The sequence below is a fragment of the Blattabacterium sp. (Blatta orientalis) str. Tarazona genome (genome assembly GCF_000334405.1).
In the GTDB taxonomy this organism is placed as follows: Bacteria; Bacteroidota; Bacteroidia; order Flavobacteriales; family Blattabacteriaceae; genus Blattabacterium.
This window is the reverse complement of the sequence record NC_020195.1, coordinates 1-115,343: the sequence shown is the minus strand read 5'-3', so window position 1 is coordinate 115,343 and position 115,343 is coordinate 1. Positions and strand designations below refer to the sequence as shown.

The following is a 115,343-nucleotide window of genomic DNA, read 5'->3' as shown; positions in this document are numbered from 1 at the left end:
CTTTGCAAAGAATCGTTTTTCTTAAGTAAATTAAATTATACATATAAATAATATTATGAACAAATATCCTTTCTCTTCGAAAGAAGAAGAATTAACAAAAATGTTTGATAATATTTCATCCAAATATGATTTTCTTAATCACCTTTTATCTTTTGGAATAGATTTCATATGGAGAAAACAAGTAATAGAACTACTAACTAAATTTAGTACAAAAAACATCCAAAAGGTATTAGATATAGCTACAGGAACAGGAGATTTGGCTCTTTTGATAGCTAAAAAATTTCACAAAACTTATGTTATCGGATTGGATCCTTCTAAAGAAATGCTAAAAATAGCCAGAAATAAAATAAAAGATAATTTATTGAAAAAAAGAATCCAATTTATTCAGGGATATTCACAAAATATGCCTTTCGAAAACGCTACTTTTGACGTAGTTACCATCTCCTTTGGAGTAAGAAATTTTCAGAATTTTCATCTTTCTTTTCAAGAAATATATAGAATTCTTAAACCAATGGGAATTTTGGAAATATTAGAGTTTTCTAAACCATCGAATCCTTATATAAAAAAAATTTATCATTTTTATTCTCATTCTATTCTTCCTAGAATAGGAAATTTTTTATCCAAAAATAATTTTGCTTACAATTACTTACAAGAATCTATTAAATCTTTTTCTTATTGTGGAAATAAAATGAAAAAATTTTTAAAATATTACGGATTTAATCCCATACATTCACAAAAACTAACATTTGGAATTGTATCTATTTATTTATCCAAAAAAATAATCTAATATAATGAAGTATTTGTCTGGATATTTCACTTCTGCTTTTCTTAAAAGAAGAATAAAAAGAATAGAGTCTATCATTCGTAATCCAATAGAAATACAATACAAATTAATTCATCAACTGATTGCTTATGCTAAAAATACGGAATTTGGAAAAAAATATGGATTCTTCGATATAAAAAAATATCAACAATTCTCTGAAAGAATACCTATATGCAAATACCCAGATTTACAACCTATAATTGAAAGAATTCGTAAAGGAGAAAAGAACTTATTATGGCCAGGAAAAGTAAAATGGTTCGCTAGATCTTCTGGAACTACAAGTACGAAAAGTAAATATATTCCTGTCACAAAATTATCCATGCATGAATGTCACTACAAAGCAGGAAAGGACATGTTGTCTATATATATTCATAATCATCCAAAAACAAAAATATTCTTTGGAAAAGCTTTGCGTTTAGGAGGAAGCCACGAATTATATAGAAATTATAATACTTTTTATGGAGATTTGTCTTCTATTTTAATCAAAAATCTACCTTTTTGGGCAGAATATATTAGTATTCCTAGAAAAAAAATAGCTCTTATGAGTGAATGGGAAGAGAAATTAGAAACTCTTGTTAAAGAAACGGAAAAAAAAGATGTTCGTCTTTTATTAGGAGTTTGTTCTTGGCTTCTAATCTTTTTAAATCATTTATTAAAAAAATTTGAAAAAAAAAAATACAATGATATCTGGCCCCACATAGAGGTCATCTTTCATGGAGGCGTAAGTTTTAACCCATATAGAGAACAATATAATGATTTATTTAGTCCTTCTGTAAATTACTATGACGTATATAGTGCTTCAGAAGGATTTTTTGCGGTACAGGATCAGAAAAACGTAGAAGATCTTTTACTTTTATTAGATCATGGAATTTTTTATGAATTTATTCCTATGGAAGAAATTCATAATCCTTATCCAAAAATAATTCCCATTGAAAAAGTGGAATTAAAAAAAAATTACGCCTTAGTGGTTTCTACCAATGCTGGACTTTGGAGATATATAGTTGGAGATACTATTAAATTTACCAGTTTATCCCCGTACAGAATTTCTATTTCTGGAAGAACAAACCACTATATTAATACTTTTGGAGAAGAATTAATCATAGAAAATGCAGAAAAAGCTTTAAATGTAACTTGCATAAAAACAGATTCTATCATTCATGAATATACAGCTGGCCCTATTTATATGAATCAAAAAAATTCTGGAGCTCATGAATGGATTATAGAATTCAAAAAACCACCAAAAGATTTATGTTATTTTAGGGATACTTTAGATAAGGAATTAAAGTCCTTGAATTCTGATTATGAAATTAAAAGATATAAAAACATGATATTACGTCCTCCAGTAATATTCGTAGCTAGAAATGGATTATTTTACGATTGGTTAAAAAAACACAGAAAACTAGGTGGTCAAAATAAAATTCCACGCCTCTCCAATGATAGAAAATATATAGATTCTCTGCTAAACATGAAATGATAAAATAATAAAAAAAAAGACATATTAGCAAAATATTTTTAACTTTATTCTCAGAAAATAAAGATTATATGTATGTATTTGAATGCAGAGAAAAAAAAAAGAAATATTTAAAACTTATGGGACCTCTGTTTTCGACACAGGTTCTTCCAAAGCTCAAGTAGCTTTATTTACTTATCGTATTAATCATTTAAGCAAGCATCTTAAGAATAACAAAAAGGATTTTAATACAGAAAGAGCACTAGTAAGATTAGTAGGAAAAAGAAAAAAATTACTGAAATATATAGAAAAAAAGGATGTAAATAGTTATAAAAAAATTATTCAACTCCTAGGATTAAGAAAATGATCATTGCATGCATGTGATTTCTTCTATTATATCATCAAACAAATAATAATATATAAATATTTCTTTTTGTTTATTAATAATCCATAAAGAATAAAATATGCCAGATACACTAAAAGAAATCATATCTTTAGAAGATGGGGCCCCTATTGTTATAGAAACAGGAAAAATAGCTAGACAAGCAGATGGGGCAGCCATTGTTCGGGCGAAAAACACCATCCTATTAGCTACTGTAGTAGTTTCTAAAGAAATAAAAAATGAGATTAATTTTTTACCATTAACAGTAGATTACAGAGAAAAATATTCTGCAAGTGGTAAAATTCCTGGTGGATTTATAAAAAGAGAAGGAAGACCTTCCGATGAGGAAATTTTAACTATGAGATTAGTTGATCGTGTCTTAAGGCCTACTTTTTCCGAATCGTTTCGAAATGAAATACAAATCATGATCTCCCTCTTATCATATGATAAAACAGTTTTACCAGATGAATTAGCTGGATTAGCCGCTTCCACAGCTTTATCCGTAGCTGGAATTCCATTCAATGGGCCTATATCCGAAATCCGGATTATACGCGTAAATGGGAAATTCATTATAAATCCAAGTTTAGATCAATTAGAAAAAGCAGATATAGATTTAATAGTAGGAGCTTCTGAGCATTCCATTATCATGATAGAAGGAGAAATGAAAGAAATTACAGAAAAAGAATTTCTACAAGCCATAAATATAGCTCATAACGCAATAAAACCTCAAATAGAGGCTCAAAAAAAATTAGGTAAAAAAATTCCAAAAAATCGTTTCTTTGACTTTAAAGAGAACAATAGGGGAAATCCTTCCTTAGAAAAGGAATTTTTAGAAAAGAACTTTTTCTTTTTCTTACGAAAAACTTATGGAATATATAAAGATCTTTTGGATAAGAAAACCAGGTCTATTCAAGAAAAAACTATTTTAAACAATTTTAAAAAAAAATTATCCATAGAAGAGAGGGAAAAAAATGAAATTTTTATTGATCAATATTATGAAGAGATTAAAAAAAGAGTAGTCAGACATATGATTTTGGAAGAAGGGATTCGACTAGATGGGAGAAACAACCAACAAATACGTCCTATATGGAGTATTGTGGATTATCTTCCTGGAGTTCATGGTTCCGCTTTATTCTCGAGAGGAGAAACTCAATCGTTAACTACTGTCACATTAGGTTCCTCTTTGGATGTCAATAAGATTGACAATGTTATTATGGAAAACCAGGAAAAATTTTATCTCCATTATAATTTTCCTCCTTTTTCTACAGGAGAAATACGTCCAATTAGAGGAGTCTCTAGGCGTGAAGTAGGCCATGGAAATTTAGCACAACGTGCTTTAAAAAATGTGATTCCTGATAATAATCCATATACAATTCGTGTAGTCTCAGATATTTTAGAATCTAATGGGTCTTCTTCTATGGCAACAGTTTGCGCAGCAAGTTTAGCCTTAATGGATGCAGGTATAGCTATTGAAAATCCTGTTTCCGGGATTTCTATGGGATTATTTACAGATAAAGAAAAAAAAGTAATCCTATCTGATATAATGGGAGAGGAAGACGGATTTGGAGAACTTGATTTGAAAATAACAGGAACAAAAAATGGAATAACCGCATGTCAAATGGATGTAAAAAAAATACAAGGATTGACTAATGATCTTTTAAGTAAAATTTTAATGCAAGCTTTAGAAGGTCGTCTGTTTATTCTAAAAAAAATGCTGGAAACTTTACCAAAATATAGAAATAAACCAAAACCTAACGCTCCTAAAATATATACTTTCAATATTCCTAAAGATTTCATAGGTGCGGTTATTGGTCCTGGTGGGAAAGTGATTCAAGAAATACAATCTTGTACAGATACCAGTATCCTTATTGAAGAAAAAGGAGATATGGGGGCTATTGAAATTATAGGAAAGGATTATCAAAAAATGAAACAAGCCATTAATAGAATTCAAGAAATTACTTTTGTTCCTGAAATTGGAAAGGTTTATAAAGCAAAAGTAAAGTCTATAAAAGATTTTGGAGCTTTTGTAGAAATATCTAAAGGAGTGGAAGGGCTATTGCATATTTCTGAAATAGGATGGAAAAGATTAAATAATATAGAAGAGGAATTGCACATTGGAGAGATCATTGAAGTAAAATTTATGGGAATGGATGAGAAAAATAAAAAAATGAAACTTTCTAGAAAAGTACTTTTACCTCGTCCAAAGAATTAAAAATAATAAAAATACATGAGACAACTTAAAATTACTAAACAAGTAACAAATCGTGAATCTGAATCATTAGATAAATACCTTCATGAAATAGGAAAAATTCCCCTATTAACCCCTGAAGAAGAAGTTGAATACGCTCGTAGAGCAAGAGAAGGAGATTCTTCTGCTATAGAAAAACTTGTTAATGCAAACTTACGTTTTGTAGTTTCTGTGGCTAAACAATATCAAAATCAAGGATTAAGTTTATGTGATTTAATTAATGAAGGAAATTTAGGTTTAATAAAAGGAATTTTACGTTTTGATGAGACTAGAGGATTTAAATGTATTTCTTATGTGGTTTGGTGGATCAGACAAGCTATTTTACAAGCTATAGCAGAACAGTCCCGTTCGATTCGTCAACCTACAAACAAATTAGCTTTATTGAACAAAATACTAAAAACTCTAGCTCAATTAGAACAAGAACTTCAAAGAACGCCTTCTGCAAGAGAAATAGCAGAACATTTAGATATGAATGAAAAAGATGTGGAGGAGTCTATCAAAAATTCAGGAAGACATGTTTCTATGGATGCTCCTTTAATAGAAGGAGAGGATTCTAATTTGTATGATTTGGTAAGGTCCGATGAATCTCCTCGTCCAGATGAGTATTTAGAAAGAGAATCTCTTCGCAAAGATATAAAAAGAATTTTGGAAACTTTAAGCGAAAGAGAACGTCGTGTTATCATATTACATTTTGGATTGAATGGATCTCCACCTATGACTCTGGAAGAAGTTGGACAATCTTGCGATTTAACCAGAGAACGGGTAAGACAAATTGAGAGCATAGCTTTAAAAAGATTGAAACATTCTTCTAGAAGCAAAATCCTAAAACCTTATTTAGGATAATAATATGAGACCTCGAAGGGATTCGAACCCATAACCTTCTGATCCGTAGTCAGATGCTCTATCCTATTAAGCTACGAGGCCTAATGCATAACCCACACAAAGATATTAAGATTGAATAATTGTCAAAAATTTTTCTATTTCTAGTGAAGAATTTCCTACAAGTCCTCCATCTATATCTTCTTGAGCAAAAAGATTTCTTGCATTAAGATCGTTTATACTTCCTCCATATAAGATAGACATTTTTTTGGAAACTTTTTCTCCATATTTATCTAGAAATAAGGATCTAATATATCGATGCATGGTCTGAGCTTCTTCAGAAGTTGCTGTTTTTCCGGTCCCAATGGCCCATATAGGCTCATATGCTATGATAAAATAACTAATTTCTTCTAAAGAAGAACAATGAAATACAGTTTCTTCCAATTGTTTTTTGACTATCAAAAATTGTTCGTTTTTTTCTCTTTCCAAAGCAGTTTCTCCGATACAAAAAATAATATGAAAACCATATTTTAATGCTATTTTAATTTTTTTTAGCAATATCTCATTTTTTTCAGAAAAATATTTTCTTCGCTCACTGTGTCCTAATATTACTTTATGAATTCCTATGGATCTTAACATGGAAGCAGATACTTCTCCCGTATAAGATCCATTTTCCATTTGAAAAATATTTTGTGCCGCAAGACTCAAAGAACTCCCCTGTAATATTTGATTTGAAATATGCAAGAAAGGAAAAGATGGAGCAATAATTACTTTCTTTTTGTTATTTATTTTTTTTTCATAAAAAAAATTTTTAAATAAATTTCTGAGAAAAGAAGTGGTTTCATAGAAATCATGATTCATTTTCCAATTTGCAATTACAATTTTTTTTTTCATTTCTATTCTTAATTCTATTTTAATTTCTTTTTTTAGGAATATTTTTCATTAATAAGAATATAGTCATATTTAACATTTTTAAACAGATATTTTCTAATTTTTTGTATAAAATTTTTGTTTCTTTTTGTTTCAAATACAAAATTTCTTCTAATAGATTTTCTATTGAAATACTTTCCTTTTGGTTATTATCATCATATAATTCTTTGATTTTATCAAATTTTTGAATATAAATGTTCATGACTTCAGAATGAGAAACCTTTTTTTTAAAATCAATATTTAATTTTATTAATGTAATTACAATATAATTAATCACATCTATAAATGTATCTATAACTTTCTCTTCTTCTACTTCTTGAAATCCTCTTTCTTGAATATTTTGAATCCGAACTACTTTAATGAAAATTTGATCTATTATAGAAGATATTTTGATCTCTTTCCATGAAAGATCATAAACTTTTAATTTTTCTTTAAATAATTCTTCACATTTTCTCATGAGAAAATCAATAGAAATATGATTCATATCATTTTAATTTTATATATGGATGTAGGTGTAAAAATAATTTTTTAATGACAATTAATTGTGGAGGAACCTTATTGTGTTTTAAAGAACCAAAAATTATGGGGATAGTTAATCTAACTCCTGATTCTTTTTATGATGGAGGAAAGCTAAAATCAGAACTTCATATGCTACGACATGTAGAAAATCTATTAGAAGAAGGATCTGATTTTATCGATGTTGGAGGTTGTTCAACTCGTCCATGGTCTAAATTTCCTACAGAAGAAGAAGAAATAAAGAGGGTTATTCCGTTTATTCGTTCCATCCTAAAAACATTTCCAAATACTAAAATATCTATAGACACTTTCCGTAGTAAAGTAGCCAGAATGGCTGTAGAAGAAGGAGCTTTAATTATAAATGATGTTTCTGGAGGAAATCTAGATAAAAAAATGTTTTCCTTATTCTCTAAATTTCGTATTCCATATATATTATGTCATATGAAGGGGATTCCTCTTAATATGCAAAAAAAACCATGTTATCAGAATACAATTATAGAAATAAACAACTTTTTTTCTCGAAAAATTTCCATGTTGAAAAAACATGGAATCAATGATATAATTATAGATCCTGGTTTTGGTTTTGGAAAAACATTACAACAAAATTTTCAATTATTGAAACATTTATCTTTGCTAGGATTTGGAGATTACCTAATTTTAGTAGGTATTTCTAGAAAGTCTATGATTCAAAAAATTCTAAGGATTTCTTCTGAAGAATCTTTAAATGCTACTTCGATCATCCATACTATAGCTCTCTTGAAGAAAGTTAATTTTTTACGTGTACATGATGTAAAAGAAGCTGTAGAGTGTATAAAATTGGTCCAGTATTATAGGAATAGAATATAATATCAGTCTACCATTAAAAAACGTATATTATTTTTTTTATATGAATCCGTTTTTTCATTATTATATTTTTTTGAAAATTTCTTTCATTGATATTTTAGATGTTTTTCTAGTAGCCATGATTTTCTTACAAGTATATAGACTTGTCTATAACACAGCGGTTTTAAATATTTTTTACGGAATTATTGCGACTTTTGTTTTCTGGAAAATAGTCGAAGCATATGAAATGAAATACCTGAGTATAGTAATGAGTGCTTTTTTTAAAGGAGGTTTTTTAGCTTTAATTATTCTATTTCAACCAGAAATTAGAAAATTTCTTCTCATAGTTGGGAGCAGAATTTTTTTTAAAAAATTTATTATTTCTCTTTTTAGAAAATCCGGTGTTTCTGTGAAAACCGAAACAATAGATAGTATCGTGAAGGCTTGTGCTATTTTATCAGGAGATAAAACAGGAGTATTAATTGTTATTCAAATGCATCAAGATATAAAAGAATTTATCCAGAATGGAGATGAAATGGAAGCGAAAGTGAACATTCCTATTTTAGAAAGCATTTTTTATAAAAATAGTCCATTACATGATGGGGCTGTAGTTGTTATAGGAGATAAAATAGTAAGAACAAGAGCAATACTTCCCGTTTCTTACAATAAAGAAATTCCATCTCGTTTAGGTCTTCGTCACAGAGCTGCTATCGGGTTATCCGAAAAAACAGACGCCATTTGTTTAGTTATTTCCGAAGAAACAGGTTATATTTCTTATATTAAAGATCAAAAAAGAACAGTGATTACTAACATTAATAATTTAAAAATGAAACTGGAAAAGGATATTCTGTAAAAAAAAATTACATTTGTGAAAATACAAGATTTGTATAGATTGTATACTATTTCTTCCGGGATAGAAATAAATAGTAAAAAAGTAAAAAATGGTTCCATTTTTTTTGCTTTAAAAGGAAAAAATTTTGATGGAAATCAGTTTGCTCATGAAGCGATTTCAAATGGGGCCATGATAGCCATTGTAGATAATATAAAATATTCTTTTCCTCATAAAAACATTTTTTTTGTAAAAAATGCTTTATCTTCTTTACAAGAGTTGGCTCTATATCACAGATTACAACTTAATAGAGTTCCTATTATAGCCATTACAGGAAGTAATGGAAAAACGACGACTAAAGAATTAACAACAGCTATTCTCTCTAAAAAATATGAAGTAGTTCATTCTACTGAAAAAAATTTCAATAATCATATAGGAATTCCATTAACCTTGTTATCTATGCCTAAAAATACACAGATTTCTGTTGTAGAAATTGGAGCAAATCAAGAAAAAGAAATACAAAAAATGTGTTCTATTATTCATCCAAACTATGGATATATAACTAATTTCGGAAAAGCTCATCTGGAAGGATTTAAAAATATAAAAGGAGTGATTCGTGGAAAATTGGAATTGTACAATTTTTTTAAAAAAAACAAAAAAAAAGTTTTTGTAAATGGAGATGATCCTATTCAATTAATTCATAGTTTAGGTATTGAAAGATATATTTTTTCGGAAAGAGTTAATTCGGATGTAAATGTTCCTATTAAATATTTTTGGAACAAAACAGATTTAAAATCTGTATTATGTATTAAAGACATGCAAATAGTTTCTTCATTGGTTGGTTCTTATAATTTGTATAATATAGCTTCTGCTATAACTATTGGAAATTATTTTAAAGTTCCTTTAAAAAAAATAAAAAAAGCTGTAGAAGGCTATATTCCAAATAATTATCGTTCTCAAATTTTAGAGAAAGAAAATGTAAAAATCATAGTAGATTGTTATAATGCAAATCCTAGCAGTATGATAGAAACTCTTACCTTTTTTAATAAAATTCAAGGAAATAAAATAGCTATATTAGGAGATATGTTAGAATTGGGATCTTTTTCTAAGAAAGAACATGCGAAAATCATTTCATTTTTAGAAAAGAGCAATATAAATGCAATTTTCTTAATTGGGGAAATATTTTCTAATACAAATAGAAATTCCTCTAATAGAATCCGAATATTTTCTCATAAAAATATTTTTATTCAATGGATAAAAAGCAATTCTCTAAAAGCAGATTATATCCTAATTAAAGGATCTAGAAAAAATTCCTTAGAAAGTCTGATTCATTTCATCTAAATTCTTTTGTGGATTTATATCTTAAAGATTAAATTTGTATACGATAATTTCATAAAGTTAATGAAAGAAATTACCACAGAAACTTACTTAAAGTGGTTTCAAGATATGTCTTTTTGGAGAAAATTTGAGGACAAATGTCGTTCCCTATACTTAAAACGAAAAATTAGAGGATTTTTACATTTATATAATGGACAAGAAGCACTTCCTGCTGGGTTGACTCATGCTATGGATATGTCTAAAGATAAGATTATTACCGCTTATAGATGTCATATTTTACCTATTTCTATGGGAGTGAATCCAAAAAAAGTTATGGCAGAACTCCTAGGAAAGGTTACAGGGACATCTCATGGGATTGGAGGGTCTATGCACATTTTTAGCAAAAAACATCGTTTTTATGGTGGACATGGAATTGTAGGAGGACAAATTCCCCTAGGAGCTGGGATTGCTTTCGCAGATAAATATTTCAATAGAGATGCAGTAACGCTTACACTTATGGGAGACGGGGCCGTTAGACAAGGAGCTTTACATGAAACTTTTAACATGTCTATGATATGGAAACTTCCTGTTGTTTTTATATGTGAAAATAATCAATATGCTATGGGAACATCCGTAAAAAGGAGTACAAATATAGAAGAAATTTATAAAATTGGTCATTCGTATGGAATGCCATCTTTTCCTGTAGATGGAATGGATCCTGAAAAAATAGCTAAAGCTGCTTATATAGCCATTGAAAGAGCTAGAAGTGGAAATGGATCTACTTTTTTGGATATTAAAACTTACAGATATAGGGGCCATTCTATGTCTGATACTGAATCATATCGTAGTAAAGAAGAAGTTCATTCCTATAAAAAAAAGGATCCAATTTTGAAATTGAAAAAAATCATTATACAAAATAAGTGGGAAACCATAGAAAGATTAAATTCTATTGAAAATAAAATAAAAAAAGAAGTAGATTCTTGTGTAGAATTTGCAGAAAATTCGGATGATCCTTCTTTAGAACATATGTATGATGTTGTTTATAACGAATCAAATTATCCTTTTTTGGATCAAGTGATACCTTCCTGATTTGTTGTGATGTTACTTGTTTTATAATAAATATCTGAAAAATCATGGCGGAAATAATATCCATGCCCCAATTGAGTGATACGATGGAAGAGGGGACTATAATTAAATGGAATAAAAAAGTAGGAGACAAAGTTTCCGAAGGAGATATTTTAGCAGAAATCGAAACGGATAAAGCTACTCAAGATTTTGAAATTGACGTTAGTGGAATTCTTCTTTTTATTGGTGTAGAAGAAGGGAAAAAAACACGTGTCAATGATATATTAGCCATCATTGGTGAAGAAGGAGAAGATATTAGCCATCTTATTAAAAATTCAAAAGAAAAAATAAAGGAGAAAAAGGGAGAAAAAATACTTTCTAATGAGAATAGAAAAAAGAATAAAGACAGGATATTTATCTCTCCTTTAGCAAAAAGAATGGCCAAAGAAGTAGGGATTTCTATCAGAAAGATAAAAGGAAGTGGAGATCACGGTCGGATCATTAAAAGAGATATTGAAACATACGAAAAAACATTAGATGATAATAATAGAAGAATAGTCCATGAACAAATAGATGATAAACGAGTCATTCTTTCTTCTATGAGAAAAAAAATAGCTGAACATTTAACTCATTCAAAATTTACAGCTCCTCACTATTATCTCATTATTGAAATTGATGTAGGAAAAATGATACAATTAAGAAAAGATTTAAATGAAAAACTCTCTACCGAAGAAAAAATTTCTTTTAATGATATTATTATTAAAGCAGTTGCAATCTCTTTGAAAAAGAATCCTAATGTAAATACTTCATGGAAAGAAGAAGAAATAATCTATCATTCTTTCATTAATATTGGAGTGGCAGTAGCAGTAAAAGAAGGGTTAATTGTTCCAGTGATCCACAATGCGGATCAAAAATCATTACTACAAATATCCCAAGAAATCAAAGATAAAGTTTTACGTTCAAAGTCTAGAAAAATAAAGCCTGAAGAGATAGAAAATAGTACGTTTACAGTTTCAAATCTAGGAATGTACGGAATAGAATTTTTTACTTCTATTATTAATATTCCTAATTCTTCTATTCTTTCTATAGGAACCATTACAGAAAAACCTATTGTAAAAAATTCCGAAATTTCAATCGGATATGTCATGAAAGTAACTTTATCTTGTGATCACAGAATAATAGATGGATCTACAGGAAGTAATTTTCTTAAGCATTTAAAAAACCTGTTAGAAGATCCAATCCTCATATTAGTTTAATTTATTTTTTAGTAGTAGAAAATATCCAGGAAATAATCATTGGAAATAAAAATATGGCTACGGTAAAAAATAGAAAAAAAACCCTCCAAAGAAAAATTTTTATTCGAGAAAATGGAATGTATAAAAGGAGATAATAAAAGTTTTATTCCAAGTAACAAAATTACGGAAAATGCTGAATTTTTTAAAAATGGATATAATTCCAGTAATTTAATAAATCCTTGAGCTGCAAATCTCATAGCTAAGATTCCTATAAAAACTCCTAAAAAAATTAATAAAAAATTTTCTGATAAAGCTACAGCAGCAAATAGATTATCAATAGAAAAAGCTAAATCCATTATTTCTATAGAAAGAAGAACCATCCAAAAGGAATTTCTAAGTTTTCTATCCTTGTTTTTTTTAAAAGAAGAATTCTTTGATGAAAAAAAATAATTTAATCCAAGGTAAATTAAATATAACCCTCCTAATGGTTTTAACCACCAAATTTTAATTAAGAAAGAAGCGCATAAAAGCGCAATCCCTCTAAAAAAATAAGCTCCAAAAATTCCGTATTTAAAAGCTTTTTTTCTATCTTCTTTCTTCAAATCCATAATCATAGAAGCTAGCACAGCCGCATTATCTATTGATAAAATACTTTCTATAAAAAATAAATTTCCTATAATGGAAATGGAGATGAGAGGATTCTCTACTATATCTATAATAGAATTTAAGAAAAAGTCCTTCATTTTGACTATTAAAAACTTTGTAAAGAAAGTAAATTTCTGTAAGTTTCTTTTTTGAAATTAAAACTTTGTATTTTCCTTGTTCTATTATTTTTCCTTTCTCTAATACAATAAGATGATCTGCATTTTGTCTAATAGTAGAAGAAAATCGATGGAAAATAACTAATGAAGTCCTGTTTTTAAACATGTTTTAAACATTTTATTTAAAGATTGGAGAATTTTTCAACACCGTTATAGATATGCTAATTCTTTGTATTTGTCCCATAGACAACTTTGTTTCTATTATATCCAATAACGGATTTTATAGAAACTCTTTCTAGACATAAAGCAATATTATTGAAAACAGAATCATTAAAAAAAGAACAGGTTCTTGCGTCACCATTCCCAATAATCTTCTGTACTCTCTAGTTTTTAAATATTTAATATTGATTCCGTCAATAGTTATTTCTCCTGAGTACACCTCATAAAAATTAGCCAGTAAATTATCTATAGTAGATTTTCCACTTCCAGATTTTCCTAATAAAGTTATAGTTTTTCCTTTTTTAAAGAGAAAGTTAAATTTTTAATTAGAACTAATTTATTATATGTCAAATTTATAAAATGGATTTAGATAGTGTTTGTTCTTTTGAGAGACATTTAGATTTCCACAATACGTTCTGCTGTAGCTTTTCATTTTTGAATATTCGATTTTGAATATTCGATATGGAATTAACTAAATTTTTTGCTGGATTAATAATTTGAAAAATTAATCCAACAAAAGAAAAAAGGATTTCTGGTGCCATTCATTTTTTTTATAAAAAAAGTTTTCCTCCATCCCAAACAATCAAAATCATTGTGAGAGAACCTAGAAATTCACTAACAGGAGAAACTAATTCTTTTTTACGATTTACAAAAAAAAACACAACAACACGAGCGGAAAGTTTTCTTTGACATTCAGATATATTTTCAAAACGTTTTTGCATTTTATTTTCAGCATTAAAAATATTTCTAATTTTTGTAGAATTTAAAGGTTCTTCTATCACAGGAAAAAATTTTCCCAATTGATTTTTAGCTCCTCTCATGAAATATTCATCTAAATACCTAAAGATATTACGAATAAAAAAAGAAAAATGATAAAAAGGCATAAGATTCCAAGCGTTTTCATTTTTCCATATTTATATGAGAAAATTTTTTTTAAAAAAATTAAAAAATGATCTTTATAAGATTTTGAATAATCTAAAATTTTTCCAAGTGCATTCATTTAATTTCTTTAAGTACACTGAACAAAGATAATTATAAAATTTTATAAGTGAACGAATAGCAATAATATCAAAGGTTTATTTCATCTATAATTTTTATATTTTTACCGTAAAATCATGGAAATAGAATGCGGATAAGAAATTTTTTTACGATTTTTATCGTCTCTTTACTTACTGTTATTTGTTTATACTACATTCTTTTTAGCCTTTATGTTTATAAATTAGAAAGGGATGCTTATTTGTATTCTAAAGGAAACTTAGAAATAGAAAAAAAATATCTTGAATCTAAAAAAAGAATAGGATTATTAAAATATAATCATTTTAGTGCAAGAAATAAAGTTTTAAATTTAGGTTTAGATTTAAGAGGAGGAATCAGCTTTATTTTAGAAATATCTGAAAAAGATTTATTAAAAAAATTTTCTAATAATTCCAAAAATCCTGTTTTTTTAAAAGCATTAAATCATGCAGATAAAGAAAAAGAAAAAAATCCTAATGTAGATTATTTTTCTTCTTTTCTAAACTTTTTTTATAGGAATAAAAAGAAAATCCAAACAGATTTTTCTATTTCAGATTTTTTTGTAAATAGATCTTATGTAGATGAAATAAACTATACAGATAGAGACCTTGAAAAGGTTATTAGAAAAAAAATAGAATTATCTATTTCTGATACTCATAACATTCTTATATCTAGAATGGATAAATTTGGAGTAGTCCAACCGAATGTACAAAGAATCAAGAAATCCAATCGGATTTTAATAGAATTACCTGGAATAGAAAATATAGATAGAGTAAAAAATATTTTACAAAAAAGAGCAGAATTACACTTCTTTGAAATATACAATTTTCGAGAAATTTTTCCTTATTTTGAAAAAATAAATAAAATTTATTCAGAAAATGAAAAATTAGAACGATTTGAACCGAATAATTTTTCCTCTGCAAGAAAAACTAGGTCTTTCATAGAAATGTTAAACATTTCCAAAATAAACAAGATGGATAATAATCTTGTTGTAGGATTAGTCCATAAGAAGGAGATGAACAAGATTACCTATTTTTTAAACTCTATGGACGTAGTAGAATATTTACCATATACTTTACGAAATATAAAATTTTTATGGGGATCTAAAACCTATCAATATAATCAGGAAAAATATGTTCCGTTATTTGCTGTAAAAGAAGAAAATAATTCCTTGAATGGGGATATTATTACTAGTGTATATAAATCTTTTGGACCTTTCAACGAAATATTCATCAATATAAAAATGAATCAGGAAGGAGCTAAAAATTGGAAAATATTTACTGAAAAAAATATTGGAAGAAACATAGCTATAGTTCTTGATGATTTAGTTTACACAGCACCTTTTGTAAAATCAGTCATTCCTAATGGAATATCTCAAATATCTGGAAATTTATCTTTACAAGAATCTGAAGATTTAGTAAATGTACTAAGTACAGGTAGATTGCCTACTTCAGTCAAAATAATTCAATCAGAAGTAGTGGGTCCTTCTTTGGGAAAGGAAACTATACGGAAAGGAATATTTTCTTTTTTTATAGCCATTATTTTTGTATTTATTTGGATGTTTTATTATTATATAATTCCAGGATTATATGCTAACATAGCATTAATTTTTAATTTTGTATTTATACTTGGTTTTCTTATTTCCATTAATTCTGTATTAACCTTTCCTGGAATTGCAGGTATTATATTAACATTAGCCATGTCCATGGATTCGTATGTTCTAATTTATGAAAAAATTAAAGAAGATATGAGAAATGGAACATCTATTCGTTCAGCTATACATAATAGTTACACTTTTCAAGGAGCTTTATCATCTATTATTGATGGACAAGTTACTACTTTATTATGCGGAATTATCTTATTTTTCTTTGGAATAGGACCTATTAAAGGTTTTTCTACTACCTTAATTATTGGAATTTTTACCTCTTTTTTTTCTTCTATATGTTTGGGAAAATTATTTTTAGAGTGGCACTTAAATAAGTATAAAAAAATATTCTTTAGAATATGGAATTCTAATAAAGTTTCATGGGATTTTTTATCTAAAAGAAAATTTTCTTATGCTATTTCCTTTATATGCATTTTAGGAAGTCTTATCTCCTTTTATTATAAAGGATTAAATCTTGGAATAGACTTTGTAGGAGGTCGTACTTATATTATTCGTTTTGATCGTAAGGTCTTACCAGATCACATTTCTTTTCTTTTATCCAAATATTTTATAGAAAACGGGAAGCCTTCTTCTCCAAAAGTTCTTCCTTTTGGAGAAGAAAATAAAATGAAAATAGTAACTAAATACAAAATATGGAATGAAAACAACCAAATAGATCAAGAAATTTTGAAAAATGTTTTGGCATTAAAACCGTATTTTCATACGATAGATTTCCAGGATTTTAAAACTATAGATAAAGATAAATCTTTAGGAATATTGTCATCAGAAAAAGTAGAACCTGTTATAGCAAAATATATAACTAAGAATGCTTTTATTTCAATACTTTTGTCCTTATTTGGAATATTTTTTTATATTTTTATCAGATTTAAAAAATGGAAATTTGGTTTAGGAGCTTTGGTTTCTTTGTTACATGATACAATAATTGTACTTGGGTTATTTTCCATATTTCATGAACGTTTTTCTGTTTTAGAAATAAATCAATCTTTCATCGCCGCATTGTTAACAATAATAGGTTATTCTATCAATGATACAGTAATTGTGTATGATAAGATTCGAAAATTTTCAGGGACTGAATCGTTTTCCATAAAAGAAATTATAAACAAGGGGATTAATAGTTCTTTAACAAGAACCATGAATACCTCATTTATTACCATATGGGCTATATGTATTATTTTATTCTTTGGAGGAACTACTATTCGTAGTTTTATGTTAGCTTTGTTGTTTGGAGTAAGTATTGGAACTTATTCTTCTATATTTATCGCATCCTCCATAGTATATGATCTTTCTAAAAAAAAAGAAAAAAAATGATAAATCCTTTATTTATTAGTTTCGAAGAAAGTTTTTTCATTATTCTTATAGCTATTATTATATTTGGCCCAAAAAAAATACCGGATATAGCTCGTGGAATGGGAGAAGGGGTAAGATATTTAAAAAATGCGAAAAATAAAATTCAAAATGAGATGAGACGGAGTAATATAGTAGAAAAAAAAAGATCTATTCTCAACAAAGAAAATAAAATACATTCTTCTTCTATAAAACGTCATTGAAAATGTTTCCTATAATCTTTTATTATTGATTTTTTGATTAATACATTTCCTATATTTTCTAACATTTTTTTCCTCAAAAGAGCATTTAACATTTCTATTTCATGGGAAAAATAAGAAGGTTTTTTAGAAGGAAAAATATGTCTTGATGGTCTTACAAAAAAGACTCCTTTTTCTCCTAAAATTGGTTTAGATGTTTCATATAATCTTAAAGAAGAGGCAGAACCAACCACTTTTGGTTCTTTATAGTCATTAACCATAGAATCATAAAAATTTATTTTGCAATTTTTTCTGATTTTCTTGGAAAAATAAGATGCTATTTCTTCTAAATTTCTAGTAAAAAATTTCCTTTTTTCTATATTGGATAAAAGCCTATTTATTTTTTTTCTTTTAAGAAAAGGAATCAAATTATTTTTTATTTCTTCCATAGAAAATCCTTCTTTTTGAATATTGGAAAGATAAACTATAATATAGTCTTTATTGGAAGTGGAAAAAATATGACAGTCTCCTTCTTTTCTATTTTTATCAAAAGACCAATCAATGATTTCTTTATCTACTTCTGTTTTCAAATCATCTATATCCCATTGAGAAGATCTAACATATTTTAAAAATATAGTTTCATACCCCTCTTTTCTTGCATTATTAATAAATGTATTTAGTTTATGATGTTTATTTTTTCCAAAAAATTTTCTGACACGACTATAAAGTAGATCTTCTGTTTTTTTGGATGGAATAAGTGTTTTTACAATTACAGCAAATTGATAAGCAGGTTTTGGGATACTTTTATCATCTATTCTAATAATATGATAACCGAATTTAGTTTCAGTAAGTCCTATCATCCTCTTTTTATTTTCCGAATCAAAAATATTAAATTTTCCAATAGAATTCTGTTCATTATATTTTAACCATCCTAAACTTCCTTGATTTTTTTTTGCATTAATTAAATCATCAGATTTTTTTATCACTAATTCTTCAAATTTAGATGGATCTTTTTGAAGAATTTTATAGATTTTATTAGCTATTTCCTCCGCTTCTTTTTTAGTTCTCTTATTGGAAGAACGTATAGCCTCTTTATGAGAAATCAATATATGACTAGATAAAACAGAATCAGAAATCATTTTTTTTCCAATAATTTTTGCCATAACATATGTATTGTTTTCTTTTATAGGACTAAACATACTTCCAATTTTATTATTTTTCACAACAAAATTTTGCAAAATAGGAGGAAGATTATTTTTAAAATAAAAATTTGAATCAAAAGGTTTCTCAGACTTTGTTAAAACAAACATATAATTTTTATTGGTCGATTTAAATTTATGAAATAATTTTTCCATTTTATTTTTCATATTCTTTTCATCTTCCAAAGATGGTTTTGATCTACAAATTGCAAAACTAAGACTCCTTAAATTTTCTCTTTTATAAAGAAACTTATGTTTTCTAATAAAATTTTTAATTTCATTTTTTTCTATTAAAAACATGTTATATTTATGTTCTATTTCTGAATAAGGAATAAAAATATAATCAATGATGGAAAAAAAGTTTTTTTCCTTATAATTTAATTCTCCTTCTATTAAAGAAGTATTTAATCCATACATTAACATTTCTACATATTTCTTTGCAAGAATTCTTTTGGGAATACTATTTTTTTCATAAGACCAAACATTCTTTTCTATTTCCATTTGAGAATGGGAAACATGAGATGCATTTTCTAAATTTTTTAGGTATAATTGAAATTTTTTGAGATCTAACTTTCCGAAGTTATCCTGTAATTCTGGGATATAACTATATATAGATTGTCTAGATATAGCATCCCAAAAATCTTTTTTTGTATTTTGTATTCCTAGTTTCATAGCTTGTTGATTTAACAATTTTTCATGAATCAATAAATTCCAAGTTTCCTTTTTTAAATGGGAATCTGATTCTCCTTGACGAAATTGTTTTAAAAATTGAAAACAATCAACATATTCTTTTATAGAAATATTTTCTCCGTTTACTTTTCCAAAAATACTGGATTTTTCAGAAAAAAATTTAAATAGGACATGAGGATCTAATATAAAAGCAAACATGGCTATTCCTATAAGGAAAAATAAAATCCATGTATTTTTTCTAATTTTTTCTAAAAAATTCATCTATAAATTCTTTTTTTAAGAAAAACTTCCTCTATTTTATTTTTAGAAACTTTTTTTATTTCAATATCCCAAGTATCATTAATGATTATTTTTTCTCCATTTTTTGGAATATATCCTGTATGAAAAACAATTAGACCTCCTAAAGTTTCGTATTCTTCGGATTTAGGAAGACTTAAGCTATATTTAGCATTAAGAAAATCAATTTCTAGACGAGCAGAAAATAAAAATGCATTATCATTGAATTTATTTTCCACAAATTTAGTTTCATCATGTTCATCTTTTATATCTCCGAGAAATTCTTCTAAAATATCTTCTATAGTTATCATCCCGGCTGTTCCTCCATACTCATCTAATACAATAGCTATGTCTTTTTTTTTCTTAATAAGGAGATCCATTATCTCTCGAACAGGTGTAGTTACATGAACTAATTCTACGGGTCTAATTATAGATTCTATATTTTTTGGTTTTTTTAAAATTTCCAAATAATGAATATATCCTATAATGTTGTCTATATTGTTTTTATAAATCAAAATTTTTGAAAGTCCTTTTTCCGTAAATATATGACGAATCTTCTCAATAGAAGAAGTGTATATATTAGAAGAAACCATTTCTTTTCTAGGGACCATACACTCTCTTGCCTTTTTTTCAGAAAAATCTAAAGCTTTATGAAAGATTTCCACTTCAGATTCTACTATGCCTTGAATGTTATTTTTTATGTTTTCTGAAACGAAATAACTTAAATCCTCTTTATCAAAAATTTTTTTTTTATCATCTTCTTTTTCTCCTAAAATTTTTAAAAAAACATTAGAAATACAAATAATAGAATTTGTGATAGGATAAAAAATCTTATATATAATATATACTGGAACAATAAACAAACTTAACAATTCATTGGAATACAGGCTAAATATCATTTTAGGAATAAATTCTCCAATTATAAGAATAATAGTAGCGGATACTACTGTTTCTAACAACAAAATGCAGAAAGAATTATCGTGAATTAAAAACCATTTAGAAAGAATATATAAAAATAATTTTTCCATATATATTCCATATATCACCAAAGATATAGTATTCCCAATTAGCATTGTAGTGATAAATTTCTTTGGTTGTTTAATACTTTCAGAAAGAAGTTTAGAACGCAAAGATCCTTTCTTTTTTTCTAATTCTATTTGAAACAAACTAGAAGAAATTAGAGCCATTTCCATCCCAGAAAAAAAAGCAGATAGAAGTATAGTAACAATAACTATACTAATATGAAAAATCATAGGACTTCTTTCATATAGGAAAAATTCCACTAATATTTTTTAGTCTAATTTTTTGAAATCTTCAGACGCCTCCAATCCATTCATTGCATGTAATATTGTTCCATCAGAACAATAGATAACTGTAGATAAGTTATTAAATATTTTTTCCGTTTTCTGTTCCAGTATATTTCCTCCGTCTTTAAAAAATCTCCATTAGGATTCATAATGATTATCTTTCCTTTAAGATGATAAAAGAATTTTTCAGTTGATTTAACCCAATTTGCACTAAGATAAGTATACTTATCTTTTCCTTTTTCATAAAGAAATAATTGCAATCCATTTGGAAACAAAGTATAAATAGGATATTCTTCCATAATTGGAGAATAAATAAAAAACCGAACAAGGCCTTTTTCTTTATATAGAATACTAGTACGAATAAAAACTCTATAAGGAATTTCCTTTCTATTCTTTTTCTTTAGAATTTCTTTTTTTGTTTCAGAACAAGAAAAAAGAGAAAAAAATAAACAAAAAAAATAATACTTATAAAACTTTTTAGTTTTTTACTTATTATTATTGTATTTTTGTTCTTTGGTTGGTATCTTAGCTCAGTAGGTAGAGCAAAGGACTGAAAATCCTTGTGTCCCCGGTTCGATTCCGGGAGATACCATTTAATCAAATGCCTAATTCTTTCTTAACTTCTTCCGTGATGTCTACTCCTTTATTAACCAATACTCCTTTTCCAGGGCTACAATCATCAACTCGTATAATCGTTTGATCTTTATCCATAACTCTGTTAATAGCATTTTCTATTTTTTTATAGATAGGATTTAATAATTTATTTTGTTTTTTAGCTAAATCGTCTGCTGCGTTTTTCTGATATGCGTGAGCTCTAGCTTGTAATATTTCCAGTTCTTTTTTAAGAATTGGATTTTTATTTTTCTGAAATTTTTCCGCTTTTTTATGGAATTCTTTTGCTAATTTTTCCAATGTATTCTCATGATTTTTACTTAATTTATCTAGCTCTTTCTGAGCTTTAGAAAATTCAGGCATTTTTTCCACAAGAATCAAACTATTAAGACAAACAATTTTCTGATTGCATTCCTTGGAATGCAAAAACCTTCCTTTTCCAAATATTCCAAAAAACAAAAAAAACAATAAACAATAAAGAATCGTGTTTTTTTTCATATAATTATTTATTTTGGTTATAGAATGATATCCTAAATATAATTATAAATCTTGACCTATAATGAAATGGGGTTTCCATTTGGATTTAATATTTTTCCCATCTATGGGGTAACCTATATCTATTCCAAAAAACCCTATTGGTAACCAAAAAAAACGAAATCCAAATCCAAAAGATTTTTTCATTTTCAATGGATTAAATTCTTGATAAGAATCACTAACATTTCCTCCTTCTATAAAAAAATTTGTCCATAATTTAGATAAATTAGAAAAATCCTTAATCAAATAACGAATTTCTAAAATTAATTTATTATAAATAATTCCACCATTCTTTGGTGTAATATAATCTGGATCATTTACATGAGAAGAATAACCCCTTAATGGAATATAGTCTATATTTTCTACTAATTTGAAATCCGTCGGATTTTTTACCCCTCCCATATAAAATTTTTGAAATGAAAACAAATTTTTTGTATGATATTTTCCTAACAAACCAAATTCTCCACCTATTTTCATGATCATTTTGTCTATAATTTTTTTAAACCAATAAGAATTGATTTTAAATTTAAAAAACTCTATCCATTCTGATCCACTTTCTTTAAATAAGATGGAATGAGGAAGGGTAAATATACTATTCAATTGTATTTTTGATCCTCTTAAAGGAAAAACGAAATCAGGTTCACCTGAAAATCTTTGTAAAGAGATTAAATAATTCAAATTATTTAATATGAATAAATTTTTCTCATAGGAAAATTTATCATAATTCATGGATAATTCTATTTTAGTGTAAGGGTCTAAAAAGGTTAAAAGTTTATTTAATTTGACGGAAGTCCCTATTCTTTTTAAAAATCCATCATGAGGAATTTTTTCATTGAATAAAGGAATAAAATAAATATCCTCAGTTTGATTTACCTTTTTTTTGGAATACTTTATATTCAAAGAAAGGGAGGTTGGTTTATCTTTTTCTATCCAAGGTTCTGTAAAAGAAAAACCATAAGATTGAAAATATTTTCCAAATTGACAAGACAATATAAGTTTTTGTCCATCTCCTTGAGGAATTGGTTTCCATGATTTTAACTGAAAAAGATTTCTAAGAGAAAAATTTCCAAAGTTTAATTGGAGATTTCCAAGCAGTTTTTCCTTTCCATATCCTCCATACAATTGAATTTGATTAGCGCTTTTTTCTGTTAAACGCCATTCTATATCTACGGTTTTATTATTATTTGTTTGGATATATGGATATATTTTACTGTTGTCAAATAAATTTAAATTTATTAAACGAAATAAACTAGATTTTATTTTTTTAGGAGAAAAAAGATCACCTGGATAAATGTTTAATTCACGTCTAATAACATGATCCTTGGTAATCGTATTGCCCGATATGTGCACTTTATTTATATATACTGGTTGATTTTCTTCTATTTTTATTTCTAAATGAATTTTATTATTTTCGATCATTTTTTCTACAGGAACTATTTTAACAAATAAATATCCTAAATCTAAATAATGTGAAATTATGCTGGAAATATTTGTATTTAAAATGTTATTATTAATTCCATTTTTGTCATAAATATCTCCTTTTTTATAGGATAGTATTTTTCTCAAAAAATCCGTTTTTACAATAATATTTCCTATAAAATCAATATTTCCTAAATAATATTTTTTCCCCTCAATTATCTTAATTTTTATTCCGTAATCTCCCGTTTCATTTTTCCATATAGAATCTAAAATAACTTGAACATCTATAAATCCCATTGATTGATATTTAGATCGAATATTTTTTAAATCTTCTTTTATGTTTTCGTATACAAAATAGGAGGATTTTTCTATGATAGGAATATGGATTTTCTTTCTAGTTTTTTCCATTAGATTGAGTAAAGCATTTTTAGAAAGTGATTGGTTCCCATCAAATAAAATATATTTTATCCCAATTCTCTTTCCTTTTTTTGCATATATATTTAATATGTTTTTGTTATTTTGAATAGTTAATTGACTTTTTATAGACACTTCAGGATATCCTTGTTTGACATAATAGTTTTTAATATCATTTTTAATATTTTGAATCAAATGTTCCGGGATTTTATCTCCTGGATGTATTTTTTGTATAATAGGAAATACCATATTTCCTATTCCTTCAACATTTATTTTATGAATTTCTATTAAATCTTCTAAATCAAAAAATAGATCAATTTCATTTTTAGAGATATTCTTTTTATAAATGGATATCTTCCCAAAAAGATTACTCTTCCATAATTTTATGATAGCTTCATCAACCTTATTTCCAGGTATAGAAATTTCTTCTCCAGGAAAAATATGGGATAAACTTGAAACAAAAGAACTGTTATATTTAGTTTTTCCCATAACATAAATATTTCTTATCTTGGAAGAAGTGGAAGAAAATTCATGATTTTCTTGGTTGAAACGCATCAAATTATCCGTTCTATTTTCTGTTTTAGAATTAGAAGAGGGGATATGCATAAGAAAAAAAATTAACGTAAATAAGAATAAATTTTTTAATTTTTTATCCAACTTTTCCAAAACGGCGTTGTCTTTTTTGATAATTTATTATGGCTTTGAAAAAATCTTTTTTACGAAAATCTGGCCATAATACCTTCGTAAAATATAGTTCTGCATAAGCAGATTGCCAAAGCAAAAAATTGCTAATTCTCTGTTCTCCACTGGTTCTGATAAGAAGATCTACATCTGGAATTTCTTTAGTATATAAATGATTTTTAAAAGAGGAATTATCTATGTCTCCCAAGGATAAGTGCCCCATACAAACTTTTTTAGCTATAGTTTTTGTAGCTCTTAAAATTTCTTCTCTAGCTCCATAACTTAATGCTAAAATTAATGTTACAGATGTATTATGCTTTGTTTTTTTTCTAAAAAAAAATAATTCTTCCTGAATTACATCAGAAAATTTTTCTACCTCTCCTATAGGAATAATTCTTACATTACTATCGTGTATTTCTTCTAAATGATTTTTTAAACTAGAATGAAATAAATGCATTAAATCATCTATTTCTTTTTTAGGACGATTCCAATTTTCTGAAGAAAAAACGTATAGAGTCATATAAGGGATTCCTAATTCTTTACATCCATTTATGGAATCTCTCACAGATTGCATAGCATTCTGATGTCCAAAAGTTCTCAATTGTCCTCTTTTCTCACCCCAACGTCCATTTCCATCCATAATGATGGCTACATGATGAGGAATATTATTTAAATCTATTTGTTCTAATAAATTTTTCATAAAAAATCATAATCCATCATTTTAATCAACAAATATAAAAGAAAATAAAAAGTAAAAAAATATAGACTTCTTATTTTTTTCTCCATTTTTTTAATTTCTTTGATCCATCCCCCACAATAATTTTTCTCGTAAAGTTTTATAATATGTATGTTTTTCTTCTTGAAGAAGATATATGTAAAATGGAGCTTTTTTAATGTATAACTCATTATCTTTTTTTAAAGAAGTAAGTCTAGTATCCATAGATAAAGAATAATACTTTCCACGACTATGTATTTTTAAATGCACTTTTTGATGATCCGAAATAATCAATGGACGGGAAAATAAATTATGTGGAGATATAGGGGTAAGAACAAAATTTTTATTTCCAGGAGTAATGATTGGGCCTCCACAACTTAAAGAATATCCAGTAGAACCAGTAGGAGTAGAAATAATTAATCCATCAGCCCAATAAGAAGTTAAAAACTCATTATCTATATAAGCCTCTATAGTGATCATAGAAACTGTTTCCTTACGGAGGATAACGATTTCATTTAATGCAAAATTAAAAAATTGATTATCATTCATGATAGAGGTTTCTAACCATAACAAACTGCGAGGAATTAAATGAAATTTTTTATGAAAAATTTTATCCATTTTTTTTATAAAAACATCTTTGTTAAAAGTGGCTAAAAACCCTAATTTTCCTGTATTCACTCCAACAATAGGAATTCCAGAATCTCTAATAAAAGTAATAGCAGACAATATGGTCCCATCTCCCCCAAAAGTAAACATTAAACTAAAATCCTTAGTTAATTCCTTATAATGAGAAAAGATAGGGAAGTTTAGATTTTTAAACTCTTCAAAGGAAGATAAAATATTAAAAAAAGATTTTTCAATGTAAATTTCTATAGAATGACTGGACACATAGCCAATGAACTGATTCATGTATGGGATATTTTTTTTTCCAAATTTTTGTCCATATAGGGCTATTTTCATTATAAATAATTAGTTTAAAATAATTTTCTGCAAAAAAACAAAAAGAAGAACTACAAAATTAATCAGTTTATATGTAACCAAAATTGGTAAACGTTGATCTAACAAAATAAAGATTACTTCATTTTTTATTAAATTTGTTTCTCTAAAAATAAAAAATGAAACAATCTTTATTTCCTGCAAAAGTTCTCTTATTTGGAGAATACGGAATAATAGAAAATGCTAGTGGACTTTCCATTCCTCATAATTTTTATCAAGGGACTTTGAAATTCCATTCTAATTTATCTTTTAACAAAGAGTTTTTACATTCTAATTCTCAATTGGAAAAATATTACAAATTTTTGTTGTTTTTGGAACAAAAAAAAAAAAACTTAGCAAAAATTGATCTTAAGAACTTCTATGAAGATATTCAAAAGGGAATTTCTTTTCATTCTAATATCCCTCAAGGATATGGAATAGGAAGTTCAGGAGCATTAGTTGCCGCTGTTTATGATAAATATGCAAAAAATAAACTTTGTTTAAAAAAGAGAAACATAATAAGTCTAAAAAAAATATTTAGCCAAATGGAATCTTTTTTCCATGGAAAAAGTTCTGGAATAGACCCCTTAATTTGCTACTTAAATCTTCCTCTGCTCATTCGTTCAGAAACAGATATTTCTTCCATAGGAATTCCTGAAAAGAATAATTTTCAAGGAAAAGGAGGAGGAGCGATTTTTTTAATCGATTCTGGTTTTCCCAGGAAAACCTCTTCCATGATAGAATTTTTTTTCGTAAAATTAAAACACGATAGTTTTAAAACTATACTAAAAGAAGAGTTTATGAAATACAATGAAAAATGCATTGAATCTTTTCTAAAAGGAGACTTCAAGATTCTACTTAAAAACGTTAAATTACTTTCTACTTGGGTTTTTCATCATTTTCGTCCTATGATTCCAAAAAATTTCTTGAAAATATGGGAAGAAGGCCTTTTTACTAATCTTCATTATTTAAAATTATGTGGATCTGGAGGAGGTGGATTTATCTTAGGTTTTACTCCAAATTATGAAATATCTAGAGAAAAATTAAAACAATATGCAACAGAAGTTCTTTTTCGTTTTTAATAAATGATAATGAAAATGAATCAAAAAAAGATAGAAGAAGAGAAGTTTATCAGATTAAATCATTACTTGTCTAATGCTGGGATTACTTCTAGAAGAGAAGCAGATAAATTAATTCAATCAGGTCTCATAGAGGTTAATGGAAAAATCGTTACCAAATTTGGCACTGTTGTCCATAAAAATGATGTCATCAAATTTCATGGAAGTAGAATAAAAAACAAGAAAAAAATATATATACTTCTTAATAAACCTAAAGGATATATTACTTCTACGCGTGATCCTTTTAACAGAAAAACTGTCATGAATTTGATTCCAAATTTCCAGAATTATAGAATTTATCCTGTTGGTAGATTAGATCGTTTAACTACAGGAGTTTTACTTATTACTAACGATGGACTTATAACTGAAAAATTAACTCATCCAAAATATAAAGTCCAAAAAATATATCTAGTTGTATTGAATAAAACCATCCATTATCAAGATTTAGATAAAATCAGACAAGGAAAAATATATCTGAATGAAGGAAGAGTAAAAATAGATTTTCTTCATAAATATGCAAAAAATATAGTAAAAATTGGATTACATATAGGATGGAATAGAGTAATTAGACGTATTTTTAAAAAACTCACCTATCAAGTAATCAAACTGGAAAGAATTCATTTTGGAGGATTTACTAATAAAAATCTTAAAATAGGAAGCTGGTGTTTTTAAGTAAACAAGAAGTAAATCATACTGTAAAAAATTTATTCCATGAAAAAAATAAGCATAATCAATGGTCCTAATTTAAATCTTTTGGGAAAAAGAGAGCCAGAATTATACGGAACAGAAAATTTTGTAGATTATTTAAAAAAACTAAAAAAGAAAAAAATTTTTTCTGAGATGGACATTACTTATTATCAAAGTAATCATGAAGGAAAAATTATAGATATTTTACATGCTATAGGGTTTCAATCAGATGGAATCGTTCTCAATGCGGGAGCTTATACTCATACTTCTTTGGGAATTGCTGATGCTATCAAATCTATTCCTTCTCCCGTCATAGAAATTCATATTTCCAATATTCATTCAAGGGAATTTTTCAGAAAAAAATCATTTTTATCTTCTGTTTGTCAGGGAACTATTTTCGGTTTTGGATTAAAATCTTATGAATTAGGGGTCTTTAGTTTTTCCTTGTAAAATTTTTTTAAAAATTTCATTAATATTTTGAATATATTGGATAATTTTATCTCTTCCAATTCTATTTTTTATGGATACTTTAAAGTATTTAGGCATTTCAAAAAGGATTTTTTCAAATTCCTTTTTGCAAAATTCTATATTCTTATTAAGAATCCTTGGATGTATTTTATCCGTTTTTGTAAAAACAATGCAAAAAGGAATTTGAAAAATTTTCAATTTTTTTATAAAATGTATATCCGATTTCTGCATAAATATTCTGCTATCTATCAATAGAAATAGATTGACTAAATTTTTTCTATAAAAAATATAATCCATCATTAACTTTTGTGTTTTCTCTTTTTTCTTTTGACAGATAGAAGAATATCCGTATCCAGGTAAATCTATTAAATACCATTTATGATTGATTAAAAAAGGATTTACGAATTGTGTTCTTCCTGGAGTAGAAGAAACTTTAGCTAATTTCCTTCGATTAGTGATCCAATTAATTAAACTTGATTTACCTACATTAGAACGTCCAATAAAAGCATATTCAGGAAAATTAGAAAGAAATAATTGATTTGATTGAATCTTACTTCCTTCAAATTTTACAGAAGTAATTTTCATGATTTAAATTAAATTTAGAAAGCCATTTTTCTAATATTTTTATAAATTCTTGAGGATGTTCCATCATAGGGACATGTCCACATTTATCTATCCAATATAATTCTGAATGAGGCAGTAACCTATGAAATTCTTCCGCGACTTCTGGTGGAGTGACATGATCTTGTTTTCCCCAAATCAAACAAATCGGCTGTTGAATAACAGATAAATCTTTAGACATGTTATATTTCATAGCACTCTTTGCAATATATAAAGTTTTCATCCCTTTCTTTTTATCATTAACAATGTGAAATACTTCATCTACTAATTCTTTTGTAGCTATTTTAGGATCATAAAAAACTTCTTGAGATTTTTTTCTAATATATTCATAATTTTCTCTTTTAGGAACAGCATCTCCAAAAGCTTTTTCAAATAAACCAGAACTTCCTGTAAGAACTACAGAATGTACTAAATCTATTCTTTTTTTTGCTACAATTAAAGCTATATGTCCTCCAAGAGAATTTCCTATTAATGTAGCTTTTTCAATTCCTATTTCTATCAATAATTGAATCACATATTTAGATAAGTTAGAAATATTTGTAAGAAATAGAGGCATGTTATAAAGAGGAAGTCTAGGAATAATTACTTTATATCCTTTTTTTGGGAAAAAATCTAAAAGAGCATTAAAATTACTTAAACCGCCCATCAATCCATGAAGCAATACTAATGGATGACCTGATCCCTCTTTTATAAAATTTTTTTCTTTATTAAGAATGAACATAACATATTATATATCAGAAATACAAAATATTAAGTATTTTCTTTACATCTTTTTTGAATAAGAAAATAAGCAGCCTTTGCAGCCATTTCTTCCGATTTTTTTTTTGAAGTGCCTCTTCCTTCCGTTTTTATTCCACATTCAGATATAGTAAATTCAGAAAAATAAGTGATCACATGTTTATTTCCAATTTCTTCTTTTGTTTCCCTAAAAGTGTTGAAATTTATAATGAATTTATTTTTTTGAGACCATTCTATTACCCAAACTTTATAACTAGAAATTTCCTTTTGTAATTGCGTGATGTTTACATGATAATGTAATATCTTTTTATAGACAAAATTTTTACAACCTTGATACCCTATCTCTAAATAAATAAATCCTATTAAAGCTTCTAAAGTATTTCCTAATATATTCTCAGATATAATGGGTTGATTTTTTTGAAAAAAAACTTTTGTAAGGGTCAATTTTTTAGAAATTTCATTTAAATTTTTTCTGCATACAATTTTAGATCGAACTTGAGTTAACTCTCCTTCTTTTTTCTCTGGAAGTTTTTCACATAAAAAATGTGAAATGATAGAATTCAATACCGCATCTCCCAAAAATTCTAATCTTTGAAAATCTAAAAAATAATTCTTATCCAAAGTCTTTCTTTTTGTCGAAAAACTGTAGATGAATACATCTTTCAAAAGTTTTAAATTTTTTGGACAAAATCCTAATATTTTTTTTAATCTACTAACTAAAATAGAATTTTTTTCCTCTTTTTGAAAAGTAATATCATCAGATAACATCTATTTTCTTAAATAAAATACAAACATTATGTCCTCCAAAACCAAAAGTATTACATATGCTAATTTTCACTTCTCTATTTATTGCCTTATTTTGAGTGAAACTAATTTTTGGATCTATTTTTTTGTCTATATGAAATAAGTTAATAGTTGGAGGTATTATTTTTTTACTTAAAGGGAGTATAGCCGCTATAGCTTCTATAGCTCCTGCAGCACCCAATAAATGACCTGTCATAGATTTAGTAGAATTGATATCAATATTATAGACATTTTCATGAAAAACTTCTTGAATAGCTTTAACCTCCGCCCTATCTCCTAAAATAGTAGAAGTCCCATGTGCATTGATATGATCCACTTCCTCATACCCAATTCCAGCATCTTCTATAGCCGTTTTCATAGCTAGAACTATTCCTTTTCCTTCTGGATGGGGGGCTGTAATATGATAGGCATCTCCAGACATCCCAACTCCTCCTATTTCCGCATAGATATTTGCCCCTCTTCTTTTAGCATGTTTGTATTCTTCCAGAATAAGACATCCAGCCCCTTCTCCCAAGACAAATCCGTCTCTATCCCTATCAAAAGGACGTGAAGCAGTTTTATAATCCTCATTTCTAGTGGATAAAGCGTGTAGAGCATTAAACCCTCCTACTCCACTTTGCGTGATCGCTGCTTCAGACCCACCAGTTACCATAATATCAGCTTTTCCCAAACATATTAAATGATAAGCATCCACAATTGCATTAGAAGATGAGGCGCAAGCTGAAACAGTTGCATAATTAGGACCGTGAAGTCCATAATTCATGGAAATAAAACCAGCCGTAATATCTATAAGCATTTTCGGAATAAAAAAAGGACTGAATCTAGGATTTTTTCCTCCATTTACATAATCCGAAATAGACTCTTCTAAATTCAAAAGCCCGCCTATTCCAGACGCCCAAATTACACCAATACGTTCTTTTTTTTCTTTAGAAAAATTTATTCCACTATTCTTTATGGCTTCAGATGAGGCGACAATCCCATATTGTGCACAAGGATCCAGTTTTCTTTGTTCTTTTTTACTGAAAAAAATATCTGGATCATAATTTTTTAACTCACAAGCAAATTTCGTTTTATATTTTTTAGTATCGAAATAGGTAATAGGTGCGGATCCGTTTTTTCCACTAATAAGAGATATCCAGTATTCTTCTGCATTATTTCCTATTGGGGTAATAGAACCAACACCAGTAACTACTACTCTCTTTAATTTCTTCATCATAAATAAAGAAATAATCAAGGGGTTATTTAATCAGAAGGTATATCCTTTTTTTCCATTTTATTTTGGTTATTTAAGAGATCTTCTATAGCCTGTATAGCTTCACCTACAGTAGTTATCTTCTCTGCTTTTTCATCAGAAATGCTAATATTAAACTCCTTTTCAAATTCCATAATAAGTTCCACTATATCTAAGGAATCTGCTCCTAAATCATTAGTAAAACTAGCAGTAGGAAGAATTTCACTTTCTTCTACATTTAATTTTTCTACGATAAGTGCTTTGACTCTTGATGCAATATCCGACATAGAATCATAATTTTTGTTTTTTCTGGTACAAAATTAGTAAACTTTTGTAAATCCTATATAAATTTGTCTTGGTAAGCAATAGTAGTTAGTAGTAGTAATACAATAGAATATGAGTTCTCTTTCTTTAGAAAATTATGGAATTTTTAATTCTTCAAAAAATTGGCAATTATCTCCGGAAAAATTACAAAATATAATCATTCAAAATGGAATGGGTCAAGAAACAAAATCAGGAGTTTTAGCTGTTAATACCGGAGTTTTCACTGGTAGATCCCCTAAAGATCGATTTATTGTGAAGGATCATATTACAGAAAATAAAGTTTGGTGGGATGAAAAATTCAATCAACCTTTTGATCCAAAAAAATTTGATAATTTATATGAAAAAGTAATCAGATACTTATCTGGAAAAGAACTCTATGTAAGAGATGGATATCTTTGTTCAGATAAACGTTATCAACTAAACATTCGTTCCATTAGTGAATACCCATGGTCAGATCTTTTTGTACACAATCTTTTTTTAGAATTCCAAAATAGAAAAAATTTTACCAGATTGGTTGTTATTATGCGCTCCAGGATTTCAAGCTCATCCAAAAATGGATGGAACACGGAAAAAAATTTTACCATATTAAATTTTCAAAGAAAAATTATCCTGATTTGTGGATCAGGATATACGGGAGAAATAAAAAAATCCATTTTTTCTGTTTTAAATTTTATGCTTCCTACGTATAAAAACGTATTTCCTATGCATTGTGCAGCAAATATTGGGAAGCAGACAAAAGATACCGCTCTTTTTTTTGGATTGTCCGGAACCGGTAAAACAACTATTTCCAACGATTCTAATAGGAAATTGATAGGAGACGATGAACATGGATGGACATATGATGATATTATTTTCAATTTTGAAGGAGGTTGTTATGCAAAAATACTGGGTATTTCCAAAGAAAGAGAGCCGATGATCTATCATGCCATAAAAAAGGGGGCTATGTTGGAAAACGTTGTTTTTAAAAAAGGAACTAAAGAAGTAGATTTTTTCAATGATTCTATCACACAAAACATGCGAATAAGTTATCCTATTTATTTCATAAAGAATATTGAAAAAAAATTATTATCCTCCAATATAAGGAATATTTTTTTTCTAACCTATGATGCTTTTGGAGTGTTACCTCCTATAGCTAAACTAAATAAAGAACAATCTTCCTATTATTTTTTATTGGGATATACTTCTAAAGTTGCTGGAACAGAATTAAATATAAAGAAACCACAGGCCACTTTTTCTTCTTGTTTTGGAGCTCCATTTATGCCGTTACATCCAGTTACATACACAAAAATGCTAATAGAAAAATTAAAAAATCCAAAAATAAACGTATGGATGGTAAATACGGGATTAATATCTGGGGGAGAAACTTTAGGTTTTCGTATTAAATTAAAAGATACACGAAAACTTGTACAATGTGCTTTAGATGGATGTTTGTCTAGAGTTCATTATGAAAGGTATCCGATTTTTAATTTTCAAATTCCTAAATATTGTCCAGGTATTTCTTCTGATATATTAAATCCAAAAAAAACTTGGAAAAATAAGAAACTATATCAAAATCAAGTAGAAAAACTAGTCAATAAATTCATAAAAAATTTTGATACATATAGAAAATATGCGGATAAAAATATTTCCTATGAAGAACCAAAAATAGAACACTAAATTCTAGTTAGTTATATAGTTTACTATTCAAATTCATATATTCCCTTACATACTTTCCAAGTATATCATATTCTATGTTAACAACATCTCCAATTTTTATAAATTGGAGATTAGTTTTTTCATATGTGTAAGGGATTATAGAAACATTAAATATGTGTTGGGTACATTTTATTATAGTCAGACTAATCCCATTTACAGCAATGGAGCCTTTTTCTACAGATAATCCAGATAAATTTTTTTTAGACTTAAAAGAAAATAACCAACTTCCATTTTTTTTTTCTATATCCAAAACTTCGGCTGTTGTATCTACATGTCCTTGTACTATATGGCCATTAAATCTTTCATTAATTTTCATACTACGTTCTAAATTAACTTCATCTTTCATCTTTAAAACATTTAAATTAGTACAACGTAAAGTTTCTTCTGAAGCAATTACGGAGTAAGTTTTTTTTTCTACATCTATAATTGTGAAACAGACTCCGTTATGAGATATACTTTGATTAATTTTTATTATATCTGAAAATGGATTTTTAAAAGTAATACAAAGATTCTTCTTTTGATAATCTAATCCATGTACTTGAGTAGTACATTCTATAATTCCAGTAAACATGATTAAAAATTATTCATAATTTTTTTAAATTAAGATATTTATTTCATATTTATATTATTCATATGATGAATTATAGAAAAAAGAAAATTAAAGTAGGTGTTTCCACAGGAGACATCAATGGGATTGGAATAGAAATTTTTTTAAAAGTATGTCGTAAAAAAAAACTTTTGGATTTTTTTACTCCTATATTATTTGGATCTATCAAATTATGTTCCTATTACAAAAAAATTCTAAATATTGAAGTAAATAATATGCGAGAAATAAAAAATTTAAAAGATATTGTAGATTATAAAATAAATGTTCTAAATATTTGGAAAGAAGATATAAAATTTGATTTGATAAAAATTAACCAAGATTCAGGAAGATATCCTATTTTATCTTTAAAAAAAGCCACAAAAGCTTTGAAAGAAGGAAAAATAGATGTTCTTGTTACAGCCCCAGTTAATAAAAATTGGATGAATTACAAAGGATTTTCTTTTTTTGGTCATACTGAATATTTGCAAAATATTTTAGAGGGGGAATCATTAATGCTCATGATTCATGATACTTTAAAAATCGCCTTAGTTACTAATCACTTACCATTAAAAAATGTCACTCATGAAATTACTGCAAAGAAAATTATAAAATCTATCAAAATTTTGCATAAATCTTTAATAATGGATTTTTCTATAGAAAAACCTAAAATTGCAGTTTTAGGATGTAACCCTCATTCAGGGGAAAATGGATTAATAGGAGACGAAGAAAAAACGAAGATAAAACCAGCTATTGATAGTTTATTTCAAAAACAAGGATTTTTAGTTTTTGGCCCCTATTCTCCAGATGGTTTTTTTGGAAATCAAAATTATCGAAATTTCGATGCTGTTTTAGCTATGTATCACGATCAAGGTTTGATTCCTTTTAAAACACTAACTTTTAATGAAGGAGTTAATTTCACTGCAGGTCTTTCTCACATACGTACATCTCCAGATCATGGAGTAGCATATGATATAGCAAAAAAAGGTATTGCTAATGAAAATTCTTTTGAAGAAGCTATTTTTAGTGCTATAAAAATATTCAAAAATAGAAAGGAATATATGAATGAAAATGGAATATGATCTATAAAATAATAGAAACCATATTCTTTTTTACTTGTAAGATTCCACCTTCTATTTGTATTTCAAAATTTTTTCTATCATAGATAGGTTTCAATTTTAATATTCCGTCTTTTAATATAGAAATAAATGGAGCGTGATTTTCTAATACTTGAAAATAACCATTTAATCCAGGAGCTACAATAGATAAAACTTTATCTTGATAAAAGATTTTTTCAAAATTGATAATTGTTACTTGCATGAGAAAAAAGATTTATGAGGATAACATTTTTTTTCCAGTTTCTATAACTTGTTCAATGGTTCCTTTTAAATTAAAAGCCATTTCAGGAAAATTATCCAATTCTCCATCCATGATCATGTTAAAACCTTTAATTGTCTCTTCTATTTTTACAAATTCTCCTTCAATACCTGTAAACTGTTTTGCTACATGAAATGGTTGGGATAAAAAACGTTGAACACGTCTAGCGCGAGAAACTATTAATTTGTCTTCTTCGCTAAGTTCCTCTATTCCTAAAATCGCAATAATATCTTGTAAAGAATTGTATTTCTGTAAAATTTCTTTCACACGTAAAGCACAATCATAATGATTTTTATTTATTACATCCGGAGATAAAATTCTAGAAGTAGAATCTAATGGATCTACAGCTGGATAAATTCCTAAAGAAGCTATTTTCCTTGAAAGAACAGTTGTGGCATCTAAGTGTGAAAATGTAATGGAAGGCGCTGGATCCGTTAAATCATCTGCAGGTACATAAACAGCTTGTACAGAAGTGATAGAACCATTTTTAGTAGAAGTAATTCTCTCTTGCATCGCTCCCATTTCAGATGACAAAGTTGGTTGATAACCAACAGATGAAGGAATTCTCCCTAACAAAGCTGAAACCTCTGATCCAGCTTGAGTAAACCTAAATATATTATCTATAAAAAATAAAACGTCTTGTCCTTTTTTTCCTTCAATATTTTGATCTCTATAGTATTCCGCTAAAGTCAATCCAGATAAAGCTACTCTAGCCCTTGCTCCAGGAGGTTCATTCATTTGTCCAAAAACAAAAGCTGCTTTAGATTCCTTTAAAGCTTCTTTATCTACTTTAGAAATATCCCATCCTCCTTTTTTCATAGATTCCATAAAGGAATCCCCATATTTTATAATTCCGGATTCCAACATTTCTCGTAATAAATCATTTCCTTCTCTAGTCCTTTCTCCTACTCCAGCAAATACAGAACGTCCTCCATGTCCTTTAGCAACATTATTAATTAATTCTTGTATTAACACTGTTTTTCCAACCCCTGCTCCTCCAAATAAACCAATTTTCCCTCCTTTTGGATAAGGTTCTATCAAATCAATTACCTTAATTCCTGTATATAATATTTCTGTATCTGTAGATAAATCCTTAAATGCTGGAGCACGGTTATGGATAGGTCTCACTTTAGATCTGTCTAAATCTCCTAATCCATCTATAGGTTCTCCTAAAACATTAAAAACACGTCCATTAATACTTTCTCCTATAGGCATACTAATCGGTCCTCCTAAAAATTCTACTTCTTGACCTCTTGGTATTTGATCCGTAACTTCCATAGATATACAACGAACACTATATTCTCCAATATGTTGTTGAACTTCTAATACTATTTTTTTTTTTTTGGATAAATTTACGGTTAATGCATCGTAAATTTTAGGAAGAAAAGATCTCTCTTCAAATGAAACATCAATAATTGGTCCTACAATTTTAGTGATTTTTCCTTTTAACTTTTTTTTATCCATGTAATTTTTTTTCTAAAAAAAGATTCCCAGATATAAGGAGTAGTATATATGAATCCTTTATCTTTGTAAAGGTAAGAGAAAAAGATAAAAAATTTTGAAAATTTATTCATTTATTGATGAATTTTCATCCTTTTCTCCATGTGTATTTACACTTGGTTTTTTTGATGGAGTTCATAGAGGACATCAAAGAGTTATTCAAAATTTAATTTTCGAGCAAAAAAAAGAAGAATATTGCTCTGTTTTGCTTACTTTTAATCCACATCCCAAAGAAGTTCTAAATCCAGGAAAAAAAATACTTTATTTAAATACTCTTTCTGAAAGAATATGTCATTTACGAAAAACAGGAATAGAACATTTAATTATTCATCCTTTTACTACAAATTTTTCCAAATTAAGTGCAAAAGATTTTTTACAAAAAATTTTGTTTTCCAAACTAAAGATTAAGCAAATTATTACTGGATATGATTCTCATCTTGGAAGAGATAGAGACGGATCTTCCCATCAACTAAAAAAATTTTCTCAAATTTATGGATTCAAGCTTTATCAAGTAAGTCCTCATAAACTAAAAAAAAAGATCATAAGTTCCACTTATATACGAAAATCTCTTCTAAAAGGAAACATAGAATGGGCCAATAAAGCTTTAGGATATTTATATACCCTTTCTGGATATGTCATAAAAGGAAGAGGGATAGGAAGAACCTTAAATTTTCCAACTGCTAATGTTCAAGTGGATAAAAAAAAACTAATTCCAAAAAAAGGGGTGTATGCTGTAAAAATTAATTATTTGAATCAAATTTATCAAGGAATGATGAACATTGGGATATGTCCTACTATTCACTTATTTAATAAGAAGATAAAAATAGAAGTACATATTTTTGATTTCCATCAAAATATATATGGTAAAAAAATTGATGTCTTAATCGTTCAAATTTTTCGTGATGAAATGAAATTTCAAACACTTCATGATTTAAAAAGACAAATAAGTCAAGACAAAATGAAAATAAAAAATTTTTTTAACCAAATTATTTATTGTGATAAAAAAAATAGATAGAATTATTCAACATTTGTTGTTTCAAGAAAAAGTATGAAAAAAAAATTTCTATTAGTTTCATCGGATAACTTTATTATAGAATATATTAGAAAAAAGTACTATACGGATTTTAGTTATTTTCCTGAAACTTATACAATGGATAAACTTCTTGAGAAAATATCCGGTTTATCTCCATGCTCTGTAAATCAGATTCTTTTTTATTTTTTTTTCTTCTTGAGAAAGGAAAATAGTGTTTTATCGAAAAACTTGAACGATTTTTTGAATTGGGCTCCTAATATTATAAATGATTTTCAAGATTTAGATATTCATCTGATAAATATTGAGTGTTTTTTTTCTTACATTATTTCCACCGAGAAAATGAAAAAATGGCATATCAATCCTTTGGAAAAAGTGGATATAGAAGAAAAAAAAAATTACCTATTTTGGGAGGAAATTTATAAATATTACAACCTTTTTCAGGAGAAACTATTGAAAAAAGGAATAGGTTATAAGGGGTTCCTATTCCGAATAGCTATTTCTCGTCTAAAAAAATTTTTTTCCAAAAAAACGGATATAAAAATAATCTTATTGATTTACAAATTCAATCTACTTCCTGAATATGAAAAACTTTTTATAAAAAAAATTATTCAAATAAATCAAGAGTCTATTCAATTACATAGTATATGCGATATACAGATCAAAAAATCTGATGATTTTTATATCAATCTCCAGGATGAACCAATACTGATTAATAATCAATTAAATAATCTAAAAATCATCAGCGTTTCTAACGAAATAGAACAAGTGAAAATAGTAGAAGAATTAGTTGATAAACTTGTTAAAAACAGACAAGAACTATCTAAAATTGTTCTTGTCTTAGGAGATTCCTATTTAACTTTTCCTTTATTACATTCTATAAAAAAAATTTCAGGAATCTATCCATCTATATCCATAGATTATCCCCTAAAAAATCTTCCGATTCATTATACTTTAGATTCAATTTTTCAGCTATTATTAAAAAAAGAAAAATTAAAAAATTTTTATAAAAAAGATATACTAAGAGTTTTGTTAGATGGATACATCCAAAAATTATTCCTTAAAAAAGATCTTTCTCTTATAGAGAAATTAGAGATAGAAAATTCCAATCTTATTTCAGAAGAAAATATAAACAAATATTTATTCAAAAATAATCTAAATATCATTTTTCAAATCCCAACTCATAATGCTAAGAAAGCTTTTCTTGGTATTATGAGTTTTATTAGAAAATTAAAAAATTTATTTTTCATAAATACAAAAAAACATCTGTTAGAATTAAAATTTCTATCGGAATTAGAAAATTATATGCAAAGAATAAAAATTGTAATCAGAAAAACAGAATGTTCTTTTTTTGGAATAAAAGATTTATTTAATATTTATCAACAATTTATAAAAACAGAAAAAATTTCTTATATACATAAAAATTCAAAAGGAATCCATTTAATAGGATTTTTAGGTTCTTATTTTGAAAGTTTTGAAACCACAATTATGACTTCCGTTAATGAAGGAATTATCCCTCCCAATAAAGAAGATTTTTTTTATAAAACAATGATACCAAATGATATTCGTAATAGATTTAATTTATCTAGTTCTCAAAAAAATGAGAATTTTTATTCTCATCATTTTAGAAACCTTTTGGAAAATTCAAAAAATATTTATTTGATATATAAAAATAAACCTGATGAGCTAAATTCTGGAGAAAAAAGCCGTTTCATTCATCAAATAGAAATGATTTCAAACTTTTCCATAAAAGAGAGAAAAAATCATCCGCTTATTCTAAGTACTAAAATCTCCCCCATCTCTCCTATTGTAATAAAAAAAACAAAATCCATGATACAACGTTTGTATGAACTAGCTACTCATGGTTTATCTCCTTCCTCCATCCATTTGTACAATTATAATCCTCTTCTTTTTTACTACAAAAAAGTACTTGGATTAAACATAGAAAAAATATCTCTTAAACAAAGAATAGGAAAAATTATACACAAAATCTTGGAAGTATTATATCATCCTATTAAGGGAAATTTTATTACTATAGATGGAATTGATACAATGAAAAAAAATTATGAATCTATTATAAAAAAGATAATATCAGAAAACAAAAAAAATACAGAAGAAAGAAATATTTTAATTAATTCAATAGTAAATAATTACATAAAAAATTTTATTTCTTGGGAGGAAAAAAACTTTCATAAAGGACATAAAATTTTTATCAAAGAATTAGAATGCAAAGTGTCAACTCTATTAGATATTGGATCTAATAAAAAAGTTAATTTATACGGAATCATAGATCGTATAGATGAATGTGACGGAACTACACGGATTCTTGATTATAAAATAGGAATATCAAAAATAAATAAAATCCATATTTCTTTAAATAAAAGAGAAAAAATCTTTCAAGATCCTCATTATGGAAATATTATGCAATTACTTATTTACATGTATTTATGGTTTAAATCATTTCATAGTCATAAAAAAAATCCTCCAGTTATAACTCTTGTTTCACCTGAAAAAAATAAAAAAAATTCTATACAAACCATTCCTATAAATTTTTTTCATCAAATTACATATGAAAATTATATAAAAGAATTTTTACCATATTTGATGAATAGAATTTACGAAATTTTGGATCCAAAAATTCCAATAGAAGAAAAAAAGATTAATGATTTTTAATGTATTTTTCTATATAATCTCCCACTTCTTCAGTAGAAGAAGAATTTCTATCATCTAGAATAATATCTGGAGTGCATATTTTTTCTTGGATAGAGCTTTTCACAGCTTCTTCTAAAAGATTTTTTTCTTTAGGCATTTCAAAATATTCTAGCATCATAGATACGGAAAGTATACAACCTAATGGATTTGCGATATTTTTTCCTTTTGCTTGAGGATAAGATCCATGTATAGGTTCAAACAAAGATTTTTTATTCCCAATAGAAGCAGATGGAAGTAATCCTAAAGAACTAGTTAATATACTGGCTTCATCTGATAGAATATCTCCAAACATATTATCCGTTAAAATTACATCAAATTTTCTAGGATTAATAAGAATTTGCATAGCTGCATTATCTATATATAAGAATTCTAAATCCACATCAGAATAATCTAAAGACATTTTTTGAATAACTTCACGCCATAACCTAGATGTCTCTAGAACATTAGCTTTATCTACCAAAGTCATTTTTCTATTACGAGAACGTGCTGCTTTAAAAGACATTTCTCCAATACGTTCAATTTCTTTTTCTGAATACACACAATAATCATATGCTTCTTTTCCATTTTTAGAACGACCTTTTTTTCCAAAGTAAATTCCTCCTGTTAATTCTCGATATATAACAAAATTAACTCCTTCTAATTTTCTTTCTTTTATAGGGGATTTATTAATTTCTGGATAAGTAACTATAGGACGAATGTTACAATATAAGTCCATTTCTTTTCTAAGTTTTAATAATCCGTCTTCAGGTCTCATCCCTCTTGGATAAGAATCGTATTTTGGATCTCCTATAGATCCGAATAAAACAGCATCTGATTTTAAACAACTATCTATAGTTTCTTTTGGCATAGGACCTCCAAACGTTTCTATGGCTTTAGATCCTGCTAAAACCTTTTGATAAGAAAACTCATGGTGAAATCTATTCCCAATTGAATTCAAAGCTTTTATGGCTTGTTTTATTACCTCTGGTCCTACCCCATCTCCTTCGATTACAACAATATTCTTTTTCATATTTTAATGGGATTTCTTTTTTTTCTAAAATTCTCTATGTCTTTTTTAATGGAAACCAAAAAATCTATATCGTCATAACCATTTATAAAACAATTTTTTTTATATGGATGGATAGAAAATTTTTCAGAAATTCCTGTTTCCATTATTGTAATAAGCTGTTCTATTAAATCAACTTTAATATTAGTATCCGGTTTTTTATTAACTAGATCAAATAAATTTTTCAAAAATTTTTCGGATATTTCTACAGTAAGTAATCCATTATTTAATGCATTCTCCTTAAAAATATCAGCAAAAAAACTAGAGATAACTACTTGAAACCCATAATCAAAAAGAGCCCAAGCAGCATGTTCACGACTAGAACCACAACCAAAATTCCTTCCTGATAAAAGGATTTTTCCAGAAAAAAGTGGATTATTTAAAATAAAATCTTTTTTCAAAGATCCATCATTAGAATACCGCCAGTCTCTAAAAAGATTTTTTCCATATTCCTCGCGTTTAGTTTCTTTCAAAAAACGAGCGGGGATAATTTGATCTGTATCTATATCCTCTACAGGTAAGGGAATAGCTTTACTTATTATTACAGTAAATTTTTTCATAGATTATATTTTTTAATGTCTACAATTTTTCCTTCAATTGCTATGATAGAAGCAGTCAAAGGACTTACTAATAGAGTACGAACTCCTGGCCCTTGTCTTCCTTCAAAATTTCTATTAGATGTAGAAACACAATATTCTCCAGAAGGAATTTTATCCTCATTCATTCCTAAACAAGCAGAACATCCTGGTTGACGAAATTCAAACCCAGCATTTTTAAAAATTTGATCTAATCCTTCCTTTTTAGCCTGTTGAATAACTCTTTGCGATCCAGGAACTACCATAACTGTTACATGATCAGCTTTTTTCTTTCCTTTTACTACAGAAGCCACTAATCGGAGGTCTTCTATTCTAGAATTTGTACAACTTCCTATAAAAATATAATTAATGGGTTTTCCAATTAGGAATTCTCCGGATTTGAATCCCATATAATACAAAGATTTTTTTTGTTGAGATTCAGTTGATTTCGGGATACGATCAGAAATTTTCATTCCCATTCCAGGGTTGGTCCCATAGGTAATCATAGGTTCAATCTCTTCAGCATCTAGGACATATTCTTTATCAAAAACTGCGTGATCATCTGTTTTTAATGTGGTCCAATGCTCTAGATGTTTTTTATGATTATTTTTTTTTAAATAAGTATGATTTTTAAGATAATCAAAAGTTATTTCATCTGGAGCTATTAATCCCCCTTTTGCTCCCATTTCAATACTCATATTACAAATAGTCATTCGACCTTCCATACTCATATTTTTAATGATAGGTCCCGTATATTCTATAAAATGTCCAGTCCCTATATCTACACCAAGCTTGGATATCATGTATAAAATAACATCTTTTGGAGTCACCCCTTTTTTTAAAGATTTTCCTTTTAATTGAATTCTCATCTGTTTCGGTTTAGATACTAATAAACATTGACTAGCCATAACCATGGCTACTTGACTAGTTCCAATTCCAAAAGAAATACTTCCAAAAGCTCCATGAGTAGAAGTATGACTATCTCCACAAACTATGGTCATTCCAGGTAATGTTAAACCTAATTCTGGACCAATAACATGAACAATTCCATGATTCTCATGTCCTAATCCATACAACGTTATTCCAAATTTTTTACAATTTTTGATTAATAAATCTATTTGTTTTTTAGAAAGAGGATCTGAAATGGGTAAATGTTGATTAATAGTAGGAACATTATGATCCGCCGTCGCTATAATTTTTTCTGGTCTAAAAACAGGGACCCCTCTTGTTTCTATTTCTAAAAAAGCTTGAGGGCTAGTCACTTCATGTATATAATGTCTATCAATATACAGAACATCTACTCCATTTTCAAATTTTTTTACTATATGTGTTTCCCAAATTTTATCAAACAATGATTTTGACATGACTAAACAACATTTATTCTTCCACTATTATGTAACATGCGTTTTTTCTTAATATTCGCTTTTTCTAAAATAATCTTTAATTCTTTATCTGCAATTTCTTTTTTTCTATCTGCATAACTCAGAAAAATAGAATAAACTAAATCCAAAGAATTTTTATTTAAAGAATATCCCAATTTTTTATAACGATAAGCTAAAGCCGCCCTTCCACTCCTAGCTGTTAAAATAATTGAAGATTGATCAATTCCAACATCTTCTGGATTGATAATTTCATAAGTTTCTCTCTTTTTTATTATACCATCTTGATGAATTCCTGATGAATGAGAAAAGGCATTGACTCCTACAATCGCTTTATTAGCCTGAACTTTCATTCCCGTACATTCAGACACTAAATAACTGGTTTCAGAAATAAGTTTTGTTTTTATATTTGTAAATAAATTTAAATGAGAATTTTGTCTAATGATCATTACTATTTCTTCTAATGAGGTATTCCCAGCTCTTTCCCCAATCCCATTAATGGTGCATTCTACTTGTTGAGCCCCATTCATAATTCCAGATAAAGAATTAGCTGTAGCCAATCCCAGATCATTATGACAATGAGTAGACAATATAATTTTATGAATTCCTTTAACATTTTCTTTCAAAAAACGAATTTTTCTTCCATATTCCTCCGGTAAACAATAACCTGTAGTGTCTGGAATATTAATTACCGTTGCGCCATATTTTATAACTGTTTCACAAACTTTTGCCAAAAATTCATTATTGGTACGTCCTGCATCTTCTGCATAAAATTCTACATCTTCCACGAATTTTTTTGCGTATTGAACCGAAAGTTTTGCTTTTTCTATAATTTTTTCTGGAGTACTATTAAATTTATAACGAATATGACAATCAGAAGTTCCGATTCCAGTATGTATTCTAGCCATTTTTGCATCTTTTAAAGCGTTACCAGCTATTTCTATATCTTTTTCTATGGCTCTAGACAATGCACAAATAATGGGTTTTGAAATAGATTTACAAATCTCTTGTACAGATTTATAATCTCCTGGACTAGAAGTGGGAAATCCAGCTTCAATAACATCAACACCCAAAGCTTCTAATTGTTTAGCTATCCTTACTTTTTCTTTAGTATTTAATTTACATCCTGGAACTTGTTCTCCATCACGCAGTGTTGTGTCAAAAATTTGTATTCTTTTCTTTTCCATACTCATTAGATTATTTGATAATTCCAAAACTATTTTTTCCAAAAAGAAAATCATATCAAATAATTTACATATTTACAATATCTAATTGATAAAACTATTTTATATTTTATTGTCAATCAAAACAAATAAAAAAATATAATTACAATGTCAAATCATAATAAATTAGATCATCTTTTTCTATTGATTCAGTCTTTATCAAAATCAGAAAAAATAAATTTTAAACTTTATGCAGGTCGTATAAAACGAAATAAAAATGCAAAATTTATAAAACTATTTGAAATTATGAGTAAAATACATTGTTATAATGAAAAAAAAATTTTGGAAAACACCCCTATAAGCAAAATACAATTATCCAATATGAAAGCCCATTTATACAAGCAAATTTTAATTAGTCTCCGATTACAACATACTGAAGAAAACTACGATCTACAAATACGTGAATATTTAGATTTTTCTAAAATTTTATACAACAAAGGGTTGTATATACAAAGTTTAAAATTTTTAGGAAAAGCAAAAATCATTGCTAGATGTTATGAATCTAATACCATTCTTTTAGAATTAGTTGAATTTGAAAAAATGATAGAATCTCAACACATAACTAGAAGTCTTTATTCTAGATCTGGAGAATTATCTGTAGAATCCAAAGAACTAATTGAACGAGTTCAATGTCATGACGCTCTATCCAGTCTTTCCTTGGAATTATATGGATTATATTTAAAAGTTGGATACGTAAGAAATGAAAAAGATAAAATATTTATAGAAACCTACTTTCGTACTAACCTTCCAAAATTTGATATCGAAAAACTTAGTTTTTATGAAAAATTATTTTTATATCAAGCTCAAGTTTGGTATCATTATATTAGACAGGATTTTATCATGTGTTATAGATCATCTTGTAAATGGGTGGAATTGTTTCAAAATCATAAAAAAGCAAAAAAAATAGCTCCTGTAAGCTATCTGAAAGGATATCATTATTTGTTAGATACTTTATTTTATTTAAATCACTATTCTAAATTCACTAAAGTTTTAGAACAGTTTGAAAAGGAAGTTCAAAATGAGAAAATAATTTTAAATGGAAATACTAGAATATTAATTTTCATGTATAAATATACTAATCGTATTAATAAACATTATATGGAAGGAACCTTTTCAGAAGGAGTGAAAAAAGTGATTCCTCCATTATTAAAAGATTTTAATAAAATTTATAATCGTTTGGATTCTCATTATATCATGGTTCTTTATTATAAAATTGCTTGTTTGTATTTTGGGAGTGGAGATAATAAAAATACTATTTTATATTTATTAAAAATTATGGAAAATCAAGAAAAAAATATACGACAAGATTTACAATGTTTTGCCAGACTTCTACATATAATCGCTTGTTACGAAAGTGGATTAGATGAAAATATGGATAAAAAAATTCAATCCGCATATAAATTTTTTATTCAAATGGATGATTGGTACATCGTAAAAAAAAAAATTATCCATTTTTTTAAAAATTTAGGCAATGTATACCCACATCAAATTAAAGGACAATTCAAAAAATTGAGAGAAAGACTCCTGAAATATTCTGATCATCCTTATGAAAAAAGAACTTTTTTGTATTTAGATATTATTTCTTGGTTAACTTCTAAAATAGAAAATAAATCTGTGGAGATGATTATAAAAGAAAAATTTATAAAAAACCATTGTTAGTTTATTTCCTTCATTAAGAAAAAAGTTCTAAAAAAAGAATCATAAAATATGAAAAAACGAAATCCAAAAGGGTCTTAAAGATATTCAAATATTCCAGGATGAAATAAAAAAATACACAAATACTAAAAAAAAACTTTATAATTCCACCTATAATATAAACAAATACAGCTACATTGGGTTTTTTATTTATTGTGAACAACGAAAAAAAGAAAAAAAAACTACTGAAAGGCAATAAAAAAATATATATTTTTAACAAAGATAAATCTTTTTCAAAAAGAAGAAAATTACTAACTATATGAATGCAAGCAAAAAAAACAGTTAAAAGATTATAAAGTATAATTTTTTTAATCATCATGGAAAAATTCGTTGAACTGTACAAAACCTAAATAAAATAATGTTATTTATTAATTTTTCACATGAAAAACATTATTGATGAACTCTCCTGGAGAGGATTAATACAAAATAAGGTTCCTGGTGTAGAAAAACAATTAAAAAAGCGTACGACTATATATATAGGTTTTGATCCTACCTCAGATTCTTTACACTTAGGGAGCTTACTTCCTGTTATTATATTGATACATTTTCAAAAACTTGGACATAAATCCATAGCGTTAATTGGAGGAGCTACAGGTCTTATAGGAGATCCGTCAGAAAAAAAAGATCAAAGAATTTTTTTAAGTCTAGAAACTTTACAAAAAAATACAGAATCTATAAAAAAACAACTATCTAAATTGCTAGATTTTTATTCAGAAAAGACAGAATTATTAAACAATTTTAGTTGGATAAAAAACATATCCCTTTTAGATTTTCTACGGAATGTAGGAAAACACTTTCCTATAAATTACATGATGTCTAAAGATTCTGTAAAAAAGAGGATTGATAACAATAAGAATAACGGAATGTCTTTTACGGAATTTTCTTATTCTCTTATACAAGGATATGATTTTCTTTATTTAAACAAAGAAAAAGACTGTCTACTGCAAATAGGTGGATCCGATCAATGGGGAAATATAACTACTGGAATAGAGCTTATTAGAAAAATTACAGGAAAAAAAGCATATGGAATAACATTTCCTTTGGTTACAAAATCTGATGGAATAAAGTTTGGAAAAAGTGAAAAAGGAGAAAATATCTGGTTAGATAGAAAACGTACTACTCCATACAAATTTTATCAATTTTGGATGAATGTTTCAGATAAAGAAATTGAAAAATTTATTAAAATTTATACTTTTTTTTCAAAAGAAAAAATAGAATCTTTTATTTTAAAACATAGAAAAAATCCTGAAAAAAGATTTTTACAAAAAAGAGTAGCGGAAGAAATCACTCAATGGGTTCATGGAAAAAAGGCTTATGAAGAAGTAGTTAAAATATCGCATGTTTTATTTGGAAAAAAATATATCAACGAACTATTACTTTCTTTAGATGAAAAAATATTTTTTTCTATATATGAGAATATTCCACATATGAAACTCCCTTATAAAGAATTTGAAAAAGGAGTTTTTTTATTAGACATTTTGAAAAAAAGCAGTCTTTTTGCTTCCAAAAGTGAAGCAAATCGTGCTTTGAATTTAAATTCCATTTCTATCAACAAAAAACTCATCAAAAAAAATATTCTTATTCATAAAGAAAACTTAATAGGAAAAAAATATATCTTATTTCAATTTGGAAAAAAAACTTTTTTATTATAAAAGTTGAATGAATTTAATATCCAAATTTTTTTAAGATTTTGTAATCTGAACGCCAATTTTTGCATATTTTCACATTTAATTTTAGCCAGACCTTTTTCTTAAAAAATTTTTCTATTCCTTTTATAGATAAAGCTCCTAACTTATTTATATAATTCCCTTTTTTTCCAATTAGAATACCTTTTTGAGAGTTTTTTTCTACATATATAGAAGAAAATATATGTAGAAACATTTCATTTTCCTTAAATGTTTCTGTGAAAATTTCTACAGAATAAGGAATTTCTTTTTTATAAAGAAGAAATATTTTTTCCCTAATTATTTCATTCACAAAAAATCGTTTTGATCTATCACTCAAGAACCCCTTAGGGTAATAAGGAGGATGTTCCGATAATAAACCTAAAATCTTATCCATTAATAAATCTTGATTTATGTTTTTCAATGCAGATATTGGTAATATTTCTGAATGAGGAAAAATTCTATGCCAATAATTGATTGTCTCATATAATATTTTTTCATCACATTCTATTCCAATTTTATCTATTTTATTGATTAAAATAAGAAAAGGTTTATTATTTTTAATATTTTTAAGAGAATTTAAAATAGGAAAATATTTATCGGAAATAAAGAATTTTCCTATTTCCGTTGTAAATAAAACAATATCAGCGTCTTCTAATGATCTTTCTATATATTTCATCATAATTTTTTGCATAAAGAATGCTGTTTTTATCATAAACCCAGGAGTATCAGAAAAAATAATTTGGGCATTATATTTATCCAATATTCCTAGTATTCTATGACGAGTTGTTTGTGGTTTATGTGTGATGATAGAAAGATCCTCTCCTACAAGAGAATTCATTAATGTAGATTTTCCTACATTAGGAAATCCTATAATATTTACAAAACCAGATTTATGTATTAATTTTTCCTTGCACATTGACAGGATCAGATTGTCTAAATACAATTCCTTTTTCTTTAAAAAAATCCACTAATAACCTATGGTTATCATGTATTTTTCCTTTTAATATTTCTTTAGAAAGATTGTTGAGGATCTCGTGTTGAATGACCCTTTTTAAGAGTCTGGCTCCATAATGTGGATCATAACCTTTTTCTGATAAATAATCTATAACTTCATTAGTTGCTTCTATATGAATATTTTTATGAGATAATAAATCAGCAAATTTTTTCATTTGTAATTTGACGATTTCTTTAATTTCTTTTCTGGAAATAGGTTTAAATAAAATGATTTCATCAATTCTATTAATAAATTCTGGTCTCATTATATTTTTTAACAAGTCGATCAAAGCATTTTTTGTTGTTTCCATTCTGTTGATAGACATTTCCGGATCTAAATTTTCCTGAATAATATCTGCTCCTATATTGGAAGTCATGATAATAATAGTATTGGTAAAATTAACAGTACGACCTTTATTATCTGTTAATCTTCCATCATCTAAAACTTGTAAAAGGATATTAAATATATCTGAATGAGCTTTTTCTATTTCATCTAAGAGAATAACGCTATAAGGGCGTCGACGTATGGCTTCTGTTAATTGTCCGCTTTCTTCGTATCCAATATATCCAGGAGGGGCTCCAATAAGTCTGCTTACCGAATGACGTTCCATATACTCACTCATATCTATACGGACCATGTTGTTTTCGTTATCAAATAGATATTCGGCTAGTGTTTTGGCTAATTCCGTTTTCCCCACTCCTGTACTTCCCATAAATAGAAAGGAGCCTATGGGTTTTTTTTCATCTTGAAGCCCTGCTCTAGAACGCCTTATTGCATCTGCAACAGATTGAATGGCATCATTTTGACCGATAACCCTTTTGTGTAATTCTTTTTCTAAAAAAAGTAATTTTTCCCTTTCACTTTGCAACATTTTAGTAACAGGAATTCCTGTCCACTTAGATACAACCTGAGCGATATCTTCTTTAGAAACTTCTTCTTGGATCATTTTTTTTCCTTTATCTTCCTGCTTTTTTAATTCTATTTCAAACGATTTGACTTTATTTTCTTCTTCTTTAATTTTTCCATACCTTAATTCCGCAACCTTTCCATAGTCTCCGGATCTTTCTGCTTGTTCTGCTTCAAATTTGAAATTTTCTATTTTTTCCTTAGACTTTTGGATTCCTTCAACTAAATCCTTTTCCTTTTGCCATTGAAATTGTAATTGAATTTTTTCTTCATTCAATTTTGCTAATTTTTTTCTTAAAAGTACCAATTGTTTTTCATCTTTTTCTCTTTTTATGGCTTCTATCTGTATTTCCATTTGCATAATTTTCCTATGCAATACATCCAATTCTTCTGGTTTAGAATTAATCTCCATCCTAAGTTTTGAAGCTGCTTCATCAATAAGATCAATAGCTTTATCCGGTAAAAAACGTTCATTAATATAACGCTGAGATAATTCTACGGCTGCAATAATAGACTCATCTTTAATTCTCACTTTATGATGACTTTCATATTTTTCTTTAATTCCACGCAATATGGATATGGCATCAGTGACTGAAGGCTCATCTACATATACTTGCTGGAATCTTCTTTCTAAAGCTTTATCTATTCTAAAATATTTTTGGTATTCATTTAAAGTCGTTGCTCCTATAGCACGAAGTTCTCCTCTAGCCAATGCAGGTTTTAGAATATTTGCAGCATCCATAGCTCCTTCTCCACCTCCCGCACCTACCAAAGTATGTATTTCATCAATAAATAAAATAATTTCTCCATCTGAAGAAGTCACTTCTTTTACAACAGATTTAAGACGTTCTTCAAATTCTCCTTTATATTTAGCTCCTGCAATGAGAGAAGCCATATCCAATGAAAAAACTCTTTTATCTTTTAAATTATCTGGAATATCTCCATTAATAATCCGATGAGCTAATCCTTCAGCTATGGCGGTTTTTCCTACTCCTGGCTCTCCAATTAAAATAGGATTATTTTTCGTTCTTCTGGACAAAATTTGTAAAACTCGACGAATTTCTTCATCACGTCCAATAACAGGATCTAATTTTCCTTTAGATGCCCATTCATTAAGATTTTTTGCATATTTATCTAAAGCATTATAAGTATTTTCTTCTGTTTGAGAAATAACATTTCCGCTTTTTTTTCTAATATTTTCAATCAAAATTTTTATCTTGAATTCTGTAATTCCTTGATCTTTCAAAAGTTTAGAAGTCACATCCGAAGTCATAAAAATTCCATAGAAAATATGTTCAAGAGAAATAAATTCATCTTTTAATGTTTTAGCATAATTTTCCGCTATATTGAACATCTGTGTAACTGAATGGCTTAAATGTTGTTTAGTGACTGTTCCACTTACTACTCTAGGATAAGAAGATATAATTCGATCCAAACCGATCATAATTGTTTGATGGGGAACATTTAATTTTTTTAGAAGAAAAGGAATGACATTTTCCTCTTTTTCCAAAAGAGATTTTAAAATATGTGCATTCTCAATTGAAGGTTGATTATTTTTTAAAGCAATACGTTGTGCTTCTTGTATTATTTTTTGAGTTTTTATAGTAAATTTATTATTGAAATTCATAATAAAAGTGGAATTATTAATAGAAAATTAGTTCCATATATTTCTGGATGAATTAAGTTTTTCTTTTCTAACCAGAATTTACAAAAAATTCAAGAATTAGTAGAAAATAAGTGTTATAACTTAGATGTACCTATTTTTTTTACGAAAATATTTATTTTCGTATTATGATAAAAAATGAAGACATTCAATCTATTTCAGAAAAAATTAATAAACTTCAAGAAGTTCTAAACATAGATCAAATTAAAGAATCTATTGAGAAAGAAGAAAAAAAAATTTCAAATCCAAATTTTTGGAAAAATTGTAAAAAAGCTAAAAATTTTACAAAACGTTTGCATGCTATGAAGACATGCATAAAAGATTTTTTTGAATTAAAAAACGCTCTAGAAGAATTAGAAATTCTATTCTCTTTATCTAAAGAAGAAGATCTAGAAAAAGAGGTTAAAATTCAATTAAATAAAACGAAAAACCTTCTGTCAAATATAGAATTTAAAAATCTTCTTTCGGAAGAAGAAGATATTTTTAACGCAGTATTACAAATTTCCTCTGGGGCAGGAGGAACTGAAAGTTGTGATTGGACTTCTATGTTAATGAGAATGTATATTATGTGGGCTGAAAAAAATAAATTTTCTGTAAAAAACATTCATCATCTTCCTGGAGATATCACAGGAATCAAATCTGTTACTTTAGAATTAGATGGATTATATGCTTTTGGATATTTAAAAGGAGAAAATGGAGTTCATAGATTAATACGTTTATCTCCATTTGATAATAATTCAAAACGTCATACTTCTTTTTCTTCTGTTTATGTATATCCTTTAGTAGATAAAGACATAGATATAAACATTAATATATCTGATATTCAATGGGAGACATTTCGTTCTAGTGGATCTGGAGGACAAAACGTTAATAAAGTGGAAACTGGGGTCAGATTACGTCATCATCCTACGGGAATTATTATTGAAAATACAGAGACTCGTTCGCAAATGCAAAATAGACAAAAAGCCTTGCATCTCTTAAAGTCTAGATTGTTTGAAATAGAAATTTCAAAAAAAATGAAAAAAAACAAAATAGAATCCAGTAAAAAAAAAATTGAATGGGGATCCCAGATTCGAAATTATATAATGCATCCTTATAAATTGGTAAAAGACTTACGAACCGGTTATGAAACTACACAAATCCATTCTGTAATGAATGGAGAAATAGATATTTTCTTGAAAAAATTTTTGGTATACAATAAAAAAATAGAAGAAAAAGAAAAAGATTGAAAAAATTAAAAATTTTTAAACCTTATTTTTATTTAACCATAAAATTAATTTTTCTTTAATGAAAATTCGCTATGCAGATCTTATCGATCAAACTTTTGATTTTCCTACCGAGGAATTTTCTCTCAAGAATAATCTTCTAGAATTTCATGGAATTCCATTAATGGATATTATTCAAAAATATGGAACTCCATTGAAGTTTACTTATTTGCCAAAAATATCTAAAAACATACAAAAGGCTAGAAAATGGTTTGAAAAAGCCATTCATTCTAATAAGTATAATAATAAATATACTTATTGTTATTGCACAAAAAGCTCTCATTTTTCTTTTGTATTAGAAGAAGCCTTAAAAAACAATATTAGTATTGAAACTTCATATGCTTATGATATAGAAATTGTGAAAAATCTTTATCAAAAAGGAAAAACAAATAAAAATATTGAAGTTATTTGCAATGGGTTTAAAACTCATAATTACATAGAAAATATATCCTATTTGATTAATAATGGTTTTTATAATACTATTCCTATATTGGATAATTCCGATGAATTGGAAAAATTGAGTTTTTTTATCCATTATCCATTTAAATTAGGAATACGAATCGCTTCTGAGGAAGAACCAAAATTTGAATTCTATACCTCCCGTTTAGGAATAGGATATAAAGACATCATCGTTTTTTACTTGAATAAAATAAAAAACAATCCAAAAGTTGAACTAAAAATGCTCCACTTTTTTATAAATACGGGAATTAAAGATACGGCTTATTACTGGAATGAACTTTTCAAATGTTTACACATTTACGCTAAATTAAAAAAAATTTCTCCAGAGTTAGATATTTTAAATATAGGGGGAGGTTTTCCTATTAAAACCTCTATGTCTTTCAAGTATGATTATGAATACATGACTAATGAAATTGTTTATCAAATAAAAAAATTTTGTCAAGAAGAAAATATTTCAGAACCTCACATATACACAGAATTTGGAGCTTATACAGTTGGAGAAAGTGGAGGAATTATCTATAGAATACTTAGTCAAAAAAGACAAAATGATAGAGAAAAATGGAATATGATAGATAGTTCTTTTATGACTACTCTTCCTGATACTTGGGCTATTAGTCGTAGATTTATTATGATGGCTATAAACCGTTGGAATGATTCTTATGAAAGAGTTTTTTTAGGAGGTTTAACGTGTGATAGTGACGATTATTATAATTCTGAACAGCATATGAATGCCATATATCTTCCTCGTTTTAGAGAAAATCCTCCACTTTATATTGGTTTTTTTAATACTGGAGCCTATCAAGATACCATCAGTGGATATGGAGGAGTCCATCACTGTTTAATCCCACAACCTATTCATATTTTAATTGATCATGATGATCAAAAAAAATTAGTATATAAAATATTTCGTCATTCTCAAAATCCTGAAGAAATATTGAAAATATTAGGTTATTAAGGGGATTAAAAAAAATATTATGAAAAAAAACATTCGCAAAATTCCTCTAAAATATGCAACTCTTGAAAAATCTCAAATAGTACTTATTCCTGTTCCATACGATTATACAGGAACATGGAAAAAAGGATCTAAAAAAGGACCTAAAGCTTTTTTATCTGCATCAGAACATATGGAATTATATGATATAGAAACTAATTCTGAAGTATACAAAAGAGGAATTTTTCTTGTTCAACCTGTTGTAATTTCTTCAAATTCTTCCAGAAAAATGGTAAAAAAAGTTTACAATATTACTAAAAAATATCTTTTAAAAGATAAATTTGTTACTCTCATTGGTGGAGTCCATTCCATTTCCATAGGAAGTATCAGAGCTTTTGGAGAAAAATATACGAACATGAGTATTCTTCATATGGATGCACATGCCGATTTGCGTCCTATCTATAATGGAGATCCTTATAATCATGCATGTTCTATGCATGAAGCCTCTAAAAAATATCCTGTAATCCAGATAGGAATTAGAAGTATGGATATTTCAGAAAAATCGTACATCCAAAATGGAAACATTTTTTACTTTCATGAAATTTATCAAAATGATTTATGGATGAAAAAAGCTGTTCAAAGACTATCTGAAAATGTATTTTTAAGCATAGATATCGATGTTTTTGATCCAAGCATAGCTCCTTCTACAGGAACTCCAGAACCAGGAGGTTTATCTTGGTACAAGACTTTAAAATTTTTAAAAATGGTCTTTCAAAAGAAAAAAATTATAGGTTTTGATATTGTGGAACTTTTACCAAATGAACGAGAATCTTCTACAGATTTTTTAGTCGTTAAACTTTATTATAAACTCTTGTCATATAAATATGAATTAATAACTTATCAATCATGAATCCAAAAATGATCATAACTATAGATGGATATTCTTCTTCTGGAAAAAGTACTTTAGCTCAAGCTCTTTCTAAGAGATTAGCATACTCCCATATAGATACTGGAGCTATGTATAGAAGTATAGCTTTGTTAGCTATTAGAAAAAAAATTTTCAACAGTGATTTATGGAATGTAAAAAATTTTATACCTGTTTTAAATAATATAAATTTCCAATTTAAATGGAATAAAAAATTGAATCAGACAGAAATTTTTTTAAATAAAGAAAACGTTCAATCTGAAATTAAGTCGATAGAAGTGACAGATAAAGTAAGTTTTATAGCAAGAATCCCAGAAATTCGTGAAAAATTAGCAGTGATACAAAAAAAATTTGGAAATCAAAAAGGGGTTATTATGGAAGGAAGAGATATCGGACATAGAATTTTTCCTCATTCAGAATTAAAAATATTTATGAAGGGATCTCTAGATATTCGTGCTCATAGAAGATATCAAGATTTTCAAAAAAAAGGAAAAAAAGTTTCTTATGAAGAAATGCGAAGAAACATTTTCCATAGAGATATGATGGATATTTCTCGTAAAATTTCTCCACTTCAAAAACCTATAGATTCCGTAGAAATAGATAATACATTTCTTAATGTTGAAAAGCAGTTAGATCTTGTACTTCAATTGATAGATAAGATTAGAAAAAAAAATAAGATATGAAACTTTTAAATGGAAAAATTGCCATAGTTACAGGTGGTTCAGGAGATATAGGAAAATCTATAGTGAAAACATTTGTAAAACATGGAGCCTATGTTATTTTCACATACTTTTCATCAAAAAAAAACGCTAAAAAATTAGTGAAAGAATTAGGAAATTCTGTAGAAGCTTACGAAATAGATCTAAAAGATTTAAATTCTTCTAAAAATTTTGTTCAAAAAGTTATAGAAAAATTTGGAAGTATAGATATATTAGTCAATAATGCTGGAATGATAAGAGATAATTTTTTATTTAGAATGTCTGAAAAAAATTGGGATACAGTTATTCGTACTAATATTTATTCTGTTTTTAATCTAACTAAATATGTCATATTTCCTATGATTAAACAAAAAAATGGAAGCATCATTAATATGAGTTCCGTTATAGGAATAACAGGAAATTCTGGACAATCTAATTATGCGACATCTAAAGCTGGAATTATTGGCTTTACTAAATCTATAGCTAAGGAATTAGGAAGAAAAAACATACGTTGTAATGCCATCGCTCCTGGATATATTTCTACGAAAATGAATTCTTATTTCTCTCCAAAAACAAAAGAAAATTGGATAAAGAATATTCCATTAAAAAGACCTGGAATTCCTCAAGATATTGCCAATTGTACTCTATTTCTAGCATCGGATTTATCCAATTACATAACTGGATCTGTTTTAAATGTTAACGGGGGATTAATTTAATTTAAATGTATTCAAATAAAAAGATTGTACAAAGTTTAGGAGAAATACTAAAAGCTAAATCCATATTTCATATAGTAATCTCTCCAGGTTCTAGAAACGCTCCAATAATTATTCATTTCACACAGCATAAAGACTTTAAAACTTATAGTATTGTAGATGAACGTTGTGCAGGTTTTTTCGCTTTAGGAATCGCTCAAGAAATAAAAAAGCCTGTAATTCTTAGTTGTACTTCTGGATCTTCCGTTGTTAACTATTATCCTTCAGTTACAGAAGCTTTTTATCAAAATATTCCACTTATTTTTCTTACAGCAGATCGTCCTAAAGAAATTATAAATATTCTAGAAGAACAAACCATTCATCAAGAAAATATTTTTCAAAACCATGTAGAATCATCTATTCAATTAACAGAAGATGAAACAAAATTAGGATTATGGTATAATGAAAGATTAATCAATGAATCTATTAATAAATGTATTGAAAAAAAAAAACCTATACATATTAATATCCCTTTTTCAGAACCTCTTTATGAAACCACTGAATTTTTACACGTAAAACCTAAAATTATCAATACTTTTCCTGTTAAAAATTGTATTGAAAAAACTAAATATTATCGAAAAGAAAAACATATATGGAAAAAATCTAAAAAAAAAATGATTTTGCTAGGTTTATATAATACAGGAAAAGAATTAGAAAAAATTTTAAATAAATTAAGTAGAGACCCTACCATAGTTATTTTCACGGAAACCACATCTCATGTATACGGAAAATTTTTTTTCTCCTGTATAGATCAACTACTTTTCAGTATGAAAGATACTGAATGGATAAAATTAAAACCTCATATCTTATTAACTATTGGTGGAAATATTATATCCAAAAAAATAAAGTATTTTTTAAGAAAAAATCCTCCTAAGTATCATTGGCACCTAGGAGAAAATAATAGAAAAAATTACCCAGATATCTATTATCGATTAAACACCTATTGGCCTATAGAACCAGAATTTTTTTTCAAAATATTTCATGTCTCAAGTTTAGAAAGTTTAAAATCATCTGATTATCGATATAAATGGGAAAAATTGAGAAAATGTAGAAGAAAAAAAAATAACTGGTTTTTAAAAAAGGAGAAAAGTTTTTCAGATCTTAAAGTTTTATTTTGCATATTCAAATATATTCCTAATCATTCAGTTTTGCAATTAGGAAATAGCACTATAATAAGATATTATCAACTTTTTGATGAAAAAAAACATTCCGTAGAATCTTATTGTAATAGAGGAACTTCCGGAATAGAAGGAAGTGTTTCTACTGCCATAGGTTATGCTGTCAGTAGCAAAAAAAAGGTCACCTTAATCATTGGAGACATAAGTTTTTTTTACGATAGCAATGCCTTATGGAATAATTATATTCCAAATAATTTTCGCCTTATACTTATTAACAATGGAGGGGGGAATATTTTTAGATCTATTTCAGAATATAAAATTCCTGAAAAAATATTCAATTTTTTTGAAACAAAACATCTTTTTACTGCAGAAAAAATTTGTGAAATGCATAATTGGAAATATGAAAGAGTATCAAATAAATTCTCTTTGAAAAAGAGTTTAGATATTTTTTGGAATAAATCGGATATTCCTTGTCTATTAGAAATAGACACTCAAAAATCTAACAATGCAAAAATATTGAAAAAATATTTATCCTATCTTTCTTGATTTTAAAGATAATAAAATATCCCATATAGCTTTTATTCTAGCTAAAATTTCTCTAAACTGTGTTTTGCAATCAAAAGATAGACTTTGAGCGTTAAAACCTATGACATCTAAACCTAAACAATTTCCAATGAATATGGCTCTCTCATTATGAAATCTTTGAGAAATTATAGTAAACTTTTTTTGATTAAAAACTTTGTAGACTCTTAATACAGAATGTATAGTGCTGATCCCAGAAAAATCTTCATATATAAAATAAGCGGGGATCCCCTTACTTATTAATTCTTTTTTCATCATTTTTGGTTCATTATAATTCTTTTCTCTATTATCTCCACTCACGATGATATAACGAATTTTTTTCTGATAAAATAGAAAACAAGCAGCATCTATTCTATATTTAAAATAAGCATTTAATCCCCCACCATGCAAATACTTAGAAGTCCCTAAAACGACTCCAAATGTATTATATGGAATTTTTTCAATATTATCATAGCTTTTTCTTATAGCCCATAAACTAATTCCGAGATAACAAATAACTATGATAAAAACTATAATAAAGAATATACGTTTTATTTTTAGTTAACACAATCGTATTCTAAAAAAGATCGTCTTCTATGATCCATTCTCCCTTTTCTAAAAAAAAATCCACTTGTTTAAATTTTATGTTTTTAGTTTCTCCTGTAATTAGATGACGGATATTAATTCTATTATTTCTTCCTAATTTTTTCCCATTTTTTCCTTTCAAAAAAGGATCTATCATTTTATGATGATTTGGAATACATAAAATATCACTTTTCATTATAATAGACTTTAGAAAAAAAGAAATTACCTGTTTGTTAATTTCATAGACTCTTTCTTGAAATAAATTAAAAGCATTTTGCTTATAAACAATCAGAGGGTCTTTTTGTTCAAAAACGGCATTTTGCACTGAATATCGCAAACTATCCATTTCTCGTAAATGTTCTTTCCATTTTTCATCTAAAAAACACAATATAGTTTTTTTTTCAAAAATAGATAATAATGATAATCCACGACTCTCATAAATTTCTTTTAAGTTAGATACAGAACTAATATTGTTAACGCCATCCGTAAACATAACCTGAATGTGATAATCAGTTTGATCCTTTCCTATTATATTAGATATAACAGGAATAATTTCTTTAAAAACCATTCTTTCTTTTTTTTTCTCATAAAAATCTATAATGAGATCATGAAGATAATTGATACAATCACGTTCTTTATAAGAAAAAAATTCACTCTCTTTTATAGGAAACTCCAGTCCAAAAATTTGGATGAATTCATATTCCAAATTTTTAAAATCATTCAAAGATTTGTTCACCAATATCATATTATCTAATAAAACATAGATCATATTGGAAATATCTAAACTTAACTCTTCTCCACATAAAGCATTTCTACGTTTTTTATAAATAAATTCTCGTTGTTTATTAATAACATCATCATAATCTAGCAAACGTTTACGTATACTAAAGTTATTATCTTCTATTTTTTTTTGTGCTCTTTCTATAGATTTTGTTAATAAAGGATGTTGAATAATATCTCCTTCTTTATGTCCAAAACGATCCATTAATTTAGAAAGTCTTTCTGAATCAAGAAATAAACGAATTAAATTATCTTCTAGCGATACATAAAACTGAGAACTTCCTGGATCACCTTGACGCCCAGAACGTCCTCTTAATTGATTATCTACCCTTCTAGAATCATGTCTTTCCGTCCCTAAAACGGATAAACCTCCATATTTTACGACTTCTTTCGAAAGCTTTATATCCGTCCCTCTACCTGCCATATTGGTTGCTATAGTTACGGATCCAGGGAGGCCTGCTTTCTCTATAATTTCCGCTTCTTTATCATGTAATTTAGCATTTAAAACATTATGTGCTATTTTTCTAAATTTTAAAGCTCTGCTAAGAAATTCAGAAATCTCAACAGAAGTTGTTCCAACAAGAACAGGACGTTTTTCATATTTAGATAAATGAATAATTTTTTCTATAATAGCGTTATACTTTTCACGTTGTGTTTTAAAAACTAGATCTTGTAAATCCTGTCTTTGCATAGTTTTATGTGTAGGGATGACTACTACGTCTAATTTATAGATATGCCAAAATTCTCCAGCTTCTGTTTCTGCAGTTCCAGTCATTCCAGAAATCTTTTTATACATTCTAAAATAATTTTGTAAAGTTATAGTAGCAAAAGTTTGACTAGAAGATTCTATTTTCACTTTTTCTTTAGCTTCAATAGCCTGGTGAAGACCATCTGAATAACGTCTTCCTTCCATAATACGACCAGTTTGTTCATCTACTATTTTCACTTTTCCATCCATAACGACATAATCTATATCTATTTCAAATAAAGTATAAGCTTTAAGAAGCTGATTAATAGTATGTATACGTTGTAATTTTACAGTAAAATTTTTTAAAAGCTTTTCTTTTTCTTTTGTTTCTTTCTCTTTTGAGTAATTTTCTTTCTCTAATTCAGTAATTTCCACGTTAATGTCAGGCAAAATAAAAAAACCTACATCTTCTACATTTTTAGATAGGAATTCAATTCCTTTATCTGTTAATTCTACAGTATTATTTTTTTCATCAATAACAAAATAAAGATCTTTATCTACTTTATGCATTTCTCTACCATTATCTTGTAAATATTGACTTTCCACTTTTTGTAAAAGCAAACGTATTTTCTCTTCACTTAAGAATTTAATCAAGGATTTCTTTTTTGGTAAACCACGGTAAGCCTGAAGAAGTTTAAACCCACCTAATTTTTTTTCTCCAGATTTAATTAAATTTTTAGATTCTTGAAAAAATTTTGTAATTTCTATATTTTGTTGATTAACAATATTTTCTACTTTATCTTTTAATAATTTAAATTCCTCTTTATTATCTTTATGAGGGGCCACTGGTCCTGATATCACTAAAGGAGTACGTGCTTCATCTATTAAAACAGAATCAATTTCATCTATAATAGCATAATTCAAATCCCTTTGAACTAATTCTTCTTTAGAACAGGCCATATTATCACGTAAATAATCAAAACCAAATTCATTATTAGTTCCATAAGTGATATCCGCTTGGTAAGCTTTTTTACGCATATATCCATTAGAAGATGGATAATTATCAATACAATCAACTCTTAATCCATGAAATTCCATTAAAGGAGCCATCCAATTGGCATCTCTTTTAGATAGATAATTGTTTACGGTAACAATGTGGACTCCCCTTCCAGATAGAGCATTTAAATAAGCAGATAAAGTAGCCACAAATGTTTTTCCTTCTCCAGTTGCCATTTCCGCTATCTTCCCTTGATGTAAAACTATTCCTCCCATTAATTGAACATCATAATGGACCATATCCCATATGATAGATTTTCCATATGCATTCCATTTATTCTTCCAAATAGCCTTATTATTTTGCAATAAAACATAAGATTTTTTTTTTGACAATTCCTCGTCAAAAGGAGTAGATTTGACTATAAGCTGCTTTTTTTCTTTAAAACGTTTAGCTGTTTCCTTAATAACTGCAAAAGCTTTGGGTAAAAGATTCATTAAAACTTTTTGTTCGATTCTATAACATTCTTCTTTCAGTTTTTCTATTTTCAAGTAAATTTCCTCTAAAGTACTTATAGAATAAGATTTTTCCTTTATTTTTTTAATGAAATCTTTTTTCTTTTCATAAAATTTTTTTGTAGATTTTTTTATAATTTCTTTAAATTCTTGAGTGCTATTCCTTAATTCATCATCTGATAAAAACGATATTTTTTTTTCTTCTTCTTTTATATGAATGATTAATTTTTTCACTTCTTGAAGATCTCTTTCATTTTTATTTCCCAATAAATTTTTAATATTTTTTAAAAAACTCATTAAATGCAATGATTAAAATATAAATATGAGTCAGATAATTAAAGTTCATATTCATCTCTATTCCAATAAAAATCTTCGTCATCACGTGGATAATCAGCCCATATATCTTCTATGGATTCAAAAACTTCTCCTTCTCCATTTTCTAATTGCTGAAGATTTTCCACGACTTCTAATGGAGCGCCAGTGCGAATAGCAAAATCAATTAATTCCTCTTTTGTTGCTGGCCATGGGGCATCTTCTAAATGAGAAGCTAATTCTAAAGTCCAATACATATATGAATTATATTATATAAAAAATCCTTAAAAGTTTTTTTGCAAAGAAATGATATTTGTTTGATTTTCAAAAATCAATAAACTTTTTCATATACAAGATAAAATTAGTGTATTTAAATTACAAATAATTTGATATTATTTTAAACATATATTAAGATGAAAAAGTTTCCTAGAATTGTATTTATAGGTTCTACTCCTTTTTCTTTTTTCTCTTTGAAAGAATTATATACTCGAAAATATAATATTGTAGGAATAATAACTACTCCTGATCCTCCATTTTTTAGAAGAAAAAAAACTACTTTTCCTGTCAAAGAATATGCTTTAGAAAATCATATTCCTCTTTTACAACCAAAAAATCTTTTAGATTCTTCTTTTTTGAGAAATTTTGCGAGGTGGAAAGCAGATATACAAATTGTTGTTTCTTTTCGAATTTTACCTATAGAAATTTGGTCTTATCCAAAAATGGGAACTTTTAATTTACATGCTTCACTCCTTCCTCAATACAAAGGAGCAGCGCCTATAAATTGGGCAATTCTCAATGGAGAAAAAAAAACTGGATTAACTACTTTTTTTATTTCTAATCAAGTAGATTCTGGAAATATTCTTTTGCAAAAAGAAGTAGAGGTCAAAAGAGATGAAACTGCTGGAGAACTTGAAAATAAATTAAAAAAGATTAGTGGATCTTTAGTTCTAAAAACATTAGAAGGAATTTTACAAAAAAAAATTAAACCTATTCCGCAAAAAATCATAAGTTCTTCATTATTAAGATATGCCCCAAAAATATCTCCTATAGATTGTAAAATTCATTGGGAAGAAACTTCTATAGATGTTATTTATAATAAGATAAGAGGACTTAGTCCTTATCCATCAGCATGGACTACCTTATTTTTGAAGAAAAATAGATTTGTAAGATTCAAAATCTTCTTTGTCAAAAAAATACGAAAAGCACACAATTTTCCAATTGGATTAGTAATCCTTTCTTCCTTGGAAATGAAAATTTCTGTAAAAGAAGGATTTATATCTGTTCTTGAAGGACAAATAGAAGGGAAAAAAAAAATGAATATAAAAAATTTAATTAACGGAATAAAAATAAGAAAAAATCTTTTTGTTCGATAAAAAAGTATTTTTTTACTGCATAACTCCTTTTATCCATAATAAATCTTTTATATTTGTTATCTGAGTAAATAAATGTTTTATAGTTAATTCAATATATATTTCATGAACAAAACAGAATTGGTGAATTCAATAGCTGAAAAAACAGGTATTACGAAAATAAAAGCAAAAAACGTTACGGATGCATTTATTGAAACGGTTATTGAATCCCTAAAAAAAGGAAATAAAGTTACCTTAGTTGGATTTGGTACCTTTTCTGTTGTAGAAAGAAATCCAAGAAATGGAATTAATCCTAGAACAGGAAAAAAAATTCACATTCCAGGAAAAAAAGTAGCTAAATTCAAAATAGGTGCAGAATTAACAAATTTGTAATTTTATTTTTTTCAATAGAAGATAAAGTCGTGTAGTATTTTTATCTTCTATTTTTTATTATTTATTAATCTTTAAGTCATGGAGATAATCTATACAAATTCCATTTATTAGTTTTAGTTAAACCGTAAACCAATCTATCATGAAGTCTATTCGGTTGTCCTTGCCAAAACTCCATTTTATAGGGTTTTACGATATATCCTCCCCAATCAAAAGGACGTTTTATGATATTTTTTTTAAAGAAAGCACTCCACTTTTTATATTGAATCAATAAGTGTGGTTTAGACGGAATAACGGTACTTTGTTTAGAAGCCCAACATCCTACTTGATTTTCTATAGGTCTTCTAGAAAAATATTCATCTGATTGATTTTTTGGTAATTTCATCACATTTCCTTTAATGAGAATTTGTCTTTCTGTATTAGGCCAATAGAAAGATATACATACTTTTGGTCTTTTTTGAATGGATTTACCTTTAAGGCTCCGATAATTTGTATAAAAAATAAATCCCTCTTCAGAATACATCTTCAGTAAAACAATCCTTGTTTCAGGAACTCCGTCTTCTCCTATAGTTGAAATAGACATAGCATTGTATTCTTCGTTGACTTTATGAATATTTTTTTCTTCTTGAAACCATTTATGAAATAATTTGAAAGGATCTAAGGGAACCTCTGCTTCTGTCAAAGTAATTTTTTTATAAATTTTTCTATAATTACTTAAATCAAAAGTCATAATATTTTATGTAAAAAATGTTGATTGATTATATATCAAATAAAAATATATTAACTTTATTACACAAGTAAGTTCTTTATACCTGTTTTATGATTATTGATTGATATGAGGCGTGATAGCTCAGTTGGTTAGAGCGTTGGATTCATAACCCAGAGGTCGGGGGTTCAATTCCCCCTCACGCTATCTATACTTATGTGTAAAGTTAAAAAGTATAACATGCACTTTTCCGTTTCTAGCTTTTCTCTTTTACAAGAATTATATTTTTTACATAAAATTATAAATACTAAATATTCTCTTTTCAAATTCAAAATTTTCGGAAAAAAATTGGTGATCATGGTTTCTGATTCAGAAAATTATTTGGTTACTGCAGAGATACAAGTATATGTAAAAAAAACTTCCGAAGAAAAAATAGCTATTCATCCAAAATTGATGATAGAAATTTTAAAAACTTTTCCGAATGAAACTATTTTTATAAAAAAAGAAAAAAATACGCTCAACATTTATTCTGAACAGGGAGACTACCCTATTCCTATTATCTGTCATGAAAATGAAAATAGACATCATATAACTATTTTTTCCAGTATAGAAAATTTTGAAAAAGGAAAAACTTTGAAAATTACTTTATTTTCAAAAATACTTTTAAAAATTTTGAATAAAACTTTATTTGCTACAGGAAATGAGGAAATAAAACCTGTTATGAATGGAGTCTTCTTTCGATTTTCTCCAAAAGGATCAACTTTTGTAGCCACAGATACTTATAAATTAGTCAAATATACCTTAAAAAATATTAAATCTAATCAATGCATAGAGTTTATCATTTCGAGAAAATCCCTTAGAATACTTCAAAATATTTTATTTAATGAAAAAAAAAGTGTGACTATTGAATACAAAAAAACGGGAATACTCAAATTCAGTTTTGAAACTAAAACTTTCCTATGTGAACTAATAAACGAAAAATATCCAGATTATAATTCTATTCTTCCCAAAAAGAAAGATATCTCATTTATTATTAATCGCCTTTTTTTTTTAAATTCTATTAAAAGAATATCTCTTTTTTCTAAAGAAGAGACAAATTTTATTCGATTTAATTTAAGTGACAATACATTAAAAATTTATGAAGAAAATACAAGAATTTCTATTTTTTCAAAAATTAGATGTAAATACATCGCTGAATATTTTCAAGATAAATCTATAATAAAAATGGGTTTTAATTCAAAATTTTTAATAGAAATCCTATCCTCTTTTAAGGAAGATTTTGTTAGTTTTGAACTCTATAGTTCAAATAGAATGGGTATTTTAAAACCATTTTCTTCTTCAAAAAAGAAGAATCAACTTTAATATTGATTATGTCTATAATAGTATGAGAATCTCATATAATTGGCTTAGAAAATATATTTCTATTGATCTTAGCGCAAAAAAAATATCAGACATCTTAACGGAAATAGGTTTATCAGTAAAAGATGTAATAAAAAAAAAAATAGGAGAAACAGAAGATTCTATTTTGGATGTAGAAATTACCCCTAATCGTTCTGATGCAATGAGTCATTACGGAATAGCTCGTGACTTATATGCTGTTTTAACATTTCGCGGTTACAAAACCCATTTGTCAAAACCAATAATAAGTAATTATCAAAAAGACATTAATAAATATCGTTTTCAAATTTCTATTGAAGAAAAAAATAAATGCAGAAGATTTTCTGGACTAATTCTTTCTAAAATAGAAATAAATTCATCTCCGAATTGGTTAACTAACCAATTAGAATCTCTTGGAATAAAACCAATAAATAATATAATAGATATCACAAATTTTGTGATGAATGAATTAGGGCAACCTATACAGGTTTTTGATATGGACAAAATAGAAGGAAAAATTCTTATAATAAAAAACGTAAAAAATAAGATTTATTTCAATTCAGAAGATAATCGAAAAAGAATCCTAAATGAAAAAGATTTTATCATTTCTGATAAAATAAAACCTTTATCAATAGCTGGAATTATAAATGAAACTAACTTAAATGTTAATATAAGAACTAAAAATATTTTCTTAGGGGGCGCCTATTTTAATCCTGTAGATATCCGCTCTATTGGAATCAGGCACATGATAAAAACGGATGCTAGATTTCGATTTGAAAGAGGAGTAGATCCTAATCTAACAGTATATGCTTTACAAAGAACCGCTCTTCTCATAAAAGAAGTTACAAAATGTAACATTAGTTCTGATATAATGGATATTTATCCTAATCCAATAGATCCTTCGACAATAAAACTACGTTATCAAAAAATACATGATCTTATCGGAAAAAGAATTTCCGAAAAAAACATCAAAAAAATTTTATTACTACTTGAAATAGTTATTCTTGATGAAAATAAAAAATCTCTACTAGTTCTTGTCCCTCCTTATAGAATAGATGTACAACGAGAAGTAGATTTAATAGAAGAAATATTGCGTATTTATGGATTAACCCAAATAAAAATTTCTAAGAAAATACAAATTTCTCCACTTCCAAATTTTTTTTATAAAACAAAAGAAAAAATCCAAAAAACTATTTTCAATCAATTAGTGAATTATGGGTTTCAAGAAATTATAAATCCTCCCATCATAAATAAAAACAAAGATTCTTTATTATTGAATTCTTTTTTAAAAAGAGAAGAAATAAGGATTTTAAATCCTGTAAATAAATCCTATAATTCCATGCGTTCCAGTTTATTATTTGGAATGATAGATAGCATAAAACATAATTATAATAGAGGGAATCAAAAAATTAAATTCTTTGAAATAGGGAAAATTTATTATAAAAGTAATAATCAATTTTTAGAAAAAACCTGTTTAAGCATTGCTTTATCGGAAAAAGATCAAAACAAAAAAAAAATCATGGAATCAAAAAGTTCTTTAAGTTCTTTGTTTTTTGATTTGAAAGGAATTATAGAACAAATTTTTCAGAGAATTGGTATTTTACATTATACTCAAATAAACTCTACTCATCCTTTTTTAAGAGAAAGTATATTCATCAAATATAAAAATAAAAATCTAGTAGAATTAGGAAAATTAAAAGAAGATTTATTCAAAAAACAGGAAGTTTTTTATGCGGAAATAGATTGGGAATATTTGATTTCTATAATTCAAAAAAAAAAAGTAATATTTATCCCCTTTTCTAAATATCCTACTTCAAAAAGAGACTTATCATTCTTAGTGGATAAAACCATTTCCTTTGAAAAAATTTATCAGTTAATAAAAAAAAAGAAAAAAATTAGATCAAAAAAATTAAGATATATGATTTATATGAAGGAAAAGATTTACCAAAAGAAAAAAAATACCTGTACAATAAGTTTCTTTTTTGAAAGTCAAGAAGGAACGTTAACCGATTTGATGATAGATGAAGTCATGAAAAAAATAGATAAATTTCTAAAAAACAAGTTAGGAGCAAAAATTAGAGGAATATCTCAATAAAAAGAAATTCTAGATAAACTGAGATAAATTTCTTAAAATTTTTCTCATTCCGGTTTCTTTTTCTATAATATTTGAAATCTCTTTTATAGGAACTCTTTTTTGTAACATAGAATCTCTATATCTCATGGTTACTGTATCGTTATCTATGGTATCATAATCTATGGTGAAACAAATAGGAGTTCCAATAGCGTCTTGTCTACGATATAGTTTACCAATAGATTCTTTTTGATCATAGACTAATCTATAATCTATTTTCAGATTATGAAATATTTTCTTTGCAATTTCTGGTAATCCGTCTTTTAAAACTAACGGAAATATAGCTGCTTTTACAGGTGATAAACAGGGTGGGAGTTTCAGGACGACTCGTTCCTTTCCATTATCCAATTTTTCTTTCTTAAGAGAAGAAGAATATATAGCAAGAAAAAAACGGTCTAAACCTAGTGAAGTTTCTATTACATAAGGAATATAGTTTTCTAGATTATCTCCAAAAACTCTTAGTTTTTTTCCAGAAAAAAACTCATGTCTTTTCAAGTCGAAATCTCTACGAGAATGGATTCCTTCAATCTCTTTAAATCCAAAAGGAAAATGAAATTCTATATCCGCTCCTGCACTAGCATAATGAGCTAGATGATCATGATTCCGTAACTGATATTTTTTATCTCCCAAATTTAATTCTAAATGCCATTTTAATCTAATTTTCTTCCAATATTCATACCATTTCATTTCTTCTTCCGGAAGAATAAAAAACTGCATTTCCATTTGTTCAAATTCACGCATTCTGAAAAGAAATTGTCTTGCCATAATTTCATTTCTAAATGATTTTCCTATTTGAGCAATTCCAAATGGAATTTTTTTTCTACTAGATTTTTTTACAGAAAAAAAATTAGAAAATATCCCTTGAGCTGTTTCTGGACGAAGAAATAAATCTCCTTTTTCTTCTTTAATCTTAAACATCATATTAAATGAACGAATATTTGTCCAATTATTCGAACCAGATATAGGATCAGAAATATTTAATTCGTCAATTAAAACACGAATATCTAATAAATCCTTTTTTTTTATAGATTTATCTAAACGAGATAATATTTCATCTTTTAGATTCTTTGTGAATTTAAAAGTTTTTGGTGCTTTTTGCATAAAATTTATGTGCTCTCTAATTAACACCTCAGGACTATATCTTTTCTTAGAATCTTTGTTATCCATTAACAATTCATTAAATTTCTCAATATGTCCAGATGCTTTCCAAATATCAGAATGCATAAGTATAGACGAATCCAATCCTACTATATTTTCATGAAGTTGAGTCATTGATTTCCACCAATATTTTTTGATATTATTTTTCAATTCAATTCCATATGGTCCATAATCATATACGGCATTCAATCCTCCATAAATTTCACTGGAAGGAAAAACAAAACCGTAATTTTTAGCATGAGATGCCAAAAAATGGAAAAAATGATCGTTTTGATTCATCTTAATGAAATGAAAATTCAATAAAAATCAACACAAACATAAATATTTTTCCAAATCTAAAGCCGCCATACATCCTGTTCCAGCAGAAGTGACAGCTTGTCGATAGGTAGGATCTTGGACATCTCCTGCAGCAAATACTCCTGGTTTATTAGTACTAGTACTTCCTTTTTCTACAATGATATATCCTCTTTCATCTAAGTTTAATTGATTTTTAAACAATTTTGTATTAGGAGAATGACCTATAGCAATAAACAACCCGCTTATTAAAATAGTTCTACTAATTTTATTTTTAGTGTTAAATATCTGAATTCCTTCTAAAAAATCATTCCCCATAATTTTTGTAATCTGAGAACAAAAAAATATATTCACATTATTTATTTTTGAGATTCGATATTGTAAAGCTTTAGAAGCTCTGAAATAATTTTTTCTAACTACCAAATATACATTTCTGCAAATTTTTGACAAATAACTAGCTTCTTCTAAAGCGGTATCTCCTCCTCCTATAACAGCTACATCTTTTCCTTTATGAAAAAAACCATCACAAGTAGCACAAAAAGAAACTCCAAATCCCAAAAATTTTTTTTCTTTATCCATTCCTAAAAATTTAGGACTAGAACCTGTAGCTATGATAATCCCTTTACTTTCTATATTTTCTTCATTTTTCATCATATAAACACGATGTATTCCGCCTTTTTTATCAGAAAAATCTACTTTCGTAATGGTTTTATGAATAATAATAGTATTAAAACGTTCTGCTTGTTTTTTACAATTTTCCATAAATTCATTTCCACTAATTCCTGCAGGAAACCCTGGATAATTATCAACCTTTGTTGTAGATGTTAATTGTCCTCCCGGTTGCATTCCGACAAATAGGATAGGGTTAAGGTCTGCTCTTGCCGCATATATAGCCGCAGTATATCCGGCTGGACCAGATCCAAGAATTACACAATCCATTATTTTATTTTTCTTTAACATAAAGAATGCTTACTTTGGATTTTACTTATTTTGATTATAAACTTTAGATTTTTATTTAAAAAGTTATTAGATATGTCCGTTTTTTTCTTTTTTATCAATCATTTACATTTAAAAAAAATTCAAAACAAAACTTATGTATTTTGCATGATTCGAAAAAAATGGTATCCCTTTACAAAAGAAGAAGGAATCCGTCAATATATAATTTTTTTTCTAAAAAAAGTAAAAAAATACAGAAGTTCTAATATTCTAGTAGAAGTCCCTTTTCAAATCAATCAATTAAACAAAAGGTTAGACATCCTAGTTCTTTTGAAAAAAAAACCCTATATCCTCATTGAATGCAAAGCTCCGAATATTTTATTAACACAAAAAACTTTCGATCAGATTTCTAGATATAATAAAAAGATAATGGCTCCCTATTTAATGGTTAGCAACGGAATAAAAATTTCGTTTTCCAAACAGACGAATATAATAAAAAGTTCTCATTTTTGAATGATATTCCTATTTCTTAATGAATAGAAGACATATAATCAATTAGATCTACTAATTTAGTAGAATAACCTACTTCATTATCATACCAGGATACTATCTTGATAAAAGTAGGACTCAACATGATACTTGAACTTGCATCAAAAATAGAGGTTCTAGGATCTCCTAAGAAATCTGAGGAAACAACAGCTTCTTCTGTATACCCTAATATCCCTTTTAATGAGGTTTCAGATGCTTTCTTCATACAAGACTTTATATCATCATAAGTAACGCAATTCTTCAAACGAATAGTAAGATCTAATACAGAAACATCAGAAATGGGAACTCTGAAAGCCATTCCAGTTAATTTTCCATCTAAACTTGGAATGACTTTTCCAACTGCATTGGCTGCCCCTGTAGATGCTGGAATAATATTAGTTAAAGAAGACCGCCCTGCTCTCCAGTCTCTAGTAGATATAGAATCAACTATTTTTTGAGTGGAAGTAGAAGCATGTATAGTAGTCATTAAACCTTCTAAAACTCCAAAATTATCATTCAAAACTTTAATGATAGGAGCTAAACAATTCGTAGTACAAGAAGCATTAGATATTATTCTTTGATCCTTTTTTATAGTTTCATGGTTGACTCCCATCACATACATGGGAATATTTTCTTCTTTTGGAGGAGCAGATAATATGACTTTTTCAGCTCCTGATTGTAAATGTAAACCCGCTAAATTCCTGGTTAAAAAAAGACCCGTAGATTCCACTACATAATGGACATTTAAATTCCCCCATTCTAAATTATGAGGATCTTTTTCATTAGTAACTTTTATTTTATTTCCATTTAAAATTAAATAATTTTCATCTTCTATGCGGATTTCACCCTTAAAAGGACCATGAATAGAATCATATTTTAACATATATGTTAAATATTCTATGGAAACTAAATCATTGACAGATACTACTTGGAGATTTTCTCTATTTAAAGCAGACATTAAAACAAGTTTCCCTATCCTTCCAAGACCATTGATTCCTATTTTAACTTCGGACATATTTAATAAATTTTTTATAATTCTTTTACAAATTTTTAACTTTTAAAAAAGTCATAAAAGCAGATGAAGGGATCTCTACTTTTCCTATTTTACGCATTTTTCTCTTTCCTTTTTCTGTTTTCCAAAGTTTTCGTTTTCTAGAAACATCTCCTCCATAACATTTATCTGTTACATTTTTTCTTAAAGCTTTAATAGTTTCTCTGGCTATAATCTTTCCAGAAATAGAAACTTGAATAGGAATGCTAAATTGATGTTTTGGGATCAAAACGGATAATTCTTGACATATTTTTTTTGCCATAAAAAAGGCTTCATTTTTATGAACCAAAAGTGATAGTGATTCTACTTTTTGATGATTAATTAATACAGTAATCTTTTTTAAATCAGAATTTCTATAACCTAAAAAGGTATAATCAAAAGAAGCATATCCCCTAGAAATTGTTTTTAATTTATCACAAAAATCAAATATTATTTCAGATAAAGGCATTTCGAATGTTATCTGAACCCTTTCAGAGGTCAAATAATCTTGATCCCCAATCATTTTTCCTCTTTTTCCAATACATAGAGATATGATACTTCCTATAAAATTTTCTTTAGTGAGAATAGAAACTAATACATAAGGTTCTTCGACTCGTTGTATTTTTTCTACTTCTGGAAAATCTGAAGGATGGTTTACTATAATCATCTTTTTTTTTATAAAAATTCTATAAGAAACATTGGGAATGGTAACAATAACTGAAATTCCATACTCTCTTTTTAGACGATCTCTAACAATTTCCATATGAAGTAGACCTAAAAAACCGCAATGAAATCCAAATCCTAAAGCCGGAGAAGATTCCGGACTAAAAGTAAGAGCCGCATCGTTTAATTGCAATTTTTCCATAGAAGAACGTAATTCTTCGTATTTATCAGAATTTACCGGATAAACACTGGAAAAAACCATAGGTTTTACTTCTTCAAATCCACTTATGGCTTTTGAAGCTGGATGTTTAGCATCTGTAATAGTATCTCCTACTTTTACTTCATAGGGATTTTTTATTCCAGAAACTACATATCCAACATCTCCTGTTTCAATTCTATTTTTAGAAATACGTTTTAATTTAAGAGTTCCTATTTCATAAGCACAATAAATTTTTCCTGTAGACATAAAACGTAATTTTTGTCCTTTTTGCATACATCCATTTTTTACTCTAAAATAGGACAATACTCCAGTAAAAGGATTGTATAAAGAATCAAAAATCATTGCTTGTAGAGGTGCTTTTGGATCCCCTTGTGGAGGAGGAATCCGTTTGACTATTTGATCTAAAACTTCCTTAATGCCTAATCCATTTTTAGCACTAACAGAAATAATATCTTTTGATTGGCATTTTACTAGTTCTATAATTTCTTCTACACATTCAGACCTTGAATGAGATAAGTCTATTTTATTTAAAATAGGGATAATCACAAGATTTCTTTTTAAGGCTAAATAAAGATTAGATATCGTTTGAGCTTGTACGCTCTTAGTGCAATCTACAACAAGGAGCGCCCCCTCACAAGCTGCAATGGAACGTGAGACTTCATTAGAAAAATCTACATGTCCGGGAGTATCTATTAAATTAAGTATGTAGACTTTATTTTTATATCTATATTCCATTTGTACAGCATGGCTTTTAATAGTAATTCCGCGTTCTCTTTCTAAATCCATATCATCAAGTAACTGATGTTGGTTCCCTTCTGAAACTGTTTTTGTAAATTCTAACAAACGATCTGCTAGAGTACTCTTTCCATGATCTATGTGTGCAATGATACAAAAATTACGAATATAATCTATTATCATCGTTTTTCGATTTTTATGATGAAAGACCTTGAAGGGATTCGAACCCATTCCATAGGAACCGGAATCCTATATTCTATCCGATTAAACTACAAGGTCTTAAATTTTAAAATTTCTATTGTTGAATAAATCCATCGTTTTTTGTAACCCATTTAAAACAAATGAAAATATTATTTCTACGCTTATTTCCAATCTATTAAATAGACTTTTTAAGTCGTCCTCCTTCCAATTCCCTAATACATAATCTATTTTACTATCCTGATAAAAATGATTTTTAATCCCAAAACGCATACGCGCATAATGAGATGTTCCTAATTCTTTTTCAATACTTTTTAATCCATTATGTCCTCCATCTCCTCCTTTTCCTCTCAAACGAATATTTCCAAAATTAAGATAAATATCGTCAGAGATTACAAGAATATTTTCCAAGTCTATCTTTTTTTTATTCATCCAATACTTTACAGATTTTCCACTTTCATTGACATAAGTAGATGGTTTTAAGAAAAAAAGTAATTTTTCTTTATAAACCAATTTTGAAATAAAACCTAATTTCTTTATCGAAAAAGATAGAAAATATTTTTCAGAAATTTTATCTAAAATCAAAAAACCTAAATTATGTCTTGTTTTTTGATATAGAAATCCTGGATTTCCTAATCCAGTTATTAAAAATTTTTTCATTTTTTTGAAAAAAATCATTGATCCTTCTTTTGGAGGACTTCGTGGACTTTCATTCCTATATCTGCTGGAGACATAACTACATGGATTCCGTTATTTTTCAAAATATCCATTTTGACTTGTGCTGTTTCTAATTTGTTTCCTATAACTGCCCCAGCATGTCCCATTGTCCGACCTTTAGGAGCTGTTTGACCTGCAATAAAACCTATTATGGGTTTTTTATTTTCTGAATTTTTAATCCACCAGTCAGCTGCATCAATTTCTAATTTTCCTCCTATTTCTCCAATCATTACAATACATTTTGTTTCTGTATCTTTCAAGAATAAATCCAAAATATCCGTAATAGTCATTCCAATAATAGAATCTCCTCCTATTCCAATAGCCGTAGAAATTCCATATCCGTATTGTACTATTTGATCTGCTGCTTCATAAGTAAGCGTTCCAGATCTAGAAACTATACCGATTTTTCCTTTTTTATTGAAAACCAAATTTGGCATAATCCCCACTTTAGACTCTTCTGGAGAAATAATTCCAGGACAATTCGGTCCAATCAAGCGTGATTTTTTTCCTTTTAAAAAATTTTTGATTTGAATCATATCCGAAACTGGAATCCCTTCAGTGATGCACACAATGACTCTCATATTCATGCTAATCGATTCTAGAATAGCATCTGATGCGAAAAAAGAAGGAACAAAAATCACACTGACATCTCCTCCTGTATAGGAGACAGCTTCATACATAGTATTAAAAATAGGAATCCCTAAATATTTCCTTCCTCCTTTTCCTGGAGTCACTCCTCCGACTATACAGGTCCCATAATTAATCATTTGCTCAGTATGAAATAGACCTTCTTTCCCCGTTAACCCTTGTACAATAACACGAATGTGTTTATCTATCAAAATACTCATAATAATCTTTTTCTAAATAAATAAAATTGATATTAATTACACAATTATTTTCTAATTCTTTCTATATAAGATTTTCTATCCGTATTTATCTTAATAAATTCTCCAGTATTTATGAATAAAGGAACCAATAACTTGGCTCCTGTTTCTAAAATAGAAATTTTACTGGAAGTATTAATGGTATCTATTTTTCTCACTTTTTCCGTATATTTTACTTTTAAAATAACAGTAGGAGGCATTTTTAAAAATAAAGCTATTTGATTATTATCACTTTTTACATGAAAAAAAATAGTTAATCTTATTCCTTCTTTTAAAAAATCAGTATGATTTTTTATCAGTTTTTTATCAATTTGGATTTGATTGTAGTTGATTGTATTCATAAAATAAAAAATCTCTCCATCTCTATACAAATATTGGTATAAATCAGATACTATTTTTGCTTCTTTTACTCTATGTTTTGCTGAAAAATTATTTTCCAAAATATGACCTGTAATCAGATTCTTCAACTTAGTTCTTACAAAAGCATATCCCTTTCCAGGTTTAACGTGAAGAAAATCAATTATTTTATAGACTTCCTTATTATGTTGTATATGTAATCCCTTTCTAATATTCGTATGCATTTTATCTTAGTTTTTTTTAGTTTTAGGATTCCTGAATTTTTACTATTTTTGCCATAACTTCTGCTTCAACTACAAGTTGATTATTGACATATCCCTTTCCTTGCATATGGACTATCCCCCTTCTTATTGGTTCTAACAAATCTACTTGAAAAACTAACAAGTCTCCAGGAATTACTTTTTTTTTAAATTTTACTTTATCTATTTTTAAAAAATATGTAGAATAATATTCTGGATTTTTTACTTGGTTTAATACAAGAATTCCACCTACTTGTGCAATAGATTCTATTTGCAATACTCCAGGCATGATTGGCTCTTTAGGAAAATGGCCCATAAAAAAAGATTCATTCATCGTTACATTCTTAACCCCTATTACACAATCTTCGGTTAATTCCATAATTTTATCTACTAAGAGAAATGGAGGTTTATGAGGCAAAATTTTCATAATATTTCTAATATCCAAAATAGGCTTTTTTGTTAAATCAAATTTTGGAATATCTTTTTGTGTTTGGATATTTTGAATTAATTTCCTTGCAAACTGTGTATTTATATGTGAATCTGTGTTGTAAGCAATTATTTTTCCTTTTAATTTAACTCCTATTAAAGTTAAGTATCCCATAATCTCCAAAAGATTATGTTTTGCTATTTCGTTAGAAGAAGAGGAAGAACGGGAGATATTTCCGTTTTTTTTTAAATTTTCTTTTTCATAAAGAAAACAGAAAGTCCTTGAATTCGCTATTTTTTTAAATTGATCTGGATATTTTAGTACAGCATTTTGCATATTTATAAATTTAGAATCAAAATCAACCAGGGATACTATTTCTAATTTTTTAGAGGGGGTGGCAATAATCTCTCCTCCTGTTTTTGAATCCGCGTGAGATATAATTTCTTTGATCGAGTAATATCCTCTTTCTGCATTTTGTTCTATCAATCCTGCTTTTTCAATAGCCTCGACAAAATATTTTGAAGAGCCATCCATTATAGGAAATTCCATGTTATCCAATTCTATAATCACATTATCTAAATCCATTCCCATAAGAGCAGCCAACACATGTTCACTAGTACAAATTTTCAATCCATTTTTTTCTAAAATAATCCCACGATCCGTAGTTTCATTGAACAACAATGAAAGATGTGCTTTTATACTAGGTTTTTCTTCTATATCAGTTCTTACAAAAAGAAATCCTGAGTTTTCAGGAGCTGGTTTAAAAGTTATGGTTACGTTTTTTTCCGTATATAATCCTACTCCTTGTAAGGAGATTTTTTTTGCAATAGTTTTTTGCTTATCAATCATAACTTGATGATTCTATCTTTCTAAAAAAATTATTTACTTCATTTTTATAAAAAAAAAATTTTATTTTTCATGTTTGTAAATATATTCAATATGAATTCTTTCTTTAATGAAAGTAAAGAAAAATAAAAAACTTTATGTAATTTAGGGAGTTACAAGTGTTCTTTTCATGAATTTTTTTAGGCGTTTTATTTGTTTCTTAACAGGTTTTATTATTGGTTTGATGATTTTATTATACTGCTCACCTCCTGTCTCTTATTCTTATCATCAAAAAATATTAGATAATAATATAAAAAGGAAGAAAATAATATTTGAAATAAATGAAGATACAATTAGGAATTGTAAAAAAAAATAACATGAACCCTATTTTCATCAAATCAGAGCTTTTAAAGAAAGGAAAAATCATTTTAAAAAAAGATTGTTAAAAACAAAACTATATCCTCTGATTTCTCATATTGAGATAAAAGATAAAAATAGGAAAATAATCTTTGTTATAGAAGAAAATTTAGATGTTATATATATAAAGAAAATTATTTTTTTTAGAAAAAATATAAAATAATATGAAAAGAACTTATCAACCTTCTAATAGAAAAAAAGTAAATGTTCATGGATTTTTAAAACGTATGTCCACAAAAACAGGTCGTAAAATTCTATCTAGAAAAAGAAAAAAAGGGAGAAAAAAATTAACAGTTTCTAATTTTAAAAAATAAAATCATAAAATATCAAATAATTCTATGTCTCCAATTATAGGACAATTGATTCCTTTTAGATGAAATTTTTTTCCATGACAAATGGAATCTTCATAGGAAAAAAAATTAGATAAATCTCCTATATCAACTATCTTTGAAATTAAATCAATATCGTTTTTAAAAAAATTAAATTTTTCTATATTTCTTATCCCTATATCAACTAAAAATTTATATTTTCCTCTTTGAATTTCCACTTCTCTATAAATTTTGTCTAATAGTTTTTTCTTATTTTCAGGTATAGTGAAATAAGAAGAATATTCTTTTTCAAAATCTATTTTTTGGAAAGAAAGAAAATAGAATCCTATTAAGATGGATAAAGCATTATATTTTCTAATTATATCTTTTTTAGGATCTTTTGGATAATTTCCTGCTTCAAAAAGAATACAAGGATAACCCATTTTTTGTAAATTATCTCCAGTAGCTGTAGGATAGAATTCATCTGAAAACCTCCCTATTGAACCTATTTTTGGCAAAATGGATCTTATTTTTTTTTCAATAAAAGCTATCAATCCCATAGACTTTTTTCTTTCAGGAGAAATCTTTGTGTCTTTTTCCTCTTTTACCGAAGGGGATAAAAAGGATAAAATAGCTGGATTAAAATTTTTATTTCCAACATTATAAATACTTCTTTGATCATGTAAATTAAATAAAATATTTGGGTTACTATATTGAATTTCATGAAATAGTATCTGAATTTCTGGAGATTGTAAACGAATAGCATCTCTATTTAAATCAATATTTACAGCATTTCTTCTTTGATATTTTTCAGAACCATCTGGATTTAACATAGGAATAAATAAAATAGTCAAATTTTTTCTTATAAATTTAACTAAATCATGGTTTTTCTCTTTTAGAAAAAAGTGAAGAATATCAAACATGGCTTTTGTTCCCGTTGTTTCATTTCCATGCATTTGAGACCATATAAAAACTTTACAAGTTCCATCCCCCCATTGAATTTTAAAAATTTTTCTATTTTCTATAGAAGTTCCTACAGGAACAATAGAACATATATTTTCATATGTTTTTATCATTTTTAATAATTCAGAGTATTTAAAAATTTTAGAAGAATTAAAACTTTTCTCTTTAAAAAGATTATAATTTTTAAATAAAGAATGTATATCCAAATCTAACATAATCATGAATGATTTTATTTTTTCTTTTCCTAATCTAAGAAAGAGTTAAACAATTTTATTAAAAGTTTTATATTTTCGCAAAAACACAAGTGAATGAGGATTCACATCAAGAAAATATTAACATAAATTCCTAAAATAGGAAAAAAATAATAAAAAAGGAATTATACGTCTGTGAAAACAGCTATTCTATAGCTCCTTTCATTAGGGAATGAACGAATTTTTACTTAATTATGAAGAAATATTTTAAAATAAACTACACGGAATCAGTTCTATTAATTTTAGCATTTACGGGTTTGAACTTTTTTAACATAATTTTTAGAAAATTATTGATTGCTATACATCTACCTGATAGTATGATATTTTCTATATCATATACAATTCCCTTCATTTTTTTATTTATTTTTATTTCTTACCAAGCTCAAAAAAAAAACCTAATCATAGAATTATCATTTAAAGTTTCTCCATGGTATATTTATCTTGTTTTTTTTTGTATGATGCTTTGTCTGATTATACTTAACGATTACGTGACTTCTTTAGTTCCAAAAGATGGCCCATTGTTAGGAAATATGTATAAAGAGATTGAGGATTTCTTAAAAGAAGAATCTAAAAATACAATTCCATTTTTTTCCACTACAGTTTTGTTAGCTCCTATATGTGAAGAAGTTCTTTTTAGAGGAATTATTTTAAATGGGATGTTAAAAAATAAAATACATCCAATCAAAGCTATCCTCTTTTCTTCTTTTTTATTTGGAATAACTCATATGAATCCTTGGCAATTTTTAGGAGGGATTCTTATTGGAAGTTTCATCGGGTTTATTTATTTCACTACCTCTTCTATAATAGACTGCATATTATTACATGTTTTCAACAATGCTTTTGCCATATTTACTGTGTTTTTTTTCATGAAAAATGAAGAAGACCTTTCAAAAAAAATAAATTTTAATTTTTGGTTAATTTTGATAATTAGTTTTATCATAATTATGGGTTGCGTTTTTCTTTTTAAAAAAGAAGAAAAGAATGAAAAAAATTGTTTTTGTTACAAGAAGTTTTTTTAAAGAAAGAGAAATAAAATCTTTTCTTTATTCTAATGCTAATCAATTGAATATTTTATCCTTAAAAGATATTCTATTTCCATATTCCATTAAAGAGAATGGAAATTCTTTTCAAGAAAACGCTTTAATTAAAGCAGAATTTTTTTTTCAAAAAACACATATTCCTTGCTTTTCAGAAGATTCTGGATTGAAAATAGAATGTTTAAATGGAGCTCCAGGTATCTATTCCTCTAGATATCTTCAAAAAGAAAACAGTCTAGAAAAATTGCTTCTTAGTATAAAAAAAAATTCATCCAGAAAAGCAGAACTTTTTTGTGTTTTTTGTTTAAAAAAAATGAAGAAAAAATTATTTTTTGAAGGAAAATTAACCGGACACATCTCTGAAAAAATTATTGGAAAAAAAGGTTTTGGATATGATCCTATATTTATTCCAGATAAACATAAAAGGACTTTATCTCAAATAAACATTCATCAAAAAAACAAGATCAGTCATAGAATAAAAGCTTTTAAAAAACTCATGAAATTCATGAATCATCATCACCTATAATGGATAAAACTTCATTAACAATTTTGGGGTGTCATTCCTCAATTCCAACGGAAAAATTTTATCCTACAGCTCAAATATTAGAGATGAAAGGAGCTTTTTTTCTTATTGATTGTGGAGAAGGAACACAAGTTCAATTAAGAAAAGCGAAAATAAAATTTAACAAAATAGTACACATATTCATATCTCATTTACATGGAGATCATTTTTTTGGATTAATTGGTTTGCTTTCTACTTTTCATTTACTAGGAAGAGAGAAATCAGTATATATTTACGCCCCAAAAGGGTTAAAAGAAATTATAGATGTTCATTTTAAATGGTCATATACACGATTAAAATTCTGTATTGATCATATTGAATTATCTTCTAAAAAATTGGAAAAAATTATGGAAACTGAAAAAGTAGAAGTTTATACCATTCCATTAAAACATAGAATTTACACTAATGGTTTTCTTTTCAAAGAAAAACCTTGTCATAGAAAATTAAATATGAAGGAGATAAAAAAAATTTCTTCTATTAAAATAGAAGATTATAAGAATTTACAACTTGGAAAAGATTTTAGAACCAAAGAAGGGAGAATCATTCCGAATTATCAACTCACATTGGATCCTCCAAAAATCTTATCTTATGCTTTTTGTTCAGATACTTCCTATTATTTTCCTATTATTGAACAAATAAAATATGTAGATTTATTATATCACGAGTCTACTTTTTTAAAAAAAGAAGAAGATAGAGCTATCAAGACAGGACACTCTACGGCTAACCAAGCTGCTTGTATAGCTAAAAAAGCTCAAGTAAAAAAATTATTATTGGGACATTATTCGAATAGATTTCCTAATTTTAAAGCATTTGAAGAAGAAGCAAAAGAAATATTTGATAATGTAGAAGCTTCTGAACCATTAAAAACATACTACCTAGATGAATAATTCATCTCTATTTTTTTAGAGGAAATGAAAGAGATAAAGAGACCAACTATTAAAATAATACATGTCATCATTACAAAATCCTCTATGGTAAATTTCATAGGAAATGGAATTTTTCTTCCAATTTTAAATAAATGATATCTCTCTTGCAAGAGAGATAGAATAAAAGTAGCCAATACTCCAATAGACCATCCAAATACACTGATAAGGACTCCTATATAAAAGAATATTCTTCTAATTCTATACAAAGAATAACCAAAACTCCATAAGAGAAAAATATTCTCTCTCTTATCTAACTGTAAAATAAAAATAGCACCAATTAAGTTAAAAGCCGTCATTACAGTTATTAAACTAAATAAAAAATAAATAAATATTTTTTCTGTATTAATTACTTTGTAAAAAGCTCTTTCTTCTTCTGTACGTGTTTTTATCCTAAATTTTTGACCAAATTTTTTTTTTAAAATCTTTTTTATCTTATCTATATTTTCCTTTTGATGAATTTTTATTTCCAGAGAATGAAAAGCATTTTTCTTAATCAAATTTTGAATATCACAAAATAAATATTTTTGATCTATTTCTTGGTTAAAATGAAAAAGACCTTTTATTCTAACTTTTTTTGCATTAAAAATGGAAAAAGAGTTTTTTTTATAGGAAAAAAAACTAATACTCATAGAGTCTTTTTCTATTTTATCCATAAATAAAAACGGAAAAATGGATGATAGACCTACATATAGATCCAATTTATTATGGGATAAATTTTTATCATTTTTATCTTGGAAGGTTATTTTTTTAAATTGATTCATCACTTCTTCATATTTTGAATCTACTCCTTTTAAGTGAAAAAAATATTTTTCATTTTTATAATGGAAAAAAACTTTTTTTTCCATTGTTTTAGAAAAACACATAATTCCTTTTATTGATCTCATTTTTTTATTTAAAACATTTTCATGAAAGAAGATATCTTTTCCATTAAAAGAAGAAATCATAATATCAGGGTAGTTATTTTGATAGAATTTAATATTTAAGTCTTTTAATCCTGAAAAAACAGATAAAATGGTAGATAAAGAAAATGTAGATATACTGAGTGATATGATAGACAAAAAAATTATGAGGTTAACAATGTTAGTTTTTTTTTTGTAAAAGAAATAGCGTATAGTTATGTAAAAAGAAGTTCTCAAATAAAAATGATTCAATTACGAGAATTTACTACAAAAAAATCCAATTCTGGAATCTTTTTTACACGATATCTAAGTTTTTTAGAAAGTAATTTTCTGTAAAATCCAGATTTGGAACGAATACTTTCAAAAATTTCTTTATCTAAAAAAGGATAGATAGATATATAACTTTTTATTAAACTAAGATCAGGCGTCATACGAATCTTGATTAGAGTAATTAGAAAACCTTTTTTTGTTTCATCTTTCATCAAAATCTCTGCTATTTCCATATAAAATATTGAAGATAATCTTTGATTTCTAATAGAATTCATTTCTATCATGTTAAAAAAAAAATGAAGAATAAAATTTTTTCATCAGAAAATTTGTAATCTGAAAAATATTGTTGTAACATTGTATTTATTTTTAGGTCCCATAGCTCAGTTGGTTAGAGCACCTGACTCATAATCAGGGAGTCGTTGGTTCAAATCCAGCTGGGACCATCTTTTTTGTGACCGGGGAGGGATTCGAACCCACAACTTACAGTTTAGGAAACTGTTGCTCTATCCTATTGAACTACCCAGTCGATTTCATTTATTTAATGAAATAACAGATACAATGGATTTATTTTTAGTTCCCTTTTTAAAAAAAACAAAACCTTTTTTCAGAGCATATAAAGTGTGATCTTTCCCCATTCCGACATTGATTCCAGGATGGTGTTTTGTTCCACGCTGACGAACAATAATCCCCCCACACTTGACCTTCTGATTCCCAAATACTTTTACACCTAATCTTCTTCCTTCTGAATCCCGTCCATTTCTAGAACTTCCTGAACCTTTTTTATGAGCCATTTTTAATTTTTTTAGATTCTTTTTCTAAAAAGGAAATTACTTTAATTTTTGTAAAAAATGGTCTAAATCCATTTTTTACCTTATATCCTTTTCTTCTCTTTTTTTTGAATATAATTACTTTATCTCCTTTTAAATGTTGTAGAATTTCTACTTCTACCTTTATATTTTCTAAAAAAGGAGAACCTATTTTAGGAAAACCATTTTTATAAAAGAAAAAAATTTTATCCAACAATATCTTTTCTCCTAAACTCATAGAAGAAAGAAGAGGAACATAAACGTATTTATTTTCAATAAGTTTAAATTGGGTTCCTTGAATATCCACAATTGCGTATATCATAATTATATAATACCATTTTTACTTTAATAAAAACTTTTCGCTTTCAAAAGTCCTTCCAATAAATAATCTATTTCTTTAAAAGTGTTATAAATAGAAAAACTAACACGAACCATTCCTGACACATTGAAGAAATTCATCAAAGGCTGAGCACATAAATGACCCGTACGAACGGCAATTCCTAGACGATCTAGGATACTCCCTATATCAAAACAATGCAATTTACTCAAATTAAAAGATATAATACTCAATCTTTTTTTATAATCTACTCCTCCATATAATTTGATTCCATCAATAGTACTTAAACGCTGTATAGCATAATTTAAAAGTTTTTCTTTATAAGATTGTATATTTTCTACGCCTATTTTTTCTACAAAATCTATAGCAGATCCCCAAACAATAATTCCCTCTATATTTGGTGTTCCAGCTTCAAACTTAAATGGTAAATCGGAATAAGTTGTTTTTTCAAAACTTACATTTTTAATCATTTCACCACCTGCTTGATAAGGAGAAAGAGCCTCTAATATTTTTTCCTTTCCATATAAAACTCCAATTCCAGTAGGTCCATACATTTTATGCGCAGAAAATACATAAAAATCTGGATTTAAATCTTGTACATTTAAGCTTAAATTAGAAGGAACTTGAGCTCCATCAATCAAAACCATGGCCCCATATTCATGAGATTTATCAATAATGTTTTTAACGGGATTCACAATTCCCAAAACATTAGATACATGTGTTATTGCTACTAGTTTAGTTTTTTCTGAAATTAATAATTCGAAATCTTCTAATTGCAAAATTCCATCTTTATCAATTGGAATAATTTTTAGTAAAGCACCTTTTTTTTTACAAATAATTTGCCATGGAACAATATTGGAATGATGTTCAAGATAAGAAATAATTATTTCATCTCCTTTTTTAATATTAATACTAGATGCTACTAAATTAATAGATTCAGTAGTCCCTTTTGTAAAAATAATTTCTGAAGAATGTTTCGCGTGAATAAAATTTTGGATTTTTTTTCTTACATCTTCTACATGAAAGGTAGCTTTTTGACTTAAAAAATGTAGACCTCTATGAACGTTAGAATTTATCGTAGAATAATAATTTTCAGAAGCATGAATCACTTGCAAAGGCTTTTGAGTCGTTGCTGCATTGTCTATATAAACTAAAGGATTGGAATAAACTGTTTTTTTTAGAATTGGGAATTGACTTCGTATTTCTTGAATTGTTTTTTGTGAAAACATAATTATAAATATACCCCTAATTTTTTTTTCATATTTTCATAAACTAAATTTCTCAATTTTAAAATATTCATAGTTTTTAAGATTTCTTCTAAAAAAGAAAGCAATAATAAAACTTTACTTTCTTTTTCCGGAATCCCTCTTGATTGACAATAAAATAAATCAAGTTCATGAAAACTTCCAACAGTACAACCATGTGAACATTTCACCTCATCAGAGAAAATTTCTAATTGAGGTTTAGCATATATACAAGCTTCGTCAGAAAGAAGAATATTATTATTTTTCTGAAATGCCTTAATGTTTTTGATACACTTATCAACGAGGATTTTTCCATTAAAAATTCCCATCGATTTATTCCATAAAATATTTTTATATAATTGAAAACTATGAGCATTTGAATATAAATGCTCCATTGATGTATGATGATCTACTAATTGCTCCCCTGATAATAGAGAAATTCCATATAAATAAGAAGAAGTAAATTTTCCATGAGAAGAAAAATTCAAATTGTTTCTAATAAACTTTCCTTGAAAAGAAAAGGTATAAAATGAACATTTACTACGTAAATCCTGCTTCACAAAAGTATTATCTATGATGGATAATTCGTCCAAATTATCTTGAATTTTATAATATTCTATTTGACTATTGGAAAAAGCATAGATTTCACTAACAGAATTATTAAACAATAAATGTTTTTTTAAACATTTATGATGTTCAATAATTTTAACAAAAGAAGATTTTCCCACTATAATTAAATTTCTTGGATTTAACATAATTTTCGACTCTATCCCCGTATAGATGTGCAATATTTCTATAGGTCTTTTCAAAAAAAGATTATCAGGAATATAAATATATACTCCATCTTTTGAAAAAATGGTATTTAAAATGTTAAAAGCCTCATCAAGATTAAATAATTTCCCATAAAAATCTTTAATTTTTTTTTCTTCTTGTGAAGCTAGATTAGATAATCTAATGTTATTAGATGTATGAGAATAAATGGATTGATATTTCCCATCAATAAAAATTATAAGAAAAGAATCGTCTAAATAAATCAATTCTTTGATCTTTTTATATTCTAAATCTTTTCTTTGTTGAGAAAGTTTAGAAAAAAGATTATATTCTTGATTAAGAATTGAATTAACATTTGTATTTTTCCATTCTTCATCTGTAACAGATGGGAACCCTTTTTTTAGAAAAATATCTATAGATTTGTGTCGTAAACTAGATATATAGGAAGATTCTCCATGAATGTTTTTTTTCGAACTTGAAAGTGAAGAAAAAATTCTATCTTTTAATAACATGAGACCATCAATTAATTTTCTTTTATTTGATTTTTAATCCAATCATATCCTTCTCTTTCCAATTTTTCAGATAAATTCTTATTTCCTGATTGAACTATTTTTCCATCATACAAAATATGTACAATATAATTTGAAAATAAATAATCTAATAATCTCTTGTAATGAGTAATAATAATCATAGAATTTTTTTCGTTTTTTAACGTATTAATTCCTCGCGCTACAGTCCTCAAAGAATCTATATCCAAACCTGAATCTACTTCATCTAAAATAGATAATAAAGGATCTAACATAGCCATTTGAAATATTTCATTTCTTTTTTTTTCTCCTCCAGAAAATCCTTCATTTAAAGAACGGTAAAAAAAATCTTTTTCTACATTTAAAAGATCTGCTCTTTCCTTCATTTTAAAAAGCATTTCTTTAGCAGGCATTTTACCTAAACCTCGTGCTTTACGAGATGCATTAATCGCTGTCTTAATAAAATTAATTACAGAAATCCCTGAAATTTCTACAGGATTTTGAAAAGAAAGAAAAATTCCAAAGTGTGCACGTTTTTCTGGAGAAAGAGAGATCAAATCCTTATTCTGAAAAAAAATATTTCCTTTAGTTATATGATATTCTTCTTTTCCAGCGATAACAGAAGCTAGTGTACTTTTTCCAGAACCGTTAGGCCCCATAATTACATGAATTTCTCCTGGATTAACTTGAAAATTAATCCCTTTAAGAACCTCCTTCCCCTCTATAGAAACATGTAAATTATTTATACTCAACATATTAAATGATTATTTATTCCCTAATAAATCAAAATCCACTATCCAACAGATCCTTCCAAGGAAACTTCTAAAAGTTGTTGAGCTTCTACCGCAAATTCCATTGGCAGTTTTTTTAAAATTTCACTACTAAAACCATGAACAATGAGAAAAATTGCTTTTTCTGTATCAATTCCACGTTGATTACAATAAAATAGTTGATCTTTTCCAATTTTTGAAGTAGTAGCTTCATGTTCTACTTGAGAGGTAGAATTATATACATTGATGTAAGGAAAAGTATGCGCTCCACATTCGTTTCCTATTAATAAAGAATCACATTGGGAAAAATTACGTGATTTTACGGCTTTAGGAGATATCTTCACTAATCCTCTGTAATTATTTTGAGCTTTTCCAGCAGAAATTCCCTTTGAAATAATAACACTTTTTGTTTTCTTTCCCAGATGAATCATTTTAGTTCCCGTATCCGCTTGTTGAAAATCTTTAGTTAAAGCTAAAGAGTAAAATTCTCCAATAGAAAAATCTCCTTTCAGAACACAAGATGGATATTTCCAAGTAATAGAAGACCCAGTTTCTACTTGTATCCAAGATATTTTAGCTCTTTCTTCACATAATCCACGTTTTGTAACGAAATTGTAAACACCTCCTTGTCCTTTTTTATCACCAGGAAACCAATTCTGAACGGTAGAGTATTTAATTTCAGATTTTTCCAAAGCAACTATTTCTACAACTGCGGCATGTAACTGATTCTCATTTCTTTGCGGAGCAGTACATCCTTCTAAGTAACTAACAAAAGATCCTTTATCTGCAATAATTAAAGTTCTTTCAAATTGACCAGTTCTATTTTCATTAATACGAAAATAGGTAGACAATTCCATAGGACAGCGAATTCCTTTTGGAATATAACAAAAAGAACCATCTGAAAAAACAGCTGAATTAAGAGCTGCATAAAAATTGTCTTTCCTTGAAACTACCGAACCTAAATATTTCTTAACAATGTCTGGATATTTCTTCAAAGCATCACTGATGGAGCAAAATAGAATTCCCTGACTTTTTAGTTGCTCTTGAAACGTAGTAGCTAAAGAAACAGAATCTAAAACTATATCTGTTGCAACCTCAGAAACGTGTTTTTTTTCTTTCAGAGAAATTCCTAATTTATTAAATGTATCTAATAATTCTGGATCCACTTGATCTAAATCATTCAGATTTATTTTCTTTTTTGGAGCAGAATAGTAACTGATCTCCTGATAATTTGGTTTATCATATTTTATATTTGCCCAAGTTGGTTCTTTCATTTTTTTCCATATAGAATAGGCTTCTAATCTCCAATCTAACATCCATGTTGGTTCCTCTTTCTTTTCCGAGATCTTTTGAATAACATTTTCACTTAATCCTACTGGAATTTTATCCGATTCTATTGGAGTATAAAACCCATACTTATATTCAGAACTAGTAAAACTTTCTAATATTTTATTATTTTCTTTCATACACACACTATGATGAAAAACTTTTTCCGCATCCACAAGTATGTTTAGCATTAGGATTTTTAAAATAAAACCCTTTTCCATTTAATCCACCTGAATACTCTAACGTTGTTCCTTCTAAATAAGGAAAACTATTTTTATCTACTAATATTTTCATATCTCCATATTGAAAAAGTTTATCTTCTTTTTTTTGTTTTTGATCAAAAGTCAGCTCATAGGAGTAACTAGAACATCCTCCTTTTTTAACCCCAAATCTAATGAAAGAAATTTCATTAGAAATTCCTTCTTCTTTCATAAGAGAATTCAATTTATTTTTAGCTTGATCTGATATAAAAACCATAATATTTAAATTTTTTTATATGTATATGTTTTAAAAAAAACCTTTGTAATTCCTTTTTTAATTCCCCATTTTTCTGACATCCCTGCATTAATTTCCAAAATATATTTAACCGAAGGATTATTAATAACTTCTATATTTCTCATAGGGGAAACATATTTATTAACAAAAATAACTATGTTAAAATGATCAATATAAACAATATCTAAAGGAATTCGCATATTTTTCATATTCATTTTTTGAATTTTTTCTTTTTTATCTAAAATAAATAACATTCCTCTATCCTCTTTCATAAAAGATCGATACATTAATTCCGTTTTTTTTTCTATTTCTTTATTAGCTAATTCTATTTCAATTTTTTTTAACAAAAAATTTTTATTTTTTATGTATAATTCTCCATGTTTCAAAAATTGAATTTCTAATTGATCTCCTATATCTCGGAATAATTCATCCTCCTTTTCACTTTTTTCAGAAGATAAAAAAAAGAAAAAAACTATTAGAGAAAATAAAATATTCACTTTCTTCATGAAAAAAAATATTTTCTTCTCCTTGAAAAACTAAGAATAATTATTCCAAAAATTACACATGGAATACTTAGCCATTGTCCAGTGTTTAAAAAAAATAAATTGATGATCTCGTTTCCTTGTGGTTCTTTTATAAATTCTAACAAAAAACGAACAGACCAAAGAAAAGTAAAAAAAATTCCAGATATATACCCAACAAGATCTCTTATATTTTTTTTTCGGTATAAAAACCATAAAAATAAAAAAATAAGTAAATAACTAATAGCTTCATATATCTGAGCAGGATGTCTAGGGACTAGATCTCCATATGCAGTATCCATTTGTACAAATTTAACAGACCAAGGAAAATCACAAGGTTTTCCCACAATTTCAGAATTGAAAAAATTTCCTATTCGTATGAAAAAAGCAGCTAATGAAGCTACAATACATAATCTATCACATATCCAAAAAAATGATTTATTTTTATTTCTCAATATTTTTTTATTATAAAAAAAACTAGATAAAATAATTCCTATAGTAGCTCCATGACTAGATAAACCTCTATAACCAATAAATTCATAACCTTTGATCATTCCTAATAAAAGACTGGAAGGATTTTCTCTCACAGGAAGTAAAGCCTCTATCCAATGATCGGAAAAATATGAGAAATCATAAAAAAATACTTGTCCTAATCTAGCTCCTAGGATAGTTCCTAAAACCGTATAAATCAATAAAGGATCTAAATATTTATGATGAATATTATCAATTCGATAAATATATTTCATGACAGACCATCCTACTAAGAAAGAAACAACAAACATTAAACTATAGATATGAATAGATATTCCATTCCATAAAACAAATTTCGTAATGGGATCCCAATTAATATATTTTAACATAATTGTGAATTTAATTTTATTTTTTATTTGATAGGATCATATCCTGAACTTCCCCATGGATGACACCGAATAATTCTTTTAAAAATTATTAAAATAGCTCTATAGAGATTATATGTAGTTAAAGATTGAATCATATAATCTGAACAGCTAGGGATGTATCTACAATGTTTTCCTATCCATGGGGATATTCCAATTTGATAAAATTGAACAATTTTTAATAGGAAAATCTTGAATACTTTCATACGTAACTTTTTTTTATGCATTACAATTTCTGTTACATTTAAAGAATAATTAACCACAACCCGTTAAACATTTTCGTTAAACGATAAATTATCCTATCATCCTATGTTCGTTCCGGATAGAAAATCAGATACTTCTCTGTAAAAATCTATAGGATTATCTACATGAATCCAATGATTTGCTTTTTTACAAGAACAATTTTGCTTTTGGAAAAAGTTTTTGTATGCGAAAAAAATCTTGATGGATAAGATAATCCGAATATTCTCCGCGTAAAAAAGAGCAGGATTATCAAAAATTCCCCCTTGGATCTCCTCTTGAATCAAATAGGAATAATTATTTTCAATTCCTAGCAAGTAAAAACGAAACGCTAATTTTCCATCTTTTTTTCTATAAGTACATTTAGAAAAAAAGGACCGAATCTCTACAGAAGAAATAAAAGATTTTAAAAAAAGATCAAGATCTTTTCTAGTTTTAATAATATCAAAGTCTACATTCTTCAAGACTTGAATAATTTTTTTATGATAAGTGGAAGAATATGACCTAGGACCTATATCTACAATGATGATTTTTTTAGGAATTGACGGATAATTTATAGAAAATTTCATAACAGCTCTTCCTCCCATGGAATGACCTATCAATATAGGATGAATTAAATTATAATAATTAATATATTCTAATAGATCTTCTGAGATAAGATCATAATTCATTTTTTCTGAAAAAAAGCTTTTTCCGTGATTTCTAATATCTAACAAATGTACTTGATATGTTTGAGAAAATTTTTCTGCAAAAGAAATCCAATTTTCTCCACTTCCAAATAAACCATGAAAAACTAAAATAGGCTTTCCTTTTCCAAAAATTCTAGAATGTAATATCATATTTTATGATTTGCTTTATAAATGCGTTTTAAGTAAGTTTGAATAGTATTTTCTAATCCCATATAAAGAGAATCACTAATTAAAGCCTGTCCTATAGAGACTTCTACAAGTGAAGGAATATTTTCAATTAAAAAAGAGATATTTTCTAAATTTAAATCATGTCCTGCGTTAACTAACAAATGATGATTGAGAGCCTCTTTTGCAGTAATAATATAAGGATCAATACAATTCCATCTTTGATTAGCGTATCCTACAGAAAAATTTTCCGTGTATAACTCTATTCTATCCGCCCCTGTACTAGCTGCATACGGGACTAATTTTGGATTCGGATCTAAGAAAATAGAAGTGCGAATTCCGTGATTCTTTAGTTTTTTCACGGTTTCAGTCAATAAATCCTGATAACGAATAGTATCCCATCCGGAGTTTGAAGTAATAACATTATTTGGATCAGGGACTAATGTGACTTGATTGGGCAAAATATCTAATACCAAATTCATAAACTTATTAATAGGCCTTCCTTCAATGTTCAATTCTGTTTTTACAATGGATTTCAAATCATAAACATCTTTATATGTAATATGTCTTTCATCAGGACGAGGATGAATAGTAATCCCATGTGCTCCATACTTTTGAACATCTTTTGCTACCTGTAAAAGATTTGGGATATTCCCTCCTCTTGCATTTCTTAATGTAGCTATTTTGTTTAAATTCACGCTTAGTTTTACCATATTAATAAGGGACGTTTGTAGTGACTTGTGTGACTTTTAAGTTAAATTCTTTAGCAGCTGTTAATAAATGATCAAAAACACTAGCTTGTATTTGTTCATATTTGATGGATTCAGAAGTATTTGTAAAACAATATAACTCTATAGGGAGGCCATAAGGAGTAGGTTCTAAATGTCTAACCATTAACGTTTCCGACTGTGATATTCGGGGATGTTGATGTAAATACTCTAAGGCATACTGACGGAAAAGACCGATATTAGTTAATCTTCTTCCATTAATATCCATACTAACATCAATATTGTTTTCTTTATTAAAACTTTCTATTTCTTTTTGTTTCCTATGGATATAATTCTTAATTAGATAAAAATGTTTAAACTTTTCTAATTTAGCCGAATTACAGAAATGAAATGATTGGATGTTAAATAAAATAGATCTTTTAATTCTGCGTATGTTTTTTTGACGCATTACTTCAAAATTTGTTACAGCAGTAGATATCAAATCATAAGTGGGGACGCTTGTAATCGTTTTATCAAAATTTTCTATTTTTGCAGAAGTTAAGTTAATTTCTCTTACTGTTCCTTCTATACTATATTTATGTATTCCTACCCAATCTCCTACTTTAATCATTTTTGTGGAAGCCATTTGCACTCCGGATACAAATCCCAGGATCGTATCTCTAAAAACTAAGATTACAATAGCTGTTATAGCCCCTAAACTAGTAAGTACTGTAATAAGATCATTTTTTGTTAAAATAGCAATAATGACTAAAACGCAAAATATAACAGATACAATTTTTAATAATTGTGAAAAAGAACGTACAGCTATTGTTTGATGATTATTTTCACTAGTAGCAATTCTCATAATTGAATTAACCACTCGAATTAAAAATTGTAAAATAATCAGAACAAACAAAATGTCGAATATTTTTTCTAGATAGATGATGATCGTCTGGTAATTTTTAAAAAATGGGTTGATTAAAAGATATCCAATTGATAATGGAAAAAAATGAGCTAAACTGTCAAAAACTTTATTCTCATATAAAATATTATCCCAAATAAAATGAGTAGAATTCACTATTCTCCTTCCAATAAAACGAACTCCTCTATTGAATATCCATTCTAAGATAATTAATAAAACACTGAATAAAAACATTTTACTAATTATAATAATAGTTATACTTCCCCATTTTTTGAGATCTAAATAATGGAGAAATTCATAAAGCCATTCATAATATTGAATATTGAATTTTCCTAATATTTCCATAATAATTTTACAAAACATCTATTCTCAACATTAACTTAGTATAAGTTATTTTCAATAATTTTATCCTGTAATTAGAATTTCATATTATTTTTTTTGTCTATATGATTCTTGGTAGATTGAAGAATATAATAGATATTGAATTTCATTATAGGAATATAAAAATTTTGATTCAATTTTTAAATTTAAAAATTATGGATAATGAAGCTTTAATAGATTCTTTTTCAGTTTTTAAAGATGAAAAAAACATAGATAGAGCAAGTCTAATGGCTATTTTAGAAGAATCCATACGATGTGTATTAAGAAAGAAATACGATTCTTCTAAAAATTATGATATTATTGTAAATCCAGATCAAGGAGATTTAGAAATATGGAGAAATCGCATAGTTGTTCAAGATGGAACGGTGAAAGATGTTAATAAGGAGATAGAATTATCTACAGCACGTAGAATAGAAATAGATTTTGAGATAGGAGAAGAAGTCACGGAAAAAGTGGAACTTAAATCCCTTGGAAGAAGAGCTATTTTATCTTTGAGACAAAACTTGCTTTCCAAAATAAATGAATACGATAATACCAATATCTATAAAAAATTCAAGAATAAAATTGGGGAAATTGTTAATGTCGAAGTATATCACATTTTACCTAAGCAAATTATTATGAGAGATGAAGAACAAAATGAAATGGTTTTGCCTAAACAAGAACAAATTCCAAACGATTTTTTTCGCAAAGGAGATCCTGTTAGAGCATTAGTAAAAAGAGTGGATTGGAAAGACAATAAACCTTTAGCAATTCTTACCAGAAAAGATGATTCTTTTCTAGAAGAACTTTTTAAATTAGAGATTCCAGAAGTATCTGAAGGTTTAATTACAGTAAAAAAAGTAGCACGTATTCCGGGAGAAAAAGCTAAAGTGTCCGTAGATTCCTATGATGATCGTATAGATCCAGTTGGTGCTTGCGTAGGGATGAAAGGGTCTAGGATTCATCCTATTGTGAGAGAATTAAAAAACGAAAATATAGATGTTATTAATTACACTACTAATATCCAATTATATATAACAAGGGCACTAAGTCCTGCTAAAGTTTCTATGATGGAAGTGAATGAAGAACACAAATATGTAAATGTATATGTAAAATTGGAAGAAATATCTAAAGCAATTGGAAGGGGGGGCGAAAACATTCGATTAGCTAGTCAATTAACTGGATATAAAATACACATATTTAGAGATTTTCCTTATGAAGATGACGTAGAATTAACAGAGTTTTCTGATGAAATAGAACCGGAAGTTCTTGAAAGATTTCACAAAGTTGGTTTAACTACTGCAAAATCTGTTTTAAATTACAGAAATAACGATCTAAGTAAACGTACGAATCTTGAAGAAAAAATTATAAATAAAGTGGTTTCAATTTTAAAAAAAGAGTTTGAGGAGGAAATATATAATAATTAAATACATGATACATGATTTTTTTTTACCTAAATTTTTATTTTTTTTCTTATGACTGATAAAATCAGATTAAAAACAGTATTAACTAAATTCAATATTTCTTTGCAAAGAGTCGTTAATTTTTTACAAAAAAAAGGAATTGAAATAGAAAATAACCCTAATGCAAAAATAGGAGAAAAAGTCTACAGATTTTTAGTTCGAGAATTTCAGACCTATAAAGAAATACGAGATGCTTCAGAAAAGCTTTTTACAAAAAGAATAGAAAAGGAAAAAATAAAAGAAGAATTATTAAAATCAAAAAATTCTCCTCAAATTATTCGTGCAAAATCAGAAAATTTAATTGAATTTAAAAAAATAGGAAAAATAGATATTGATGCATTAGAAAATACATATGGAACAAAAGAATATGCTAAAACTAAAGAAAAAAAAGGAGAAAGAAAGAAACCATTTATAAAATCAAAATCGATAAAAGAAAAAAATATCAAATACTTTGTAGATAAAAAAACAGAAAAATCCATTCAACATAATAAAGATAAACCTGAACACATAGATACTATTTACCAAAAACTAGATGGAGTCATGTTAACAGGAGATAGGATTGATTTATCTCAATTTGAAAAAAAAGAACAAAACAAGAAAATAACATTAAAAAAAACGCAAAGAATTAAGAAAGAAATTATTGTCGAGGATATAAAGAATACTTCTATGAGAAAAAAACAGGATAAAAATAGAAGAAATTCTTTTAAACATTCTTTCTATCCTGAGAATAATAAAGATAAAGTGGAAAAATATAAGACTAAGAAAAATTTACAAAAATCAGGAATTACAGATGAGCAAATTGAAAAACAGATTAAAGAAACTCTAGAAAAACTTTCCTCAAAAGGAATAAAATCAAAAGCTTCAAAAATTAGAAAAGAAAAACGTCAATCTAAAAAAGAAAAAAGGATTCTACAAAGTGAAATAGAAAATAAAAAACAAGATAAAGTCCTTAAAGTAGCTGAATTTACAACCGTCAATGAATTAGCATCTATGATGAATGTCAATGCAACGGATGTGATTGTCTCCTGTATGTCTTTAGGCATTATGGTAACTATGAATCAACGATTGGATGCAGAGATACTAACACTAGTGGCAGATGAATTTGGATATAATGTAGAATTTGTTGGTTTAGACTTAGAAGAAGCAGTGCAAGATGATGAGGATTTAGAAGAAAATCTAAAACCAAGACCTCCTATTATTACTGTGATGGGGCATGTGGATCATGGAAAAACTTCTTTGTTAGATTATATTAGAAATACTAATGTTATTGCTGGAGAAGCTGGTGGAATTACTCAACATATAGCCGCTTATAGTGTAGAATGTCCTAATCATCAAAGCATCGCTTTTTTAGATACTCCAGGTCATGAGGCTTTTACAGCAATGCGTGCGAGAGGGGCACAAATCACAGACATCGCTCTCATAGTCATTGCCGCGGATGATCAAGTAAGACCTCAAACAAAAGAAGCTATTAGTCATGCTCAGGCAGCAAATGTTCCTATAATATTTGTGCTTAATAAAATAGATAAGATAAATTCAAGACCTGAAAAAATTAGAGAACAATTGGCTAATTTAAATTTCTTAGTTGAAGAATGGGGAGGAAAATACCCTTCCCAAGAAATATCCGCAAAATTAGGAACAGGAGTGGATAAATTATTAGAAAAAGTTCTTTTGGTAGCTGAACTACTAGATTTAAAAGCTAATCCGAATAAACCTGCTGTAGGTACAGTAATAGAAGCCTCTTTAGATAAAGGAAGAGGTTATGTAACAACTATGCTTTTACAAGGTGGAACCTTAAAATTGGGAGACTATGTATTAGCAGGGATCCATCATGGAAAAGTAAAAAATATTTTAGATGAACGGGGAAAATCCATTTCATTAGCAGGACCTTCTAAGCCGATTACTATACTTGGATTAAATGGAGCTCCTACCGCTGGAGATAAATTCAAAGTTTTTAAAGATGAAAAAGAAGCTAAACAGATTGCTTCCAGAAGAGAACAATTACAAAGAGAACAAAATATACGAGCTCAAAAGCATTTGACTTTAGATGAAATAGGTAGACGTATAGCCCTAGGAGATTTTAAAGAACTAAAAATAATTCTTAAGGGAGATGTAGATGGATCTGTTGAAGCTCTAGCTGATGCACTTCAAAAATTATCTATAAAGACCATTATGGTAAATATTATATATAAAGGAGTTGGTCAAATAACAGAGTCTGATATTTTATTAGCTAGCGCTTCTGATGCTATTATTATAGGATTTAATGTTCGTCCTAATCATGGGGCTAAAAATATAGCAAAAAAAGAGGATATAGAAATACGGACTTATTCAATTATATATGATGTGATCAATGATATAAAAGAAGCCATGGATGGAATGCTATCCCCTGAAATAAGAGAAAAGATATTAGGAAATGCAGAAATAAGAGAGATCTTCAAAATTCCAAAAACTGGAACGATAGCTGGATGTATGGTAGTAGAAGGAAAATTATTACGTCAAGCAAAAGTAAGATTAATTAGGGAAGGGATTGTAATTCATAATGGAGAGTTTGCTTCTTTGAAACGTTTTAAAGAAGATGTGAAAGAAGTTTCTAAAGGATATGAATGTGGACTGGGGATTAAAAATTTCAATAATCTTAGACCTGGAGATCTTGTAGAAGTTTATGAGGAATTATCTACTAAAAATCATAAAAATAGTTGAAATGCACTATTACAGAACACATAATTGCGGAGAATTGTGTAAAAATGATATTGGAAAAAAAGTAATTTTATCTGGATGGATTCAAAAAATAAGAAATTTAGGTTCCTTAATTTTTATAGATCTTAGAGATTTTTTTGGAATTATACAACTTATTTTTTCAAAAAAGTTAATCAATAAGATAGAATTAAGAAAAGAATTCGTCATTAAAATCAGTGGAGAAGTAATAAAAAGAAAATCTATAAATCAAAAGATCCCTACAGGGGAAATAGAAGTTTTAGTTTCTAGACTAGAAATATTAAATCCTTCTATTCCTATTCCTTTTCTTATAGAAGATCAAACAGATGGAGATGAAGAATGTCGGATGAAATATAGATATCTTGATATTCGAAGAAATCCTATAAAAAATAATTTAATCCTTCGTCATGATATTTCTCTAGAAATAAGAAATTTCCTTTCTAAAAACGGATTTTTAGAAATAGAAACTCCTGTATTGATAAACCAAACTCCGGAAGGAGCTAGAAGTTTTGTGGTCCCGTCTAGGATACATTCTGGAATGTTTTATGCCTTACCTCAATCTCCTCAATTATTCAAACAATTATTGATGATAGGAGGCATAGATAAATATTTTCAAATAGCAAAATGTTTTCGAGATGAAGATGCTCGTTCAGATCGTCAAATAGAATTTACACAAATAGATTGTGAGATGGCTTTTGTAGATGTTCATGACATTTTGATTTTTTTTGAAAATTTTATTAAACATCTATTTAAAAAAATGAAAAATATTGAATTAGAATCTTTTACATGCATTTCTTATTCTGAGTCCATGGATCTGTACGGAACAGATTCTCCTGATTTACGTTTTGGAATGAAATTTGTGAAACTCAATGAGTGGGTACAAAAAAAAGGAATTGAATTTTTCAAAAAAAATGAATTAACAATAGGAATAAATGTTCCAAAATGTAGTCATTATACATGTAATCAAATTTATTCAATTATAGAAGGTATAAGAGAACCAAAAATAAACCCTGAAGAAATATTTTGGATAAAATTCTTTACGGATAAGACAATACTTTCTTCAAAAAAATTATTAAGTCATGAAAATTTAATGAAACTCATAAAATGTTTTAAAGCAAAACCTGGTGATTTACTGTTCATAATTTTTAGGAAAAAAAAACAAACAAGAGCGAAACTAAGTAAATTACGTATAGAAATGGCTCATCATTTAAATTTAAAAAATCCTCAAGTATTTAAACCTTTATGGATTATAGATTTACCGCTTTTTGAATGGGATGAAGAATCCAAACGATATAAATCTTTCCATCATCCTTTTACTAGTCCAATAAAAGAGGATATTCATTTATTGGATAAGAAAAATTCAGGATATATTCGTTCCAAATCCTACGAATTGATTATTAATGGAATGGAGATTGGAGGAGGCTCTATACGTGTTCATGATAAAAATATACAAGATTCAATATTTAAACATTTGGGGTTTTCAATAAAAGACATAGAATCAGAATTTGGTTTTTTAACAAAAGCTTTTGAATATGGGGCCCCACCTCATGGGGGAATTGCTTTTGGATTAGATAGATTAATAACTATTTTAGAAGGAAAAGAAAATATAAAAGATTTTATTGCCTTTCCAAAAAATAATTCTGGAAGAGATACGATGGTAAACACTCCTTATTTTTTAAAAAAGGAAAAATTAAAAGAATTGCGTTTATAAAATTTATCCATTCGGATAAAAATTTTTATACCTCAAATAAGATTCTTTATAAACAGAAATAGCTACCTTTTGATTCTTCCAATCTCCAATTTTTACTTTCTTATTTTCTAGATCTTTATACACGAGAAAAAAATGTTCAATTTCTTTTTTAACATGAAATGATATTTCATCAACATTGTTAATTGTATTATAATTTGGATCAGAGATAGGAACACAGATAATTTTTTCATCTTCGCCTTTTTCATCAGTCATAAAAAAAATTCCAATGGGTTTTACTGTAATTAAACAACCTGGTATTGTAGGTTCTGTTAAGAAAACTAAGACATCTAATGGATCTCCATCTTTTGAAAGAGTTTTTGGAATAAAACCATAGTCTGTTGGATAGCTCATAGGAGAATATAAGACTCTATCTAAACGAATTAGATTATTTTTTTTATCAAATTCATATTTATTTCTACTTCCTTTAGGAATTTCTATTAATACATCAAAACTTATTTTCATATTATTTTTGTATAACAATTAAATTTTTCTAAATATAAGGCTACTTTTTTAACAAACCCTCCTCCCAAAACTCCATCGATTACTCTATGATCATAAGAATGAGATAAATAAATTTTATGTCTTATCCCAATAAAATCTCCCTCTGAAGTTTCTATTATAGATAATTTTTTTTGGATTAAACCTATTGCCATAATAGCCACTTGTGGTTGATGTATAATAGGAGTTCCAAATAGATTTCCAAAGCTTCCAATATTACTGATTGTATAAGTTCCTCCTTGAGTTTCTTCAGGTTTTAATTGATTAGATCTAGCTCTTTTGATTAAATCATTAATAATTTTTATTAATCCTCCTAAACTATAGGAATCTGCATGTTTAATCACAGGAACAATCAAATTACCATTAGGTAATGCGGTAGCTAATCCTATATGAATATTTCTCTTTTTTATAATATTAGTTCCATTAACAGAAATATTGATCATTGGAAGATCTTTTATAGCTTTAACTACACATTCTACAAAAACGGACATTAAGGTTAATTTTTCTCCTGTCTTTTTCTGGAAAGACTCCTTTATTTTATCTCTCCATTTGACAATATTTGTCACATCTGCTTCCACAAATGAAGTCACATGTGCAGATATGTTTTTACTTTCAATCATATGAGTAGCCGTAATCTTACGCATTCTATCCATCTCTACGATTTCCTCATGATTCTGACTGTTATAGGAGGAGAACAATGCATAATTAGGAGATATGATTCTAGTTTTTTTCTTTAAATGAAGAAGATATTTCAGAATGTCCTTTTTAGTTACACGATTTTTATATCCGGTCCCTTCTATAGTATCTAATTCAGATGAACTGATTCCTTCCTTATGAGCAATAGCACGTACAAGAGGAGAATAGAAACGTTTACATGGAGATTCTGCTGCATAAACATCCTCTTCAGGAAATATTTTGAATGTTTCTTCTGTTTCTAAAATAGCTATAGAACTTCCTATCTTAGCCACTTCATTTGCAGAAAACAATTTTTTTTTCAATATTCCATTTACAGGAGAATAAATTTCAGAATCTACCTTATCCGTAGCAATTTCCACTAAAATATCTTCTTTTTTTATAGAATCTCCTTCGTTTTTTAACCAACGAATGATAGTAGCCTCAGCTATACTTTCCCCCATGGCTGGAAGGGTCAAATTATACTCGGCCATCTAAATATCAAAATTTATCGTTTTATATTATTTTTGTTAAACAAATAACCAAATCAAAAATAATAAATTCATTTTAAAAAATGAAAATTCTTTCATTAAATCAAATTAAAAAAATAGATCAATATTGTATTGATAACGAAGATATTTCTTCTATAGAATTAATGGAAAGAGCAGCAAAAAGTTGTTTTTATTGGATCATGAATCACTTCCATACACTTCATAAAGTGATAGTTTTAGCAGGAAATGGAAAAAATGGAGGAGATGGTCTTGCTTTGGCTAGAATGTTATATCAACATGGAGTTAATATAACTGTATATATCCTTTATATTTCTAATCATTTATCTCCAGAATTTGTCTTAAATAAAAATAAGATATTCAAATATGGAATAGAATTGAAAAAAATTAAGAAAGGAGATCCATTTCCATTTCTAAATAGAAATAGTATACTTATTGATGCGATTTTTGGAATCGGATTGAACCGTTCTATAAATAAATATTGGAAATCATTTTTTCATTTTATCAATGATAAAAAATTTACATCTGTTATATCTATAGATATTCCTTCTGGAATTTTTATGGAAAAAAATAGAGAAGATTTGGAAGTTATTATTAAAGCTGATTATACATTAACTTTCCAAGTTCCAAAATTACCTCTTTTTTTTCCAGACTATGCGGATTATGTTGGAAAATGGGATTTATTGAACATTGGATGGAAAGATGAATATACAAATAATATTCCTGTAAAAAACTTTTATCTAGATAAAAAATGTATTCAGTTCATATATAAAAAAAGAAAAAAATTTTCCCATAAAGGAAATTTTGGTCATGGACTGCTTATTGGAGGACATTATGGAATGATTGGATCTATGGTTCTTTCTGCAAAGGAGTTTCGAATTGGAATAGGAAAATTAAGTGTATATATCCCACGTTGTGGATATCAAATCATACAAACCATTATTCCGGAAGCAATAGTTAATACAGATTTAAGAGATAATTTTATAAGTAACATCCCTAATGATATTCCTGTTAATGCTATAGGAATAGGAATGGGAATGGGTAAAAATCCTATAACAGCATATGCTTTAGAATCTTTCTTTCTTAAGAAGAAAAAAAAGAAAACTCCTATGGTCATAGATGCCGATGCTATAAATATCTTATCAGATAAATTAAGCATATTAAATTTTATTCCGGAAAATACTATTCTTACTCCACACCCCAAGGAATTTCATAGATTATATGGTCCATGGAAAAATGATTATCAAAAATTGGATAATTTAAAAAAATTAGCCAAGAAACATACTTTTTACCTTGTATTAAAAGGAGCACATACAGTCATTGCTACTCCAAATGGAGACCTATATTTTAATAGTACCGGAAATCCAGGAATGTCCACCGCAGGTAGTGGAGATGTTCTTACCGGAATAATTACAGGTTTATTGGCTCAAGGATACTCTCCAAAAGATTCTTGTCTTATGGGGGTCTATTTACATGGATTATCCGGAGATTTAGCTTCTATAGAATTAAATGAAGAATCTCTAATAGCTGGAGATCTCCTAAATTATATAGGAAAATCTTATCAAGAGATAAAAAAGTAATATTTACGTCATTCTTTATCCAGATTTAAAAATATAGGAAAGATTATTCGTAAAATTTATTGTATTTCAATTATTTTTCTATGAAAATTAATAATTCTCCCTTTTGATAACTTATTTCTATTAGATTTTCTATAGCTTCATTTCTAATTCCTATCCGTTTACCTATTTTTAATAATTCCTTACTTATCGGATATTTTAGACCATGAGTAAGGAGTCCTTCTACTTTTGGAAATGGAAAGAGAGATATCTTTTTATTTTTTTTCTGATAAAAAATATTTTTTTTATCAGAAAAAAAATAAGAATGATAATCATCATGAAAAATTAAAGATAACTTTCTTTTATATTTCAAAGCTGTAGATAAATTTCCCAAAAAATGATCTTGTTCTTTTCCACTAGCTCCCCAAACATTCACATTTAAAAAACCTTTATGATGTATGATTTTCAAAGCTTTATCAAAATCAGTATAATTTTGATCATTCGTTTCAAAAAAATTACTTCCTAAAGGAATATCTTTTTTTAAAAGAGAGTCTAAATCTCCACTAAGATAATCTATCTGGATTCCCATTTTTTTTAAATAGTAAAAAGCTCCATCAACCGCAAATATTTTTTTTATAAAAAAAATTTTTTTTACAGAAAATATCAGGCGGTTCTCCATTAAGAAATAATTCTATTTCTGGACCTTTAAAACGATGATTCATTTTTCTTTTTTATGGATTTTTACAAAATAATTTCCCAAATAAACTTTTTTTACCATAGGATCTTGCATTAATTTTTTAGGAGGTCCATCTTTTAAAATTTGCCCTTCAAACATGAGATAAAGACGATCTGCTATCAGAAAAGTTTCTTGAACATTATGATCAGTAATTAATATCCCAATATTTTTTTTTTTAAAGTAAAGAATAATTTTTTGTAATTCTTCTATAGCTATAGGATCTATTCCAGAAAAAGGTTCATCTAAAAGAATAAATGTAGGATTTATAGCTAAACATCTAGCAATTTCAGTACGTCTACGTTCTCCACCAGAGAGAATTCCTCCCTGTAATTTTCGGATATGCTGTAATCCTAATTCTTCCAGAAGTTCTTCCGTTCTTATTTTTATTTCTTTATAGGAATTTTTTTTCATTTCTAATATGCATAAAATATTATCTTCTACAGATAGTTTTCTAAAAATAGACGGTTCTTGTGCTAAATATCCAATTCCTTTTCTAGAACGTTTATACATGGGATATCCAGTAATATTTTCTCCATTAAGAAATATTTTACCTTGATCAGGTTGAATCATTCCTACAATCATATAAAAAGAAGTAGTTTTTCCAGCTCCATTTGGACCTATAATCCCCACTATTTCTCCGCGATTTAAACGAATAGAGACATCTTTAACCACATTTTTTTTTTTATACTTTTTGTATAGATTTTTAGTTATCAAAGTCATAATTGATAATTTTTTTTTTTAATCAGTTTGATTATTAAATTGCAAATTTAATTTATGATATGAGAAATATTTTCTTTAAGTTAAAACAAGAATGTTTTTTTATTTTTTTGATGTTGATAATTTTCTGTATTCCTTCTCATTCATTCACTTTTGAAAAGATAGGTGGAATTACAGCTGTCATAGGAGATGAAATACTCTTAGATTCCGAATTAAAACATTATTTAAATTCTAATAAAAAAATTCCCCCTTGTAAAGGATTAGAAAATTTGATAATTCATAAGTTGATACTTTATCATGCAAAAAAAGATCCGAGTATACAAATAGATAATCAAGAAATCCAATCAAACAAAGAAGAATTTTTAAAGAAATTTAATAGTGATTTTTCCAAAAATTTATCTTTGAAAGAATTGACTGAAAAAATTAAAAATAATCAGTATATAGAGAAGTTTTATCAAAAAATGAAGGAAGATATTGAGATATCTCCTGAAGAGGTAAAATATTTTTTTAATAAAGAAAAAGAAAAACTTCCTATTGTTCCTAAAAAAATTTGTGTTTCTTATATGATTTTATCTCCAAAATTCAGTAAAGAACATCGAGAAAAAATTGTGAATTTTTTAAAAAAAATAAAAAAGGAAATACATTCTGATAAGGATTTTTCCATGAAAGCTATTTTATTATCAGAAGATTATTCTTCTGCATTCAAAGGTGGTCTCATTAATGGAATTAAGAAAAAAAATATATCAAAAGAATTCGAACGAATAGTTTTTTCTTTAGAAGAAAAACAAATATCTGAACCTTTTGAAACAGATTTAGGTTTTCATTTAGTTAAGTTAGAAAAAAAAAGAGGAGAAGAAATAGATATAAGACACATTTTAATACAACCTAAATATACGGAAGAAGAATTACGAAAAGCTAAATCATTTGCATATGAAATTAAAAATCGTCTTATAAATCATGAAATTTCTTTTGAAACTATTTCAAATGAAAGACCTCTATTGCACAATGGAATTGTGAATCATTCTGTATGGAAAAAAATTTGGGTTGAAGAAAATCAAATATCAAAAAATTTGAAAAAAACATTACAAAATTTAAAAGATGGAGAAATTTCTGAACCTTATAAAGAAATTGTAAATGGAAAAGAAGTTTTTTTCATAATCAAATTATTAAAACGTAAACCTTCTCATCCTATTTCTTTTAAAGAAGATTATGCTCAATTAAAAAATTTAGTCATGAATATAAAGCAAGAAGAAAAAATCAAAAATTGGATAAAAAACCAGTTAAAAAAACTTATTTAAGAATAGAATATCCTTGTCCAGGGAAATAATTAAGATTACTTATTGAATAAACCTGCATAATATCCATTTAATTGAATTAATTCCTTATGACTTCCTTTTTCTACAAGATGACCTTTGTTTATCACTAAAATTTTATCAGCATTTTCTAACGTAGAAAGACGATGAGTGATAATAATTGAAGTTTTATTTTTAGTTAAACGATCTGTAGCATGATAGATCAATTTTTCCAATTCTTTATTTAAAGATGCAGTTGCTTCATCTAAGATCAGTATAGAATAAGGATGCATTTGTACTCTTAAAAAGGCAATCAATTGTTTTTCTCCAAGTGATAAGATCCCTCCTCTTTCTTTTACAATGGATTTATATCCGTGAGGAAAAGATGTAATAAAACCATGTATTCCTATTTTTTTTGCCATTTCTTCTATTTTTTCTACACTAATTGAAGGATCCCCTAAGGTAATATTATTGAGAATAGAATCATTAAATAAAAAGGTATCCTGTGTAACTACTCTTATATGAGATCTTAGATTTTTTAGTTCAATATCTTGAATACAATGTCCATCAATTATGATTTTTCCTTTTTTTATATCGTATAATCTAGAAATTAAATGTGTTATGGTAGATTTTCCAGAACCTGTAGATCCCACTATAGCTATTTTTTCTCCAGGTTTTATTTCAAAAGAAATTCCTTTCAAAACTGTTTCTCCATCAATATAGGAAAAATAAACATTATTAAATACAATATGTCCTTTTAATTTTTTTATTCGTATGTTCCCCTTATTAACAATCATCTCTTCAGAGTTTAATATGGAAAATAGACGTTCTATACCAGCTATTCCTCTTTGTATAATGTTAAATCTATCTGCTATTTGCCGCATAGGGCGAAAAAGAAGATAAATAAAAAAAATAAAAGCAATAATTTGTCCAGGTTTCACATTTTCACTTTCCATAGCATGAAACCCTCCATAAAATATTACAATACTTATTGTAACTGCAGATACAAGTTCCACTATTGGAAAAAAAATAGAAAAATAAAAAATAGTTTTAAAATGTGCATTCATCAATCTATGATTGATAGATTTAAATTTTAAATATTCTTCTTTCTCTTTATGAAAAAGTTGTATAATAGACATTCCTATGATATTTTCTTGTAAAAAACTATTTAAACGTGAAGTTTGTACACGTTCTTCATGAAAAGTTTTTTTCAATGTGTTTTGAAAAAAACGAGTAATAAAGTACATAAAGGGAATTGTTAAAAAAACTATAAAGGATAACTCTTTATGCACTGTATACATCATAATAATGATCATCATGATTCTTAAAACATCTCCAGATACAAGTAGGATTCCATCATTAAATATGACAGTAATAGTTTCTATGTCTGAAACAGAATAAGAAACCAATTTACCAATTGGGGTCTTACTAAAAAAAGAATTATTGAAATGTAGTAATTTTTCAAACAATTGAATTCTAATTGTTTTGATAACATTTTGGGCTAATATATTAGATAGATATAATAAAATAAAATGAAATATACTTTCTAAGAAAAGAAGTAAAATAATCCATATTAAAATATTTTTCAGACCAAAAAAATCCTTATAAACTATATGAACGTCTATAGCCTTTTGTATCAATTTAGGACGATAAGCAGATATAAAAGATATTAATATAGAAATCCCTACTGTAACTATTAATATAAGTTTATAATTTAAACTAATTTTTAAAAGTTGTTTTAAGGAAGATTTTTCTTTTTTTAAATTTTTTTTCATAGAAAAATGTCTTCTGGATAAAGAATTTTAGTAAGAAATAAACCACATGCAGGAACGGAAGGACTACTAAAAGTATTAGGATCTTTTAACTCTATAATTTCTATAAATTGATTTATGCTAATTTTTCCTCTTCCCACATCAATCAATGTTCCAATTATGGATCTAACCATATTTCTTAAAAAACGATTAGCTTCAATAGTAAAACAAAAATGAATTTTATTTCTAGACCAATCAGCATGATATATATCACATATATTATTTTTTTTATCCTTTCTCTTTTTACAAAAAGAACTAAAATCTTTATATTTCATTAAAATTTGAGAAGCTAGATTCATTCTTTGAATATCTAATGGATAGAAACAATGCCAAGAAAAATCTTGAAAAAATGGATTTTTTTCACTTTTCAAATAATATTTGTAAGTACGTCTTAATGCATTAAATCTTGCATGAATATGTTTTTTAACTGGAAAAATATTGGAGACATAAATAGATTTAGGCAAAAAAAGATTTAATCTCTTAACAAAATTACTACTTATCTTTTCTTCAAAATCAAAATGTGCAAACATTTGTTTGGCATGAACTCCTCTGTCTGTTCTCCCCGCTCCCACTATATTTATAGAAGTATTTAATAATTTAGATAAACAATATTCTAATTGTCCTTCTACAGAATTTACTTCACTCTGAATTTGCCATCCATGGTAAGATTTCCCATTATACGATAATTCAATAAAAAATCTCAATTACATTTTTTTAAAAAAACATCTTAATTTTCTTACTTTTTAAGATTGTTCAAAGATTCTATAATAATAGAACATCCTTCTTGAATTTCTTTTTCTGTAATAGTTAACGGAGGGGAAATCCGCAAAGAACTACTATGAAATAAAAAACGAAATAAAATTAATCCTTTTTTTAAACAAGATTCTAATACTCTATGAGTATAATTTTCATTTTTCAATTCCAAAGATAAAAGAAGTCCTTTTCCATGAATATTTTTGATTTGATCATGAACTAAATATTTTCTTATCCATTTTTCTTTTAGAAAAATATCATCCATGATGTTAGACTCAATAAGTTGATTTAGTGTTGTTAAAGAAGCAGAAGCCGCTACAGGATTCCCCCCAAAAGTGCTTAAATGACCAAAAGGAACATGATCAGAAAAAAATTTCATGATTTCATCAGAGGACATAAATCCACTTATAGGCATTCCTCCTCCCATTCCTTTTCCCATTATCAGAATATCTGGAACTATTCCATAATGTTCAAAGGCAAAAAGTTTTCCTGTTCTTCCAAATCCTGTTTGGATTTCATCCAATATCATTAAAACCTTTTTTTCTTCACATTTTTTTTTTACTTCTTTGAGAAAAGAATTTTTAGGCAATCTAACTCCAGAAGAACATTGTATCGTTTCTAAAATAACACAAGCTGTTTTTTCTGTAATGGAAGAAGCTAATTCTTCTATTTTATTAAATGTAAAAAATTTAATTAGGGGAAGTAGAGGCCTGAAAGACCTTTTGTAGTTTTCATTCCCCATAATACTCATAGATCCATGAGTGCTCCCATGATAAGCCCATTTACAAGATATGATTTCTTCTCTTCCAGTATAACCCTTAGCTAATTTCAAGGCCCCTTCTACAGCTTCCGTTCCAGACGTGACTAAATAAGTTTTCTTTAGCGGATATGGAGTATTTTCTGCTAGACTTTTACAAAGTTTTACACATGGTTCCTGTATGAATTCCCCATAGACCATAGTATGTAAATATTTTTCTACTTGTTCTTTTATGGCTTCTTTTATTTTTTTATTTCCATGTCCGAAGGTATTGACAGAAACCCCTGCAACAAAATCTAAATATTTTTTACCATCTTTTCCGTAAATATAATGACCATCTGCATAATCTACCCTAATTTTCATAGGATGAGGAACCACTTGAGTCTGATATTGCATAAAATCATTTTCTAATCCTTTCATAAGAATTTAATTGTATTTTATTATTTTTTTGATTTCTTTTTTTTCCAATAAGCTTTCTCTTCGATATTTTTCCATTTTTTTATGGATAAGATATTTTTCATTTTTAGGTTTTTCTTTTTCTATCCAGGAAAAGTTAGGAAGAAAAAGAGGCTCCTTGTAATTGGTCTTATGCAAAAAGAAGAGTTCTGAATTAGCATTATTTATGCAGGAAATTTTTTTGATTTTTTTTCCTTTCTCTAAATCCACGTCGATCATCCCACAAGAAGATTTATTAATTATTTTCTTCATATTCCCCTTATCCTGAAAAAAATAAGGAAAAATAATACTTTTCACATTTCCTTTAATCAAAATTTTTGATAAAATATTTTTTGGATGAAAAAAACCTATCATAATTTCTCCTTGTATTTGATTAAATTCATTTGAATTTATTTTTTTTATGTAGAAGGCATTTTTAAAAATTTTCAAATAATCTAATAAAAAATCTTTTTTAAGATGAATAGATATAAAATCTCCAGAAAATTGTTGGTTATTTATCCAAAAAATGGGATTTCCATAAAAATGAATGGAATTATCTAATTTTTTGTATATCAAATATTCACATCTTCCTTGAAGGTTTTCATTCAGAAAAAAACCTTTAACAGAAAAAACTTGAATTAAGTATGCAGAATCATTTTTGAAGTATATTTTTATAGCATCCGAATAAAGAAAGATAGAATTATCTGCAGATATTTTTATTACAGACACGGGATGGTTTTTTAAAGAAATTAATCCGGAAACAAAATCTAAATATCCATCACCTCCTATTACATAGGATTTTTCTTTATCTTCTAAAAAGACATTTTTGATAAATCCATATTTTTTCTTTTGATCGAAAAAAAAATAATCTCCTGCTACAATTTTTCCGTTGTAATGAATGCTACAATATTTTTTGGATAAAAAAATTTCTTCTTTGGGCAAAAAAGATCCTTCTTTTGTATAGATAAAATTATTTGTATTATTCCTTTCCATTATAATAGTAGGACTAGGAAAATTTATTTTATTTTTTTGGAATAGATATTCCATGGCATTTGAATATACTGTATATTTTTTACTAAGGATTAATTTTACTTCAAATTTTAGTTTTGCCTTTTTTTTTACAGGAAAAAAATCTCCTTCCTTACTATAGAGAGCTGAATCTTTATAAAAAACAAAACCGCCTTTTTTATAAGAAATCTTTTTAAGATGCAGATTATATTCTAAAATATTAGTAGATAATTTTAATTCGTGGAAAAATAAAACGACGTTTTTGATAGCCTGAAAAATTTTTTTCCTAAAATTATAATTAATTGCATTTGCTGTTAGTTTTATATTTTCTTGAAATAAAACTACCCTACCTAAAACCTTCAGGTTATTGCTATTTCCATGATATTCTATTTCATGAGAAAATATTTTGTTTTTATCTGATTTTAATTGAACATTTCCATATCCGGAAAATAGATTACTTTTTTTGTAATAGATAGCTCTATCACAAAAAAGATCATATCCATTATGTTGAAAATGAACACGTCCTATGAGAAAAAAAGCATTTTTATCGTTGTTTTCATTTTTTTGTATAAAATCGGCATGAATTAGTTTGATTTGTATTTTTTTTTTTCCTTTAGAGTTCCCTTTATAGAAAAAAAGTAAAATGAATCCTAATAAAAAAAAATAATATTTTGAATTCATCTTTTTTTCAATTCAAAAATCAGGAAAATAAAATCTCCATTTTTAATTTTTTTTATATGCTATTAAGGATATTTCTATGTTCGCATTTTTTGGCAATCCAGAAACTTGAATAGTTTCTCTAGCAGGGTAATATTCTCTTGGAAAAAATTTTGAATAGGAATAATTTATTTTTGAGAAATCTTCCATATTTTTTACAAATAAGGAAGATTTTATAACGTTTTGAAAATCGATTCCAATTTCTGAAAGAATAATTTGCAAGTTTTTCATGACTCTTTCCGTTTCCATTTCTATAGTTTCATCAACTAATTTTCCAGTATCTGGATCAACGGCTATTTGTCCAGAAATAAACAGAAAATTTTCTATTAGGACGCATGTACTGTATGGTCCAAAAGAAGATATTTTTTTGATGAAAATTTTTTTTGGCTTCATATTATTTTTTATTAATTGGTTTCCTTATACTGTATAATGTTGCTTAAATTTGGATCTTTTATTCCAATAAAAAAAGACCAAAAAGGAGTTTTCCCCATGGGGGACCAGTTAAAATTCATTTTGAAACTTCTTAAATCTCTGTAAAAGATTATGTTTGCAAAAGTTATTCTTTTTTTGAAAAGATCATAATCCGTGTGAATCTCTATCTTCCAATATTTGGTTAAACCTATAGATCCATTTATACTTAAAAAATTGTTATTTAATGAATAAGGTTTATTATTATTGTTTTTATTTTCATAATTCGAATGAAAATCAATTCTTAAATCCAATGGAATTGGATATTTCGCATAATTATCCTTATCGAAAAGAAAGCATTCATAAGAATTAATTCCTTCTTTTTCATACAAGAAATTCATTTGATTTTTTATCAAATGATAACGAAGTGAAAAATCGAATTTGAATTTTTTTTTATCCAAAAAAATTGATTTACAATTTTCTTTTTCATAGAAATCTATTCTCCCTTCATATTTTATTCCTAAATATTTCGTAAAATCTGTATATCCTGCAAAATAGAAGTTTTCCAATTTCAAGAATTCTTCCTCAAAGACATAAGAGGATTTCATTTGAAATGATTCAAGTATTTTTATTTTTTCATATTCTCTATTATTCTTTATTTTTAATTCAAAATTATTATCTAACGTTAGATGGATTCTTTTTTTAATAGAGTTTTTCTCCTCCTCCTCCTGATGAATAAAAATAGGAAAAAATGATCCAAAATTGAAAGATAGCATAGGTTCCATTTTATATCTCAATAATAAATACCTTTTATTCATTACAAATATCCTTTCTATAGAAGGAAATAATACATCCATGGATATATTTATTGCTTGAAATAAAGATTTACAAGAAAAAAAATACCAGGTAGAAGATCCTTTATAATGAATTTTTGGAGAAATTTTCAAATTCAAATAAGGATAATAATGAACAGGAAGAATATAATAGGTGGATAAGTTTATAGTGTTATTGATTTCAGTTTGAATATCTGTTCTTTTTTCTATTTTATTTTGATAGATAGAATTAGATGCCGAAACTTTATAATCCATAACGAATTGACGTAAAAACGGATTTTTATTTAGAAAAAAAGGTTTTTTTCGAATGGATAGATTAATTTTTGGAACTTTTAAATCCGTCTCTCCTTTCTGTAGGTTTTGAATCATATAAGTCTCGATCTTTAAAAAAGATTCTTGAAATTTTTTTATTAAGCTAATATTAGAAATATTTACTTCCTTATTTATGGATGAATTTGTTTTTTTAGTAAATTGATTATGATAATTCATATCTGCATTAAATTTTATTTCAGAATTTGATTTAATATCTTGATTATGTTTCCATTTTAATTGATAATCAAAATCTTTTTTTGATATGGATTGATAATCAAAAAAAAGGAATCCATTATCTCCATATTTTAATTTATATTCTATTTCTGTTTTTAATTTCCATTTGTCAATTCCATATATAGAACCGTTAATTCTACAATTGAAATAATTGGAAATAGGAAAAAAAATTCCTATGTTTTCTATAGAAATTTTCTTGTTCTTAATTCCAAATCTAGGAAAAGGAATTCCATAAGAAGAAATACTATCAGGGATATATAAAAATGGAAACACTAGAGGAATTGGAACTCGATACAAATAAAAAAATACAGGTCCGGTAAAAATAGATTTTTTTTTATGAAAATATTTCAAATAATTTGTTTTCAGATAAAAATCTGGATATATCTCCTTTTTTTCTATAAATAGTGGATCTGCGGTATATATTACTTTTTCCATTAAACTATAATTCTTTTCTTCTTTTATACTATTGGCTATAATCACATGATCTTTTTCTTGGATATAGATTTCCTTAGCATTCCACTTTTTTTCACCTAAGTCTAGATGAAAAAGTCTGTAAATAGAATATTTTCTATCTCCTTTTTGGATATAAATTGGATGGTTTTTTTTTCCTGTAGCGTGTATATATCCTTTTTTCCAATTGAACTCTATACTATCTGCTTCAATTTTCGTATCAAGATATTCTATCAAAGCATTTCCATTTAAATAAGATTTTCCTTTTTCTACATTATGTTCTTGAATATTAGAACGATACTTGACTACATTTAAAGGATTTTCCTTATCAAGTTTCTCTGTCTCTATCTTTGATTCAGAAAAAGATATAGAATTATTATTTTCCTTTCTTGCATAACTAAAAATAGGGAATAAAAAAAATAAAAATATTATGGTCCTAGGAAACTGAATTAAATTTCTATAACTCTCTATGAAAAATGCTTTACTTAACATTAACATTTTAGAAAAAAATCCTAATCAGGAAAATATCAATCATCTTATTGGTTTTCCCCTATTTTTTTCAATTATATTCTTCTTGTTTTAAATTTATCTGCACAAAAACCTAATATCTCTAATAGAGTAATATGAAATACGGGATGATATTTTCTTGGTGATATTTCACACATAGGTTCTAGAGCGAATCTACGAAAATGGAATAAAGGATGTGGAATAGTTAAAATAGAACTGTGCATTATAAGATGATCGTAAAACAAAATATCTATATCTATTTCTCTATCCTTGTACTTTCTTTTTTCATAAGAATCATTTTTATCCGTAATAAATTTAGATTTTCTTCCGAGTCTCAATTCAATATGAGAGATTTTTTCCAAAATTTCCATGGGCGAATACAAAGTTTTTATATGTAAAGCCCTATTATAAAAAGTGGATGTATTTTTATTCATATTCCAAGCTTCACTTTCAAAATAAGAGGATTTTTTAATTACTTTTCCTATTTCTTTAGAAATTAAGACTAAAGATTCTTCTAAATAATTTTTTTTATTATTCTTATTGCTTCCTTGTAATAAGAAAATATCATGTTCTTTCAACAA

At 27.1% G+C, this 115,343-nt stretch carries 106 protein-coding genes and 6 tRNA genes; 44 read left to right on the top strand and 68 right to left on the bottom strand.

What is annotated here, in order from left to right; genetic code table 11:
- Positions 1-55: 55 nt before the first annotated feature.
- The 5 genes from ubiE (at position 56) to BLBBOR_RS00540 (ending at position 5,746) form a co-directional block, all read left to right on the top strand.
- Positions 56-787: a bifunctional demethylmenaquinone methyltransferase/2-methoxy-6-polyprenyl-1,4-benzoquinol methylase UbiE gene (gene ubiE / locus BLBBOR_RS00560; protein WP_015370512.1), complete on the top strand. Its 732-nt coding sequence runs from the start codon at positions 56-58 to the stop codon at positions 785-787.
- A 4-nt stretch (positions 788-791) separates the two neighbouring features.
- Positions 792-2,297, top strand: a complete 1,506-nt coding sequence (locus BLBBOR_RS00555; RefSeq protein ID WP_015370511.1) for a GH3 auxin-responsive promoter family protein — start codon at positions 792-794, stop codon at positions 2,295-2,297.
- Positions 2,298-2,379: 82 nt separating this feature from the next.
- Positions 2,380-2,640, top strand: coding sequence for a 30S ribosomal protein S15 (gene rpsO / locus BLBBOR_RS00550; RefSeq protein WP_015370510.1), 261 nt, complete (start codon positions 2,380-2,382; stop codon positions 2,638-2,640).
- Positions 2,641-2,737: 97 nt separating this feature from the next.
- Positions 2,738-4,867, top strand: coding sequence for a polyribonucleotide nucleotidyltransferase (locus BLBBOR_RS00545; protein ID WP_015370509.1), 2,130 nt, complete (start codon positions 2,738-2,740; stop codon positions 4,865-4,867).
- A 15-nt stretch (positions 4,868-4,882) separates the two neighbouring features.
- Positions 4,883-5,746: an RNA polymerase sigma factor RpoD/SigA gene (locus BLBBOR_RS00540; protein WP_015370508.1), complete on the top strand. Its 864-nt coding sequence runs from the start codon at positions 4,883-4,885 to the stop codon at positions 5,744-5,746.
- Between the two features lie 7 nt (positions 5,747-5,753).
- Here the strand turns inward: BLBBOR_RS00540 and BLBBOR_RS00535 are convergent.
- The 3 genes from BLBBOR_RS00535 to BLBBOR_RS00525 all read right to left on the bottom strand — a co-directional run bounded on the left by BLBBOR_RS00535 (position 5,754) and on the right by BLBBOR_RS00525 (position 7,136).
- Positions 5,754-5,827, bottom strand: a tRNA-Arg gene (locus BLBBOR_RS00535).
- Between the two features lie 24 nt (positions 5,828-5,851).
- Positions 5,852-6,616: a triose-phosphate isomerase gene (tpiA, locus tag BLBBOR_RS00530; protein ID WP_015370507.1), complete on the bottom strand. Its 765-nt coding sequence runs from the start codon at positions 6,614-6,616 to the stop codon at positions 5,852-5,854.
- A gap of 19 nt (positions 6,617-6,635) precedes the next feature.
- The gene (locus BLBBOR_RS00525) at positions 6,636-7,136 is read right to left on the bottom strand and encodes a DUF1599 domain-containing protein (protein ID WP_015370506.1); all 501 of its coding nucleotides are present in this window, start codon (positions 7,134-7,136) and stop codon (positions 6,636-6,638) included.
- Positions 7,137-7,183: 47 nt separating this feature from the next.
- On the opposite strand from BLBBOR_RS00525, the gene folP reads away from it, so the two are divergent.
- From folP to BLBBOR_RS00500, 5 genes are read left to right on the top strand one after another with little or no spacing between them, the layout of a single operon-like run.
- Positions 7,184-8,014 (top strand): dihydropteroate synthase, encoded by an 831-nt coding sequence (gene folP, locus BLBBOR_RS00520; protein WP_015370505.1) that lies wholly within the window; start codon positions 7,184-7,186, stop codon positions 8,012-8,014.
- A 40-nt stretch (positions 8,015-8,054) separates the two neighbouring features.
- A complete protein-coding gene (locus BLBBOR_RS00515; protein WP_015370504.1) occupies positions 8,055-8,843 on the top strand; it encodes a diadenylate cyclase in 789 nt (262 codons plus the stop codon).
- A 15-nt stretch (positions 8,844-8,858) separates the two neighbouring features.
- On the top strand, positions 8,859-10,160 hold the full coding sequence (gene murF, locus BLBBOR_RS00510; protein ID WP_015370503.1) for a UDP-N-acetylmuramoyl-tripeptide--D-alanyl-D-alanine ligase: 1,302 nt from the start codon (positions 8,859-8,861) through the stop codon (positions 10,158-10,160).
- A gap of 60 nt (positions 10,161-10,220) precedes the next feature.
- A complete protein-coding gene (gene pdhA, locus BLBBOR_RS00505; RefSeq protein WP_015370502.1) occupies positions 10,221-11,225 on the top strand; it encodes a pyruvate dehydrogenase (acetyl-transferring) E1 component subunit alpha in 1,005 nt (334 codons plus the stop codon).
- A 44-nt stretch (positions 11,226-11,269) separates the two neighbouring features.
- Positions 11,270-12,457, top strand: a complete 1,188-nt coding sequence (locus tag BLBBOR_RS00500) for a dihydrolipoamide acetyltransferase family protein (protein WP_015370501.1) — start codon at positions 11,270-11,272, stop codon at positions 12,455-12,457.
- Between the two features lie 8 nt (positions 12,458-12,465).
- Here BLBBOR_RS00500 and BLBBOR_RS00495 read toward each other — a convergent pair whose 3' ends face one another.
- From BLBBOR_RS00495 to BLBBOR_RS03285, 3 genes are all read right to left on the bottom strand, one after another.
- Complete coding sequence (locus tag BLBBOR_RS00495; protein WP_015370500.1) at positions 12,466-13,179, bottom strand: DUF475 domain-containing protein; 714 nt, start codon at positions 13,177-13,179, stop codon at positions 12,466-12,468.
- 313 nt (positions 13,180-13,492) lie between these two features.
- Positions 13,493-13,705 carry an ATP-binding cassette domain-containing protein gene (locus BLBBOR_RS03290; RefSeq protein ID WP_235043243.1) on the bottom strand — a complete coding sequence of 71 codons (213 nt, stop codon included), beginning with the start codon at positions 13,703-13,705 and terminating at the stop codon, positions 13,493-13,495.
- A gap of 262 nt (positions 13,706-13,967) precedes the next feature.
- On the bottom strand, positions 13,968-14,300 hold the full coding sequence (locus BLBBOR_RS03285) for an ABC transporter ATP-binding protein/permease (protein WP_048818548.1): 333 nt from the start codon (positions 14,298-14,300) through the stop codon (positions 13,968-13,970).
- Positions 14,301-14,542: 242 nt separating this feature from the next.
- Here BLBBOR_RS03285 and BLBBOR_RS00485 point away from each other — a divergent pair, with 242 nt between their 5' ends.
- Positions 14,543-17,404 (top strand): protein translocase subunit SecDF, encoded by a 2,862-nt coding sequence (locus tag BLBBOR_RS00485; RefSeq protein WP_015370499.1) that lies wholly within the window; start codon positions 14,543-14,545, stop codon positions 17,402-17,404.
- Positions 17,401-17,643: a twin-arginine translocase TatA/TatE family subunit gene (locus tag BLBBOR_RS00480; RefSeq protein ID WP_015370498.1), complete on the top strand. Its 243-nt coding sequence runs from the start codon at positions 17,401-17,403 to the stop codon at positions 17,641-17,643. The genes BLBBOR_RS00485 and BLBBOR_RS00480 overlap by 4 nt, the downstream gene beginning before the upstream one ends.
- On the opposite strand, the gene BLBBOR_RS00475 is transcribed toward BLBBOR_RS00480, so the two are convergent.
- The 3 genes from BLBBOR_RS00475 to BLBBOR_RS03280 all read right to left on the bottom strand — a co-directional run bounded on the left by BLBBOR_RS00475 (position 17,637) and on the right by BLBBOR_RS03280 (position 21,390).
- Positions 17,637-19,769, bottom strand: coding sequence for a SurA N-terminal domain-containing protein (locus BLBBOR_RS00475; RefSeq protein WP_015370497.1), 2,133 nt, complete (start codon positions 19,767-19,769; stop codon positions 17,637-17,639). The two genes, BLBBOR_RS00480 and BLBBOR_RS00475, sit on opposite strands and share 7 nt — an antisense overlap.
- Positions 19,766-21,037 (bottom strand): hemolysin family protein, encoded by a 1,272-nt coding sequence (locus BLBBOR_RS00470; protein WP_045118240.1) that lies wholly within the window; start codon positions 21,035-21,037, stop codon positions 19,766-19,768. The genes BLBBOR_RS00475 and BLBBOR_RS00470 overlap by 4 nt, the downstream gene beginning before the upstream one ends.
- A gap of 80 nt (positions 21,038-21,117) precedes the next feature.
- The gene (locus BLBBOR_RS03280; protein WP_015370495.1) at positions 21,118-21,390 is read right to left on the bottom strand and encodes a hypothetical protein; all 273 of its coding nucleotides are present in this window, start codon (positions 21,388-21,390) and stop codon (positions 21,118-21,120) included.
- 220 nt (positions 21,391-21,610) lie between these two features.
- Here BLBBOR_RS03280 and BLBBOR_RS00460 point away from each other — a divergent pair.
- Positions 21,611-21,683, top strand: a tRNA-Phe gene (locus tag BLBBOR_RS00460).
- 5 nt (positions 21,684-21,688) lie between these two features.
- Here BLBBOR_RS00460 and BLBBOR_RS00455 read toward each other — a convergent pair.
- The 4 genes from BLBBOR_RS00455 to BLBBOR_RS00440 form a co-directional block, all read right to left on the bottom strand.
- On the bottom strand, positions 21,689-22,201 hold the full coding sequence (locus tag BLBBOR_RS00455) for an OmpH family outer membrane protein (RefSeq protein ID WP_015370494.1): 513 nt from the start codon (positions 22,199-22,201) through the stop codon (positions 21,689-21,691).
- A gap of 42 nt (positions 22,202-22,243) precedes the next feature.
- A complete protein-coding gene (locus BLBBOR_RS00450; protein WP_045118239.1) occupies positions 22,244-24,676 on the bottom strand; it encodes an outer membrane protein assembly factor in 2,433 nt (810 codons plus the stop codon).
- A 43-nt stretch (positions 24,677-24,719) separates the two neighbouring features.
- Positions 24,720-25,451 (bottom strand): isoprenyl transferase, encoded by a 732-nt coding sequence (locus tag BLBBOR_RS00445; protein WP_015370492.1) that lies wholly within the window; start codon positions 25,449-25,451, stop codon positions 24,720-24,722.
- Between the two features lie 90 nt (positions 25,452-25,541).
- Positions 25,542-26,426, bottom strand: a complete 885-nt coding sequence (locus BLBBOR_RS00440) for an NAD kinase (protein ID WP_015370491.1) — start codon at positions 26,424-26,426, stop codon at positions 25,542-25,544.
- A gap of 155 nt (positions 26,427-26,581) precedes the next feature.
- On the opposite strand from BLBBOR_RS00440, the gene BLBBOR_RS00435 reads away from it, so the two are divergent.
- From BLBBOR_RS00435 to BLBBOR_RS00425, 3 genes are read left to right on the top strand one after another with little or no spacing between them, the layout of a single operon-like run.
- A complete protein-coding gene (locus BLBBOR_RS00435; RefSeq protein ID WP_015370490.1) occupies positions 26,582-27,523 on the top strand; it encodes a mevalonate kinase in 942 nt (313 codons plus the stop codon).
- 15 nt (positions 27,524-27,538) lie between these two features.
- Positions 27,539-28,231, top strand: a complete 693-nt coding sequence (locus BLBBOR_RS00430; protein ID WP_235043229.1) for a pseudouridine synthase — start codon at positions 27,539-27,541, stop codon at positions 28,229-28,231.
- A 39-nt stretch (positions 28,232-28,270) separates the two neighbouring features.
- Positions 28,271-28,696 (top strand): type II 3-dehydroquinate dehydratase, encoded by a 426-nt coding sequence (locus BLBBOR_RS00425; protein ID WP_015370488.1) that lies wholly within the window; start codon positions 28,271-28,273, stop codon positions 28,694-28,696.
- Here BLBBOR_RS00425 and yihA read toward each other — a convergent pair.
- From yihA to BLBBOR_RS00400, 5 genes are read right to left on the bottom strand one after another with little or no spacing between them, the layout of a single operon-like run.
- Positions 28,670-29,299, bottom strand: coding sequence for a ribosome biogenesis GTP-binding protein YihA/YsxC (gene yihA, locus BLBBOR_RS00420; RefSeq protein ID WP_015370487.1), 630 nt, complete (start codon positions 29,297-29,299; stop codon positions 28,670-28,672). The two genes, BLBBOR_RS00425 and yihA, sit on opposite strands and share 27 nt — an antisense overlap.
- Complete coding sequence (locus BLBBOR_RS00415; RefSeq protein ID WP_015370486.1) at positions 29,274-30,056, bottom strand: alpha/beta fold hydrolase; 783 nt, start codon at positions 30,054-30,056, stop codon at positions 29,274-29,276. The genes yihA and BLBBOR_RS00415 overlap by 26 nt, the downstream gene beginning before the upstream one ends.
- 29 nt (positions 30,057-30,085) lie before the next feature.
- A complete protein-coding gene (locus tag BLBBOR_RS00410; protein ID WP_015370485.1) occupies positions 30,086-30,841 on the bottom strand; it encodes a ribonuclease III family protein in 756 nt (251 codons plus the stop codon).
- Positions 30,831-32,093: a beta-ketoacyl-ACP synthase II gene (gene fabF / locus BLBBOR_RS00405; RefSeq protein ID WP_015370484.1), complete on the bottom strand. Its 1,263-nt coding sequence runs from the start codon at positions 32,091-32,093 to the stop codon at positions 30,831-30,833. The genes BLBBOR_RS00410 and fabF overlap by 11 nt, the downstream gene beginning before the upstream one ends.
- A gap of 26 nt (positions 32,094-32,119) precedes the next feature.
- Positions 32,120-32,395: an acyl carrier protein gene (locus BLBBOR_RS00400; RefSeq protein WP_015370483.1), complete on the bottom strand. Its 276-nt coding sequence runs from the start codon at positions 32,393-32,395 to the stop codon at positions 32,120-32,122.
- 109 nt (positions 32,396-32,504) lie between these two features.
- Here BLBBOR_RS00400 and BLBBOR_RS00395 point away from each other — a divergent pair, with 109 nt between their 5' ends.
- The gene (locus BLBBOR_RS00395; RefSeq protein WP_015370482.1) at positions 32,505-34,088 is read left to right on the top strand and encodes a phosphoenolpyruvate carboxykinase (ATP); all 1,584 of its coding nucleotides are present in this window, start codon (positions 32,505-32,507) and stop codon (positions 34,086-34,088) included.
- Between the two features lie 7 nt (positions 34,089-34,095).
- On the opposite strand, the gene BLBBOR_RS00390 is transcribed toward BLBBOR_RS00395, so the two are convergent.
- Positions 34,096-34,698, bottom strand: coding sequence for a riboflavin synthase (locus tag BLBBOR_RS00390; protein WP_015370481.1), 603 nt, complete (start codon positions 34,696-34,698; stop codon positions 34,096-34,098).
- Positions 34,699-34,763: 65 nt separating this feature from the next.
- On the opposite strand from BLBBOR_RS00390, the gene pdxA reads away from it, so the two are divergent.
- Positions 34,764-35,792, top strand: a complete 1,029-nt coding sequence (gene pdxA / locus BLBBOR_RS00385) for a 4-hydroxythreonine-4-phosphate dehydrogenase PdxA (RefSeq protein ID WP_015370480.1) — start codon at positions 34,764-34,766, stop codon at positions 35,790-35,792.
- Position 35,793: 1 nt separating this feature from the next.
- Here pdxA and BLBBOR_RS00380 read toward each other — a convergent pair whose 3' ends face one another.
- A complete protein-coding gene (locus BLBBOR_RS00380) occupies positions 35,794-36,030 on the bottom strand; it encodes a hypothetical protein (RefSeq protein ID WP_015370479.1) in 237 nt (78 codons plus the stop codon).
- A gap of 12 nt (positions 36,031-36,042) precedes the next feature.
- Entirely contained in the window at positions 36,043-37,551 is a 1,509-nt protein-coding gene (atpD, locus tag BLBBOR_RS00375) for a F0F1 ATP synthase subunit beta (RefSeq protein WP_015370478.1), read from the bottom strand.
- 94 nt (positions 37,552-37,645) lie between these two features.
- Between atpD and BLBBOR_RS00370 the strand changes: the two genes are divergently transcribed.
- Entirely contained in the window at positions 37,646-38,602 is a 957-nt protein-coding gene (locus BLBBOR_RS00370) for a bifunctional riboflavin kinase/FAD synthetase (protein WP_015370477.1), read from the top strand.
- A gap of 33 nt (positions 38,603-38,635) precedes the next feature.
- On the top strand, positions 38,636-41,290 hold the full coding sequence (locus BLBBOR_RS00365; protein ID WP_015370476.1) for a PD-(D/E)XK nuclease family protein: 2,655 nt from the start codon (positions 38,636-38,638) through the stop codon (positions 41,288-41,290).
- Here BLBBOR_RS00365 and leuB read toward each other — a convergent pair.
- From leuB to BLBBOR_RS00345, 4 genes are read right to left on the bottom strand one after another with little or no spacing between them, the layout of a single operon-like run.
- Positions 41,277-42,338: a 3-isopropylmalate dehydrogenase gene (leuB, locus tag BLBBOR_RS00360; protein WP_015370475.1), complete on the bottom strand. Its 1,062-nt coding sequence runs from the start codon at positions 42,336-42,338 to the stop codon at positions 41,277-41,279. The two genes, BLBBOR_RS00365 and leuB, sit on opposite strands and share 14 nt — an antisense overlap.
- Positions 42,335-42,934, bottom strand: a complete 600-nt coding sequence (gene leuD, locus BLBBOR_RS00355; protein WP_015370474.1) for a 3-isopropylmalate dehydratase small subunit — start codon at positions 42,932-42,934, stop codon at positions 42,335-42,337. The genes leuB and leuD overlap by 4 nt, the downstream gene beginning before the upstream one ends.
- Positions 42,931-44,313 (bottom strand): 3-isopropylmalate dehydratase large subunit, encoded by a 1,383-nt coding sequence (leuC, locus tag BLBBOR_RS00350; protein WP_015370473.1) that lies wholly within the window; start codon positions 44,311-44,313, stop codon positions 42,931-42,933. The genes leuD and leuC overlap by 4 nt, the downstream gene beginning before the upstream one ends.
- Before the next feature lie 2 nt (positions 44,314-44,315).
- The gene (locus BLBBOR_RS00345) at positions 44,316-45,515 is read right to left on the bottom strand and encodes a 2-isopropylmalate synthase (RefSeq protein ID WP_052306997.1); all 1,200 of its coding nucleotides are present in this window, start codon (positions 45,513-45,515) and stop codon (positions 44,316-44,318) included.
- A 144-nt stretch (positions 45,516-45,659) separates the two neighbouring features.
- Between BLBBOR_RS00345 and BLBBOR_RS00340 the strand changes: the two genes are divergently transcribed.
- The gene (locus BLBBOR_RS00340; protein WP_015370471.1) at positions 45,660-47,210 is read left to right on the top strand and encodes a hypothetical protein; all 1,551 of its coding nucleotides are present in this window, start codon (positions 45,660-45,662) and stop codon (positions 47,208-47,210) included.
- 416 nt (positions 47,211-47,626) lie between these two features.
- Entirely contained in the window at positions 47,627-48,898 is a 1,272-nt protein-coding gene (gene tyrS / locus BLBBOR_RS00330; protein ID WP_015370469.1) for a tyrosine--tRNA ligase, read from the top strand.
- 13 nt (positions 48,899-48,911) lie between these two features.
- Here the strand turns inward: tyrS and era are convergent, their stop codons facing one another.
- Both era and clpB read right to left on the bottom strand, forming a co-directional pair.
- The gene (gene era, locus BLBBOR_RS00325) at positions 48,912-49,829 is read right to left on the bottom strand and encodes a GTPase Era (protein ID WP_015370468.1); all 918 of its coding nucleotides are present in this window, start codon (positions 49,827-49,829) and stop codon (positions 48,912-48,914) included.
- On the bottom strand, positions 49,804-52,440 hold the full coding sequence (clpB, locus tag BLBBOR_RS00320; RefSeq protein WP_015370467.1) for an ATP-dependent chaperone ClpB: 2,637 nt from the start codon (positions 52,438-52,440) through the stop codon (positions 49,804-49,806). The genes era and clpB overlap by 26 nt, the downstream gene beginning before the upstream one ends.
- Before the next feature lie 164 nt (positions 52,441-52,604).
- On the opposite strand from clpB, the gene prfB reads away from it, so the two are divergent.
- The 6 genes from prfB to menD are packed head-to-tail and all read left to right on the top strand — an operon-like array spanning position 52,605 to position 59,170.
- Complete coding sequence (gene prfB, locus BLBBOR_RS00315) at positions 52,605-53,705, top strand: peptide chain release factor 2 (RefSeq protein WP_015370466.1); 1,101 nt, start codon at positions 52,605-52,607, stop codon at positions 53,703-53,705.
- 58 nt (positions 53,706-53,763) lie between these two features.
- The gene (locus BLBBOR_RS00310) at positions 53,764-55,155 is read left to right on the top strand and encodes an arginine decarboxylase (protein ID WP_015370465.1); all 1,392 of its coding nucleotides are present in this window, start codon (positions 53,764-53,766) and stop codon (positions 55,153-55,155) included.
- Positions 55,156-55,174: 19 nt separating this feature from the next.
- Positions 55,175-56,041, top strand: a complete 867-nt coding sequence (gene speB, locus BLBBOR_RS00305) for an agmatinase (RefSeq protein ID WP_015370464.1) — start codon at positions 55,175-55,177, stop codon at positions 56,039-56,041.
- On the top strand, positions 56,038-56,739 hold the full coding sequence (gene cmk, locus BLBBOR_RS00300; RefSeq protein ID WP_015370463.1) for a (d)CMP kinase: 702 nt from the start codon (positions 56,038-56,040) through the stop codon (positions 56,737-56,739). Before speB ends, cmk begins: the two co-directional genes overlap by 4 nt.
- Positions 56,736-57,470 (top strand): 3-oxoacyl-[acyl-carrier-protein] reductase, encoded by a 735-nt coding sequence (gene fabG, locus BLBBOR_RS00295; RefSeq protein ID WP_015370462.1) that lies wholly within the window; start codon positions 56,736-56,738, stop codon positions 57,468-57,470. The genes cmk and fabG overlap by 4 nt, the downstream gene beginning before the upstream one ends.
- A gap of 5 nt (positions 57,471-57,475) precedes the next feature.
- Positions 57,476-59,170, top strand: coding sequence for a 2-succinyl-5-enolpyruvyl-6-hydroxy-3-cyclohexene-1-carboxylic-acid synthase (menD, locus tag BLBBOR_RS00290; RefSeq protein WP_015370461.1), 1,695 nt, complete (start codon positions 57,476-57,478; stop codon positions 59,168-59,170).
- Here the strand turns inward: menD and BLBBOR_RS00285 are convergent.
- From BLBBOR_RS00285 to BLBBOR_RS00275, 3 genes are all read right to left on the bottom strand, one after another.
- Positions 59,153-59,596, bottom strand: a complete 444-nt coding sequence (locus BLBBOR_RS00285; protein WP_015370460.1) for a vancomycin high temperature exclusion protein — start codon at positions 59,594-59,596, stop codon at positions 59,153-59,155. The two genes, menD and BLBBOR_RS00285, sit on opposite strands and share 18 nt — an antisense overlap.
- A gap of 166 nt (positions 59,597-59,762) precedes the next feature.
- Entirely contained in the window at positions 59,763-63,044 is a 3,282-nt protein-coding gene (secA, locus tag BLBBOR_RS00280; protein ID WP_015370459.1) for a preprotein translocase subunit SecA, read from the bottom strand.
- Positions 63,045-63,082: 38 nt separating this feature from the next.
- On the bottom strand, positions 63,083-63,316 hold the full coding sequence (locus BLBBOR_RS00275; RefSeq protein ID WP_012821710.1) for a DUF2795 domain-containing protein: 234 nt from the start codon (positions 63,314-63,316) through the stop codon (positions 63,083-63,085).
- 156 nt (positions 63,317-63,472) lie between these two features.
- On the opposite strand from BLBBOR_RS00275, the gene fmt reads away from it, so the two are divergent.
- Both fmt and BLBBOR_RS00265 read left to right on the top strand, forming a co-directional pair.
- Positions 63,473-64,432 (top strand): methionyl-tRNA formyltransferase, encoded by a 960-nt coding sequence (fmt, locus tag BLBBOR_RS00270; RefSeq protein WP_015370458.1) that lies wholly within the window; start codon positions 63,473-63,475, stop codon positions 64,430-64,432.
- A gap of 102 nt (positions 64,433-64,534) precedes the next feature.
- Positions 64,535-64,801 carry an HU family DNA-binding protein gene (locus tag BLBBOR_RS00265; protein ID WP_012821712.1) on the top strand — a complete coding sequence of 89 codons (267 nt, stop codon included), beginning with the start codon at positions 64,535-64,537 and terminating at the stop codon, positions 64,799-64,801.
- A gap of 76 nt (positions 64,802-64,877) precedes the next feature.
- Here BLBBOR_RS00265 and pdxH read toward each other — a convergent pair whose 3' ends face one another.
- Positions 64,878-65,528, bottom strand: a complete 651-nt coding sequence (gene pdxH / locus BLBBOR_RS00260) for a pyridoxamine 5'-phosphate oxidase (RefSeq protein WP_015370457.1) — start codon at positions 65,526-65,528, stop codon at positions 64,878-64,880.
- Between the two features lie 109 nt (positions 65,529-65,637).
- Between pdxH and BLBBOR_RS00255 the strand changes: the two genes are divergently transcribed.
- The 3 genes from BLBBOR_RS00255 (at position 65,638) to pheT (ending at position 68,976) form a co-directional block, all read left to right on the top strand.
- A tRNA-Met gene (locus tag BLBBOR_RS00255) sits at positions 65,638-65,711 on the top strand.
- Positions 65,712-65,720: 9 nt separating this feature from the next.
- Positions 65,721-66,866 carry a DNA polymerase III subunit beta gene (dnaN, locus tag BLBBOR_RS00250; RefSeq protein ID WP_015370456.1) on the top strand — a complete coding sequence of 382 codons (1,146 nt, stop codon included), beginning with the start codon at positions 65,721-65,723 and terminating at the stop codon, positions 66,864-66,866.
- Positions 66,867-66,888: 22 nt separating this feature from the next.
- Positions 66,889-68,976, top strand: coding sequence for a phenylalanine--tRNA ligase subunit beta (gene pheT / locus BLBBOR_RS00245; protein ID WP_015370455.1), 2,088 nt, complete (start codon positions 66,889-66,891; stop codon positions 68,974-68,976).
- Positions 68,977-68,985: 9 nt separating this feature from the next.
- On the opposite strand, the gene BLBBOR_RS00240 is transcribed toward pheT, so the two are convergent.
- Positions 68,986-70,449, bottom strand: coding sequence for a glycine--tRNA ligase (locus BLBBOR_RS00240; RefSeq protein WP_015370454.1), 1,464 nt, complete (start codon positions 70,447-70,449; stop codon positions 68,986-68,988).
- Between the two features lie 27 nt (positions 70,450-70,476).
- A complete protein-coding gene (gene trxB, locus BLBBOR_RS00235; protein ID WP_015370453.1) occupies positions 70,477-71,424 on the bottom strand; it encodes a thioredoxin-disulfide reductase in 948 nt (315 codons plus the stop codon).
- A 72-nt stretch (positions 71,425-71,496) separates the two neighbouring features.
- Between trxB and BLBBOR_RS00230 the strand changes: the two genes are divergently transcribed.
- A complete protein-coding gene (locus BLBBOR_RS00230; RefSeq protein ID WP_015370452.1) occupies positions 71,497-71,913 on the top strand; it encodes a type I restriction enzyme HsdR N-terminal domain-containing protein in 417 nt (138 codons plus the stop codon).
- A gap of 16 nt (positions 71,914-71,929) precedes the next feature.
- Here BLBBOR_RS00230 and gap read toward each other — a convergent pair whose 3' ends face one another.
- From gap to fabZ, 7 genes are all read right to left on the bottom strand, one after another.
- Positions 71,930-72,943 (bottom strand): type I glyceraldehyde-3-phosphate dehydrogenase, encoded by a 1,014-nt coding sequence (gene gap / locus BLBBOR_RS00225; RefSeq protein ID WP_015370451.1) that lies wholly within the window; start codon positions 72,941-72,943, stop codon positions 71,930-71,932.
- A gap of 25 nt (positions 72,944-72,968) precedes the next feature.
- On the bottom strand, positions 72,969-74,753 hold the full coding sequence (gene lepA / locus BLBBOR_RS00220) for a translation elongation factor 4 (protein WP_148283268.1): 1,785 nt from the start codon (positions 74,751-74,753) through the stop codon (positions 72,969-72,971).
- Between the two features lie 29 nt (positions 74,754-74,782).
- Positions 74,783-74,855 (bottom strand) — tRNA-Arg (locus BLBBOR_RS00215).
- Positions 74,856-75,452, bottom strand: a complete 597-nt coding sequence (gene pth / locus BLBBOR_RS00210; protein WP_015370449.1) for an aminoacyl-tRNA hydrolase — start codon at positions 75,450-75,452, stop codon at positions 74,856-74,858. It abuts the tRNA gene before it with no gap.
- Positions 75,449-76,339, bottom strand: coding sequence for a succinate--CoA ligase subunit alpha (gene sucD / locus BLBBOR_RS00205; RefSeq protein ID WP_015370448.1), 891 nt, complete (start codon positions 76,337-76,339; stop codon positions 75,449-75,451). The genes pth and sucD overlap by 4 nt, the downstream gene beginning before the upstream one ends.
- A 44-nt stretch (positions 76,340-76,383) precedes the next feature.
- Positions 76,384-76,956, bottom strand: a complete 573-nt coding sequence (gene efp, locus BLBBOR_RS00200) for an elongation factor P (RefSeq protein ID WP_015370447.1) — start codon at positions 76,954-76,956, stop codon at positions 76,384-76,386.
- A 22-nt stretch (positions 76,957-76,978) separates the two neighbouring features.
- Positions 76,979-78,247: a 3-hydroxyacyl-ACP dehydratase FabZ gene (fabZ, locus tag BLBBOR_RS00195; protein WP_015370446.1), complete on the bottom strand. Its 1,269-nt coding sequence runs from the start codon at positions 78,245-78,247 to the stop codon at positions 76,979-76,981.
- A gap of 557 nt (positions 78,248-78,804) precedes the next feature.
- On the opposite strand from fabZ, the gene rpmH reads away from it, so the two are divergent.
- Positions 78,805-78,954 (top strand): 50S ribosomal protein L34, encoded by a 150-nt coding sequence (gene rpmH, locus BLBBOR_RS00190; RefSeq protein WP_015370445.1) that lies wholly within the window; start codon positions 78,805-78,807, stop codon positions 78,952-78,954.
- Positions 78,955-78,956: 2 nt separating this feature from the next.
- Here the strand turns inward: rpmH and BLBBOR_RS00185 are convergent, their stop codons facing one another.
- Positions 78,957-80,132 (bottom strand): M14 family zinc carboxypeptidase, encoded by a 1,176-nt coding sequence (locus BLBBOR_RS00185; protein WP_015370444.1) that lies wholly within the window; start codon positions 80,130-80,132, stop codon positions 78,957-78,959.
- Between the two features lie 518 nt (positions 80,133-80,650).
- Between BLBBOR_RS00185 and BLBBOR_RS03275 the strand changes: the two genes are divergently transcribed.
- The 3 genes from BLBBOR_RS03275 to BLBBOR_RS00170 are packed head-to-tail and all read left to right on the top strand — an operon-like array spanning position 80,651 to position 82,648.
- A complete protein-coding gene (locus tag BLBBOR_RS03275) occupies positions 80,651-81,181 on the top strand; it encodes a CPBP family intramembrane glutamic endopeptidase (protein ID WP_235043228.1) in 531 nt (176 codons plus the stop codon).
- The gene (rdgB, locus tag BLBBOR_RS00175) at positions 81,144-81,725 is read left to right on the top strand and encodes an RdgB/HAM1 family non-canonical purine NTP pyrophosphatase (protein ID WP_015370442.1); all 582 of its coding nucleotides are present in this window, start codon (positions 81,144-81,146) and stop codon (positions 81,723-81,725) included. Before BLBBOR_RS03275 ends, rdgB begins: the two co-directional genes overlap by 38 nt.
- A complete protein-coding gene (locus tag BLBBOR_RS00170; RefSeq protein ID WP_015370441.1) occupies positions 81,725-82,648 on the top strand; it encodes a ribonuclease Z in 924 nt (307 codons plus the stop codon). The genes rdgB and BLBBOR_RS00170 overlap by 1 nt, the downstream gene beginning before the upstream one ends.
- Here BLBBOR_RS00170 and BLBBOR_RS00165 read toward each other — a convergent pair.
- Both BLBBOR_RS00165 and BLBBOR_RS00160 read right to left on the bottom strand, forming a co-directional pair.
- Entirely contained in the window at positions 82,633-83,745 is a 1,113-nt protein-coding gene (locus tag BLBBOR_RS00165; RefSeq protein ID WP_235043227.1) for an ABC transporter permease, read from the bottom strand. The two genes, BLBBOR_RS00170 and BLBBOR_RS00165, sit on opposite strands and share 16 nt — an antisense overlap.
- 89 nt (positions 83,746-83,834) lie before the next feature.
- On the bottom strand, positions 83,835-84,131 hold the full coding sequence (locus tag BLBBOR_RS00160) for a ribosome-binding factor A (RefSeq protein WP_235043226.1): 297 nt from the start codon (positions 84,129-84,131) through the stop codon (positions 83,835-83,837).
- A 94-nt stretch (positions 84,132-84,225) separates the two neighbouring features.
- Between BLBBOR_RS00160 and BLBBOR_RS00155 the strand changes: the two genes are divergently transcribed.
- Positions 84,226-84,299 (top strand) — tRNA-Ile (locus BLBBOR_RS00155).
- Between the two features lie 9 nt (positions 84,300-84,308).
- Here the strand turns inward: BLBBOR_RS00155 and BLBBOR_RS00150 are convergent.
- The 14 genes from BLBBOR_RS00150 to BLBBOR_RS00085 form a co-directional block, all read right to left on the bottom strand.
- A tRNA-Arg gene (locus BLBBOR_RS00150) sits at positions 84,309-84,382 on the bottom strand.
- Between the two features lie 4 nt (positions 84,383-84,386).
- Positions 84,387-84,647: a 50S ribosomal protein L27 gene (gene rpmA, locus BLBBOR_RS00145; RefSeq protein ID WP_015370438.1), complete on the bottom strand. Its 261-nt coding sequence runs from the start codon at positions 84,645-84,647 to the stop codon at positions 84,387-84,389.
- The gene (gene rplU / locus BLBBOR_RS00140; RefSeq protein ID WP_015370437.1) at positions 84,637-84,984 is read right to left on the bottom strand and encodes a 50S ribosomal protein L21; all 348 of its coding nucleotides are present in this window, start codon (positions 84,982-84,984) and stop codon (positions 84,637-84,639) included. Before rplU ends, rpmA begins: the two co-directional genes overlap by 11 nt.
- Before the next feature lie 23 nt (positions 84,985-85,007).
- Positions 85,008-86,228 carry an aminotransferase class V-fold PLP-dependent enzyme gene (locus tag BLBBOR_RS00135; protein WP_015370436.1) on the bottom strand — a complete coding sequence of 407 codons (1,221 nt, stop codon included), beginning with the start codon at positions 86,226-86,228 and terminating at the stop codon, positions 85,008-85,010.
- A gap of 2 nt (positions 86,229-86,230) precedes the next feature.
- Complete coding sequence (gene sufD, locus BLBBOR_RS00130; RefSeq protein WP_015370435.1) at positions 86,231-87,526, bottom strand: Fe-S cluster assembly protein SufD; 1,296 nt, start codon at positions 87,524-87,526, stop codon at positions 86,231-86,233.
- Between the two features lie 11 nt (positions 87,527-87,537).
- A complete protein-coding gene (sufC, locus tag BLBBOR_RS00125) occupies positions 87,538-88,296 on the bottom strand; it encodes a Fe-S cluster assembly ATPase SufC (RefSeq protein ID WP_015370434.1) in 759 nt (252 codons plus the stop codon).
- Between the two features lie 38 nt (positions 88,297-88,334).
- The gene (gene sufB, locus BLBBOR_RS00120) at positions 88,335-89,777 is read right to left on the bottom strand and encodes a Fe-S cluster assembly protein SufB (RefSeq protein WP_015370433.1); all 1,443 of its coding nucleotides are present in this window, start codon (positions 89,775-89,777) and stop codon (positions 88,335-88,337) included.
- Between the two features lie 7 nt (positions 89,778-89,784).
- A complete protein-coding gene (locus BLBBOR_RS00115; protein ID WP_015370432.1) occupies positions 89,785-90,114 on the bottom strand; it encodes an iron-sulfur cluster assembly accessory protein in 330 nt (109 codons plus the stop codon).
- A gap of 5 nt (positions 90,115-90,119) precedes the next feature.
- Positions 90,120-90,638: a DUF192 domain-containing protein gene (locus tag BLBBOR_RS00110; RefSeq protein ID WP_015370431.1), complete on the bottom strand. Its 519-nt coding sequence runs from the start codon at positions 90,636-90,638 to the stop codon at positions 90,120-90,122.
- Positions 90,635-91,513 carry a prolipoprotein diacylglyceryl transferase gene (gene lgt / locus BLBBOR_RS00105; protein ID WP_015370430.1) on the bottom strand — a complete coding sequence of 293 codons (879 nt, stop codon included), beginning with the start codon at positions 91,511-91,513 and terminating at the stop codon, positions 90,635-90,637. Before lgt ends, BLBBOR_RS00110 begins: the two co-directional genes overlap by 4 nt.
- A gap of 23 nt (positions 91,514-91,536) precedes the next feature.
- Positions 91,537-91,755, bottom strand: coding sequence for a membrane protein insertion efficiency factor YidD (yidD, locus tag BLBBOR_RS00100; protein ID WP_045118236.1), 219 nt, complete (start codon positions 91,753-91,755; stop codon positions 91,537-91,539).
- 96 nt (positions 91,756-91,851) lie between these two features.
- Positions 91,852-92,628, bottom strand: a complete 777-nt coding sequence (locus tag BLBBOR_RS00095) for an alpha/beta fold hydrolase (RefSeq protein ID WP_015370428.1) — start codon at positions 92,626-92,628, stop codon at positions 91,852-91,854.
- A complete protein-coding gene (locus BLBBOR_RS00090; protein WP_015370427.1) occupies positions 92,625-93,356 on the bottom strand; it encodes a pyridoxine 5'-phosphate synthase in 732 nt (243 codons plus the stop codon). The genes BLBBOR_RS00095 and BLBBOR_RS00090 overlap by 4 nt, the downstream gene beginning before the upstream one ends.
- 1 nt (position 93,357) lies before the next feature.
- Complete coding sequence (locus BLBBOR_RS00085) at positions 93,358-94,635, bottom strand: mechanosensitive ion channel family protein (protein WP_015370426.1); 1,278 nt, start codon at positions 94,633-94,635, stop codon at positions 93,358-93,360.
- 173 nt (positions 94,636-94,808) lie between these two features.
- On the opposite strand from BLBBOR_RS00085, the gene nusA reads away from it, so the two are divergent.
- From nusA to aspS, 3 genes are read left to right on the top strand one after another with little or no spacing between them, the layout of a single operon-like run.
- On the top strand, positions 94,809-96,059 hold the full coding sequence (gene nusA / locus BLBBOR_RS00080) for a transcription termination factor NusA (protein ID WP_045118235.1): 1,251 nt from the start codon (positions 94,809-94,811) through the stop codon (positions 96,057-96,059).
- Positions 96,060-96,107: 48 nt separating this feature from the next.
- On the top strand, positions 96,108-98,792 hold the full coding sequence (infB, locus tag BLBBOR_RS00075) for a translation initiation factor IF-2 (RefSeq protein WP_015370424.1): 2,685 nt from the start codon (positions 96,108-96,110) through the stop codon (positions 98,790-98,792).
- A gap of 1 nt (position 98,793) precedes the next feature.
- The gene (gene aspS, locus BLBBOR_RS00070; RefSeq protein WP_015370423.1) at positions 98,794-100,518 is read left to right on the top strand and encodes an aspartate--tRNA ligase; all 1,725 of its coding nucleotides are present in this window, start codon (positions 98,794-98,796) and stop codon (positions 100,516-100,518) included.
- A 3-nt stretch (positions 100,519-100,521) separates the two neighbouring features.
- Here aspS and BLBBOR_RS00065 read toward each other — a convergent pair whose 3' ends face one another.
- The gene (locus BLBBOR_RS00065) at positions 100,522-101,019 is read right to left on the bottom strand and encodes an inorganic diphosphatase (protein ID WP_015370422.1); all 498 of its coding nucleotides are present in this window, start codon (positions 101,017-101,019) and stop codon (positions 100,522-100,524) included.
- Positions 101,016-102,221 (bottom strand): dihydrolipoamide acetyltransferase family protein, encoded by a 1,206-nt coding sequence (locus BLBBOR_RS00060; protein WP_015370421.1) that lies wholly within the window; start codon positions 102,219-102,221, stop codon positions 101,016-101,018. Before BLBBOR_RS00060 ends, BLBBOR_RS00065 begins: the two co-directional genes overlap by 4 nt.
- A gap of 80 nt (positions 102,222-102,301) precedes the next feature.
- On the opposite strand from BLBBOR_RS00060, the gene BLBBOR_RS00055 reads away from it, so the two are divergent.
- On the top strand, positions 102,302-103,816 hold the full coding sequence (locus BLBBOR_RS00055) for a bifunctional ADP-dependent NAD(P)H-hydrate dehydratase/NAD(P)H-hydrate epimerase (RefSeq protein WP_015370420.1): 1,515 nt from the start codon (positions 102,302-102,304) through the stop codon (positions 103,814-103,816).
- A gap of 70 nt (positions 103,817-103,886) precedes the next feature.
- Here BLBBOR_RS00055 and BLBBOR_RS00050 read toward each other — a convergent pair whose 3' ends face one another.
- Positions 103,887-104,471 carry a thiamine diphosphokinase gene (locus tag BLBBOR_RS00050; protein WP_015370419.1) on the bottom strand — a complete coding sequence of 195 codons (585 nt, stop codon included), beginning with the start codon at positions 104,469-104,471 and terminating at the stop codon, positions 103,887-103,889.
- A 39-nt stretch (positions 104,472-104,510) separates the two neighbouring features.
- Positions 104,511-105,248 (bottom strand): LPS export ABC transporter ATP-binding protein, encoded by a 738-nt coding sequence (gene lptB / locus BLBBOR_RS00045; protein WP_015370418.1) that lies wholly within the window; start codon positions 105,246-105,248, stop codon positions 104,511-104,513.
- 110 nt (positions 105,249-105,358) lie between these two features.
- Between lptB and BLBBOR_RS00040 the strand changes: the two genes are divergently transcribed.
- A complete protein-coding gene (locus BLBBOR_RS00040) occupies positions 105,359-106,543 on the top strand; it encodes a peptidylprolyl isomerase (RefSeq protein WP_235043241.1) in 1,185 nt (394 codons plus the stop codon).
- A 35-nt stretch (positions 106,544-106,578) separates the two neighbouring features.
- Here the strand turns inward: BLBBOR_RS00040 and BLBBOR_RS00035 are convergent, their stop codons facing one another.
- The 7 genes from BLBBOR_RS00035 to folK form a co-directional block, all read right to left on the bottom strand.
- A complete protein-coding gene (locus tag BLBBOR_RS00035; protein ID WP_015370416.1) occupies positions 106,579-108,312 on the bottom strand; it encodes an ABC transporter ATP-binding protein in 1,734 nt (577 codons plus the stop codon).
- A complete protein-coding gene (truA, locus tag BLBBOR_RS00030) occupies positions 108,309-109,052 on the bottom strand; it encodes a tRNA pseudouridine(38-40) synthase TruA (RefSeq protein ID WP_015370415.1) in 744 nt (247 codons plus the stop codon). Before truA ends, BLBBOR_RS00035 begins: the two co-directional genes overlap by 4 nt.
- A gap of 32 nt (positions 109,053-109,084) precedes the next feature.
- Positions 109,085-110,278, bottom strand: a complete 1,194-nt coding sequence (locus BLBBOR_RS00025) for an aspartate aminotransferase family protein (RefSeq protein ID WP_015370414.1) — start codon at positions 110,276-110,278, stop codon at positions 109,085-109,087.
- Positions 110,279-110,284: 6 nt separating this feature from the next.
- Complete coding sequence (locus tag BLBBOR_RS00020) at positions 110,285-111,982, bottom strand: OstA-like protein (RefSeq protein WP_015370413.1); 1,698 nt, start codon at positions 111,980-111,982, stop codon at positions 110,285-110,287.
- Between the two features lie 42 nt (positions 111,983-112,024).
- Positions 112,025-112,411, bottom strand: a complete 387-nt coding sequence (locus BLBBOR_RS00015) for a Rid family detoxifying hydrolase (RefSeq protein WP_015370412.1) — start codon at positions 112,409-112,411, stop codon at positions 112,025-112,027.
- A gap of 11 nt (positions 112,412-112,422) precedes the next feature.
- Positions 112,423-114,747, bottom strand: coding sequence for a putative LPS assembly protein LptD (locus BLBBOR_RS00010; protein ID WP_235043225.1), 2,325 nt, complete (start codon positions 114,745-114,747; stop codon positions 112,423-112,425).
- A 71-nt stretch (positions 114,748-114,818) separates the two neighbouring features.
- Positions 114,819-115,343: a 2-amino-4-hydroxy-6-hydroxymethyldihydropteridine diphosphokinase gene (folK, locus tag BLBBOR_RS00005; protein WP_015370410.1), complete on the bottom strand. Its 525-nt coding sequence runs from the start codon at positions 115,341-115,343 to the stop codon at positions 114,819-114,821.

Excerpts from the sequence above, each read along its gene's own strand:
- ubiE (WP_015370512.1), top strand. The coding sequence starts at position 56 with ATGAACAAATATCCTTTCTCTTCGAAAGAAGAAGAATTAACAAAAATG.
- BLBBOR_RS00555 (WP_015370511.1), top strand. The coding sequence starts at position 792 with ATGAAGTATTTGTCTGGATATTTCACTTCTGCTTTTCTTAAAAGAAGA.
- rpsO (WP_015370510.1), top strand. The coding sequence starts at position 2,380 with ATGCAGAGAAAAAAAAAAGAAATATTTAAAACTTATGGGACCTCTGTT.
- BLBBOR_RS00545 (WP_015370509.1), top strand. The coding sequence starts at position 2,738 with ATGCCAGATACACTAAAAGAAATCATATCTTTAGAAGATGGGGCCCCT.
- BLBBOR_RS00540 (WP_015370508.1), top strand. The coding sequence starts at position 4,883 with ATGAGACAACTTAAAATTACTAAACAAGTAACAAATCGTGAATCTGAA.
- tpiA (WP_015370507.1), bottom strand. The coding sequence starts at position 6,616 with ATGAAAAAAAAAATTGTAATTGCAAATTGGAAAATGAATCATGATTTC.
- BLBBOR_RS00525 (WP_015370506.1), bottom strand. The coding sequence starts at position 7,136 with ATGAATCATATTTCTATTGATTTTCTCATGAGAAAATGTGAAGAATTA.
- folP (WP_015370505.1), top strand. The coding sequence starts at position 7,184 with ATGACAATTAATTGTGGAGGAACCTTATTGTGTTTTAAAGAACCAAAA.
- BLBBOR_RS00515 (WP_015370504.1), top strand. The coding sequence starts at position 8,055 with ATGAATCCGTTTTTTCATTATTATATTTTTTTGAAAATTTCTTTCATT.
- pdhA (WP_015370502.1), top strand. The coding sequence starts at position 10,221 with ATGAAAGAAATTACCACAGAAACTTACTTAAAGTGGTTTCAAGATATG.
- BLBBOR_RS00500 (WP_015370501.1), top strand. The coding sequence starts at position 11,270 with ATGGCGGAAATAATATCCATGCCCCAATTGAGTGATACGATGGAAGAG.
- BLBBOR_RS00495 (WP_015370500.1), bottom strand. The coding sequence starts at position 13,179 with ATGAAGGACTTTTTCTTAAATTCTATTATAGATATAGTAGAGAATCCT.
- BLBBOR_RS03285 (WP_048818548.1), bottom strand. The coding sequence starts at position 14,300 with ATGCCTTTTTATCATTTTTCTTTTTTTATTCGTAATATCTTTAGGTAT.
- BLBBOR_RS00485 (WP_015370499.1), top strand. The coding sequence starts at position 14,543 with ATGCGGATAAGAAATTTTTTTACGATTTTTATCGTCTCTTTACTTACT.
- BLBBOR_RS00480 (WP_015370498.1), top strand. The coding sequence starts at position 17,401 with ATGATAAATCCTTTATTTATTAGTTTCGAAGAAAGTTTTTTCATTATT.
- BLBBOR_RS00475 (WP_015370497.1), bottom strand. The coding sequence starts at position 19,769 with ATGAATTTTTTAGAAAAAATTAGAAAAAATACATGGATTTTATTTTTC.
- BLBBOR_RS00470 (WP_045118240.1), bottom strand. The coding sequence starts at position 21,037 with ATGATTTTTCATATTAGTATAGTTATTGTTACTATACTTCTATCTGCT.
- BLBBOR_RS03280 (WP_015370495.1), bottom strand. The coding sequence starts at position 21,390 with ATGGAAGAATATCCTATTTATACTTTGTTTCCAAATGGATTGCAATTA.
- BLBBOR_RS00455 (WP_015370494.1), bottom strand. The coding sequence starts at position 22,201 with ATGAAAAAAAACACGATTCTTTATTGTTTATTGTTTTTTTTGTTTTTT.
- BLBBOR_RS00450 (WP_045118239.1), bottom strand. The coding sequence starts at position 24,676 with ATGCATATCCCCTCTTCTAATTCTAAAACAGAAAATAGAACGGATAAT.
- BLBBOR_RS00445 (WP_015370492.1), bottom strand. The coding sequence starts at position 25,451 with ATGAAAAATTTATTAGAACAAATAGATTTAAATAATATTCCTCATCAT.
- BLBBOR_RS00440 (WP_015370491.1), bottom strand. The coding sequence starts at position 26,426 with ATGAAAATAGCCCTATATGGACAAAAATTTGGAAAAAAAAATATCCCA.
- BLBBOR_RS00435 (WP_015370490.1), top strand. The coding sequence starts at position 26,582 with ATGAAACAATCTTTATTTCCTGCAAAAGTTCTCTTATTTGGAGAATAC.
- BLBBOR_RS00430 (WP_235043229.1), top strand. The coding sequence starts at position 27,539 with ATGAATCAAAAAAAGATAGAAGAAGAGAAGTTTATCAGATTAAATCAT.
- BLBBOR_RS00425 (WP_015370488.1), top strand. The coding sequence starts at position 28,271 with ATGAAAAAAATAAGCATAATCAATGGTCCTAATTTAAATCTTTTGGGA.
- yihA (WP_015370487.1), bottom strand. The coding sequence starts at position 29,299 with ATGAAAATTACTTCTGTAAAATTTGAAGGAAGTAAGATTCAATCAAAT.
- BLBBOR_RS00415 (WP_015370486.1), bottom strand. The coding sequence starts at position 30,056 with ATGTTCATTCTTAATAAAGAAAAAAATTTTATAAAAGAGGGATCAGGT.
- BLBBOR_RS00410 (WP_015370485.1), bottom strand. The coding sequence starts at position 30,841 with ATGTTATCTGATGATATTACTTTTCAAAAAGAGGAAAAAAATTCTATT.
- fabF (WP_015370484.1), bottom strand. The coding sequence starts at position 32,093 with ATGATGAAGAAATTAAAGAGAGTAGTAGTTACTGGTGTTGGTTCTATT.
- BLBBOR_RS00400 (WP_015370483.1), bottom strand. The coding sequence starts at position 32,395 with ATGTCGGATATTGCATCAAGAGTCAAAGCACTTATCGTAGAAAAATTA.
- BLBBOR_RS00395 (WP_015370482.1), top strand. The coding sequence starts at position 32,505 with ATGAGTTCTCTTTCTTTAGAAAATTATGGAATTTTTAATTCTTCAAAA.
- BLBBOR_RS00390 (WP_015370481.1), bottom strand. The coding sequence starts at position 34,698 with ATGTTTACTGGAATTATAGAATGTACTACTCAAGTACATGGATTAGAT.
- pdxA (WP_015370480.1), top strand. The coding sequence starts at position 34,764 with ATGAATTATAGAAAAAAGAAAATTAAAGTAGGTGTTTCCACAGGAGAC.
- BLBBOR_RS00380 (WP_015370479.1), bottom strand. The coding sequence starts at position 36,030 with ATGCAAGTAACAATTATCAATTTTGAAAAAATCTTTTATCAAGATAAA.
- atpD (WP_015370478.1), bottom strand. The coding sequence starts at position 37,551 with ATGGATAAAAAAAAGTTAAAAGGAAAAATCACTAAAATTGTAGGACCA.
- BLBBOR_RS00365 (WP_015370476.1), top strand. The coding sequence starts at position 38,636 with ATGAAAAAAAAATTTCTATTAGTTTCATCGGATAACTTTATTATAGAA.
- leuB (WP_015370475.1), bottom strand. The coding sequence starts at position 42,338 with ATGAAAAAGAATATTGTTGTAATCGAAGGAGATGGGGTAGGACCAGAG.
- leuD (WP_015370474.1), bottom strand. The coding sequence starts at position 42,934 with ATGAAAAAATTTACTGTAATAATAAGTAAAGCTATTCCCTTACCTGTA.
- leuC (WP_015370473.1), bottom strand. The coding sequence starts at position 44,313 with ATGTCAAAATCATTGTTTGATAAAATTTGGGAAACACATATAGTAAAA.
- BLBBOR_RS00345 (WP_052306997.1), bottom strand. The coding sequence starts at position 45,515 with ATGGAAAAGAAAAGAATACAAATTTTTGACACAACACTGCGTGATGGA.
- BLBBOR_RS00340 (WP_015370471.1), top strand. The coding sequence starts at position 45,660 with ATGTCAAATCATAATAAATTAGATCATCTTTTTCTATTGATTCAGTCT.
- tyrS (WP_015370469.1), top strand. The coding sequence starts at position 47,627 with ATGAAAAACATTATTGATGAACTCTCCTGGAGAGGATTAATACAAAAT.
- era (WP_015370468.1), bottom strand. The coding sequence starts at position 49,829 with ATGTGCAAGGAAAAATTAATACATAAATCTGGTTTTGTAAATATTATA.
- clpB (WP_015370467.1), bottom strand. The coding sequence starts at position 52,440 with ATGAATTTCAATAATAAATTTACTATAAAAACTCAAAAAATAATACAA.
- prfB (WP_015370466.1), top strand. The coding sequence starts at position 52,605 with ATGATAAAAAATGAAGACATTCAATCTATTTCAGAAAAAATTAATAAA.
- BLBBOR_RS00310 (WP_015370465.1), top strand. The coding sequence starts at position 53,764 with ATGAAAATTCGCTATGCAGATCTTATCGATCAAACTTTTGATTTTCCT.
- speB (WP_015370464.1), top strand. The coding sequence starts at position 55,175 with ATGAAAAAAAACATTCGCAAAATTCCTCTAAAATATGCAACTCTTGAA.
- cmk (WP_015370463.1), top strand. The coding sequence starts at position 56,038 with ATGAATCCAAAAATGATCATAACTATAGATGGATATTCTTCTTCTGGA.
- fabG (WP_015370462.1), top strand. The coding sequence starts at position 56,736 with ATGAAACTTTTAAATGGAAAAATTGCCATAGTTACAGGTGGTTCAGGA.
- menD (WP_015370461.1), top strand. The coding sequence starts at position 57,476 with ATGTATTCAAATAAAAAGATTGTACAAAGTTTAGGAGAAATACTAAAA.
- secA (WP_015370459.1), bottom strand. The coding sequence starts at position 63,044 with ATGAGTTTTTTAAAAAATATTAAAAATTTATTGGGAAATAAAAATGAA.
- BLBBOR_RS00275 (WP_012821710.1), bottom strand. The coding sequence starts at position 63,316 with ATGTATTGGACTTTAGAATTAGCTTCTCATTTAGAAGATGCCCCATGG.
- fmt (WP_015370458.1), top strand. The coding sequence starts at position 63,473 with ATGAAAAAGTTTCCTAGAATTGTATTTATAGGTTCTACTCCTTTTTCT.
- BLBBOR_RS00265 (WP_012821712.1), top strand. The coding sequence starts at position 64,535 with ATGAACAAAACAGAATTGGTGAATTCAATAGCTGAAAAAACAGGTATT.
- pdxH (WP_015370457.1), bottom strand. The coding sequence starts at position 65,528 with ATGACTTTTGATTTAAGTAATTATAGAAAAATTTATAAAAAAATTACT.
- dnaN (WP_015370456.1), top strand. The coding sequence starts at position 65,721 with ATGTGTAAAGTTAAAAAGTATAACATGCACTTTTCCGTTTCTAGCTTT.
- pheT (WP_015370455.1), top strand. The coding sequence starts at position 66,889 with ATGAGAATCTCATATAATTGGCTTAGAAAATATATTTCTATTGATCTT.
- BLBBOR_RS00240 (WP_015370454.1), bottom strand. The coding sequence starts at position 70,449 with ATGAATCAAAACGATCATTTTTTCCATTTTTTGGCATCTCATGCTAAA.
- trxB (WP_015370453.1), bottom strand. The coding sequence starts at position 71,424 with ATGTTAAAGAAAAATAAAATAATGGATTGTGTAATTCTTGGATCTGGT.
- BLBBOR_RS00230 (WP_015370452.1), top strand. The coding sequence starts at position 71,497 with ATGTCCGTTTTTTTCTTTTTTATCAATCATTTACATTTAAAAAAAATT.
- gap (WP_015370451.1), bottom strand. The coding sequence starts at position 72,943 with ATGTCCGAAGTTAAAATAGGAATCAATGGTCTTGGAAGGATAGGGAAA.
- pth (WP_015370449.1), bottom strand. The coding sequence starts at position 75,452 with ATGATTTTTTTCAAAAAAATGAAAAAATTTTTAATAACTGGATTAGGA.
- sucD (WP_015370448.1), bottom strand. The coding sequence starts at position 76,339 with ATGAGTATTTTGATAGATAAACACATTCGTGTTATTGTACAAGGGTTA.
- efp (WP_015370447.1), bottom strand. The coding sequence starts at position 76,956 with ATGCATACGAATATTAGAAAGGGATTACATATACAACATAATAAGGAA.
- fabZ (WP_015370446.1), bottom strand. The coding sequence starts at position 78,247 with ATGATTGATAAGCAAAAAACTATTGCAAAAAAAATCTCCTTACAAGGA.
- rpmH (WP_015370445.1), top strand. The coding sequence starts at position 78,805 with ATGAAAAGAACTTATCAACCTTCTAATAGAAAAAAAGTAAATGTTCAT.
- BLBBOR_RS00185 (WP_015370444.1), bottom strand. The coding sequence starts at position 80,132 with ATGATTATGTTAGATTTGGATATACATTCTTTATTTAAAAATTATAAT.
- rdgB (WP_015370442.1), top strand. The coding sequence starts at position 81,144 with ATGAAAAAAATTGTTTTTGTTACAAGAAGTTTTTTTAAAGAAAGAGAA.
- BLBBOR_RS00170 (WP_015370441.1), top strand. The coding sequence starts at position 81,725 with ATGGATAAAACTTCATTAACAATTTTGGGGTGTCATTCCTCAATTCCA.
- BLBBOR_RS00160 (WP_235043226.1), bottom strand. The coding sequence starts at position 84,131 with ATGAATTCTATTAGAAATCAAAGATTATCTTCAATATTTTATATGGAA.
- rpmA (WP_015370438.1), bottom strand. The coding sequence starts at position 84,647 with ATGGCTCATAAAAAAGGTTCAGGAAGTTCTAGAAATGGACGGGATTCA.
- rplU (WP_015370437.1), bottom strand. The coding sequence starts at position 84,984 with ATGATATACGCAATTGTGGATATTCAAGGAACCCAATTTAAACTTATT.
- BLBBOR_RS00135 (WP_015370436.1), bottom strand. The coding sequence starts at position 86,228 with ATGTTTTCACAAAAAACAATTCAAGAAATACGAAGTCAATTCCCAATT.
- sufD (WP_015370435.1), bottom strand. The coding sequence starts at position 87,526 with ATGTTATTAAAAGATAGAATTTTTTCTTCACTTTCAAGTTCGAAAAAA.
- sufC (WP_015370434.1), bottom strand. The coding sequence starts at position 88,296 with ATGTTGAGTATAAATAATTTACATGTTTCTATAGAGGGGAAGGAGGTT.
- sufB (WP_015370433.1), bottom strand. The coding sequence starts at position 89,777 with ATGAAAGAAAATAATAAAATATTAGAAAGTTTTACTAGTTCTGAATAT.
- BLBBOR_RS00115 (WP_015370432.1), bottom strand. The coding sequence starts at position 90,114 with ATGGTTTTTATATCAGATCAAGCTAAAAATAAATTGAATTCTCTTATG.
- BLBBOR_RS00110 (WP_015370431.1), bottom strand. The coding sequence starts at position 90,638 with ATGAAGAAAGTGAATATTTTATTTTCTCTAATAGTTTTTTTCTTTTTT.
- lgt (WP_015370430.1), bottom strand. The coding sequence starts at position 91,513 with ATGTTAAAATATATTAATTGGGATCCCATTACGAAATTTGTTTTATGG.
- yidD (WP_045118236.1), bottom strand. The coding sequence starts at position 91,755 with ATGAAAGTATTCAAGATTTTCCTATTAAAAATTGTTCAATTTTATCAA.
- BLBBOR_RS00095 (WP_015370428.1), bottom strand. The coding sequence starts at position 92,628 with ATGATATTACATTCTAGAATTTTTGGAAAAGGAAAGCCTATTTTAGTT.
- BLBBOR_RS00090 (WP_015370427.1), bottom strand. The coding sequence starts at position 93,356 with ATGGTAAAACTAAGCGTGAATTTAAACAAAATAGCTACATTAAGAAAT.
- BLBBOR_RS00085 (WP_015370426.1), bottom strand. The coding sequence starts at position 94,635 with ATGTTTTGTAAAATTATTATGGAAATATTAGGAAAATTCAATATTCAA.
- nusA (WP_045118235.1), top strand. The coding sequence starts at position 94,809 with ATGGATAATGAAGCTTTAATAGATTCTTTTTCAGTTTTTAAAGATGAA.
- infB (WP_015370424.1), top strand. The coding sequence starts at position 96,108 with ATGACTGATAAAATCAGATTAAAAACAGTATTAACTAAATTCAATATT.
- aspS (WP_015370423.1), top strand. The coding sequence starts at position 98,794 with ATGCACTATTACAGAACACATAATTGCGGAGAATTGTGTAAAAATGAT.
- BLBBOR_RS00065 (WP_015370422.1), bottom strand. The coding sequence starts at position 101,019 with ATGAAAATAAGTTTTGATGTATTAATAGAAATTCCTAAAGGAAGTAGA.
- BLBBOR_RS00060 (WP_015370421.1), bottom strand. The coding sequence starts at position 102,221 with ATGGCCGAGTATAATTTGACCCTTCCAGCCATGGGGGAAAGTATAGCT.
- BLBBOR_RS00055 (WP_015370420.1), top strand. The coding sequence starts at position 102,302 with ATGAAAATTCTTTCATTAAATCAAATTAAAAAAATAGATCAATATTGT.
- BLBBOR_RS00050 (WP_015370419.1), bottom strand. The coding sequence starts at position 104,471 with ATGGAGAACCGCCTGATATTTTCTGTAAAAAAAATTTTTTTTATAAAA.
- lptB (WP_015370418.1), bottom strand. The coding sequence starts at position 105,248 with ATGACTTTGATAACTAAAAATCTATACAAAAAGTATAAAAAAAAAAAT.
- BLBBOR_RS00040 (WP_235043241.1), top strand. The coding sequence starts at position 105,359 with ATGTTGATAATTTTCTGTATTCCTTCTCATTCATTCACTTTTGAAAAG.
- BLBBOR_RS00035 (WP_015370416.1), bottom strand. The coding sequence starts at position 108,312 with ATGAAAAAAAATTTAAAAAAAGAAAAATCTTCCTTAAAACAACTTTTA.
- BLBBOR_RS00025 (WP_015370414.1), bottom strand. The coding sequence starts at position 110,278 with ATGAAAGGATTAGAAAATGATTTTATGCAATATCAGACTCAAGTGGTT.
- BLBBOR_RS00020 (WP_015370413.1), bottom strand. The coding sequence starts at position 111,982 with ATGAATTCAAAATATTATTTTTTTTTATTAGGATTCATTTTACTTTTT.
- BLBBOR_RS00015 (WP_015370412.1), bottom strand. The coding sequence starts at position 112,411 with ATGAAGCCAAAAAAAATTTTCATCAAAAAAATATCTTCTTTTGGACCA.
- BLBBOR_RS00010 (WP_235043225.1), bottom strand. The coding sequence starts at position 114,747 with ATGTTAAGTAAAGCATTTTTCATAGAGAGTTATAGAAATTTAATTCAG.